Origin of the sequence: Pseudoalteromonas rubra, from assembly GCF_005887115.1 — a bacterium.
Classification (GTDB): domain Bacteria; phylum Pseudomonadota; class Gammaproteobacteria; order Enterobacterales; family Alteromonadaceae; genus Pseudoalteromonas; species Pseudoalteromonas rubra_F.
Window position 1 is genome coordinate 57,672 of the sequence record NZ_PNCJ01000017.1, and the last position, 115,343, is coordinate 173,014.

A 115,343-nucleotide genomic window follows, 5' to 3' on the forward strand; every position below is an offset into this window, starting at 1 on the left:
TCGCTGTCCTGATAGGCAGCAATGCGAAAGGCGCAGCTATGGCTGGTAAATGGCAGCTGGGGTGTAAATAGTTCGATTGATGTTAACGACATACGACTCCCTCAATTAGTGGCAGTCATATTACCGATATGGGGAAAGGTTGCAAGCAGTCGCTGGCTACAAAATATTCCCGCTGTTATCGGCGCTCAGGCTGCTGTGGATTGATCACGCAGGGCACAGTGGCTAACACCTGGTACTTTTTCGTTCTGGGATAATACAAGACACACTGGTCAGCACGTTTTTGCAGCTCGAAGCCGGTTATTCCGCCTTCTTTGCTCCCCAGGATTGGTTGTCCAGTAGGGTCCAGACTGTTGCCTTTTTCCAGCAACAGCGTTGATTGCTGCATAAAAACGTTGTGTGCCAACCGAGGTGCAGTGCCGCCCTTAAGGGCGACAATGGCATCTTGAATTTCACGGATCATGGCCGGTGTGGTTTGCTCAATTAACGCCGCATGCACAGGGGCTGCTTTAGAGTACTGGCAGCCACTGAGTAGCACAGTGAGTAAGGTTGCACACCATCCCGAATATTTCATGATCACTGACCTTCCAACGTTGCGTGAATAGCACCATCACGTAGTGGCTTAAATGGCAGAGTCACAGCATGACTGATGTCGGCATCTCCCGGTCTCGCTGATGTACCTTGCGGGGCGTCGTTGAACAAGCAGCTTCCGGTTGCACTGTGATGCAAAGCGGTAGCAAGCAGACGTTCATTTTTGTCACCCAAAGCGTTGCTGAAATCATCGTTAACGCGACAGCCCGGTACTCTGGCATCCAGTCCGGCTTCACCGCTGATCTCACTTGCTGAGGTTGGGGTAAAGCCGTTAGCATAGTCCCCAAAGCCTTTTTCATTGGCAGACTTTGACTGAATGGTGTAATACACCATGCCGCAGTTGGGCGCGGGTAAGAACCCATAGGGTTTACCGCGCGTGGTGGTGCCAATCTGGATGACCTCTACATCTATACCGCGCAGGCCATTGATGACCATTTCACTTGCGGATGCAGTATCATCGGTAGTGAGCACATACACTCTGGAGAGATTCAACGTTGGCAAGGTGGTGTCGTTCAGGAACACCTCTCGGGCCCAGTCTATCTGGCGCGGCTCAAAGGTATAGATACGATTACTGCCCTGGCGTTTAGCATTGTAAGTCGTCACACCGAAATTACGATCCAGCGAGCTATCGCCTGCAATCATATAGCCCAGCTGCGCGGCACTGTGGATCAAGCCCCCACCGTTGTAGCGCATATCCAGCACCAACTCGCTAACCCCATCTGTGATAAAGTCATTGAAAGCCTTGATCAGATCACCCTGAGCACTGGCAATAAACTGATTAAACTGTACATAGCCGACTCGTTTCCCGCCGTGATCTATGTACTTTGCGTTTTGCACCGGGGAAAGTGCGAAATCGATGGCAGTCATTTCGGCCGATTTCTCATCGCCCTGAACAGAACGAAAGACAAATGTATGGGCTTTCGTTTCAGTGGGGAACAGAGCCTCATTGAGTTGCGCCACTGCATCGCCGTTGACGAAATCAAGTCCATCAACGCTGAGCAGACTATCACCCCGTGTGAGCCCGCTCTGCGCTGCCGGTGAATTGGGTTCAACGTAAGCAATGGTAAAGTTACGTGGTGGTGCTGTTTCTATTGCAGCCCAGCGGATCCCATAACTGGTGGTCACACCTGACTGGCTCTCTTTTTGATAATTTTCATAGGTTTCGGAATAGTGAAACTGATCCTTTAACGACCCATCAGGGTTACGTTGTGTGGTTTTGAGCTGCGTGAAGTAGTCTGCAACAGTACTAAAGTCCTGCGGGTTATTATCAGGCAGCTCGTCGTACCAAAGGTAGGTTTCATGACTGAATGAGCGCAACCACATTTTTTCGTGCATCACAGTGCCCGTTTTGTCAGGGTAAGGCTGATCATTATTGTATTTATCGACCCCCGAACGCGGGTTGGCACAAAAGTTTATGAAGTTGCTGGCTGGTGCAAACACACCGGCCTGCCAGCTGGGTTCTGTGCTGCCGTCACCGGTGCTGCTGCCGTTACTGCTATCGGGCGTGGTAACATTATTGGTGTCGCCGCTTGTCCCACTCTCGGTACCGCCACCACCGCACCCGGTAAGCACATTGGTGCTTAACGCCAATCCGATGGCAAGGTATAAGCTGCTGAATTGCTTCATGGTTCTATCCTGTTTAGTCATTGCACTAAAAACTATCAACACTATTTCTACAATACAATATAAAGACCGGATTGATTGTTAATTAATGTCAACGGCAGCACAATTTGTAAATGTAAGACCGCGACGAAAAAAAAAAAGTTCAACCGCGTGAACGGCGTCGTCGCCAGGGCGGAGACTGCAACAGTAACAGTATGCCGCTGAGACAAAAAGCCACGCTACTGGCTGCGAACGTTATAAGTAATGGGTTGTTGAAGTCATCACGCTCATCATAATCCATAATGTGTAACATCCAGAAAAAGTCAAAAATACGCCAAAGCGTGCTTCTGACGGTGATCACCTGGCCACTGTTGGTATCCAGGTATAGGGTGGTGCTGAACATGTCGGCAAAAGTAACCTGCCAGACTTGCGGCCGATACTGCACTTCCCGAGGCCCTCGGGTAAGTCGCTGTGCAGATTCAATCGCACTGTCACCCAGATAGTGGGCGCGGGCATTGGCACGGATCTGCGTTTCGGTCGGGCTGGGAAAGGGGGCGCCAGTGGCGGTGAAGTAGGCCGTTTCTGCTCCGGTGGCAATGATTACGGGTTGATCCAAAAAATGACTGAAGGTCAGCGCGTTGAATTGGTCAACGCGGCGTGCCAGCTGGTCCAAATCGGCCGGGTAGTCGGCGAGCGTGAAAGGGTTGTCCAGGTTACGCTTGGCGAGGTGCTTACCATGCACCATTTCCAACGGGATCGCGCTCATCACCAGGCCACCGAGCAGCCAGGCAAAGATCTGTAATGCCAGCAGATAGCCGGCCAGCTTGTGAAATTGTCGGATGGGTTTAAAGCTGGATTTATTCATAGTGCTGTTTTTTCGTCAAAATTGCTGATAGCTTATGAGAATTCGCGTAAAATCCATAGTGACATATTGTCGCACCTGCCAATCGTATGTGTTTTGTCGCGTGAACATGGCTCAGGTCTGGCAACTAACTACTCAAAAAGAAACAAGGTAAATGTCCCGTCATGTCAGAAATCCAGTTTTTAAATGTCGATTTAGAGTTAGAATCCAAGCAGGATATTTCTGCCCTGGTTGCGGATCTTAAAAAGAACGCGGTGGTACTGCACTATGATCAGGATGAGTATCGCCAGCTGGCGAGAATAGAAGCCAGCACTCAGGTGACGAGCCCGGATAAAGCCATTAACCACCTGTGTGAATTAATAGAGTCATGCTCTAAGGCCGCATTGAAACAGTGGTTGGGGTGTTCTAAGCGGACCTTTGACATCGGTTTTAGCTGCGGGGAACAGCCTAAATGTTACTCCCAGGCATTGCACGTCGATACGCTGTTACGGATCTCTGCTATCGGTGCCGGGATGGAGATCACCTTGTATCCAGCCGAGCAGTAACCCCTTTTATTAAGCCTTTCATTGCTCGTTGAGTCGGATCAGCGCGGTAAACCGTACTGATCCAACTATGCTGCTGTTGCCGCCTCACCATTATTCCTTAACCCATAATAGTGACAAAACTCCAATAGAGTCATCACTCTTGTTACTAACTAGATCCAATTTCCATTCTTTTTTTAACATTTTAAATTTATATAAAACAGTACTTTAGTTTTTATTTGTTAAATGAGCTGTGTAAATTTTATATTAATGTGTTGATAATTTAATTTTCGTGTTTTATCTTGATTTGGCACACGAGAGGTGGCTTCCCGTGGTTCAGGTGAGGCCAGAACAGGATTATTTCTGGAGAATTATAACAATGAAACGCATATCTCAGATGACCTTATCTGCACTGGCCCTGAGCCTGAGTGCAGCAGCAAGCGCAACTGCAGCCCCGGTTGATACCTTAAATAACCTGGCAGCGCCGCTGGCACAAATTGATCGTTTTAATCCACAGGCTTTTCAGGTCAGTGATATCAAGAAGGTGATGGCGAAGTCTTTGGCGCAAGAGTTGTCAAGCCAGGGTTCGCGCTGGCAGTCAACACTGGCAAGCCAGTCTCGCCTGACTGTGCAGGACATGCAGGTATCGCAACAGGCGCAATCGCTGATCGGCCAGGCAAGCACACAGACCCGGGTACTGAAAGGATTGCCGCAAAGTGATAGCAACCTGTATCAATTACGTCTGGCCTCTGCAGACATGCTGAGCCAATGGCAGGAAGGCGAAGAGCCGCTGATCGCCTTTGCACCTAAAGGGGATGATAAGACCTGGATCCACGTAGAGGCCTATGACAGTGACGGTCAGCTTCATCTGCTGGATGCTCAGCAAATGCCGCAGCGTCCTGTGCTTGTGCTTGAGTTGGATCAGCAACAGGTACGTCGCGAAGGCCTAGCCGTGATGCAGGATATTTTTAGCAGCGCCAGACAGACACAGGGTGCTGAGCGTTTATCTCGCGATATGCTGCAAGCGAACCAGATGACGACTCAGTCTGAAGCCATTTCGACCAGTGTTTTGAAGCGTATTCGTCTAAACAATGATCAGGAGCCGTGGATCCTGGGTAAGGCTGAAGTGTATGGCATTGTCACCGGTGTGAACCCGTCGCGCGATGAGCCGGTTCTGGATATTGTTGATATGCCCTACCTTGACCATGACGGCACTGACTATACACCGAATCAAATCCTTATCCACTGGGAACGTTATCGCTGGCAAGCGGCTGATGTCTTGCTCATGGAGCAGGATGACAACACCAACTACAAAGATTTAGCGACGACTTTCCTGGATATTGTCACTCAGGTCATGCGCACCATTCCGGATCCCAATGTACAGGGTTATGCGATTATTCCTCAGCTGACTAATCAGCTGATCAAAGCGATGCCAGATCACTGGTTCAGCAATGATGATGACTATGTTGATGTGTTTTATACCTTGTTTGAAGGCCAGAACTATAGCGGGTATATGGGCGCCAGCAATAATGCAAAAATCACATTATCTCCCTTAACCATAGAGCCAAGATAACAGCCAGTGGCCAGCCCATTGCCTTAGCTTATTAGCTCACAACCCGTTGAGTAGGTTACGGTCTAACGGACTAGACCGGTTTTTTTATTCTGCAGCGAGTATACCTTGGGTATGCTCGCTTTTTCTTTTCGGGCACTGTATTTGAGCGATGTACATAGTTTGCATACGTCATACTGACCACGATTCTCTTTCTTTAACCTTTTCTTTTAACTTAGATTTTAATACCAAAGCTGTTTACTTAACGGTATCCGAGAGACGGTTTTAACCCGCTTGCGATATCGTCTTTGCTGAGAAAATACACAAATCTATATTTACATACGTTCAGGTATGTATATAATCCAAACATTCCATAGGGTATGTAAAAGAGGGTGAGTGTGAAATCATATTTAGTAATTGCGGCCACAGTAATGAGTTTGCTGCTGGTCGATACAGGCTATGCAAACAATACACCAGCTGCCCATGCTGTTGAGGCAAGTTCGGTGACTAAACAGACGATCAGAGACTGGGCCTTTGCAGAAGGGATTGCACAAGGGATCCGCCGCGAGTACCTGAATTTTGAAAGCGGCGGCAAGGTTGTTTTTCTGGCTGACGATCAAAGTGGTAACCGTTTGCGCGCAGGTAGTTTTGTCACCGGACCTAAACCGGGAGAGCGTTTTGGTCAGCTGCTGGCACGGGTTGATGAGCGTACCGGCGCTGAAGCCGTTAAGGGCTATGAGGCGTCATTGCGCAGCGCGGTGCTGGGCATTGAGCAGGCGCAGGCGCAACTGCATCAGGCACAGAATAACCATAATCTGGCGAAAACCAGTTTTGAGCGTGCGCAATCAATGTGGGAGCGCAAGCTCATTGCCAAAGAGCGTTTTGAAGCCGTCAAAACCGAGCTGCTGAATGCGCAGCAATCCATGCACACCGCAACGGCGGCACTGGACTCTGCGCGCAGTCAAAAGCTGGCGGCGCAAGCCCAGCTAAATCAGGGCAAGGTGAATCTGGAAAAGACCGGCATCTTTGCGCCCTTTGATGGTCAGCTTAGAACAGTAAACATTCGTCAGGGGGATTACTGGGCAGGACCGGCTGCGGTGATGTCAGATAAAGATCGGGAAACGCATGCGGCCATGGTGGTGATCGACACCAGTCAGTACGAAGTCACTTTAAACGTACCTTATTACGCTGCCGACAAATTGGCGGAAGGGCAAACCGTATATCTGAGCTGGAGCAATGAGAAGCTGCTGAATGCTGCTAACAGTGGCTTTACCACCGGGGATATCAGTCTGGGCAAGATTTTCTCTGTCAGCCCGAGTATCAGTCTGAGTAAGCGTGCGATTGAAGTGAAAGTGCACACTTTTGCAGGCGCGCAGCATCTCAAAGATGGCATGCATGTCAGTGCCTGGATCAAGGTGGCAGAAAAACCACTGGCGTTAAGTGTGCCGCATCAGGCCGTGATGATGCGCAACAACCAGCCTTTTGTTTATGTCATCAACGCAGCGAACAAGGCGCAACTGACGCCAGTTGAAACGGGCATTGAAGATCTCGATCGTATTGAGATCCTGTCCGGGTTGAGCGCTGGCCAGCAGGTGGTCGTGAACGGCGAGCATCTGTTGGTGCATGGCAGCGCGGTACGTGTTGTGGGAGTGACCCATGAATAAGCAGGGTCTGGCGCATAAACTGTTTGTCGATAAAGTCATTTCAACTTTGTTGCTGGCCATCTTATTGGTCGGCGGGGTACTGGCTTACTCGGGCATGTTGAAAGAAAATTATCCCGATCTGGAAATACCTCAGGCCATTATTACAGTTGAATGGCCGGGGGCAGCGGCAGAGCAGGTTGAAAAGGAGGTAACTAAACCCCTGGAAGACGCGCTCAATGGTTTGCAGGGGCTTAAAAAGCTGCAAAGTGGCTCACAGTTTTCTTATGCCGTGATTGCTGTGGAGTTCAAATCCGATGAACCAATGAATGAGGCGATGCAGCGATTAAGGGCGAAGGTCGATGAAGGGAAAGCTGAATTTCCAGGTGCGGTAAAAAATCCGTTGATCGAACAAGTCTCAGTGAATGACACGCCTGTCATCGAGTTTATGTTGTATGGATCGCTGGATGACACCAGTTTCAGTCAGGTGGTTAAAACAATTGAAAAGCGCCTGGAGGCCAAACCTGGGGTAAAAAAGGTGGATAAGGGCGGCTATCGAGAAACTGTGGTGCATGTGCGCATGCTGCCACACAGACTCAGGTCTTTAAAACTCTCTCCCAGTCTGGTTCGCCAGCGTATTGAAGAGGCCAACCTGGATACCAGCTGGGGTGAGTATGACGATGGTAATCGTATTCATCGTTTGTACCTGGCAGGTCGTTTTGATGATATCAGGGCATTGCAGCAGTTGCCGATTGCACGACTGAGCGATAATCGTCTGATCCGGCTTGAAGAAGTGGCGCTGGTTTACAAAGGGCTGGACAAAGTCAAAAGCGAAACGTATTTCTCTGAGTTGGGAGAGCCTTTTACTCAGGGGGTGTCTTTGGGGGTGAAAAAGCGTCCGGGCGTTGACACCATTACGCTTATCAATGAAGTAAAAGCAGCCATGGCGGAGTACCAGACGCAGGGATTCTGGCCGGATGGTCTGAAGGTACAAATCATCAGCGATGAAAGTGCCCTGATTGATGAGTCTTTTGCCAATGTGTTCAGTAACATCTGGCAGGCCATGCTGGCAGTGTTCATTATTTTAATGGTTTTACTGACCTGGCGGGAAGCGTTGATCGCCGGGACTGCGATCCCGCTTACCTTTCTGGGGGCGCTGATGATCCTCGGTTTATTCGGTTATACCCTGAATACTATGATGATTATTGGTATGGTGCTGGCATTGGGCATGCTGGTGGACGTCTTCATTCTGGTGATGGAAGGGATGCACGATAACCTCTACAGCAAACGCCTGTCGTTTAAGGAGGCGGCGCTGGCAACCGTGAAGACCTATGCCATGCCGGCGTTTTCGGGTCAGCTGACCACGATTCTGGCGATGGCGCCCATGATGGCCATCGGCGGCGTGGATGGTAAGTTTATTCGTCTGATCCCCATTACCGCCGTGTTGTGCCTGGTACTGAGTTACCTGATTGCCTTTGTGATCTGTATTCCTTTATCGCAATATTTGCTGAGCAACGCTAAACAGACTCAGATGAGCAGGGTCGATAGGCTGACTCAGATCGCCGGGCAAAGTTTGCAGCGCTGGCTGAATCGGTTTGCCCTGCGCAGTCGCCGACGCGCGGGCGCCTGGGTTGCAGGCAGCGTTATTGTGTGGCTGATCTCAATTGGGCTGATGAGCACGCTGCCGTCACTGCTTTATCCAAAGGCGGACGGCCGAAACCTTGCCATCACCATAGAGCTGGGACCGGATGCGACACTGGCACAAAGTCGCTCGGTGGCCGAGCGGGCCGGCGCGTATCTTGCCACCCAGCCGTACTTTGAAAACGTGACTATGTACGTGGGCAAGAAAAGCCCCAGAGCAATCAGCTCTATCAGTGATCAGTTACTGCTCAATGAAAATCCGAATCTGGTGGGGTTCTCGGCATTATTCGTGCCTAAGGATGAGCGCTCTCAGTTAGCCTATGAATATGTCCCTGAGCTCAGAGCGGGCCTGAATGAGACGCTAGCCGACGTTGCAGGGATTACCCTGCTGTTTACACCAGAAGTGGGCGGGTCCAGCAACGATGACCCCGTACAAATTGTGCTCAGTGGTTCCGATATGGCGCAGCTGTCGGCATATGCCAGTCAGGTTCAGCAGCAGTTGGCTACCATTAATGGGGTGACGGATGTGCGCAATAATCTGGGGGCGTGGCAAAGTCAGGTGAGGCTGACTGCCAACCGGGAAGCGTTGAATTTTCATGGTATTACTGAGCAGGATTTTGCCAGCCAGCTACGCCTGGCAACCGAAGCAGATGAGTATGGCAAATTTAAACTCGCAGGGACGGAGGATGATTTGAAGATCCGGCTTAGCACCTTCTGGGAGAGCCGGGATGAGGAGATTGGCGGCCCCAAGTCTCTGGCCGAGATCAGCCTGATCAGTTTATTCACTCCGCAAGGGGAGCTGGTCCCCGGTGGCAATTTGGTGGACTATGAGATTGATGCGGTGCCACCACTTTATACACATGCCCAGACTCAGCGCGCGATTACTATCAAAGCCAAAGTAGAAGGGATCACTGTCGGTGAAGTGATTGCACAGCTTGATCCCCACCTGCAGGCATGGCAGCAAACCTGGCCAGAGGGGTACAGGTATAGCTATGCGGGAGAGGCTGAAAACGCTGAAGAAACCTATGGTTCTGCCGGGATGGTGTTTGTACTGGCAATCATGATGGTGTTTGCGGTTCTGACTTTGGCGCTGGGCTCATTCAAACAGCCACTGGTGGTACTGTTTACCATTCCGCTGGCATTGATTGGTACTTTTACCGGGTTCTGGGTATTTCAGATCCCCTTTTCCTTCCCTGCCATGATAGGGTTAATCGCACTGGTCGGGATTGTGGTCAATAACGCCATCGTGATGCTGGACACCATTAACAGTCATATTAAAGCCGGGGTGGGGCTCAGTGATGCCTGTGCCCGTGGCGCGGCGGATCGCCTCAGGCCCATAATTGGTACCAGTATCACTACCATAGTTGGATTGGTGCCGTTGGGGCTGAGCGACCCGACCTGGTTCCCGTTGTGCTTTGCGATTATCTTTGGCTTGCTGGCATCGACTCTGGTGGCCATGATTGTCATACCGGCAATGTACATGCTAGTCTCGCGGCCACTATCTGATAAGCCTGTTTAACACCTGGATGGAAACTACCGATGCCCAGAAGAACCAAAGAAGAAGCCGAGCAGACACGCCTGGCGTTGATCAAATCCGCGCTGCAACTATTCAGTGAAAAAGGGGTCGCGCACACGACCCTGATGGATATTTCTAAGGCGGCGGGCGTGACCAAAGGGGCGTTTTACTGGCATTTCAAGAATAAGCTAGAAGTGCTGGAGGCGATCACCCAGGAATATGCGCTGCCCCTGGATGAGGCAGCGCAGCAGAAGCTGGAAACTATGACGCCCAGCACCGCGAATCTGATTGAGGCAATCACTTTTTATTTCGAGACTCTGGAACAATCAGAGGCCTTGATTGCTTTTCAGGAAGTGATCTTGTTTAAGTGTGAATACACCGATGAGTTCAGTGCGTTACTTAAACGGGACAAGGATGATCTTGAGAAAGCCCGTGAGATTTTTAGCGCATTTATTACTGACATGGACGAGAGCCAATGGCAGGGTCCACGCCCTGATGCCGCGCATATTGAAGCGCTGAGTCAAACACTGCTCAATGCATTGGTGGGGGGACTGTTTCAATGGCTTACAACCCGCCAGGGCATCTTGTCTCAGACCGTGACCCAGGCGGTCAGGATCATTTTGCGTGGTGGTGGATTGAAAGTCGATGGATAAAAAGGCAAACCGGTGAAGGCAAACTGATGTCTGCCTTTTTGGTTTGGCTCAGCCACGCCCTTGTGCGCTGAGCCTGATACCTATGACTGGATTGGTAGGAGTTACCAGATCTGCTCTACAAATTCAGGGTGATCCACAAACGGGTTACGATTGCCCTGGAACTGGTAGGCGCCTTCGTTGCGGGCACGCTCCAGTGCATCAACCGGATCGGCCTGATGCCAGCGTTTGAGCATAGCAACTACCCAGGCCTCAAAAACCTGATCACTGCTGCCATTGAGTACCGCATCGCTGTAGCTGGAATTGTTCTGCCAGCTACTGATACGGTCCTGATAGCGGGTAGCCATATAGAAGTAGGCACGGGCAAAATCGCCCTTGAACTGATCAATCGGCTCAAACACCGTACCGCTGTACCCTATGCCCGAGGCGCTGCCCACTTTACTGCCGTTGCTTGAGACATAAGTGCTGCTGCCGACTTCGCCAAACGGGAAGCTGCTGCGGCGGTTATTCACATAGCCGTCGGAGGCAAAGATATGATGAATGTCAGAGTTCATTGGCTCAATTTTGCCACCAAACCAGCTTTTCGGGAATGAATGTTCACGGTTGTAGCAGTCGCCCTCAACGCGCGCGGTGCCACACTGATCGCCCACCGCCGTAAACTCGTGACTGTCCGTGCCAGATGGTTTTTCAGAGTAGCGGTCCAGTACCGTACCATTGTTCTCAAAATAACGGTCTCGCTCGTATTGATCGATGAACGACCAGATAGCGCTATAGCCCTGATTATTATGGCCGGCAATGATGTTGTGCAGCGCCGTTTTCAGGGCATAACCCGATAAACCTGCCGCAGCACTGTAGTAACCTGTCGGTGTATCGCCACCACCATCGCCACCGCCATTATCCGTTCCCAGCGTGAAACTGTGCGAAGCCGATGAAGTGAACTGGCTGCCCGACGCTATCGTCCCTGAAGGACCGTTCAGGCGATAGGAACCGTTTCCATAACTGCAACAAATGCCATCGCCATAGCTATCAGATATCGTAAAAGTGTACGAGCCATCGGTTAAGCACAGGTTTTCACTATAGCTCTGGCTGGCACCATAATTCTGACCACTGGCAACAGTCGCATTCGACGCATTTTTAATGACCCAGCTGGTTTCCTCACCATACCTGTCTGTGGTCAGATTGAAAGTCAGCGCATTGGCCTGGCAGGCACCACCGGTTGGCGGCGGTGTGCTCGTAGTGCCGCTGGGCTGAAAGTTATCAACATAGACGGTTTCATTGCCGTCAAATCCGCTGACGTCATAAAAACGCAGACCCACCGTGATTTGGCCATTGCTGGTGGCCGTATAATTATGGCTCAGTTGTTGCCATTGGTTTAATTGTTGCGGATCCGAATAATTGTGATAACCGTCAGCGACCAGACGAGCCCTGACGCCGCCTTCAGTATGATAGACCCAGGTACTGAAAGTGTAGGTCTTGCCGGCCTCAACCGTGACGGTTTGTGCCAGATCGGTATTCCCCTGCGTCGTCGTCAGTACATTGACGGCCGCAGCCGTCTGTCCGCTGTAAACACGATTCTGTTCGGTAGTCAATGAGATACCCGAATCAATGGTGGTCCAGTTGCTGGGTTTACCCAGCTGCCATTGTTCGAAATCTCCGTTATCTACCTGTCCCCATGCCATGGTACTGAGCAGGCTTAACGCACTGCCAGCCAGGCCGATTGTCAGGCGCAAAGGCCCTTTTCTTGTAATCATTTTATTATTCCCGTGTTCTATTTTTTAATTAATATTGTTGTTTGGTTGTAAAAAAACGAGTGGGAGTTTAAAGGAGTTTTGTTACATTGTCGTTAACTTTTTAATTGTGTAAATCGGTACAATTATTTTTAATCTGTTTTATTTGGAGTTTTTGAATATCCATAACCAAATGGAATAACAAAGCAGATACTGTTCTTTTTGTCGCGCAGTGAGTTGCGTATCCTGCATGCTAAGAAAATGACCGAATTGCAACTGTGCGCGGGTGGAACCGCCGGGCAGTTCGGCGGGGCAAGCTATATAAGGGTTATGGGGAAACAATCATCATGTTGTTAAGTCAACTCAGTGCCGCGGCCAGTCCGCTGACACAAGAACAACTGCAAAAATTACAGGGGTTAGTGGCGGAGCTTAATCCGATCCAGCAGGCCTGGGTCAGTGGTTATCTGGCTGCCAATGCCAACACTGCTGCGCTCGCGGGGACGCTAGCGGGGACGCTAGGACAGGCACCTGCGCCTGCCTCAGAAGCGGCACCTTTGACCATTTTATATGGCTCTCAAACCGGCAATGCCAAAGGGGTTGCGGCGCAATTAGAAAGTGCCGCTAAAGCACGCGGTCTGCAAACCAAGTTGGTTAATATGGCTGATTACAAGCCTGCGGCGCTGAAGAAAGAGCAGTTTATCGCTGTGGCTGTTTCTACCTATGGAGAAGGTGAACCACCTGAAGACGCAGAAACCTTACACGCCTTTTTGGCCGGTAAAAAAGCCCCGAAACTGGATGGTGTTAAAATCGCAGTACTCGGCCTTGGCGACTCAAGCTATGAGTTTTTCTGTCAGACGGCCATTGATTTTGAAGAGCGCTTGCAAAAGCTGGGTGCCGAATCTGTGGTTGCCCGTGCAGATCTGGATGTGGACTATGAAGATCAGGCAACAGCCTGGATTGACAGTGCACTCGATGCCTTTGAGCCTGCGCTAAAGGCACAGCAAGAACAAGGCGCTGCTAACGTAGTGGCCATGCCATTGGCAACGGCCGGTGCGCATGCCAGCCAGTACACCAAACAAAACCCGTTCAGCGCAGAAATCTCTGTGGTGCAGAAGATCACCGGCCGTAACTCGACCAAAGATGTTCGCCACGTCGAAATTTCGCTCGAAGGGTCTGACATTCAATATCAGCCAGGTGATTCACTGGGCGTTTTCTTTCTTAACGATGAGCAGCGCGTGGATGCTGTATTGGCACAGCTGGCTCTGAATGGAGACAGCGAAGTCACGCTGGGTAACGAGACACTGACACTGCGCACTGCCTTGATTGAAAAGCTTGAGCTGACTCAGTCTTACCCAGGCTTTGTCGAAAAGTATGCGGCTGCAACGAATAACGCAGAGCTGAGTGCCCTGGCGGACGATAAAGCCGCGCTGCGTGAGTACATCGAAGCGCGTCAGATCTTCGATATCATCAAGCAACAGCCGGGAACACTCAGCGCGCAGGCGCTGGTCGACAGCTGTCGTAAGATCCAGCCGCGTTTGTATTCTATTGCGTCGAGCCAGGCTGAAGTAGAAGAAGAAGTGCACCTGACTGTGGGTCTGGTGGAGTTTGAGGCCTTTGGTGAAACCCATCAGGGCGGTTGCTCTGGCTTCCTGGCGCATCGCGTTGAGGAAGGCACACAAGTTAAAGTGTTTAGTGAGCATAACGACAATTTCCGTTTGCCAACAGACGACAATACCCCCGTGATCATGGTTGGTCCGGGTACCGGTATTGCACCATTCCGCGCCTTCTTGCAAGAGCGCGAGGCACGCGATGCTGAGGGCGACAACTGGTTATTCTTCGGTAACCCACACTTTACTCAGGATTTCCTGTATCAGGTTGAATTACAAAAGTACGTGAAATCGGGCGTACTGAATCGCATTGATCTGGCCTTTAGCCGGGATCAGGCAGAAAAAATCTACGTTCAGGACCGTTTGCGCGAAAAGGGTCAGGACGTGTATTCATGGTTGCAAAATGGTGCGCACTTTTATGTGTGTGGAGACGCCAGCCGTATGGCCAAGGACGTTCATCAGGCATTAGTAGACATCGTTAAGCAGTATGCAGGTAAGAGCGACGAGGAAGCTGAAGAGTATCTCAAAGAGCTACGCAGCGCGGGTCGCTATCAAAAAGACGTGTACTAATCCTGCGGGATTAGTCAGTACACACCGTCACAGTGTAAGAATTTAGGAATAAAGATGAGCAATAGCGATTACAAACCCAACAGTAAGCTCGACCCGAACGCCAAACTGTCTGATAACGAGCGTTTGAAAACTCAGAGCAACCTGCTGCGTGGCACCATTACCAATGATTTGGGCGATCAATTAACGGGTGGTTTTACCGCCGATAACTTCCAGCTGATCCGTTTCCACGGCATGTATCAGCAGGATGACCGCGATATTCGTGCCGAGCGTATCAAGCAAAAGCTGGAACCGATGCACAACGTGATGCTGCGTGCGCGGATGCCGGGCGGGATCATCAAGCCGCACCAGTGGTTAGCGATCGACAAGTTTGCTGAAGAAAAAACCGAGTATGGCAGCATCCGTCTGACCACACGTCAGACTTTCCAGTTTCACGGTGTATTAAAGCCACACATTAAAGAAATGCACCTGACGCTAAATGATGTGGGCATTGACTCCATCGCCACCGCGGGTGACGTAAACCGTAACGTACTGTGTACCACTAATCCGGTTGAGTCTGAACTGCATCAGGAAGCCTATGAATGGGCGGCACGCATTTCTGAGCATCTGCTGCCAAAGACCCGTGCCTATGCCGAGATCTGGCTAAACGGTGAAAAACAGGAAACCACCGAAGAAGAGCCGGTGTTAGGTAGCACTTACTTACCGCGTAAGTTCAAAACCACAGTGACTATTCCACCGAATAACGAAGTGGATGTGCACGCCAACGACCTGAACTTTGTGGCCATTGCCGAAGATGGCAAGCTGGTCGGCTTCAACGTCCTGGTGGGCGGCGGATTGGCCATGACCCATGGTGACGTAAATACCTATCCACGTAAGGCCGATGACTTTGGCTTTATCAGCCTGGATGACACCTTGGCTGTGGCAGAGCATGTGGTTGGCGTTCAGCGTGACTGGGGTAACCGTGCGAATCGTAAGAACGCAAAAACCAAATATACGCTGGACACCTTTGGTACCGATGCGTTCAAAGCGGAAGTAGAAAAACGTGCTGGTGTGACCTTTGCACCGAGCCGTCCGTATGAATTCACCCATCGTGGCGATCGCATTGGCTGGGTTGAAGGCATTGATGGTAAGCACCATCTGACGGTCTTTATTCAAAGCGGCCGGATCCTGGACTATCCAGATAAGCCTCTGAAGACTGGTTGTCGCAAGATTGCCGAGATCCACCAGGGGGATTTCCGCATGACAGCAAACCAAAACCTGATCATTGCGGGCGTGCCTGCTGAGCAAAAGGCTGAAATTGAGCAGTTGGCCCGTGAACACGGCCTGATCGATGACGCGCACACCGAGCAGCGTAAAAACTCGATGGCCTGTGTGTCTTTGCCAACGTGTCCGCTAGCGATGGCAGAAGCAGAGCGTTACCTGCCTGACCTGATTGAAAAAACCGAAGCGATCCTGGCCAAGCATGAAATTGCTGACGACGACATCATTTTACGTGTGGTTGGTTGTCCAAACGGCTGTGGCCGCGCCATGCTGGCAGAAATTGGCTTTGTGGGTAAAGGACCGGGTAAGTACAACGTGTACCTGGGTGGTAACCGTGCTGGTACACGGATCCCGAAATTGTATTTAGAAAACGTCGGAGAAGACGTATACCTGCCGGCGCTGGATGAGCTGATTGGTCAATGGGCCAAAGAGCGTCAGCCGGATGAGTGTTTTGGTGACTTTGTGATCCGTAAGGAAATTGTGGCGGAAGTGAAGGTATCTAAAACCGACTTCCATGCATAATACAGTGGGCGCTCAGCGCCCCTGACCACGGCTTTGAGTTGTGGTGGAATACTGGGAATGAGTAATGAGTGACTTTAAACAAATCCTGACACTGGATAAGGCCTCACAGCAGGCATTATTGAATGATGCCAACGGTATGCTGGCGCAAAAAAGTGTTGAAGAGCGCGTGATCTGGGCACTGGATAATCTGCCTGAGAACCCGATATTATCGTCCAGTTTTGGTATTCAGGCTGCGGTGATGCTGCATTTAGTAACCCGCCAGCGTCCGGATATCCCGGTGGTTCTGACGGATACCGGGTATTTGTTCCCGGAAACCTATCGTTTTATCGATGAGCTGACAGAGCAGCTAAACCTGAACCTGAAAGTATATCGTGCGATACAGGGTCCGGCATGGCAGGAAGCTAAGTACGGTAAATTGTGGGAGCAGGGCGAAGAGGGCATTAAGCGCTATAATACACTGAATAAGGTAGAACCGATGACTCGTGCCTTAAAAGAGCTTCAGGCAGGCACCTGGTTCAGTGGTTTACGCCGTCAGCAGTCCTCGACCCGTGCCGACAAACAGATCTTAGAGATCAGCCGTGGCACGGTGAAGGTATATCCGATTATCGACTGGCATAACCGTGACGTCTATCAGTACCTGACCAAGCATGGCTTGTCTTACCACCCGTTATGGGAGCAGGGTTACGTGTCTATGGGTGATGTGCACACCACCCGTAAACTTGAGCCGGGTATGAGCGAAGAAGAAACGCGCTTCTTTGGTCTAAACCGCGAATGTGGTTTACATATTGATGGTGACGGTATTTAGTCGACTTTTATCAGAGCACAATGACAGAAGCGGACTCGGCTATTCAGCCCAGTCCGCTTTTTTGTCACTATTGAGACGCAAGCGCTACACTGTGAATTACGAGGGAAAAGAGAAGGTGAGTGCAATGCACACAATATACAGCCTGTTTGGCCTGTTGCTATGGCTGATGCCAATCAGTGGTCATGCTGCTGCAACTCCCCTGCCTCCGGCAGGTGCTGAGTTGCCAGTGTTGCGTGTTGCCTTGCCTTATAATGCCTTTCCCCCCTTTGTCACTGGCGACCCCAACCGGCCCGGTGTGATCCCTGAGCTGCTGGCACACTTTGCGCCTGAGGGTAAACCGCTGGATGTGGACTATATCCCGGAAGAGCGCTCAAAAAAACTGATCAATTATAACCAAATTCAGGTGCGTATGGAGTCTGAGTCCTGGTATCGGGGTAAAACACCAATGTGCTGGAGCCAGGGATTGTACTGGGTAGAGGATGTGTTGATCACGCACCAGAGCGCCAAAGCACCTACCCAGGATTATCAAGACTCTATTATGCTTGGGCGATTTGGTTATACCTATCCAACAGTCGAGCAGGCATTGGCGCTTGGACAGCTTCAGCAAAAGCTGTTTTACTCGGAACGGGAGATGCTGGATGCGCTGGCGTCGCCTGTGAAAGAAGACCGTCGTTTTGCACTGATGAGCCTGCCGGCGATCCGTTGGTTGCAATTGAGTAACCCTAAATTTATCACCTCACTTAAAGTACATAAAGTGGTCGATACCGCGCCTCTGCAACTGCAGTTTAATCATTCAGAACAGGGGTTGCGTGGCTGTGCGCAATTTCGAGATTTCTTTGTGCGCTTCCGCCACTCTACCGAATATCGCTCTATACTGTTAAAGTATGGCCTCGATATAAAAGGAGTGCCGCAATGAAGTACGCAAGTTATCTGTTAATTATGGTGATGCTGATTGGTGTGGCTTCGCTGTTTGTTTTAAAGCGGCCTGACGGGCGCACCTGGCTGAGCCTGGATGATATCCTCGGCAAGGCGCAGACGCAGGCACAGCAAGTGCTGAATGAATCCAAGCAGCAATTAGACAAAGCTGTGGATATGGTCAACAGCAAAGAGACGACGGCTGCGCAGGACAAGCCCGCAAAAATCTATAAATGGCAGGACGCACAGGGCAACTGGCACTATTCAGACCGTCCTAATACACGCGGGCAGAGTGAAGAAATGACACTGGACCCCAGTAAGATCACCATTATGGCGGCTGAAAATACCGACATTCTCAAGCAGCTAAAAGAGCAGCAAGATGCCGGCCGGATCCCGAAAGATTTACCGGCTAATATGAGTCCCACAGACATTAAAAAGCTGATCCAGGATGCGCAAAACGTTGAAAAGTTAATGCAAGAGCGCAGCAAGAAGCTCGAAGGCATTTAAGCCTAAAGCTGTGCTTCAACATACTCGGCGATCGCCAGACTGGCGGTCAACCCGGGGGATTCTATTCCAAACAGGTTGATGAGCCCTTCTACCTGATGGTGCTGTTTTCCTTCAATCACAAAATCCTGACCCTTCTCGCGGCTAAGCTTGGGTCTGATCCCTGCGTAGTCCGGATGCAGCCGTTCAGGGTCCAGCGCGGGCCAGTAGCTTTGTATTGCCTCAACAAAACGGGCTTTGGCCTGTGCGTCCACCTGGTAATCCAGCTTGTCAATAAACTGGGTATCGGGCCCGAACCTGAGTTGACCAGCCATGTCTAAAGTGGCATGGATCCCCAGGCCGTGCTGTTCGGGCATTGGATAGATCAGGTGATGGAACGGGTGAGGACCTTGATAACAAAAATACTGGCCACGGCATAAATGGCTTTGTGGGATCTGGTCTTTGCTCAGTCCCGCGATGCGCTGAGCATTGTCCTGAGCAAACAAGCCGCCTGCATTGATCAGGGTATTGCAACTCAGCTTAAAGGCTTCACCGTCACAGTTTAGCCTCAGTGCAAACCCTGACGCTGTTTGTTCTGCTGATTCAAAGCGTGTGTGACAGACCAGAGTGCCGCCTGCGTGTTCAAGCTGATGGACTAAAGACAGCATCAGCTGGTGACTGTCGATGATCCCAGTTGACGGGGAAAACAGCGCCGCACTGGTGCGCAGGCCGGGAGCCATATCCGCAATTTGTGTCCGGCTGAGTGGGGTCAGATCATGTACGCCATTGCGTTTTGCCTGTGCTTCGATAGCAGCCAGCTTGTCTTGTTCTGCGTTTGTACGAGCGAATAAAATCTTACCAAGCTGCTTAACCGGAACATGAAAGCGTTTGCAATGTTCGTACAGCAAGCCCTTACCACGGACACACAAGCGTGCTTTGAGACTATGCTCAGCATAATAAAGACCGGCATGGATCACTTCGCTGTTGCGGCTACTGGTATGTTCACCAAATTGTCCCATCTGGTCTATGACCAGGACGGAGCGGGTCTGACTGAGACGTGCTGCAATGGCCAGGCCAACGACCCCTGCGCCTATGATCACTGTATCTATATGGTCCATGGATGTGTCTAAATGAGCAACTTAAAGCAAAATTGTAGCGAAATGCTGGTACAGAGGCAAAGCGTCAGGTAAAGAATTGGCTGCAGTGCAATCCCGGTTAGTCTGGCTTTTCTCGGCGCATTAACAGGATCGTCAGATAAATCTTAGTTGGTAATGAGCAGATCAGGCCTATGGCTATGCAGGCTGCACCCAGAGCATATCCCGTGGGGCCAAGCGCCGCCAGCCACTGGGCGCTCAGTAGGGTGTGTCCTGTGAAGATCAGCAACAGGCCACATACAATCACACAATGCAGAATAACAATCAGGCGTTTTTGCGTTTTCATGATCTCAGCCTCCACAAATTGGGGTTGAGATCATTGTGATATTGTAAAGAGTAGAACGGCTTGCGCTATATCAATTTTGGTGACGTTAGGGCTGGCGTCGTTCGACGACTGCGGCCGTCATGCGGGCCACGCAGCATAACTCATCACGCGCATTGATTATTTTTACTTCCCATACCGACGTACGTCGTCCAAGGTGTAAAGGACGAGCCGTGGCGGTGAGCGTCCCGTTTCGCGAGGCTTTGAGATGATTGGCGTTAATCTCCTGTCCGACACAGTAAAAACGTTCAAAGTCGACTGCAAAATTAGCCGCATAGCTGGCCACAGTTTCGGCTAGTGCGACATTGGCACCGCCGTGGACCATACCAAGCGGATTATGATGCGCTGGGGTTGCCGGCATAGTGGCAACGAGGTAATCATCACCAATTTCACTGATGCTAATCCCTAAGGTTTGCATCAGCGTACCTTTTTGATGCAGTCCTTCATCCAGGGCTTGGCACTGTGCTAGTGTGACCGGCCGATACCAGATACTCACTGTGTGATCTCCTGTTTTATCCAAACGAAATGGGTTTTCTGCCAGTGACACTATCCACATTATTCTTTTGCTTATTGCGTCGCTTTTTGCCAGGTTGGCTTGGCTGCTTGCCCTTATCAGTGGCTGAATGTGCACTGGACTGGTGCGCAGGGGATGGTTTTGGTTGCCTACGTTCTGCAGGAACAGCGCCCTCAGCGAGGGTCAGCATGAATGTTTCTTCATTAAAGTAGAGGGTATCACCTGCGTATAATTTCTTGCGTTTAACCGTACAAAGCTCACCATTGACGCCCACATATCCAGCGGCGATAAGCTGCTTGGCTTGCCCGCCACTTTCTGCAAAGTCTAATACTTTTAAAAGGTTACAAAGCTCAATAGGCTCTTCTTCGAGCTCGATTTCAATATAATCTTGATTCATATCACAACCTCATTGGATGTTTTGCGACAGTATAGCGCGACGCTGCGGTGAACCACGAAACTTTTTCGAACATCGTGGTGTCTTTAATGTAATTGCAGCATTTGGTGTGTATCTTGCACGCCGATACGGAGTCGGGCGGCCATAGGTCGAGACGTTTGGCAGTGATTCGCTGCGACTTTTGTAAATTATGACAACAGGAGACATTCCATGGGGATCCGTTCTGCATTAAAAAAAGACCTGATGAATTTAGAGGCATTGGGGTTAATGACAGCAGATGATGTGCGTGGCTATCTCAACACTCAGCTCAATCAGGGCAGAGACAAGCTGACTTTGATCTCGCGATTCAACGAGCATCACAGCCAGGTACAAGCTGGCCTGCCCAGTCAGGAGAGCGATCTTAAATTTGAGCGTCATCGCTTGTTTAAAGAGATTGTATACCCCAAAACAGCGGTGCAAAACTGGCTGACACGCAGCCACTGATGCGGTGAGCCGCGGTGACACAATGGACAGGTGTCGGCTGGCTGTGGTTTACTCTGACCATAATAACAAAAACAAGGACATTTCATGAAAGTATGGTCAGTGGCTGGATGCCTGTTACTGAGCGCCTGCAGTACTGTGCCCGTGGTACATGTGTTCCACTCGTCTTTGGACGATACACAACAAAAAATACTGGTGAGCCAGTTAGAGCAGGCTGATATAAACTATGTTTTGAATGACCTTCCTGTGCCTGTAGAGTACACCAGTGATAACAACACTGTTCGCCTGAATCGTTTTCCGGCCGATCAAAATGAAGCGCTGCTCTCACAGTTAGCTGAAGTGGTGCATGTGTTGGGGTATTCCGGGCTAGATGTGCAGGACTTTAACGGCGAATATCATCGTTTCAGCGAGGGCAATTATGGTTTATATTTTCCGGGCGACCGATCCCAGGTGAGGTTGCCTGATGTGTTACATTCTCACAACTGCGCAATGGATCCCTTTAAGATTGAACTGAATACAAGCGGAGAGTGGAGCCTGACCGGGACGGTCACAAAAGGACAGTGGCAGTATATTGATCCCTACTTAACCTTGATGTGGAATGATGGTCGTGGCGCGATGCAACAGGCTTATCAGATGACCTCGCATATTGTACAGACGCGGTTTGGGGAAAAACCTGCACTGACCTTCGAGGTGATGGGCCATCGCAGTTATGCTGCTCTGCCCATTTTCAACTGTGATTTGCAGGTAATATTCGCCGAGTAGCACGGCAGTCACGGTTAACATCGCCTGTTAACCGTGACTGAGCATAGTTCGACATTTATGGCTGGTTGGTATTACTCATACTGGCAATAAAGGCGTTTGAGTCTTCAATTGAACGATTCATATCGCTGATCAGAGATTGAATATCACGCTTCAGGCCACTGAACTCGCCTTTGATCGCGGCAATCGCTTGTGCGTTGAGGTTATGCTTTAAATACAAAACGTTATCTTTGAGTGAATCTAACACAGGTTGCATTTTGGCTTCGCTGGCACGCATTGAGCGCAGCAGCTTGTCAAACTGGCGTTGCGTTTGACGGAGCTTTTGTTCGCTCTGGCGTTTGAGTTTGGCACTGGAGTATTGCGTCAGTTCGTCCTGCCATTCAGAGAACAGGGCTTCGGCAACATCCTCAACTTTGTCTATGTTTGTACGTACGTCCTGCGCAGCGGCTTCACTGGAGAGATAATCATCATTGAGTTGTTGATACACACTTTGTAACTCGCCACCATCAAAGTTGATCAAGGTAGTCAGGCGCTCCAGAGCAGACTGAAACTCTTGTTGTGTGGCCTGTTGTGCTTCTTTGGTATTTTCTACACGGTCCACTAAGATCTCGCGCTTATGCACCCCCACTTTTTCCCAGGCTGCGTAGTACGCGCTTTGACAGGCGCTAAGCAGGCTCAGGCTTAAGATTATGAGGCTCGTTTTTAACACAGAATTGTTCATCGGCTTTCCTAATGCAGTTGATACATAACGGCTTATACTTAAATCTGACCCTATGAATTATGACTGGGATTGGTAATATGTGCAAAACTCACTCTGTAAACCTGTGTAATGATGAATGAATTATGGTTACAGCGCTTGTTGTTAATGAAACAGCAAGGCAAGGCATTTTTTAGGCGTCAGCCCGATTGGTGGTTGCGCTTCTACCAGCGCTGCCAGCAAGACCAGCTCATGATCAATGCGGGCTATCTGGCATATGTGACTCTGCTGTCTCTGATCCCTCTGGTGGCGGTTGGGGTGGCGATTTTCAGTGCATTTCCTGGCTTTCAGGATGCCCGGGATGCCATAGAAAACTTTATTTTTAATAACTTTGTGCCGACCTCAACAGATACCATTAAATCCCATATCAGTGCCTTTACCGGCAATGCCAATGAGATGACCGCAGTGGGGATTGGCTTTTTGACGGCGGTTGCCTTGTTGCTGATCCGTAACGTCGATGCTGCATTGAATCGCATCTGGCGGGTCGAAAAGTCACGGCCTATGATGATTTCATTTGCTATTTACTGGATGGTGCTGACGTTGGGGCCGGTACTATTGGGCGCCAGCATTGGCGTGACGTCGTATATCGTGTCATTGGTGTCGTTTGCCGACCAGGGGATCCCGGGCTTTAGTGGCCTTTTGCTGAAGCTTTTGCCGTATGTTATTTCCATGGCAGGCTTTTTTATGCTCTATACTTTAGTACCAAATACACGCGTGTCTTATCAGGCAGCGATACCCGGGGCATTTTTTGCAGCTTTGCTATTTGAACTGACCAAAAAAGGCTTTGCTCTGTATATCAGCCATTTCCCCTCGTATGAGGTGATTTATGGTGCGCTGGCCACAGTACCAATTTTGTTCGTTTGGGTTTATCTTTCCTGGATGGTGGTGCTGTTGGGTGCTGAATTTACTGCCTGTTTGTCCGAAAAGGAGTGCGAGGAACAAGACACACCACAATAAAGAGGTGTGCAATGACTCAATTGTATCGACTGGAATCGCCGCGACGCAGTTTTCATATGGCGGTGTCTCATGGACATCAAATACATGTAGAAGAGTTTGGTCTGGAAACCGGGTTACCTGTGATTATTTGTCATGGTGGCCCGGGTAGTGGTTTATGCCGCCATTCTGCCAGTTATTTTAATCCACAGCGCTATCGCATTATTTTGTTTAGTCAGCGCGGTTGTGGTCAGTCTTCCCCCCAGCAACTCACACACAACACCACAGAATACCTGCTTCAGGATATTGATAGTCTGCTGTCGTACTTAGATATCAGTCAGTGCGTACTGGCGGGTGGCTCCTGGGGAGCCACGTTAGCCTTATTGTTTGCACAGCGCCATCCACAGCGGGTGCTGGGGTTGGTTTTATGGGCGACCTTTCTTGGGTGTCAAAGTGATTTGCAGTGGCTCTACGGGATCAGTGGTGCAGGCGCGCAATTCTATCCAGAACGTTATCAGGCTTTTTGTCAGGGGCAAGGGGATTACAAAGCGGTATTGTCCCGTTATACCCAACTATTGCATTGCGATGATGAAGTGGCGGTGCGCCGGGCGGCGCAGCAGTGGCATGACTGGGATCGTCAGCTTAGTATTGGCAGCCAGGCGCAACGTTATCAGTTGGATCATGAACAGGCTGTGGTTCAGCAAGCCCGGATTATGGTGCATTACTTCCACACTCGCTGTTTTATGGAAGAGCAACAGATATTCCATCAGGCTGATAAAATCGCAAGTCTGCCTGTGTGGATGGTCCATAGCCGCCACGACTATGTTTGTCGTTTTGCAATGGCCCAGGCTTTGGCCGAGCAGCTCAATGCGCGTTTGCTGATCCTCGAAGAAGTTGGGCACTGCGCAACAAATGCAGTATATTCCGAAGCCATACGGCGTGCCGCCGATCTGCTGTTATGTAAACTGGCACATTAGCGGCATAGTAGAAATTAGTTACGTGATAAATATCTGAGGTAAGCGTGCAGGGATTAATTCAAAGGGTCAGTGAGGCCAATGTGGTGGTTGAGGGCGAGTGTGTTGGTCAAATTGGTCAGGGGATCCTTTTGCTGCTGGGGGTCGAGAAGGCTGACGAGCAAAAAAGTGCAGACAGCTTGCTGCACAAGATCAGTAATTACCGTATTTTTACCGATGAACAGGGTAAAATGAATTTGAGTCTGAGAGACATCAAGGGTGAGTTACTGGTGGTGTCTCAGTTTACTTTGGCGGCGGATACCAAAAAAGGTATGCGGCCGAGCTTTTCTTCCGCGGCCACGCCTGCGCAAGCCGAAGCGCTTTACGAGTATTTCGTAGCGCAAGCGAGAGAATCCGGGTTACGGGTGGCCACTGGGCGGTTTGCTGCCGATATGCAGGTGAGTCTGTGCAATGACGGCCCGGTTACGTTTAATTTATCTGTCTGACTGACGAGTACCTCTAGCGGGTTAAAGAAATAATGTGATTGGCGTAGTCGGGCACTTTGTGAACGAAGGGTTTTTTGCCAAAATTGGTAATAAGCAAGTGCTCAAGCTGTTTTAGCTGCGAATCATGCTCTGCAAGAAAGTTGATATATAAGCGGCCGCCTTCATTGAGCGTGGCACGTATTTGTGTATAAAACTTATGTTCGTATAAAAACCGTGGTGCATCGAGCTGGCTGAATAAATCCAGAATGATCCAGTCATAATGGCCATTATTTTCCAGCGCCTGGTAGGCATCGCTGCAACTGACGTTAGAGATGGGGTCGCCACCAAAATAGCGTTTATAGCAGTGGATGATATCTGGGTTATTGTCGATTGAGGTAATTTGGCAATCCGGGTAGCTGATATGCAGATAATCCCGGATAGCCCCTGCCCCAAGACCCAGTTCCAGCACTTTGCCAGGTGCGGGGCACTTTTGCCATAACGCGGCTAACACCTGTAAATGGGGAAAAAGCAGCTTCTCCGGATGATTGAGTTCAATCACGGATTGCAGCGTGTCGTTTATCAGTAACCAGCGTAAGGTTTTTTCCTGGCGTACTTGTATGCTGATTTTGCCATGCTTATGCCAATACAACAGATGCCCAAGTTGATGACTCTGGTGTACAAACTCGTTACTGATAGTGCCGGGTTCGATAATAAAATCTTGCATAGTTACATCAGCATAGCTGGGCCTCACAGTTCTGCCACTGCGTTTCGTTGAATTTACATGACAAATTGGCCAAATCTGGCAGATCATTCCCTGTTGCGCACTTTTCTTGTAAGGTAAGGTCCATAAATTAGACAAAAGTTCCTCGTAAAAAAAGCGGGAGCAGGTTGCACAGGCCGGGCATATCGTCTCGTCGACAGGAAAAGCACAGGAGTCACCATGTTTCAAGTAACAGCGCCACAGAGCAGTGAAGATTGGCAAGCGTATTATCAACTACGATGGCAGGTTTTACGGGCCCCCTGGGATCAGCCCAGAGGCAGCGAACAGGACGACCTTGAACAGGAGGCTGAGCATCGTTATATCAAAAATAACGAAGGTCAGGTGCTTGGTGTGGCACGCCTGCATTTTAACAATCAACAGCAGGCACAAGTGCGTTACATGGCTGTGGATGAGGCACACCGTGGTCATCACCTGGGCAGCCGATTGCTGCATGAGCTGGAAAAAATTGCCTGGACACAACAGGCCGAAGAGCTGGTGCTGTTCGCCAGAGAACGTGCTCTGGCATTTTATGAGCGCCACGGCTATCAGATGATTGAAAAAGCCCATCTGTCTTATGGCGATGTACAGCACTGGAAAATGGTTAAGCAGCGCCCTTCTGAGCCGGGCTGGTTCCGTCACCCGCAGTGGACTCAGGTATTACAGGATACCTGGCGCGAGTCGATCCCCATCAGTGATGCGATGGGTATTAAAGTGGAAAGCTATACCGACTGGCAGTTCTCGACCCGTGCAGACCTCAAAGCTAACCTGAATCTGCATAACTCAATGTTTGCAGGCTCGGTCTACAGTATGGCGACGTTAACTGGGTGGGGGGCAACCTATCTGGCGCTCAAAGAGCAGGCTCTGGAAGGTAACATTGTTCTGGCCGACGCCAATATTCAGTATCTTAAACCGCTGACGACCGCGCCCAGTGCAACGGTCACGCTGGCAGAGTGCAGTGGTGAGCTGAGCGCACTCAATGTAGAAGGTAAGGCTAAGTACCGTGTGCCGGTGAACGTTTATGATGGCGATGTGCTGGTGGCGAAATTTGAAGGTTTATTTGTCGTTATCAAATAAACGCCTGTAAGGCCTGCTGTCGCAGGCCGTGAAGAGTGGGTTTAGAGCAGATCGGTGACCGCAATACCCAGGCCCAAACGCTGAATGTGGGCATTGTAGTCAATCAGGCTCTCGCCATAGCCATTAAAATACTGCACATAACCACGTACCCGCGAAGAGCCCAGTAGCGGGAATGACCAGTCAAGCTGTATAGCACCATGGTTATCACTGTTAAAGTTGTTGCGAGTCATAAAGCCAAATTCATGGTCGCCATAGCGATAGGCACCGCTGAGTTCAAAGTAACCCATGTACTTGTGAATATCCGGGTTGTCATCACCTTTGGCGGCCAACGGCTCTGGTTTGTCATCTTCTGGCAGACGATACCAGGGCTTAAAGCTAAACACAAAACCTTCATATTCCCAGATAAAATTGGCATAGATGCGGTTCCAGGAGCGAGAATTCGGCTGACTGCGGCCATTTGATTGGTGCGAGGCACCCAGAATAATGGCCATTTCGTCACCCCACAGCACGTTTTCATCGTCGAGGAAGTTGACCCAAAAGATTTCTGGTTCGTAATTGGTTTCACGAAACGGGGAGGAAATGTCTTTGTTGTAAAGCTGCCAGTAAGATTGCAAGGTTACGCCGACATACACTGCCTGGTCTTTGTCCTTAAAGTGTCGATAAAGAGGTACTTTCATCGATATCTGGTATTTGACCTCCATATGATCGAGTGGCTCACCTTCTTCTTCCTGAATAGCTTTCAGACCATCAAATGGCCTGGAGTTTGGGCTTTTGACATAGGTAACTGGCAAGATATAGTTGCGATTGTGCGGTGTCAGCACATTGCGATTGTTCTCTGTCACCATCTCGCGCGCCATGCGGCGATCCAGCTTACTGAGGCTTGTTTTTTGCAATTGCTGGCAATAAGCTTTGAGCTCAGCAACGGTTTGTTGTTGATCTCCGGCGATGATTTCGTTCAGTACACATTGTTTTATTATCTCCAGATCATCCTGGTCCTGCGTTTCCTTGGCCTGTAGTGGTGCAGACGCCAATAAAGTCAAAAAAGCGAGCTTCCTGAGTTTCATAGGTGATGAAGTCCTTAGTCAAAAGCAATTAGTGCTCATTTTATCATGGTAGAGAAAACTAAGAAGGACAAAGTTAATCGCGGAGCATCTTGTCAAGATATAAGTTGGTTGATTTTTATTCAATATGGCAGTAGGTTAATTGAGCAAATTACATAAAAGGAAATGACCATGAAAATATCACTGAACAAAAAATGTATAAAACAACTGAGTAATAACCAGCAGCTTGGATTGGCGCAGACACCGAATATTGCTGGCGGAGCCTCTGGCTATCCAGCTTGTAACTCGTTTGGGTGCGATACCGCCGTTTTCCTGGGTTGTCCGACTGGCCGGGATTGCTACTCTGCTCGTAACGAAATCTGTATGCCGGATTAATACCAATTTCACTTAATACCTGTTCAATTTGAAGGAGCAAATATGACGCTAACGACGTTAAAAATTTCTCATTTAGAACCTTTACCTAAGGTATGAGTTCGCAAATTTTTGCCTGGTTATAGACCCTGTTTTCTCGCCTCAAAATAGAACACTTAATTAAGCAAATTGGTATAAAAAGGCCGGCGGCAACGTCTGTTGCCGCCTCACCTTAGCAAGTGAGGGCTTGCTCACCTACTCTCACGCAATCGTTGTGTCGCTTTGTGTGTCACGCGAAACGAGTATTGGCCAATTTACATGGCTCCACTACAGTTCATAGTAATTAGTAAAAAATTTATATAATTCAGTGCCCTGATTAACACTGGCTGATGCGAAATGCAGTATCGCAATGGCATCTTGGGTTAATGTCAGGCTGTGCAGGGGCATTTCGGATAAGTACTGTTCCATGCGTAATATCCGCGCAATACAGTCTCCTGCCTTGATATGTTCACCGAGCTGCGCTTTATACTCCACCATACCGCCCATAGGTGCATAGTAAGTCAGGTAATCTTTGAGCTTGCAGGCATAGCGTGTGATGTCCCTTGGTTGATGGCTGCCATCTGCTATCACTTCTTTATGGGTCAGGTAGCTAAGGATGCTATTGGCATCATGTACGGCTTCATCGAGATCAATTTTTTCCTGAGAGCCCAGCTCAACAGTAAATGCTTCTACGGGGACGGGCAGGTCGCGCCCTTGTTCTTTCAACGCATCACTCAGCTGCCACCAGGGGCAGAAACTGGCTTCATCCATAGCACCATCGAATTCATTTGGAATAAGCAGTACATGAGGGATGTCAAAATAGCGTGCGCTGTCTTTAGCATACTCAGGACAATATAAATGCTTTGCCGAAATAGGGCCGGTGTGCAGATCCAAGACAATGTCTGCCTGATGGGCTAGTTTTTGCAGCGTTAGTGCGATCCGCTTGCCCGTATTCAGTGTATGCGCAGGTGCACTGAGTAAGGAGTCGGTTGCCTGGCATAGTTGCTCGCGAAAGGCCGCAATCAGCGTCGCATCAGGGGCCTGGCTGTACTTTGCAAGACAGGTTTGCACCAGAGCACTGTGGTCATAGTACATGCGATTCCAGTTTACCCCGGTAATAGGGTCAAAGCGCCCGAGCGTAAACTCACCGGATTTCTGGTTACAGCCAATTGGGTTGGCATAAGGTACCAAAGTAATGTCACCGGCCAGTGGCAGATGTTTGAGTTGCTCCAGCAGTGCATAGATCACGGCATTACCCTGCACCTCGGCGCCATGCATATTGGCCTGGATGTAGACGTTTGGCCCTGTGCCATTGCCCTGCAGGCGGTAGACTGGAATGGTCAGTGGCAGACCATTGGCAATTTCCCCAACCTGGATATGTTGTTGTGTAATTGTGTTCATGGCTACCTCAGATAATAGTCGGCGTTTTCACTTTGACGGATGCAGTACAACTGGCCTTGCTTAAAGACATATTCTGCCGGTAGTTCATGGCACAGGAAGTAGGGCATACTTTCGGTAAACCCATAGGCTCCGCACTGGCCAAAGATCAGCCAGTCACCATAATCAAGATCGTCAGGTAAACTATGGGTACCCAGGTGATCAATGGCGGTACACAAAGGCCCATGTAAATGGTAATCACGCTTGACGGCCGCGGACTCGCGTAATGTCTTAACCGGAAACGCCTGACTGGTTACTGCTGGGCGCAGCAAATGGTTGACGCCACCTGTCAGGATCAGCTGGTGTTCGCCATAGTTTTCTTTTTGCTCTACAACCGGGTTCAAATAGTAGCCACAGTGCGCGACCGCATAGCGGCCCAACTCCATCCACAGCTCTTCAACACCTGCGTCTGCTTTGATCTTGGACAGACTATCGATAACCTGATCCCAGTCCAGGGGTTGTTGAGAGGGCTCATAGGGGACACCTAATCCGCCACCCAGATCAAGGATCCTCAGTGACATACCAAGTTGTGTACTCAGGCTAACCAGAGGCGGCACCATTTGTTGCCACAGGCTGGCTAACTTGGTGGCGTCCAGCATATTGCCCCACTGGAAAATATGCAGGCCGGCGAAGTCCAGTGCTGGATAATCACTTAAGGTAAGTTGCTGCCATTGCTCGCACCCCAGGCCGAAGGGCGTCAGGCTGTCACCGCCAAGTGGATTTTTATCGCCTGCAGGCCAGCGCAGCTGAACGCGCAGCAGCACAGTCAACGTTTTTTGATGTTGTTCTGCGGCTTCATTCAACCAGCGCACCTGATTCAGGCTTTCAGCCACAAAAGTCGTCACGCCTGCCTGAAGGAAATGTTGGATCTGGGCTGGCGATTTGGCCGGCCCAGTGTTGAGTACGCGCTCTGCAGCAATGTCTTGTGACAGCACTTGTGTAAGCTCCCCGCGACTGGCAACGTCAAAGTTGAATCCGGCTTTGTCTAGTGTGCTAAGCACACTGGAGAGCGGATTGGCTTTGACAGCGTACCAGAGTTTCACCACATCTTGGGTGGTAAGGCGGCTTACATGGGCGTGCAGCGCATCGAGATCATAGACAAAAAAGGGCGTTGCCAGATCATGATTGTTCTGCTCTGTGCACAGCGTATTAAGTTGCTCGCGCAAAGGCGTACTCAAGGCTAACATTAGCGAAGCACCTCTTCGAGTTCTAATGACGCGTCACTTTGTTCGTCACGATATTTCACTATCAAGGCGCAGGACATGCTCAGCCCCTGGGCTTTGGCCCAGTCACTGGAAGCCGGACGCGATCCTGGGATCACAATGGCAAACGGGGGAATGGCTTCGCCTTTGTCCAGTGTACGCTCATTGACGCAGTCATAAACCGGAATACTGGCAGACAGACGAACACCGGGTGCTAACACTGCGCCTTGTTTCACGACTACGCCTTCAACCAGTACGCACCCTGCGCCGATGAAGGCATCGTCTTCCACAACAACCGGGCTGGCACCGACAGGCTCTAACACGCCACCGATCTGCACTGCGGCACTGAGGTGAACGTTCTTACCTATCTGAGCACAAGAGCCAACCAATGCATGACTGTCGACCATAGTGCCGCTGTCTATGTAAGCGCCGATATTGACATAAGCTGGCGGCATAATAATGGTGCCAGGCGCAACATAAGCACCGCGGCGCACACTACTACCACCAGGGACCATACGTACCGCATCATCGGCTGAGAAACCACGCGGTGCCAGGTTGTCTTTGTCTACAAAACCACCTGGATATTCTGTATTTTGACCGGCACGAAATGCCGCCAGAATACCTTCTTTTACCTCGATGTTAGCATGCCAGTTACCATGTTCATCTTGGTTTGCTGCACGTTGTGAGCCATTTTCTAAATTATCTAAAAGTGTTGACCAGGTCATAGGGATTCTCTTAATTCCAGGATAAAATCTGTTCGTTGGCGGCGCTCAAAGCCGCATTATTGGTTAGTTCCAGGTGCGTCAGTGGCGGCCTGAGGTGAGGCGTTGCCAGATTACCTTGCAGGTGCATGAGTGTTTTTACCGGAATGGGATTAGCAACGGCAAACAGGCTGCTGATGGCGTCGGCCCAGGTGGTAAACAGATTTGGACTAGTGCCACTGAGTGCACGGCGTACAAACTCGGCGGTTTGAGCTGGCCAGGCGTTGGATGCCACCGAAACCAGGCCGGCAGCACCTGCCTGGGCAAAGTAGGGAAGCAATGCATCGTCACCGCTGTAAATTGCCAGTTCAGGCAGCGCACGGCGGAAGGATTCAAACGTGGCAATGTCACCGCTGGCTTCTTTGAGTGCCCACAAATTGTCATGATGTGCCAGGTTAGTCAGCACTTCAGGGGCAATGGCAACGGCACTGCGACCAGGAACGTTGTATAACATACATGGCAGTGAAGTGGCGCACAGTAGCGCATCGAACCACTGAGTCTGGCCAACTACGCCGGGCTTGGCATAGAGCGGGGAGCCCAGTAGCAGGGCATCAATGTTCTGTGTATTGCAAAACTCAACCCACTCTAGCTGAGCTGACAGGTTGATGCCGCCAACAGCAACCATAATGGGTACCTGTGGCGCCAACGCACAAACAAACTCAACGATTTTTCGTTGTTCAGCCAGGGTCAGGGCTAACCCTTCACCGGTGCTTCCCAACAGCAAGATGCCATTGTTTGCTTCGACTTGTTGTGCGACGAGTTGCTCTAAGCTGTGATAATCGACCTGATCGCACGCATCAAATGGCGTAACCAAAGCCGTCCATAACGGGTAGTCAGATAACTGGTCAGATAACAAAGTGTGTGATTTCATCTCTACCGAACTTCTTGCTGGTCCGGTAGTCAGGGAAGTGTCCCGCTCCGAACCGTTTAAAATTCGAAGAGCAATGGACTTAAAAAGAATAGGCCGCTGGCCATATTGTTTCTAAGACCAGAAGCTCTCCACCAAATGTGTTGGTGACAGTCGCTGGGATTCAGCCCAGTCGCCCGAAACGCTGTGCAAGCAAAACACAGTGTTTCTCGGCGTTAATTCCCCTCTTTGAGTTTCTTGGGAGTTTGCTCTCCTCCACTCAAATACCTGAATAACGCACCTCTTCCAGCCCTAAGACGGCCATGCATTCTTGGATGCATGGCCGTCTGGATAAAATAGGGTACGGGCGCATTGAAACATTTTGGCCGTCTGGGTGTCAAGTCGCCGTCGGCAAAAGTTTGAAATTTAATCTAAACTGGAAATGAGTCAGGGGCCCGGACGAATCGGCTGGCAAATGGAGGGATGATTTGAACAATCTGGTTATACGCTATCGTCTGAAATACTTGGTGGCGCTGGTTATCATGTTGTTGTTGCTGACCATGACAACTGGCCTGACCTTGTATTTACTGGACCAGCAAAAGCAGGCTGCCAGAGTGATTAATGTCGCGGGTATGCAGCGCATGCTATCGCAAAAAGCGGCGTTGCACCTGGAATATGTGATCATTATGCGCGAGCGCAATGTTGCTGCTGACCGTCAGGCTTTGAGCAACGCGTTGCAGCTGCTACAAAGTAACCACGACTTTTTGACTATGCGTGATGGCGAAGAGTTTGTGCATCTAAACGCCGAACTGTCTGCCTGGTATTTTGAGCAGCCCGGGGATTTGAACAACCAGTTAAATCAGTACTTATCTCTACTCTCAAGTACCGCTGAGCAACCTAGCCTTGACCAGATCCAGGAGATCCATACCCGCTCTCAATTATTGCTACAAGATTTAGATCATGCTGTGCTGCTGTTCGAACAGTCAGCCAACACGAAGATTGAAAAACTGAGGAATCTGCAATTGCTGATGTGGCTAGTGGGGTTGGTGTTGCTTATTGCTGAAATCAAGTGGATCTTTTTTCCTATGGAGCGCAGTATTGCCAGTGCAATTGAGCGCTTACAGCAAACGCGTCTGAAAGCAGAGCATGCCAATCAAAGCCGCGCTATGTTCCTGGCTCGCGCCAGCCACGAATTGCGCACGCCTTTGCAGGCGGTGCTGGGATATTTACATTTGCATCGGGAGTCTCAGCGAGAAGGCTATCTGGCACAGGCGAATAAAGCGGCACAGCAGCTGAAAGCCCTGATTGCTTCCGTGGAAGACTACAATCGATTGTCTGATGAACAGCAACCTGAACTCAATTTTCACCCGGCGCGCCTAACCGATACGCTGGGGCAATCCATCGCCACCTATCGTCTGCTCGCCAAAGAAAAAGGCTTAGATTTTAGCTACCATTTTAGTAGCCATACTGAGAAAATTTTTGAATGTGATCACGAACGTTTGAGCTGGGTTATTGGTCAGTTGCTTGATAATGCAGTGAAATTTACCGACCAAGGGGTCGTGAGTTTGTCTGCCTGGGTTGAGCCATCTAGCCCTGAAGAGGACGAATTGAATTGGCGCTTTTATTGTGAAGTAGAAGACAGTGGACCTGGCTTTGACATGGCGCATGTGAATGCGCCCCCAACAGAAAATAACTCGGACAGACATCATTTTCAGGGCCTGCAACTGGGGTTGGCTCGCTGCAATTTGCTGTTGGCAATTATGTCTGGCGACTTGACGTTTGCCGCCCGCCAGCCTCATGGTACCAAAGCGTCATTGAGTGTGCCGCTGAAGCGACTGCCTGAGCCGGATCAGGTGAACGGCATTACCCGCTGTAAAGTGTTATTGGTCGAGGATAACCTGCTTAATGCAAAAATCATCGAAAAAATGCTTGAGAGCCTGGACTTAACCAGTATCCACGCCAGCCACGGTGGGCAGGCAATTGAGGTACTGGCTCATCAGTCTTTTGATGTCATTTTGATGGACCTGAATATGCCAATCATGGATGGGTTTAAAGCAATAAAAGAAATTCGTCAGACGCTGGCACTGTCGACACCCATTCTGGTGCTGACAGCCAATACGTCCGAGCAGGCAATTAAATCGGCCATGCAGCTTGGCGCGACCGATTATTTGTTTAAACCAGTGGAGCAGGATGCCCTGGAGCGGGCTCTGATTAAAATATTGTCTGTTAACGACGCATAGTGATATTGCCAACACCGACTTCAATATCAATGCTGTGCTCGCCTTTACCTCGATAACGCAGCGTTTCACCTACCATGTTACGCTCGGTATCAACCTCTCCCGGCATGTCAGATAAGCGCGTTTTTCCTACGCCGGCATCGAAGCGTACCCGGCGAAAATCGCCAGCTACAGTTTCAATATTGACATTGCCAACGCCAATTTCAACGTCCGCGTCATTGTTCAAACCGAGGAGTTTAACGTTACCTACGTCAATCTCAATGCCCAGCTCCATTGAGTCGGGGAGCTTAACTGTCCAGCTTTGTTTTACATACTTATTATTGATACTCAGGTTCAGGTCATCTCCCTCACGACGGCTGTCTAACTGGACGTCTGCCAATGCGTCTGGCAACCAGTCTATGTCGTGCTCGGCGGGTTCAAGTTCAATGGTCACATCGATCGTTTTACCTGAATGACTCACGGTTTTCAGTTTGCCTATAGGAAACTGAATTTCCAGCTCTGAGCTGTCAGCTATGTCGAAGGAATGGGTTAATGTGCGAGTTTCACCGGCTTGAGTTGTTGCACTCAGTACCAGTAGTGCGGCAGTGATCAGATTGCTTCTCATCCTGTTGTCCTTTGTTGGTGTCGTATTGATATCTGTGTGACGCACACGAAAACCCAAAGGTTTAAAAGCGACTCAAAAAAGTCGCTTTGCAGATGGTCAATGGATGCGTTGCACCTTGAAGCCCTGGCTTTGGAATTGGCTGATCAAGCCATGCTCCCTGGGCAAGTGAAGTGCGCCGACAGCAATAAAGTGGGCGTTGTTGACGAGCTTGGGTGTGAGCGTTTTCACCCAGGCATTATTACGCTGAATAAGCATGACTTGCTCTGCCTGCTGGCCGTACTTGGTGTCATCAAAACTCATATCATAAAACACATTAAGCTGTTGATAGTCGCCTTTTTTCCATGCTGTGAGCATCGTAGTGAAGTAGCGGTCAAAGTCTTTAACCTGTTTGAGGGCGTCGGTTATCATGGCATCACTTTGCGTGCTCAGTGCGGTGAATATGGTGAGCTGTTGCTCCAGACTTTCCAATTCCATGATTGGCTTGTTGAGCTGAGTTGCATACTCTATGACTTGCCCGTCAATGCCAAATTCTTCACCGAAGCCTGCTTTGGTGTACTCCAGTTGCAAAATAGTGAGCATCACAAACCAGGGTTGATAATGATTGAACAGCTCTATCTTGATGTCACGCGCTGATAAATACTGCTCGACTTGTTTGTAGGTTTCGGGTGTCAAATTGGCTTTTAGTGTCTGCCCTTGTTCAAGCAGCATGAATGGCAAAGTTCTGCGCTGTAGCTGTGCTGCGGTGATGGCTTTGGTGTTTAGCTCGACCACCACAGTTTGGCTGTTGGCGATGGCGGTTTTGAGGCGTTTATCTAACCCCTCCATAGACGCGTCACCAACATGAACGGTACCAAATAAATAAGAGGTAACGCCGTTTTTTTCCACACTCCACAGAGCTGGTTTTGCTGTGACAGGGTGACTGAGTAGTGAGACAACGAGCACAAAGAACAGCAGGGTCAGGCGAGTAAGATGGGGCATGGCTCCCTCCGAATACGATTAAAGTGGGTACATCATAATCAATTCCCGGAGTAAATCATAAAAATTTAATGTTGTGACGCGTAAGGATGAATCGTGTGAGAAAAAATACTCTCTTTGGCTTTCAGGTGAGGTGAGTTTTTAAATGGGTATTTTTTATTCTTAAAAGTTCTATTTTTTAGATTTATTTTCAAAATCGACTCGCGAACACTCTCTAATTAGCATAGTTTTGAGGGTTGACTTGTTAGCCGCTCACGGGTTACTAATAAAAAAAGAGCACACAGGAGCGCTTCGAGCGCGTGCAACGTATCCGGTTTTATTAAAAGAGCAGTGACATGATGAAAACAGTTTCTCTACTAGTCGTGATTATCAACGTGGTGATTATTATTACCGCGGGGGCTGGTTAGTGCTGTTTAAAAAGTATTAGCAAAAAGCCCCCCGCACTGAGAAGTTCGGGGGGCTTTTTCGTTTTAGGGCCAAATTCAAAGACAAAGGGCAATAGGCAAAACAATGACAGGCGCACAATTGGTAATAGACATGCTGGTAAAACAAGGGGTGAGTTCGGTATTCGGGTATCCGGGTGGAGCTATCATGCCGATTTACGACGCGCTATACGGTGCGCCATTGAAGCATTATCTGACGCGCCATGAACAAGGTGCCGGGTTTGCAGCGGTTGGCTACGCCAGAAGCACAGGTAAGCTGGGCGTCTGTTTTGCGACATCAGGCCCGGGCGCAACCAATTTGGTGACAGCTCTGGCTGACGCCATGATGGACTCGGTACCGCTACTGGCTATCACTGGTCAGGTGCCTACAGCTGCCATTGGTTCTGATGCCTTCCAGGAGGTTGATGTACTGGGTATGTCGCTATCCTGTACTAAGCACAGTTTCATGGTTGAACGTGGTGAAGATTTGGCAGAAGTGCTGCAGCAGGCCATGCATATTGCACAGTCAGGTCGTCCAGGTCCTGTGTTAGTCGATATTCCAAAAGACATTCAGCAAGCGCAGGTTCCGGTGACTGCCTGGCAATCCGAAGTGTATCAGCCAACGCCATTGTCGAGTTTTGAGCTGGACAAAGCCAATGCGCTTTTGGCGCAGGCGAAAAAGCCGGTGGCTTATGTGGGCGGAGGTGTTCACAGTGCAGATGCACAGGCCGAGCTAATGGCGTTTTTGCAACGTACACAGATGCCAGCGGTGTCGACACTCAAAGCCTTAGGCAGTGTGAGGCCTGAGTATGCCTACGATCTGGGCATGTTGGGGATGCATGGTGGTCAGGCTGCTAATCTGGCAGTGCAGGAGTGTGATTTGCTGGTGTGTATCGGGGCACGCTTTGACGACCGGGTAACAGGCAACTTGGCTAAGTTTGCCGCGAATGCCAAAGTGATCCATCTGGACATTGATCCGGCTGAAGTGGGTAAGCGCAAACCTGCAGCGGCTTCATTGATTGCTGACTTGAAAGTCTCATTACCTTTATTACAGGGCGAACTGGCACCAGCCCCCTGGCGTGCTCACATCAGCGCGCTGGCCGAACAACACGCGTGGCGTTACGACTATCCTGGTGACAAGGTATATGCCCCATATTTGCTGAACCGTTTGAGTCGCTTGATGCCGGATACGGGGGTCGTGTGTTGTGATGTGGGCCAACACCAGATGTGGGTGGCACAACATATGCGATTCAGCCATCCAAGTAATCACCTGAGTAGTGGCGGCGCAGGCACCATGGGGTTTGGTTTACCGGCAGCCATCGGAGCGCAGGTTGCTCGCCCGGAAGATATGGTGATCACGGTATCCGGTGATGGCTCTATCATGATGAATATACAGGAGCTGGCGACTATACGACGTAATAACTTACCGGTCAAAATCGTCATCCTCGATAATCAGCGCCTGGGCATGGTACGCCAGTGGCAGCAGCTCTTTTTTGATGGCCGTTACAGTGAGACCAATTTGTCAGATAACCCGGACTTTGTGCAACTGGCTGCGGTATTCGGCATCCCGGGACAGACCATCACCCGTGCGAATGAGGTCGATGGTGCGGTCGATGCCTTACTGGCCTCGACAGGGCCTTATATATTGCATGCCTGTATCGATGATAAAGAAAATGTCTGGCCATTAGTACCGCCGGGCGCTGCAAACCATGAAATGCTGACGCAATTGCAACAGCAAAATTAGCTTTACTGATTTCCTTTGACGGAGCAAACACCATGAAACATCAACTCACCGTAGCGGTAAACAACCAGGCCATCGCAGTCGAGCGTTTTTTGCGCGTCGCCCGTCATCGCGGGTTTCGCCTGACACAATTGGAGCTTCAGGGCCACGAAGAGTTATTTCACGTCAAAATGACGGTAGATAGTGACAAACCTATCTATCTATTGACGTCACAATTAAATAAGCTGGTTGAAGTGCAGTCAGTCGATCTGCACACACTACAGCAGGCAATATAATAAATAAGGTTTTAAACAATGACACAAACTTCACAATACATTTGGCACAATGGTGAGTTAATCCCCTATGAGCAAGCCACCACGCATGTGCTCAGTCATGCCATACATTATGGAAGCTCCGTATTTGAAGGGATCCGTGCGTACGATACGCCTAAGGGTCCGGCTATTTTCCGTCTCAAGGATCATATTCAGCGCTTATTTGATTCGGCCAAAATTTATCGCATCGAGATCCCTTACACGCAGGAAGAGATCATGCAGGCGTGTAAAGACGCGGTGGCTAAAAATGGTTTCACCAATGCTTACCTGCGTCCTTTTGCCTTTCTAGGCCACGTTGGTCTGGGCGTGCACCCGAAATCACACCGCGCGGAAGTGACCGTTGCGGCAATGGAGTGGGGCGCTTATCTGGGTGAAGGTAGTCTGGAGAACGGCGTGGATGCGTGTGTGTCTTCATGGCAGCGCCTGGCGCCCAATACAATGCCAACCGCAGCCAAAGCCGGGGGGAACTATTTATCGTCGCAGCTGATCACCGCAGAAGCTAAGCGTCACGGCTATGTGGAAGGCATTGCACTGGATGTTAACGGCTATCTGAGTGAAGGCGCCGGTGAGAACCTGTTTGTGATCCGTAAGGGCATTATCTATACCCCGCCAACCACCGCCAGCATTTTACCGGGCTTAACCCGTGACACCATTATGCATCTGGCTAGAGCGCGTGGCTATGAAGTCAGAGAGGAGCCTATCGCCCGTGAAGGTCTGTATCTGGCGGATGAATTCTTTATGGTGGGTACTGCTGCCGAAGTGGTACCGGTGCGCAGTGTGGATCAAATTCAAGTGGGTGATGGTCAACGCGGGCCAATTACTGCTGAGCTTCAGCAGGCTTACTTTGATCTGGTGAAAGGGCAAAGTGACGATCCACAAGGTTGGCTGGACTATGTAAACGAATAGGCTCAGGCACTGTTAATAAATACACGCCGGGTCGACTGATCCGGCAGACATTTTTTGGAATGAGGAAAGCCGTTGCCACAAGGGGCAGCGCAAACTGGAAAAGGGGTCAACATGGCAAAGTTACGCAGCAAAACAACCACTGAAGGCAGACAACAAGCAGGTGCCCGCGCACTATGGCGCGCCACCGGTATGACCGACAGTGATTTTCATAAGCCCATTGTGGCGGTGGTGAACTCGTATACTCAGTTTGTGCCCGGGCACGTGCACCTGAATCAACTCAGCGAGCTGATGGCCGATGCCATCCGGGACGCCGGCGGTGTGCCGCGCGAATTTAATACCATTGCCATTGATGATGGCATTGCGATGGGTCATGGCGGCATGTTGTATTCCTTGCCTTCGCGGGATCTCATCGCCGATTCGGTAGAATACATGGTTAATGCCCACTGTGCCGATGCCATGGTGTGTATTTCAAACTGCGACAAGATCACCCCGGGTATGCTGCTGGCGGCGCTAAGGTTGAATATCCCGGTGATCTTTGTCTCTGGTGGACCGATGGAAGCGGGCAAAACGCGTCTTGCCGACATCGACATCAAACTTGACCTGGTTGATGCTATGGTCAAAGGGGCTGACCCCAGTGTCAGCGATGAAGACTCAGACAAAGTGGAACGCTCAGCCTGCCCAACCTGTGGTTCCTGCTCAGGCATGTTTACCGCTAACTCGATGAACTGTTTACTAGAAGCCTTGGGCCTGGCATTACCAGGTAATGGTACAACTCTGGCCACTCATGCCGATCGTCGCTTCTTATATGAAGGGGCAGCAAAGCGCATCATGGCGTTGTGCGAAGACTATTATGGCAAAGACGATGAGGCAGCTCTACCGCGCAATATAGCCAATCAGGCCGCCTTCACCAATGCCATGACATTGGACATTGCCATGGGGGGGTCTTCGAACACTGTCTTGCATTTGCTCGCGGCAGCCATCGAAGGTGGTGTTGAATTCGACATGGCCGATATTGACCGCTTATCTCGTACCACGCCTTTCTTATGTAAGGTGGCACCTGCAACTCAGCAATATCATATTGAAGACGTCCACCGCGCCGGTGGCATCATGGCGATTCTGAATGAACTGGCCAAAGCCGACAAACTCGACTTAGCAGTAGGCCATGTGGCAGGCGGTACCCTTGGTGAGGTCATTAAGCGCTGGGATGCCACCGATCCGAGTAATGAGCGTGCGCAAACCTTCTATCGTGCAGGTCCAGCAGGCGTGCGCACCACACAGGCTATGAGCCAGGAGTGTCGCTGGGATGAACTGGATCTGGACCGCGAAGGAGGCTGCATTCGCAGTGTTGAACACGCGTTTCGTCAGGACGGGGGTCTGGCGGTACTGACCGGTAACCTGGCGCTGGATGGCTGTATCGTGAAAAGTGCAGGAGTCGATGATGACATGCTGTGCTTTGAAGGTCCGGCCGTAGTGTTTGAATCTCAGGATGATGCCGTGGAGGGGATCCTCGGAGGCAAGGTGAAAAAAGGCGATGTGGTGGTGATCCGCTACGAAGGCCCCAAAGGTGGGCCGGGTATGCAGGAAATGCTTTACCCGACCAGCTACCTCAAATCCATGGGGCTGGATAAAGATTGCGCCTTGTTAACTGATGGGCGCTTCTCCGGTGGCACGTCTGGCCTGTCGATTGGTCATGCCTCGCCAGAGGCTGCCAGTGGTGGCGCGCTGGCGCTGATAGAAAACGGCGATATGATCCGCATCGATATTCCTGAGCGCAGCATCGATGTATTACTGGATGAACAGCAGCTGCAAGCACGTAAAGAGCAACAAGATGCCCGCGGAAAAATGGCTTATAAGCCATTGGATCGTCAGCGTTATGTGAGTCCAGCACTGAAAGCCTATGCCTTATTGGCGACCAGTGCAGACAAAGGCGCAGTACGCGATTTCGAGAAGCTGGAGGCATTGAGTTAATTATGGTGGCAAAAGAGCTCGATTATTTTCGTGCTGTAGTGCAGGCCAATGTCTCGCCACTGGTCCGGGAAACCGAGGTCAGTGAGCTGAGTGGGCTTTCCGCCCGGCTCGGACACCAGATCTGGCTCAAGCGCGAAGATCAACAACCCGTTTATTCGTTTAAGCTGCGTGGTGCCTACCACAAGCTGAGCAAACTGCCCGCAAACAGTCTGGTTGTGACTGCCTCTGCTGGCAATCATGCTCAGGGAGTCGCGTTGAGTGCTGCACATCTGGGTCATCGCGCCATCATCGTTATGCCGGTGACGACACCTGAGATCAAAGTCAACGCGGTGCGCAATCAGGGGGGAGAAGTAGTCTTGCATGGTCATCACTTTGATGCCGCGCAGGAGTACGCCCAGTCTTTATGTAAATCGGAAGACGGTGTGTTTGTCCCCCCATTTGACGATAAAGACGTGATCATTGGGCAGGGGACAGTTGCACGAGAGCTGATGCAACAGCTGCATCAGCTGGATGTGGTATTTGTGCCCGTTGGGGGCGGAGGTTTACTGGCCGGTATGGCCGTATACATTAAATCGTTGCGCCCTGAGATCCGTGTGATAGGTGTTGAAGCACAAGAGAGCGCCTGCCTGAAAGCGGCACTGGAAGCTGGTCACCCGGTTGAATTGGCGCGAGTTGGCAGCTTTGCCGATGGCGTTGCGGTAAAGCGCATTGGCAGTGAAACTTTTCGCCTTGCCGAGCAATATTGTGATGAGGTTGTCACTGTGAGTGCGGATGAGATCTGTGCAGCAGTTCAGGATATTTTTATTGAAACCCGGGCTATCGCAGAGCCTTCCGGAGCACTGGCCACTGCTGGCTTAAAAAAATGGTGCCAAAACAGCGATGAACATGGCCTGACACTAGCCTCTGTGTTGTCTGGTGCCAACCTCAACTTCGACCGCTTAAGGTACATTGCCGAGCGTACCGCGCTGGGGGCACGCAGCGAGGCGTTACTGGGTGTGACCATAGAAGAGTCCAAAGGCAGCTTTAAACGTTTTTGCCATACTTTATCGGGCCGTGCGATCACTGAATTTAACTATCGGTATGCCGGTGGTGAGACGGCTCAGATTTTTGCCGGTGTCGGGCTGCGTGGTGGCGAGCAGGAGCTGCAGGAACTCAAAGCCAGTCTGAGCGAGGCGAATTATCGCTTTACCGACCTGTCCGACAACGAGTTGGCAAAATTGCACATTCGTTATATGGTCGGCGGCAAACCGCCCGTAGCCCTGAGCGAGCGGTTGTTTCGATTTGAGTTTCCTGAATATCCCGGGGCACTGGCACGCTTTTTAGATACCCTTGGTAGTAACTGGAACATCACGCTGTTTCATTATCGTAACCATGGTGCAGCGCAGGGCAATGTACTTGCGGCGTTTGAACTGAGTGCACAGGATAGTGCGCGCTTTGATGAGCATCTGCAGCGTTTGGGCTATCAGTATCAGGAAGAAACAGGCAACCCGTGTTTCAAACAGTATCTTCAGCACGATATCCCGCAGACTGATCGTCGCGTCAGCTAGCTTTGCAATCCGTCCGGTGCCTTCTATAGTTGTAACAAGGCAGGCTCCGGGCGCATATCACAATGAGTTATATCCCTTTGGTGTTGGCAGTCTTGCTGCTGTGGTGTGATATACTCGCCGCATTGGAAGACGTGACGCTACAACTTAAATGGACCCATCAGTTCCAGTTTGCTGGTTACTATATGGCAGAAAAAAAAGGGTTTTATCGCCAGCAGGGACTGAATGTCAAAATCGTAGCAGCCGATCCGGATAACCCGGATGAGCAATTTAAGGTCTTGTCGGGGCAGGCACAATTTGGTGTGACGCATTCAGGTATTTTACAGCAACGTCTGAGGGGCAAGCCTTTGGTTGCACTGGCAGCGGTGTTTCAGTCTTCTCCCTATTGCTGGATGGTTCGCGCCGAGAGCGACATTTATGTACCCAAAGATTTTGCAGGAAAAAAAATCAGTCATTTGGGTAGGGTCGAGGGCGCTGAACTGGTTGTGATGCTCGAACGTGCAGGGATTGACGTGACCCAGTTGCCTCTCTACGCTGGGTTAGAACCCATACAAGACTTTATTGCCGGACAGTTTGATGCCTTGCAGGTCTATATTTCAAATGAACCCTTCAAACTTGCGCAGCAGGGCGTTGCGACACGGCAGATCTGCCCAAAACACTTTGGCCTGAATGTGTATGCTGATATCTTGTTTACCTCTGAAGATGTGCTGAACTACCGACCTGACACCGTGGCGCGCTTTCGCCGGGCATCTTTGCAGGGCTGGCGCTATGCCATGAGTAACCCGGATGAGGCACTCGCCGTGACACAGGCAGAGTATGCGACGGGGAAGAGCATTGAGGCTTTGGCGAATGAAGCCGACAAACTAATGCCTTTTATTAAAGCCCCCGGGATTGCACTGGGCGCAATGTCGCACGCACGCTGGTTGTGGATTGCTCAGCTTTATCGACTCGACCTTGCCCTGTTTCACGAACAAAAGCATCAGTTTATATATACCGAGCCAGATCAGGAAGAAACCAGCTGGTCGTGGATGTTGACCTTAGCGGTGATAGTGGCAGTGATTTGTGTACCCATGTATATACACCTCATTTTCTTCCGCCACCGACGCTTTACCTTAAAATGACGGTCAGTGCTTTGCGAGCGGGTCACGAGCGCATACAATGAGCGCCCTTAGTTTCGTTCGGTGCCGGTGACTTGTATGCGCAGTTCTTATCATTCTCAGTTTTTAGCCCTGGATGCTCTGCTTGCGGGCACCCGTCAGTACTGGCAGTTGCTGGCCTTCGATCATACTGATATTCCCTGGCCTGAACTCAAAAGTACGTTGCTGTCGCTGAGTGATGAGGAAGTGACGGCACTGGACCAAGAGCCTGCAGCGTTGCTGTCGTTTCTGACGCCGTACATTTCTGAGTTGTCAAAGCTACCAGCACTGACGGCACTGACACTAGAACCTGCGAGTCGGCCAGAGTTTCCCTTCTGGCTCAGCAATGGCATCAAAGGTCGTAAGCTGACTCAGTTACAAGACTTTGTCGGTCAGATAGTTCAGACAAAATTACCTGTCCTTGAATGGTGTGCAGGGAAAGGCCATCTTGGCCGCCTGCTGGCTTATCAGGGGGCTGTCCATGTTGACAGCGTGGAGTTGCAGGTTGCTTTGTGTCAGCAGGGACAACACAGTGCGCAACAACAAGGCCTGGCCATGACGTTTCATTGTGCCGACGTGCTTAAAGACCCCATCGCGCATTATTTTAAACCACAACAACAGGCGGTTGCGCTGCATGCGTGTGGTCGTCTGCATCAAACTTTTATGGCACAGGCCAGCGCCGCAGGGTGTGAGCAGATCAGCCTGTCGCCCTGTTGCTATCATCTGTTTACTGAACCTACCTATCAAGCGATGAGCGATGCTGCCACACAGAGCACGCTCAGTTTGTCACACAGTGATATGAAGCTGGCACTGCAGGAAACGGTTACCGCGCCGGGCCGAGTGGCTAAGGTACGCAAGCGGGAAGTGCAGTGGCGACTGGCCTTTGATGCACTGCGTCGTGATGTGACAGGTGATACTCAATATCTGAGTGTGCCCTCTGTGAATAAGGCGATTTTTTCCGGGTCGTTTGTTGATTTCTGTCACTGGGCGGCCGAACAAAAACAGCTAGACTTACCGGCACACTTTGAGGCTGACCATTACCTGGCGCAAGGGCGCGCACGTCAGCGCATCACAGAGCGTATCGAGCTGGTGCGCCATGCCTTTCGCCGGGCGATAGAACTGTGGCTGGTGCTCGACAGGGTATTATATCTTGAGCAAGCTGGGTATGATGTCAGTCTCTCAGAATTTTGTCATAAATCACTGACACCAAGAAATATCTTAATTCAGGCTACGCGGTGTCAATCAGTAGAATAAGGAAAAGCCATGTGTCAGTCTGACAGCCAGCTGCAACACTTGCTCAACAACAATCGCCAGTGGGCGAAACAGACTCAGACCAACAACCCGGAGTTTTTTGCCAAGCTGTCGATGCAGCAGAACCCCAATTATCTGTGGATTGGCTGCTCCGACTCTCGGGTACCGGCCAATCAGATTGTCGACTTAATGCCGGGGGATCTATTTGTTCATCGCAATGTGGCCAATGTGGTGGTGCATACCGACCATAATTGCTTATCTGTGATGCAGTATGCCATTGAGGTATTAAAAGTAGAGCATGTACTGATTGTGGGGCATTATGGCTGTGGCGGTGTTCGTGCTGCGCTGGAAGATGCGCGTTTAGGCCTAATCGATAACTGGCTGCGCCATGTCGGTGATGTCAAAGAAATGCATCAGGCGATGCTCAATGAGATCCACCCTGATCAGCGTTGCGATGCCCTGTGTGAGCTCAATGTGATCGAACAGGTGCGCAATGTGTGTCGAACCAATGTGGTACAAGATGCCTGGGCACGAGGGCAGAAACTAACCATTCATGGCTGGGTGTATGGCCTGGCAGATGGACTGCTGAAGGAGCTCAATACGCAGATTGAGTATGAAGAGCAACTGGCAGCGCACTACGAGCGGGCCCTGGTAGACCTTGCTAAGCGATACCAGCTGTAGATATTACTGCTCTGGCTGGTCGTTATTCTGAGTAGCCAGTTTTGCTTCCAGTTCAGCCACTTTGGCTTCCAGCTCTGTCAGCTTTTCACGGGTCTTGATCAGCACTTTACTCTGAATATCAAATTCTTCACGACTGACAAAATCCATTTCTGCCAATTTATTTTGAATGGCTTGTTTGGTTTTGCTTTCAAAGGTATCTGCCAGATTTTTCACACCTTGTGGCATGTTACTGGAGATCTGCTTGGCGATTTCTTCAATTTTTGCTGGGTTGATCATGGGCTGGCCTCTAAGCTTGATTATTGTCTCTATCTTACCTAAAGCGGTCACCGGTTAAAAGCGCTTGGGATCCACTTGAGCATTACGGTAAACTTAGCAGCTTATTGACTAAAGGTGATCACAGATTATGAAACTGAACCCGAAACAAGACGAAGCCGTTAAGTATATCAGCGGACCCTGTCTGGTACTGGCCGGTGCCGGCTCTGGTAAAACCCGGGTGATCACCAATAAAATAGCCTATCTGGTGCAAAAGTGTGAGTACAAGGCGCGCAATATTGCGGCGGTGACTTTTACCAACAAAGCCGCCAAAGAGATGCGTGAGCGGGTCTCGCAGACACTGGGTAAACAAGAAGCCAAAGGGCTATGGGTTTCCACTTTCCACACCCTGGGACTGGAAATCATCAAAAAAGAGGTGAAAACATTAGGTTACAAGCCTGGTTTTTCCTTGTTTGACGATCAGGATACGCATCAGTTACTGGCTGAACTGACCGAAAAAGAGCTGGATCGCGACAAAGATCTGCTCAATCTGCTGAAAATGCAAATTGGTAACTGGAAAAATGAACTGATCCAGCCCGAGCGGGCCATTCGTGAAGCCGGTGAGGCGCAAAAAGCGTTGTTTGCTCAGCTTTATGCGCGTTATCAGACCCAGCTTAGGGCTTATAATGCGCTGGATTTTGACGATCTGATCATGATCCCGACCTTATTGTTAAATAGCTCAGTTGAAGTGCGTGAACGCTGGCAGGCCCGTTTTCGTTATTTGCTTGTGGATGAGTATCAGGATACCAACACCAGCCAGTATCAGCTGGTAAAACTGTTGGTAGGCGAGCGTGCCCGCTTTACTGTGGTAGGAGATGACGATCAGTCCATCTACTCATGGCGAGGCGCAAAGCCACAAAATCTGGTGCTGCTGAGCAAAGATTTTCCGGGGCTACGTTTGATTAAGCTGGAACAAAACTATCGCAGTGCCGGACGGATCCTTAAGGCGGCGAACATTCTGATCGCCAATAACCCCCATGAGTTCGATAAAAAACTATTCAGTGAGCTGGGGTATGGGGATCCACTGCGGCTGATCCCAACCCGCGATGAAGAGCATGAAGCCGAGCGGGTGGTGGCGGAGATCATCTCCCATAAGTTTATGAAGCGTACCAGCTACAAAGATTACGCCATTTTGTATCGGGGTAACCACCAGGCCCGGGTATTCGAAAAAGCCCTGATGGCCAACCGTATTCCGTATAAGATCAGCGGCGGTATGTCGTTTTTCGCCCGCAGTGAGATTAAGGATATCATGGCGTATTTGCGTCTGTTGGTGAATCAGGACGACGACAATGCCTTCTTGCGGATTGTAAACACCCCTCGCCGTGAGATAGGGCCGGTGACATTAGAAAAGCTGGGTAGCCTGGCCAATGATAAACATATCAGTTTGTTTGCTGCCTGTTTTGAACCTGAGCTGCCGCAGCGCCTTAGTGGCCGTGGTCTGAACGCCCTGATGGGGTTTGCCCGCTGGGTGGTGGAGCTGAGTGACAGAGCAACCCGTGGAGATACCCTGGAAGCCGTAAAGGACATGGTGCGGGAGATTAATTACGAAGCCTATTTGTATGAGTCATCGCCCAGCGCCAAAGCCGCCGAAATGCGCATGAAGAACGTGTCTGAACTGTATCGCTGGATCAGCGACATGCTCACGGGCGATGCCGACAATCCACCCATGACCTTACCTGAGGTGGTCAGTAAGCTAACTTTACGAGACATGCTTGAGCGTAACGAAGAGGAAGACGACAGCGATGCAGTGCAACTGCTGACCTTACATGCTTCGAAAGGACTGGAATATCCGCACGTCTTTATGGTGGGAATGGAAGAAGGCTTATTGCCACACCAGACCAGTATTGACGAGGACAATGTTGAGGAAGAGCGTCGTCTGGCCTATGTAGGCGTAACCCGTGCTCAGCAGACGTTAACCATGACGTATGCAAGAAGCCGTCGTCAGTTTGGTGAACAGATCACGCCAGAGCTCAGTCGTTTTGTACAGGAAATGCCGCAAGATGACATTCAAAGTGAGGGGAAAAAGCCCGTGCAGTCACAGGCTGAGCGTATGGAGAAAGGTCAGGCCAGGGTGGCAAACCTACGGGCTATGCTGAAGCGTTAAAGTGGCAGCGACTCGTGAGCGGAGCGCGCTTCGCTCTGGCTGGTACCAGTCAAGCTTTGCTGCTTACCAAAAAACAAACTCAGTCCGTGACGTTCCAGCAGGCTTCTGAAGTTCAGGATTGCAGGCCCTTTCGCTATAACCTGAATCGATTTCAATGCGGTGACTGCCAGGATCCCTTGTAACTGCACATCATAGCTATTTTGTTGTAATACGCGTTTGCTAAACGTTGAGCTGAGCAGCAGATATTTAAATTCAATATGGCTGACCAGCGCCAGATCGCAGCGATCTTTGGCAAAATCATTAAGTCCAACCGCCATTCCCAGACTACACAACTCCTTGAGGTTTTCGAGTTGCATACTCGAGGCATAGCGGATCTCATTTTCATCAAACAACAAGCATAAGTTGTTGGCTCTGACGCTCAGAAGTTGCTTCAGTTCAGCAAATGTGGTGCTTTCTAAAATGGCACAGGAGCAGGCAAATAACACATCGATATCACTGCTTTTTGCAATACCGCTGGCCTGATCAAGCGCCTGTGTGAGCAGCTGCATTTCAATTTTTAGTTGCTCATCTTTGGCTGCGGCAAACTTCTTAAGGATGTCGAAGCTGGTGCTGCCCAGCACCGGGTGTTCGCCAAACGCTTCCAGCATGACGATGTGCTGACCATGATTGGCCATATTAACTATTTCGGTACTGCGGAAGTGAACTGGCAGTGCACTAAGATGGTGATACTCAGTTTGTTTACTTGGCGTGCTAGCCGCACTGAGCAGTGGATGATAAAACTCGTATCGCCCCCGGCCAGCATTTTTTGCATAGTACATGGCCGCGTCTGCATCGCGGATGATTTCGTCGGTATTTTTGTAATCTTTGTTGCTATAGGTAATACCAATACTGGCACCACTTTGCATGCAAACGCCCTTCATACAAAATGGCTGTTGCATTACTCTGATGAGACGCTTGGCGACATCTTCGGCCTGCTGGCGATCGCTCAGGTGATCCAGCAGGATCACAAATTCATCTCCCGCCAGCCGTGCCAACAAGTCGTGTTCGCGAATACACTCGGCAAATGCTTTACTGACCCAGATTAAAAACTGGTCGCCCGCCTGATGGCCGAGTTCATCGTTGATGTCTTTAAATTTATCGAGATCGATAAATAAAACGGCAAAATTATTTTCCGGGTAACGCTGGTATTTTTGTAAGGTTTTCTCGAGCTGAGTGAGAAACAGCAACCGGTTTGGTAACGTGGTCAGCGGATCATGATGGGCATCATGATAAAGCTGCTGCTCAATTTTCTTTCTTTCCTCAATTTGCATTTGTAAGTGCAAATTAGTCTGGCGCAGTTCTTTGGTTTTTTCAGCCACCCGATGTTCCAGCTCCAGGTTACTGGCTTTGAGTGCCTGGTTAGCCAAATGGGTTTGTAAAACCGAGGCAATCTGATTCGAGACAAATGAAATTAATTCAACATCTTCGTGATTGTATTCGTACTCATGATTGTATGCCTGACAGGCGATCAGGCCTATAACCCCTTTTGCCGTTTTCAGCGGGGCTCCCAGCCAACTGGTAGCTGCATTCTTTAGCTGATAATTGTTAGGCCGCTTGACGATTTCATTGTCGATCAGAACCTGAGCGCGCTTGGTGTCGATCAGCTGACTGCGCTCAGTGGTGATCACCAGCTCACTGTAGCCATTAGCAAACGGACGAGGTTTGTAGTCTGTCATCTCGTCGACGCTGTACGGGAAAGTTAGCCAGTTAGATTCTTTGTCATGCAGCGCAATAAAGAGGTTATCGGCAAAGGTAATGGAGCGCATGATCTGGTGGACTTGCTGGTAAACATCGTCGATATCACTGAACTGGGTGGCCAGCTCTGCGATCTTAAACAGGATCTGCTGCCGTTCCAGCGCCCGTTTACGTTGCTCAATTTCGGTATTAAGTGCCTCATTACTCTGCATTAGAGCACGGGTTCGAATTTTTACCTCAGACTCCAATAATTCACGCTTTTTAACGCGTTCAATCGCCGTTGCCAGATATAAAGACATGACTTCGAGCAGCTCGACTTGCTGCTCACTGTAATGTTCATCCTGAGAGTAGTTTTGCGAAACCATCACACCTATGATGGTTTTTTCTCTGAAAATAGGCACGCCGACCCAGTGTTCAGCCTGAGTTCCCAGCGCTTTAAACAGACCCTGAGCACTCATGTGCTCCATTTGTTGGCGTTTAAGATACAAGGTTTGTCGATTTTTAAAGACGTAACCTGTGATCCCTTGGCTAAAGTGATTTGCCTCGTGCAATGGCACTGAGATGCCATCTTTCTCATCAACAAAATAAGACAGTTCCAAGCCCTGAGTGAACTGGTTCTGTAGCACGACATAAAAGCTTTTACTGGGTAGATACTGCTCTAAAATGCTGTGGATAGCGGGGTACAGCAGCGTCAACTCCGCAACCGTGCTGGCCTGCTCTGATAATTGAATCAAGGCATGCTGCAAGTGCGAGTTTTGTTTATATTTTTTCAGCAAGGACTCTAAACGGCGATTTTTTCGAGTCAGTTTGCGAACTAAGACGCTGGGATCTTCCAATGATGAAACCAAGAGTTATTATTGTCTATTTATTGTTCTTATATTTTCATTTTTACAATGGGGGGTCAAGTGCAAAATTCTAATAACATTATGGTGATAATTGTCTTGAATTCTGCGACATGACACGCCATTAGCAGGGGGAATTAAGGCCCCCCGCTCGGCGGTTTTTACTTGATCATAAAATCAATCGCAGCGGCGATTTCGTCATCGCTACAGTCCATACAGGTACCACGAGGAGGCATTGCATTGAAGCCATTGATCGCGTGGTCAAGTAGTACATCATTGCCTTTTGCAATACGCGGTGCCCAGTCATCAGCTGTTTTAGGCGCGCCTAGTGCACCTGTGCCATGACAGGCAAAACAGGAAGCCTGATATACTTGCTCACCAGTACGTGGGCCAGTTGGGGCAGCGGCAGCAGTATCTTCGGCACCCGCCAGGTAGACAGAGCCTACAGGCTCAAGACGCTTTTTAATCGCTTCTTCAGTTAAAGAATTGTCGAATGGCTGTGCGATTGCCGCAGTAGATAGCAATAACAGTGCTGCTGAAAGTTTCTTCATTTACCTTGCTCACTTCAAATTGAACGTGATCTATCACGATGGATGACGGAATTAAGCCGATTATAACGTCACCAACTAATTTATAAAACGTAAACTTGAGTATAAGCGACTAAAAAATAAAATTTATTGCGTTAGGGCAAAAAATCACAGGGTTGAGAGTAGATGAATTGAATAGATTTGCTGGATTATTGAACAGGTTGGCAGAGGCGGCATGATGCCGCCCGGGTTGAGTGCTAAGCCAGTTCAAGTAGCTTTTGTACGGCTTTTTCGATACCGCTTGATGCTTCGCTAATCGAGCCTGCTAGCATATATGCTGGGGTACTGATGACTTTGTGGTTGTCATCGACCACGATCTCAGACACTCCGCAGGCAACGTGGCTGGCACCCAAAGCTTCAACTGCCTGAGCTGTAGCCTCATCATTGCCGATGGTGGCCAGCGTACCAGCTGGGTGGATATGACCGATAAGCGCAGGTGCAATACACAGATAAGCGATGGGTTTACCTAGTTGGTTGAAAGCCTGACAGCTTGTTTTGAGCACCTCCAGGATAGTGGATTCTGCACCGTTAAAGGCAAAGTCGGATAGGTTTTTTGCGACGCCGAAGCCACCTGGTAGGATCAATGCATCAAATGCACTGGCATCCAGTGTGGCGAGATCTGCAACTTCCCCACGCGCAATACGTGCAGCCTCAACCCGAACATTGCGTTGCTCGTCCTGCTCTTCACCGGTGAGGTGATTGATCACATGATGTTGCTGGATGTCGGGTGCAAAACACTGATAACTTGCACCCAGGCGCTCAAGGTGCAGCATCGTGAGTACAGATTCGTGGATCTCAGCACCGTCAAAGACGCCACAACCGCTTAAAATGATCGCTACTTGTTTCATCGGGATCTCCGTTTAAAGTCTTTGTTTTGCGATATATGCAATTTTGTCATTAAGCCAGTAATAAAAAAATATAAAGGATCTGCTTTGATCTTTGATCGTTTGTGTTAGTATACGCCTCCGCTCATGAAAAAGCGGTGAATTTATAGCCACTCATTAGTTGGCTGTAAACTGACTCCAAAGTCACTGTCCACAATCTTAGCTTAAAGCATATAAAAGAGTAAAAATAAATTTCCTTTTATATTCAGTGTTTTATTTTTTCATCCTAGACGTCTTTCCGATGTGTGGGCCGATAGCCCATGTTTATCTACAAAGTTATCCACAGGCCGTCCCCATTTCTTTTGGAGCGTTTTGGACTGTGCCAGACTCGTTTTATTCTCGTCCTTATGGCATGCTAACCCAGATTTAAAACTTCCAATTTTAGGATCCCTATAACTATGTCTCAGATCCCTGAAAACCCGCTGATCCTGGTCGATGGTTCGTCGTATTTGTTTCGTGCTTATCATGCGCCACCACACCTGACCAATTCCAAAGGAGAAGCCACGGGCGCCATCTATGGTGTCATCAATATGCTGAAAAGCTTACTCAAGCAATATCAGCCCAGCCATATGGTGGTGGTGTTTGATGCCAAAGGGCCTACTTTCAGAAATGAGATGTACAGCGAATATAAAGCACATCGTCCGCCGATGCCCGATGATTTGCGCACGCAGATAGCGCCGATCCACGATATTATTCGTGCTATGGGGTTGCCACTTGTTAGCATTGAAGGCGTTGAAGCCGATGATGTGATCGGGACTTTTTCCCGCCTGGCGTCCGAGCAACAAAGGCATGTATTGATCAGCACAGGTGATAAAGACATGGCGCAGTTGGTCAATGAGCATGTCACGCTGATCAACACGATGACCAACACCATTTTAGACCCGCAAGGGGTGGTGGATAAGTTTGGCATTGGGCCTGAATTAATCATCGATTACCTGGCGCTGATGGGCGATAAAGTGGATAACATTCCAGGCGTACCAGGCGTTGGTGAAAAAACCGCGCTGGCTATGCTGCAGGGGCTGGGATCGATTGACGATCTCTATGCCAATCTCGATAAAATCGCTGATCTGGGCTTTCGTGGCTCAAAAACCATGGCGAAGAAGCTGGCTGAACACGAAGCACAGTTAAAGTTATCCTACGAGTTGGCAACCATCAAACTGGATTGTGAGGTTGAACAAGATCTGGAACAATTCAAGATCCAGGAAATGGACAAAGATCAGTTGATTGAGCTGTATGGCCAATGTGAATTCAAACGCTGGCTGGCTGAACTGCTGGATGGTAAAAGCGCGCCGGAAACGGCCGCAGACACAGAGCAGGACTCTGTGGTCACGCCACCGGTTGAGGTGGACTATGAGACCATTTTAGAGCGCGAACAACTGGATCGCTGGCTGGATAAGCTGCGCGAGGCCGAGCTGTTTGCCTTTGATACCGAAACCACCAGTCTGGATTACATGCAGGCGGAGCTGGTTGGTATGAGCTTTGCGGTCGCTGCCGGAGAAGCGGCCTACCTGCCGCTGGGCCATGATTATATGGGTGCCCCGGAGCAATTAGACAAACAGCTGGTATTTGAGCTGATTGGTCCGATCCTGGCAGATCCCAAGCATAAAAAAGTGGGGCAAAACCTGAAATACGACAAGAGCGTGCTGGCGCGCGCCGGTCTGGAGCTCAATGGCATTGCCTTTGATACTATGCTGGAATCGTACGTCTTTAACAGTGTGGGTACACGTCATGATATGGATTCACTGGCGCTTAAATATCTGGGTCACAAAAATATCAGCTTTGAAGAGATTGCGGGCAAGGGTAAAAACCAGCTGACGTTTAATCAGATTGAACTGGATAAAGCGGCGCCGTATGCCGCGGAAGATGCTGATATCACTTTACGCCTGCATCAGCACCTGTGGCCACAATTACAGCAGCATCCAACCCTGGTGAGTGTGTTTGAAGACATCGAGTTGCCGCTGGTCAGTGTGTTGTCTGATATTGAGCGCACCGGTGTGAAGATAGACAGCGGCATGCTGGCACAGCAGAGTCACAACATTGAAACGCGCCTAAAAGAGTTGGAGCAGGAAGCCTTTGAGCTGGCGGGAGAAGAGTTCAACCTCAGCTCGACTAAACAGTTACAGGCAATCCTGTTTGACAAGCTAGAGCTGCCGGTTTTAAAGAAAACACCAAAAGGTGCACCGTCTACCGCAGAAGAGGTGCTGCAGGAGCTGGCCCATGATTATCCATTACCTAAACTGATCATCGAGCATCGCGGTCTGGCTAAACTGAAATCTACCTATACCGATAAACTGCCCAAGATGGTTAACGAGCAGACCCAGCGCGTTCATACCTCGTATCATCAGGCGGTGACCGCCACAGGTCGTCTCAGCTCCACCGATCCTAACCTGCAGAACATTCCGATCCGTAATGAAGCCGGACGGCGTATACGCCAGGCATTTGTTGCCGATCAGGATCATGTGATCATGGCGGCGGACTACAGCCAGATTGAGCTGCGGATCATGGCGCATTTGTCTCAGGATACGGGCTTACTCAAGGCTTTTGCTGAGGGTAAAGATGTTCACAGCGCCACCGCATCAGAGGTCTTCTCTGTACCGCTTGAAGAGGTTACGTCGGATATGCGCCGCAAGGCCAAGGCGGTCAACTTCGGACTGATCTACGGTATGAGTGCCTTTGGCTTGGCCAGACAGCTGGATATTCCGCGCCATGAAGCACAGCACTATATGGATAAGTACTTTGAACGCTTCCCGGGTGTGCTGGAGTATATGGAGTCGACCCGAGAGAAAGCCGCAGAGCAGGGCTATGTTGAAACCCTGTTTGGTCGACGTTTGTATTTGCCAGACATCAAGGCACGTAACGGTGCGCGTCGCAAGGCGGCTGAGCGTGCTGCAATCAATGCCCCGATGCAGGGCACAGCTGCAGACATCATTAAAAAGGCGATGATCAAAGTAGCCCAGTGGCTGGCAACACAGCAGGACAGTGATATTAAACTGTTGATGCAGGTGCACGATGAACTGGTCTTTGAGGTGAAAGCCGATAAAGTGGCGCAGTTTAGCGAGCATGTCTGTCAGCTTATGAGTGACGCAGCCAAGCTGGATGTCCCCTTACTGGTCGAAGCGGACCATGGTGATAACTGGGAGCAGGCGCATTAGCGTTATGGTTATCCCAAAAAACACGGCTCAGGCCGTGTTTTTTATTGCCCGGATCCCAGCAATGACGGGCCCTGCAAATGTATCTGGTGTAACTCAGAGGTAAAAATGCGCAATCTGATGTTTAAAAAATATCAAATTGGCGCATAACTTGCTTTTGGCTGTTTATTTCCCCCAAGTGATTTGCTACAGTGCGCGCGTCCTCTTCCTGTAGGACATCCTGTTGATGATGTATCTCTCCTTGTGAAGATACAGTGTATTGATAGCTTCTCCCCAGATTGCTATAACGGCTCGCAATGTGAATGGTGCGAGCCGGTTTTTCCCGTCAATTAATCTTTCAATATAATAAGCCCTTTTGTGATTTCACTGTAAGACCAGTATTCGGTGCTATGTCGTTGCATCTGCTTACAGGATACAGTTAAGATGACGACTTTCATTTTCAAGGAATACGTCATGCTTAAACCCCTTCTTTTTTCAGTTCTTGGCCTGTCGGCGCAGTTCGCTCAGGCGTGGCAATTGGACAGCGCGCACAGCGATGTGAGTTTTACCTCTATTAAAGCGGGCAGTGTTGCTGAAAACCATCACTTTAAACAGTTGTCTGGTACCATAAATAAAGCCGGTGAACTGGATTTAAGACTGGATCTGAGCAGCGTTGAAAGCCTGATCCCCATTCGTAATGAACGCATGCAAAAGATGCTGTTTGAGGTGGCCAAATTCCCAGAGGCTAAAATCACCGCCAATGTGAGTCAGTATCTCAAGTCACTGAAACCGGGTGTTCAAATCATCCGAAAGGTGCCTGTGACGCTGGCACTGCATGGTCAGGTGGCAACACTAAACGTGGATCTGGTGGTGAACAAAGCCAATCAGCAACTTCAGGTGACACCACTGCGCGCTGTGTTGATCAACAGCCGTGATTTTGGCCTGGATGCGGGGATTGAAGCGCTCCGTAAAGTGGCTGGTCTGAATACAATTGCAACCGCCGTACCGGTTACTTTCAATCTGGTGTTCAGTGAGTAACATAGATGCGCTGATCTCACATTATGTGACGCACCATGCACCCACCGGGCGCTGGCATGCGGATGAGTGTGGTGTCGGTGCGTTTGAAATTGACGCACAGGGTCGCTGGTTTCACGAGGGCGCGCCGATCAGTCGAGAAGGACTGGTCAGGCTGTTCGCCAGCGTGCTGTGTTATGAGCAGGGCCAGTATCTGCTTAAGTCACCGGCCGAGACGTGCCCGGTAAACGTCGCAGATAGTCCCTTTGTGATTGTGAGCTGGCAGTATTGCAATTTGGCACCTGGATTGGGTTTGTCGACGACTTTAATCGCACAGGATAACCTGGGCCGGTTATGGCCTGTTTGCAGCGAGTTTCCACTGGAGCTTAAATCCTACCAAGGTCAGCCAGTTCCATATTTGATACTCAATTATGGCTTATCGGCGCGAATTAGTCGTTCGGTCTATTATCAGTGGGCTGAATTGGCACAGCCTCGGGGTGGCGAGTTTGTATTGACGTCGGCGAATACGTCATTTGTGATTGGCTAGGCTGCGCCTGGGGCGCAGCCTGAAGCCTATTACTCAGCAGCAGGCGTATCTTGCTCAGCCTCTTCTTTGACATATGGTCCCAGGAACCAGTCATCCAGCTGCCAGGCCAGCTCTTTAAGGCCTAACCCTTTTAGAGAAGAAAACGCATGTACAGTAATGTCAGCATTCAGCTCTGCCAGTGCTTTGCGCACCTGAAGTACCTCAGCTTTGCGCTTGCCTTGTTTTAACTTGTCGGCCTTGGTTAATAGTGCCAGTACCGGGATATCACTGCCAGCAGCCCAGTTAATCAAATCCATATCCAGGTCTTTGAGCGGATGACGAATGTCCATCAGCACCACAATACCTTTCAGGCTCTGACGCTTTTGCAAGTATTCGCCCAGTGATTTCTGCCATTTCTTTTTCATTTCCAGCGGCACTTTTGCAAAGCCGTACCCGGGTAAATCGATCAGACGCTTATCATCTTCGAGTGAGAAGGTATTGATGAGCTGAGTACGGCCCGGCGTTTTACTGGTCCGTGCCAGCTTCTGATCAGTCAGGGCGTTCAGTGCGCTGGATTTTCCCGCATTGGAACGTCCGGCAAACGCGACTTCAATGCCGGTATCGGCGGGTAATCGGGAAATATCAGGGGCACTCGTCACAAACTGAGCACGGTTATACGGCATGCGGGATTTTAGCACTTCGACTCCTCAAGGGGATTGATCTCATTATTGTCTATTTTATTATACTTGGTTGCTAAAGCAAAAGCCGATAAAATCTTCACCTTGGGTGAGTTTTTACGCTATGTCCTTAAGGGGAAACTTAATCCAGGTCAAATCCCTATAATTTATGGGCTTAATGTGAGCAGAAAACGTGCCAGAGAAATTAATATCGTGTAGAATGTAGCAATTGCAACGTAAAACTCGAGCCCGTTGACTTTGTCGGTGCCAATTAGTGCACAATTAGCAAGCTTGGTCAGTCGGTCTCAAATAAGATTTGCCCACGCAGTAAAAGAAACGAGGCTTTTTCGGCTGGGGTCAAAATTACAGGGTCGGAAACAGAGAATTTACCATGAAAAAAATAGCATTAACTTTAACTATGTTGCTAGGGTCCTTGTCAGCCAGCAACGTCGCGGCTTTTGATGGCGATGCGCAAGCCGGTAAAGCAAAGGCAGCAACCTGTGCGGCGTGTCACGGTCCGGATGGCAATGCTCCTGTTACTATGTATCCGAAAATCGCTGGCCAACATGCGGATTACATCTACAAGCAACTACAAGAGTTTAAGCTTGGCATGACATCGGGTGGTAAAGAAGGTCGTATGGATCCTGTGATGAGTGGCATGGCTATGCCTTTATCGGATCAAGACATGAAAGACTTATCTGCGTATTTTGCGTCGCTGCCTATGTCTGCGGGTACTACACCAGAAGATGTGGTTGAAGCCGGTCAAAAACTTTACAGAGCAGGTGATGCTGAGCGTGGTATTCCGTCTTGTGCTGCGTGTCACGGTCCACGTGGTAACGGTACGTCTCTGTCTAAGTTCCCGAAAATTTCATTCCAGCACCCTGAATACATCAAGGCGCAGCTTGAAAAGTTCCGTAGCGGCGATCGTAACAACGATCCAAACGGCATGATGGGTGACATCGCGAAGAAACTGACTGATAAAGATATCGAAGTATTGTCTAAATACTTGGGTGGCCTACACTAAAGTCGTATAGATACAAAGCATACCCAGTGTAAACTCTGGGTATTGTAAAAAAGGCAGCAACAGGGCTGCCTTTTTTTGATCTTGCTTTGTGAGATATATCTCAATGTGAATGTAAGATATATGCATATAGAGAGTGTAGGACTTGACTTAATTTCATCCTGCGTTCAGTTGTAACCTATTGTAATAAAATTGGTTTAATGTTGTTCTAAAATATTCAGGTAATAATTTTGTTATTGTTTAGTTGTAACTGTTTCAGATCGGCGTAGATTATTCGTTGTCGCCAGATAATACAAAAACAGGGACAATTCGTATCGGAAGCGTCGGTGGCAAGATTAGGTATTCTCTTTGAATACGCAGGATGATCAAGAAAGTGTCAGGAAGACCGAAAATAAAAAATGCATTGGAAGTTTGATAACAATAACAATATGGAAAGTGTTCACGGAAGTGACAACAAAAACAAAACGGAAGATACCACAATAAAAATAATAAAGACTTAAAAGTCGAAGGGAGAAGTGTCCAGTTTGTGACGCTCAGATTAGTAAGCGGTAGAGAGCAATCTCTGCCGCTTTTTTATTTGTGTGTGCATATTTGTTCACTAATTGATTGCTGTTACAATACGGCCTTTAAGGCATTTCGGTTTATCTCAGTTGCAAAATCCACAGTCATGGCGTTGCGGCCTTTGTGAAGGCGACTCACTGACGCACTACCATCAGGACAAATTCAGAGACTACTGGCAGTGTCAGCGCTGCAAGCTGGTATCTGTCTCCCCCGAGCAGCGATTAAGCGCTGAGCAGGAAAAAGCCATTTATGACAGCCATGATAATGATCTGATGGATCCCGGTTATCGGCGTTTTTTATCCCGGTTGGCTGACCCACTGTGCGAGCGCTTGGCGGCGGCCCAGTCAGGACTGGATTTTGGCTGTGGTCCAGGCCCGCTGTTAGCTAAAATGCTAACCGAGGCCGGCCACCGAATGGCGCTATATGATTTATACTATGCCAATGATCCCAAAGTGTTGGATCACCAGTATGACTTTATTACCTGTAGTGAAGTGATAGAGCACCTGGCCCAGCCCGGCAAAGTGCTGCACCAGTTACTGGCGATGCTCAGGCCTGGTGCACCATTGGCATTAATGACTAAGCTGGTAATAGATCCAGCACGCTTTGCAAACTGGCACTATAAAAACGATCAAACCCATATCGCGTTTTTTAGCCGTGAGACCTTTGCCTATATTGCAGAGCAATTTAATACCCAGGTTGAAGTGATTGGTAATGATGTCATCATTTTAACTAAGCGATAGTACAGAATGAGTAAAGACTAGTATGACGAGAAAGAAAAAATCCCGTAAGGTTGGCAACATAGGTACGCCAAGGTTAAGCAAAGAGAAGCTCCAGGAGCTCAGAGCGCTCAAAGAGCAGCGCAATAAAAAGCATAAAGGTAAAAAGCCAGGCTCACGTAATGCACAAGAAGCCAAAGTAGAAGAGAGTAAGACTTCGGGTAGCAAGAAGGATCCCCGTGCGGGCAGTAAAAAGCCGGTTGCGCTGGTACCTCAGCCACAGCAGGCCAGCGAGCCTAAGCTTAATCGTGACCTCAAACCTCAGGTGGAGCTGAAGAAGGTCGCGCCAGTGGCATTAACGCCGGAAGAAGAGCTACGCCAACTGGAAAATGATGAGCGTCTGATGGCGCTGTTAGAGCGTCATGAGCGTGGTGAGCTATTAACGGGCAAAGATGCCAAGTACTTCAATAAGTCGGTGGCACGCCATCAGGAGTTATGTGAGTTACTGGGCATTGATGATGAGTTCGAAGAAGCTGATATGCCCCAGGAAGATGAGCTGGATCAGTGGATGAGTAATGATCTGGCGAATGAGTGGTTAACAGACGAAGACGAGGAGCGTTAAACTATGTGGATAGCCGCGATTGTGGTAGGCGCGTTGATCATCGCCGGTCTGGCATTTTACGCCGGCAAGCTGCTGTGGCAGTTGAAAGTTCAGAAAGACACGATAGCAAAATTGCAGCAGGAGCAAAAAGAGAAGCTGGCACGTTCTCGTGAGGAACGAAATGCCAAGCTGTCCGATAGTATCAATCTGATAGCTAAAGCGATGCAGCAGAAGCAGTGTGAGTACTCTGAAGGCTGTTTGCGGGTATGGGTGCTGATGTCTCAATACAGCTTTGATGAGGAAATCGAGCTGAGCCAGAGTTATCCGGGTGTGCATGAGATGTACGAGGAAGTCAAAGAAATGCCGACCCATGACGCACGCAAAAAATACAGTAAGAAAGAGATTTATAAAATGGATGCGCAGCGCTGGCGCGCTGAAGAGCGACTGGAAGCGCAGATCCTGGAAGACTGTGAAAAGCTACTGAGTCGCTTTAAGCCCTTGCCGGGCAGCGAAAACGTGGTATTTCAGTAGCCATGTATGATCTACCGCGTGCGCGCAGCTTGTAAGGTGGCGGGTGAAAAGCCCGTCACCAGCATAGTGCCCGTTAATACCAGCACCATCCCGCCCAATGTATTGAGTCCAACCTGCTCGTCTAATATCAGATAGCCCCAGACAATCCCAAACAGGGGGATTAAGAACGTGACCGATAGCGCAGAAGCCGCACCTACGTCTGAAATTAATCTAAAATACAATAAGTAAGCAATGCCAGTACAGATCACGCCCAGTGCAATAACGGCAGAGATCTCTGTGCTATCCGGCACTGCCCGCATGGGTATGAAAGGGAGCAGCGGCAGTAGCCAAAGGACGGCTGCCCACATGCTGCCATGTGCATTATCAAACGCGGGGATCTGGGGTGCATTTTTAGCATAATTGCTCGCAACACCGTAACTGACAGCAGCAAGTACCCCCGCCAGGACCGGCCAAGTCAGCTTTTCTGAGACAAGGGTCTGGTCCCAGCCAACCAAGATGATCACGCCAAATATCCCCAGCACCATGCCGATCAGGGACTTCACTGAAAGAGGCGTTCGGTGCCAGAAAAAAGCGATCAAAGCACCCCAAATGGCAGCCGTAGCGTTTAAAATTGCCAGCATAGAGACTGTCAGGGTTTGCGCCGCATAGGCAAAGAGCACGAAAGGCAGCGCTGTATTGAGCAATCCCAAAATAAAATAGTGCCGGGCGTGGGCGCGAAAATGCAGATATCGCTTCAGATACAAGGCTGTCACGAGCAATGCAAGGGCGGCAAAGCTCACTCTGAACTCGATTAGATAAGCCGGTCCAAAGGTCGGCGCGGCAATACGCATAAACAAAAATGAACCGCCCCAGATTGCTGCCAGACAGATCAAACGTAAAAAACTGGATAAAGTCATCATCTTCTCTTCTACTGAGCCAGTCTGTAGATCAGGTGATTAAAGTGACGGAAGTGGCGTCTGGATGCAATGAAAAATATGCAGTGAGTTCTGAAAGTGTCTACACAGGGAGGTAGATCAGATTAACGCAGGGGAATGACATCCCCTGCGTAAACGGGCTTACAGGCCCAGTTTCTTTTCCAGATAGTGGATGTTGGTACCACCGTTTTGGAAGTTTTCGTCCGCCAGAATTTTCTTGTGCAGCGGGGTATTGGTTTTAATACCATCAATCACAAGTTCATTCAGAGCGTTACGTGCTCGGGCAATGGCCACGTCACGGTTTTCACCGTAAGTGATCAGTTTACCGATCATTGAGTCGTAATGCGGCGGGACTGTGTAATCAGCATAAATATGGCTGTCCCAGCGAATGCCCAATCCGCCGGCCGGGTGGAAGCGCGTGATCTTGCCTGGAGACGGAATGAAACTTTCCGGATCTTCGGCATTGATACGACATTCAATGGCATGGCCACGGATCACAACATCATCCTGAGTGATTGACAGCGGTTGACCAGCAGCAATTTTCAGCTGCTCTTTGATGAGGTCAACGCCAGTCACCATTTCAGTAACCGGGTGCTCTACCTGGATACGTGTGTTCATCTCAATGAAGTAGAATTCACCATTTTCATACAGGAATTCAAACGTACCGGCACCACGGTAACCGATCTCGATACAGGCACGTGTACAGCGATCACCAATAAACTTACGCATTTCTGCAGTAATACCTGGCGCAGGTGCTTCTTCTACCACTTTTTGGTGACGACGCTGCATTGAACAGTCACGCTCGCCCAGATGGATGGCATTACCTTGTCCGTCTGCTAAGACTTGTACTTCGATATGGCGTGGGTTTTCAAGGAATTTCTCCATGTATACCATGCCATTACCAAAGAATTGCTGTGCTTCTGTCTGCGTCAGTGCGATTGAGTCAAGTAGCTCTTCTTCAGAGCGTACAACACGCATACCGCGACCACCACCACCACCGGCGGCTTTGATGATTACCGGGTAACCAATGCGTTTAGCGATTTGTACGTTTCGTTCATTATCTTCAGTCAGCGGACCGTCTGAACCAGGTACACAAGGTACGCCTGCTTTACGCATCGCTTCAATGGCTGACACTTTATCACCCATCAGACGAATGGTATCGCCTTTTGGACCGATAAAGATAAAGCCACTCTGCTCAACCTGATCGGCAAAGTCTGCATTTTCAGACAGGAAGCCGTAGCCCGGATGGATAGCAACCGCGTCGGTTACCTCTGCCGCAGCGATGATGCGCGGAATGTCCAGGTAGCTTTCGCTGGCAGCGGGTTTACCGATACAAATGGTTTCGTCTGCAAGTAGCACGTGTTTGAGGTCACGATCGGCAGTTGAATGCACTGCAACCGTTTTAATCCCCAGCTCCTTGCAGGCACGCAATACGCGAAGCGCAATTTCGCCTCGGTTTGCAATGACTACTTTATCTAGCATAGTGTTAACCTTCCAGGGGCATTATTCGATGATGAACAGAGGTTGATCAAACTCAACCGCATCGCCATTTTCAACCAGGATCGCCTTTACAACACCGGCTTTGTCGGATTCGATTTGGTTCATCATCTTCATCGCTTCAACGATACACAGTGTGTCGCCTACGTTGACTTTTGCGCCAACTTCAACGTATGCCGCAGCTGTAGGAGAAGACGCTGAGTAGAAAGTACCAACCATAGGTGACTTAACCTGATGGCCTGTTGGTGTGTTGCTAGCAGCCGGTGCTTCAGCAGCTGGTGCCGTTGCAGGAGCTGCAACGGGGGCTGGCGCAGCAGGTGGTACAGAGTACTGCTGTGGTTGAGCAATAACCGGTGCGCTGCTGTGACGATTGATGCGTACCGACTCTTCACCCTCGGTGATTTCCAGCTCTGCAATGCCTGATTCTTCTACTAATTCGATAAGTTTCTTGATCTTGCGAATATCCATAACTTGACCCGCCTGTTAGTTAATTTGAGTTATCTTGTTTGCGCAGCTTGGCTACGGCGGCCATCAATGCCGCTTCGTAGCCCAGCGCACCTAATCCACATATTACGCCTTGTGCCACGTCCGAAAAGTAGGACTTATGGCGAAAGGGCTCGCGTGCATAGACATTTGATAAATGCACTTCATAAAACGGGATGCTGACGCTTAGCAGGGCATCTCGCAAAGCAATACTGGTATGTGTAAAAGCGGCTGGGTTGAAGATGATGCAATCAACACGATCGTATTGCGCATGAATATGCTCTATCAGCTCTGCTTCGCTATTGCTCTGAAAGTGACTTAGCTCAACATCGTAATTTACCGCGCTTTGTGTCAGGCTCTGCATGATGTCTTTTAATGTCCGGGTGCCGTACTTATCTGGCTCACGTCGGCCCAACATGTTCAGGTTTGGGCCATTCAGGACTAAAATCTTCAAATTTGTAGACATAATGCGTGAAATTCCTTTATTTAGAAAACAAAGCCGTTTTTCTCGAAAAAGACCTTGTTAACTTAAGCGTATGCACAGTAAATAGCAAATATTTCTCACGTTCGCGAACTATTATAGAGAGTTCAAGGTAAATAGCAGCAAAATACTGGTCTAATCAGCATAGGAAGGGACGAGACACAGAGGCAAATCTTCAGGCCTCTGTGTCGTTGGTAGCGAATCGCTCGCTGAAAAGCCGGTTACAGGACGTGCTGGCGTACTTTTTCTAGGTGGGCAGCGAACTCGTCGGCACCCAGAAATCCGGTTACCCGCAGTTCGGGGACCTCGTTACCCTGGGCATCAAAGAACAAAATGCTGGGCAGACCGAACACCGTAAACGCTTCCATGATCTCTATGGTGGTGTCGTTACTTTCGGTCAGATCGAGTTTCAGAGTATCGAAATAAGCAAACTGGGTTTGTACTTGTTCGGTGGGAAAAGTATATTTCTCAAACTCCTTACAGGCCACACACCACTCGGCATACAGATCCACCATGGCGATTTTACCATTGCTATTAGCTTGCTCGACTGCCACATTCAGTGCAGCCAGGTCGTCCAGCAGTCTGAAGCCCTGTTTGGACTCCTGATTTGCCACACTTACCTGGGCTGTTTCAGGGGAAGGGAAAACCACGCTTCTGGCAGTGAGTAGGCCGACCACAAATAAGCTGGTTGCCATCGCCCAGAGCAGAGTTTTACCTTTACCTTGTGTCTGAGCACTTTGCCAGTGATGTAAATACAGGGCGGTTGCCATCGCCAGTACCGACGCCAGTCCCAGAATAATATTAAAGTCGAGGATCCGCTCCAACAGGATCAACGGCACAAACAGCATGACAAAACCGAACAGGGTTTTCACCTGATCCATCCAGCTTCCCGCTTTGGGCAGTAACTTACCGCCTGAGGTGCCAAGCAGCAGCAGCGGCAGACCCATCCCCAGACTCAGCGCATACAGCGTCAGACCGCCCACCATAAAGTCGCCGCTTTGAGCAACATAAAGCAGGGCTGCAGACAAGGGGGCCGTGGTACAAGGTGAGGCAATCAGGCCTGACAACACGCCCATGGAAAATACCCCAGCATAGTTGCCGCCACTTTGCTGATTACTGATCTCAGTAAGCTTACTCATCATGCCGCTGGGCAGTTTGATTTCGTACCAGCCGAACATGGCAAAGGCCAGCAACACAAACAATAAACTAAAGCTAATCAGTACCGCCGGGTGTTGCAGGTAGCCTTGCACCTGGCCACCAAAATAGGCCACCACTAAACCAAGAGCGGCATAGGTCACGGCCATGCCCTGAACATAAACAAAAGACAGGCTAAAGGCCTTCTTGGTCGACAGATGTTGCTGCCCGGCGATCAGGCTGGAGAGGATTGGAAACATCGGGAAGACACACGGCGTAAACGCCAGGCCCACACCCACCGCAAAAAACACCGCCAGGTTAGTGAGCAGCGATTGCTGCGCCAGTCGTTCCGTGAAGCTTAAATCGTCGCTATTTGCGGATCCAGCCTCAGGCTGGCTGATTGTTCTGGTGGGTGGTGTTGCATCATCATCGCCGCTGCCATTGACGAGCACAGTTAAAGGCACAGTGATCACTTCAGGCGGGTAACACAACCCGGCTTCGGCACAGCCCTGATAGCGAATTTTTACCACCGCACCGTCGGTGATATTACTGAGTCGGGAGATCACGGCAAACTGATCAAAGTAAACTTCGGTTTTGCCAAAAAATTCATCCTCGATCATTTCACCCTGCGCATATTCGGGCACTGAAATGTCGGCCCCTTTGGCGATGATCTCCAGTTTCTTCTTATATAGGTAGTAGCCGGGTGCAATATCCCAGCCGGTAAACAGCACTTTGCCCTGCTGATCGAAGTCGAACTTAAACGCTTCTTCGACGGGTAAAAACGTTTGCTGCTTGGGAGCGAGCAAGCTATCGAGCACAGTGGTATTGCCAGCCGCCAGACTGCTGGTGCTCATCAGCATCAACAGAGTGGTCAAAACGGCCAGTATGCCGCTGGGTAAAAAACGCGTCAGCATTCGCATTAATTCAGTACCTCATCAATCCAGTTAAAATAGTCCCGCGATCCCGCACAGACTTCGATGACCTGAATTTCAGGGACATCGTATTGGTGCAAACGGTGAATGGTCTCCATAACAGCTTCGACCAAGTCAGCATGCGTTTTAATCAATAACTTGCACTCGCTGTCTTGAGCGACCTGGCCCTGCCACATATAAATGGACTCAATGCCTGGCAAAATGTTCACACAGGCTGCCTGTTTATTTGTTACCAGGTGCCTGGCAATGTCACGTGCCTGCACCTGAGTGTTACAGGTGGTCATGACCATTCGGTAAGGCGTCGTCATGGTTATCCTTTCACTTGAGCTAAATTTGCTCTAGTGTAACCAAACACGCGGTCTATCCCAAGCGCTTCACCTTTACTTTCAGCGCATTGGTCGCGTGCCTTGTTATGCCTGGCGCGCGGGCTTGAAATAAGACCCGAGGACCCATACATCTATTTCAGTAATTTTGGAGATCCTATGTTTAAAGTCCTTTTTCTACTCTTTATTGTTATTCCCATCGCTGAAATAGCCTTGTTACTTCAAGTCAGTGAAGTCATCGGTGGATTCGCCACACTGGCACTGGTGATCCTCACGGCGATACTCGGGGCGCGCCTGGTTAAGCAACAAGGCCTGGGTGCCTACGCCAACGTGCAGCAACAAATGGCACAAGGCCAGTTACCTGCCAGCGATCTGTTTGCCGGTATTTGCGTGATCATTGCCGGTGTATTACTGATGACGCCAGGGATCATGACCGATGTATTGGGCTTTATGCTGCTCACGCCAGCTATTCGCCAAAAATTAGCCAAGGCACTGCTACAACGCGCCACTGTGCAGGTGCAAAGCGGTGGCATGTTCAGCCAGCACACCACACAGCAACAAGAGCAGCAGTTCGACCCGTTTGCTGGTCGCCCTTCAGGCCATGGTCAATCGCAGCGTGATGAGGGGAATACTACGTTAGAAGGCGAGTTTAAGCGCAAGGACTAAAAAAATTTGAAAAAAATGCTTGGATTTTGTTTTGCCCATCCCCATTAAGTGAAGCAACTTAGAAATTAATTAGTTAGCCCCTCATCGCTAAAGTTTGAGCGGGAAAACATCTTACACTATGTATTCTGTCATTGTTCAGAAACTGTTAGGAGAACTAAACACATGAACATTCGTCCTTTACATGATCGCGTTATTGTTAAGCGTCTTGAAGAAGAAACTAAGTCTGCTGGCGGTATCGTTTTAACTGGTTCTGCTGCTGAAAAATCAACCCGTGGTGAAGTAATTGCAGTAGGCAACGGCCGCGTGTTGGACAATGGTGAAGTGAGAGCATTACAAGTTAAAGCGGGCGACACAGTATTGTTTGGCTCGTACGTTGAGAAAACAGAAAAAATCGAAGGTCAGGAATATCTGATCATGCGCGAAGATAACATTCTGGGCATCGTAGAATAAGCCTGGTCGTCGCACTCAACATTTTACGGTTAATCGAAAAGAATTTAGAGGAATAAATATCATGGCAGCTAAAGAAGTTCGTTTTGCAGGCGATGCCCGCACTAAAATGCTTAAAGGCGTAAATGTACTGGCAGACGCAGTAAAAGTAACTTTGGGTCCAAAAGGCCGTAACGTAGTACTGGATAAGTCATTCGGTGCCCCTACCATCACTAAAGATGGTGTATCTGTTGCAAAAGAAATCGAACTGGAAGACAAGTTCGAGAATATGGGCGCACAAATGGTGAAAGAAGTGGCGTCTAAAGCAAATGATGCGGCGGGTGACGGTACTACGACTGCAACGGTACTGGCACAAGCTATCGTGAACGAAGGTCTTAAGTCAGTGGCTGCGGGTATGAACCCGATGGATCTGAAGCGTGGTATCGACAAGGCCGTGATTGCAGCGGTTGAAGAGCTAAAAGCGCTATCTGTTCCTTGTTCAGACGCTAAAGCGATTGCTCAGGTAGGTACTATCTCTGCAAACTCTGACAAAGAAATTGGTGACATCATTGCAGAAGCAATGGAAAAAGTAGGTCGTGAGTCTGGTGTTATCACTGTAGAAGAAGGCCAGTCACTACAGAACGAATTAGACGTTGTTGAAGGTATGCAGTTTGACCGCGGCTACCTGTCTCCTTACTTCATCAACAATGCTGAAAAAGGCCAGGTTGAACTGGACAACCCACACATTCTGTTGGTTGACAAAAAAGTATCTAACATCCGCGAACTGCTGCCAACGCTGGAAGCGGTTGCAAAAACCAGCAAGCCTCTGTTGATCATCGCTGAAGACCTTGAAGGTGAAGCGCTGGCGACTCTGGTTGTGAACAACATGCGCGGCATCGTAAAAGTTGCAGCGGTTAAAGCACCAGGGTTTGGCGACCGTCGTAAAGCTATGCTACAGGATATTGCTATCCTGACTGGCGGTACCGTTATCTCTGAAGAGATTGGTCTTGAGCTTGAAAAAGCCACGGTTGAAGACCTGGGTACTGCGAAGCGCGTTGTTATCACTAAAGATGACACAACCATCATCGATGGTGCGGGCGAGCAGGAAGGCATTGACGGCCGCGTTGCACAAATCAAAGCACAAATCGAAGAAGCGACTTCAGATTACGACAAAGAGAAACTGCAAGAGCGTATGGCTAAACTGGCCGGCGGTGTTGCAGTGATCAAAGTCGGTGCCGCAACTGAAGTTGAAATGAAAGAGAAGAAAGACCGCGTTGAAGATGCCCTGCACGCAACGCGCGCTGCGGTTGAAGAAGGCGTGGTACCTGGTGGTGGTGTTGCACTGGTTCGCGTAGCGAGCAAGATTGAATCACTAACAGGCGACAACGAAGATCAGAACCACGGTATCAAAGTTGCGCTACGCGCGATGGAAGCACCGCTACGTCAAATCGTATCAAACGCGGGTGACGAAGCATCTGTGGTTGTTAATGCAGTGAAAGGCGGCGAAGGTAACTATGGTTACAACGCAGCGAACGGTCAGTACGACGACATGATCGAAATGGGTATCCTTGACCCAACTAAAGTAACACGCTCTGCACTGCAGTTCGCAGCGTCTGTTGCTGGCCTGATGATCACCACAGAAGCGATGGTTGCTGAAATTCCGAAGGAAGAAGCAGCTGCTGCACCTGATATGGGTGGCATGGGCGGCATGGGTGGTATGGGCGGCATGATGTAATCAGCCCCTTAAGCACTTAACGCTTTGAAAAACCCGGCTTTGCCGGGTTTTTCATTTTCTGTGTATAAAAAGCTTGGTAAAGTGAATGATGTGATGGGGGAGTTTGTGTTGGGGAAATTAAACATCAGGGTTGTGCGATATATCTGTATTAATAGAGGTTAATCTATTTAATTTCAAAGTGAGATATAAATATAATCATAGTTTGTATGGGTTTTCTTCTTGCTTAGTGCTTAAATAAGTTAGGGAGATCACTGTTGGTATATGCTTGTGTTGGTAAATATATTCTCAATGCGATGTTTTTCTGTGGGTTTATATTATTCTCGTCAAATATGTGCAAAGAAAAAGCGGTTGACGCGTTTATATTCTTTTCTATAATCGGCCGTGAAAACCTTCAAAGATTGAGGGTGATAAAATCAATAAGGATGACTATGTCTTTTTTCAAGAAAGCACTTGGCGCTGTCGGTATTGGCGCAGCAAAAGTAGACACTTTGTTAGACCACCATCAGGTTGCACCCGGCGAAGAAATCTCTGGCACGGTTAAAATTAACGGTGGCAAGGTCGCTCAGGAGATCAACAAAATTGATCTCAAAGTGATATGCACTTACACCGTTGAAAGAGAAAACAGCGAAGGTGAGTCGGAAACAGTCACTAAGCAACACACCTTGGCCAAATTTCGTATTAATGAGCGTTTTACCATTGAGCCGGGTGATGAAAAGCATATTCCCTTTGCATTCGATTTAGACCTCGAAACGCCTATCACTGTAGGCGAGTCTCAAACCTGGATTGCCACTAATCTGGATATCGACATGGCGTTGGATAAGTCCGACCGTGATTATGTCCGCGTTGTCCCAACCGACCTGCAACAAGCCGTTATTGATAGCATGGAAGAGCTGGGTTTCAAATTGTATGAGTCAGACTGTGAAGGTATTGAAGAGGCTTCTTTCTCTCGTCTGCCGTTTGTGCAGGAGCTGGAGTTCAAAACCATTGCCGGCGAATTTCATGGTCGCTTCGACGAAGTCGAGATTGTCTTTTTTAATCGTGGCACTCAGCTGGAGGTTATTTTTGAAATTGACCGTAAAGCTCGGGGCCTCAGAGGTTTTTTTGCCGAAGCACTGGACTTAGATGAATCAAAAGCCCGTCTGGTTATCGACGAAGATAACCTGGAGGATCTCGATGATCTGATTTATGACCTGCTTGAGGATAACTGTTAACGCACAGGTTTTATCGCCAGGCCCGCGGTGTTGAACATGGCAGTTATGCCGCGAGCTCTTGACTACTCTATAGATAATTATAAGGACCATAATGAAAACACTCACTTCTTTGGTAACTATCCCGACCTTATTACTACTAACTGCATGTGGGAGTGATGAGCCATCCACTGAGCTACCACAATGTGACGATGATGATGTCATGGAGTTGGTTCATGACATCGTAAAAGAAGAAGCAAAATCTCAGTTGTTTAATGTAATGCTGACCCAAGCTGGTAAATCGGGCGAAATCACGTACGAGCGAGCTGTTGAAGTGAAAGGGCGCTCAGCAGATCTGGCAAAAGTACTGGATGCGGTCGATGAAGCGATTGAGCAGCAGGATCTGAGGTACTCAGATATCGCGCAGTCTTCCCGGGACGTCAGTTTACAAAAAATATGGTGCAGCGCCAGTATGATGAGTCCGGGTGGTCAAAAGCCCGCAATCATCAATTACACAGCATTATATGAAGGTGATGATGTTGAGGTTCTGGTGACTTTCTAACCTTTGGCATCTGCGTATCTGCGGGCAGAATAAATCTGCCCACTTTCCTTCTTAACACCATACGGTGATTTTTTTAAATTAATTGTTAGTTGCTTCTTTTTGCGCAAGTTTTTATACCTCGTTTAAACGTTATTTTTAATTCAATGGTCGTATATGCCTACATATGCTGAATTTAACCTGTGTACCTCTATTTTTAGAACTTTATAAAATGAGTTAAATATTGGCGCTTGGTTATCCACTACAATTATGTAGAATAGAAAATCTGAATTCGTATCAAGGTAGATCAGGTGACAATGAATGTCCGATTTTAAAGTTTGGAAACTGATAAGTCTGCTCTGTGTAATGTGCTTAATGTTGGGGTGCGAATCGAAAGAGGAGCGCATCCAGCAAACGATTACTTACACACTTCAGGACGCCTCAAGGGCCATCAACACCTTAGGTGATGCGCTTGATAAAAAGCAAGTGCGTAATGCCAATCTCCTAACTGAGTATGGCAATGTACTGAGTCAGCAGAATCCACAATTGAGTAACATTGCTCAATTGGTTGCACAGGATGCAACCAGTGCCGGTCCTCTATATCAAAATTTACTGACCCGCTATCAGGCGCTCAAATCCCCTCAGCCAGGTATGAGCAGTGATGACATTATTGAACAAGCGGTACTGCTCAAAGAAGCTGCCTCTTTGAGTTTGTTCAACGATGCACTGACTGATCCCATTAATGTGCTGGCCGACATGTCCAATGGCACGCTGGCCCGAGTCGGTGCTGTCAGTCAGTCCGCCGAGCAAGCAGCTAACAACGGCCAGCAAACAGTGGGTAACCAATTAGTCGGCAACGCCAACTATGGTGAATGGCAGGCCAGCTCCAATGGTACCAGTTTTTGGATGTGGTATGGCATGTACAGAATGCTCGGTGATTTGGTGGGGGATGTGGAATATAGCAGCTGGAGTAAGCGTCGGAAATATAGCTACTACAGCGATTATGGTCGCAAACGATACACCAGTTATCAGAGTTACAAGCGCCAGAATACCGTTGAGCAGCGTACTCGGCAGTCTTATCAGCGTCAGGGTAAGCAGTTTACGAGCCCTTATGCAAAAAGAAAATCGGGCGCATCTGGCCTTAGTCGCGCCAGTCACACCCCATCATCAGTATCGCGAAGCAGCTACTCGAGAGCAAAGTCGGGCTCAGGCTCAATTCGCAATAGTTCAAACCGGACCTCTCGCGGCGTTAGCCGGGGCAAGTAGTGCATCAGATAGCGGAGTTAATACATGTACCAATTTAACGGATTAACCGCCTGGACATTTCAGGCACTTCTCATCGATATGGCGGTGATCATTGCCCTGTTTGTGAGCTTAAAATATATCAAGGGGTGGGTGTCAAACCTGCACGCGAATGACGAAATTACCGAGCGCGACAACTTTGCTTTTGGCCTGAGCTTTGCAGGTGGTTTGACCGGACTTGCCATTGTACTGACTGGGATCACCAGTGGGGCTTTCGCAAGTACACTGACTCAGGAAGCCCTGCAAATGGCAGGCTATGGCGCCGTGGGGATTGTGTTGATCAAGCTGGGGCACTTTTTTCAGGACAAAGTGGCGCTGCGCAAGGTGGATTTACACAGTGAAATCCTCAAAGGCAACATCACATCGGCTTTGATTGACTTTGGCCATGTGGTCAGCGTTGCCATTGTTATCCGCTCTGCATTGCTGTGGGTACTGACGGAAGGCTGGTATGGGTTACCTATCGTGGTTGCTGCCTTTGTTATAGGTAACGTGTGCATGCTGCTGGTAAGCCAATACCGGGTACAATTGTTCAAACGTACCAACCGCAATGGTGATTGTTTGCAACAGGCCATTGTGGACAACAATGTGGCGGTCGGTATTCGCTATGCCGGGTTTCTTATTGGTGCAGCATTGGCATTGACTGCCGCGTCTGGCCTGGCACCGTATGTGGCCGACAATATGATCAATAGCCTGACGTACTGGAGTATTGCCGCGCTGGGTAGTATCGTTTTGTTCGCGCTGTTACATCTGGTGATGATCAAGGTTATTCTGGCCGGTACTGATATTTCTGATGAAGTGAATCGTCAGAAGAATATTGGTGTGGCAACCATTTCCGCGGCGGTGTCCTTTGCGGTCGGTGTTACCATGGCAACCTTGCTGGGTGCGTAATTCTTGAGTGTATCGGTACCCCCAAATCAACCTAAAGTGACCGGCAGTATGTCGCTGTTTGGTCACGATGTGTTACTGATCGGTGTGATGGCCATTTTAGCTGGTTGTGGCCTGATCTATGAATATTTACTCTCTCATTATGCCGGCAGGGTGCTTGGCTCAGTTGAAAGCGCCATTTATGCCATGATAGGCACTATGATAGTGGCAATGGGAATAGGGGCATTTTTAGCGCGCTGGTTTAAAGACCCATTTACGGCGTTTGCCTGGCTGGAAAGCCTGATTGCTTTACTGGGGATGAGCAGTATTTTGATCATCGCCAGCATTATCGCATTGACCTACACCCTACCGCACACCCTCTCCAGTCTCTATAACCTGCCACCTGATAGTTTACTCGATGGCAGACCGCTCCAGCAGTTACAAGCGTTCGCCCGTTTTTTGCCGTATGTATTTGGCTTAATTCTGGGAATACTGATCGGTATGGAAATTCCCTTGATCGCCCGTATTCGTCAGCAGGTTTATGGCCGCTTTTTAGAAAATAATGCCGGCACTATTTATGGGGCAGACTATATTGGTGCGGGAGTTGGTGCCGCTATTTGGGTCATGATCATGCTGGCGCTACCCATTATGCAGGCTGCTGCCTGGACGGCGCTGTTTAACATTGTTGCCGGACTGATTTTTTTGTGGCGTTATCATCCGTATGTAAGATTTGCCAGGCTCTTGCTGGTGTGTCATATCCTGTTGCTGGGCGTGTTTACCGTGATACTACTCAATGGTACTGCATGGATGAAAGACCTCAGCAATGTGCTATACAAAGACAAAGTGATTTACTCTGAGTCGACCAAATACCAACATGTGGTGATCACGGAGCGCCTCAGTCGTACACAGGCGACCCCTATCAATGACTTATTTTTAAATGGGCGCTTACAGTTTTCATCGGTAGACGAGCAAATCTATCACACTATGCTGGTATACCCGGCTATGCTGGCGTCTAATCGCCATGATAAAGTACTGATCATTGGTGGTGGCGATGGCCTGGCGTTACGTGACGTACTTAAGTGGCCGGTAAAAAGCGCGACATTGATTGACCTGGATGGTCAGCTGCTGTCGTTATTTGGTTTGCAGGGACAGGTGTTTGAGGCAAGACCAGAGATAACGTCCAAGCTGGTGCGGCTCAACCAGAATGCGCTCAACTCCTCCAGAGCAGAGGTGATTGTGGCAGACGCTTTTTTGGAAGTCGAAAGTATGCTCGACCGCGGTGAGCAATTCGATACGATTATTATTGATCTGCCAGACCCCAACCATCCGGATTTGAATAAACTTTACAGTGATTATTTTTATAATCATGTTCGTCAATTGCTGGCACCCGATGGGGCATTAGCCGTTCAGTCGACATCGCCTTACCATGCCAAAAGTGCCTTTATCAGTATCGCAAAAACGGTAAAACAGGCCGGGTTTGCGCATGTAGAGCAGTATCAGCAGAACATTCCCTCCTTTGGTCAATGGGGATGGACAATCGCAACGCGTACCGGTCAGCCTGCCAGTGCAAGAATTGCATCAGCCGAGCACCTGCCGGTTGCCAGTAACTGGGTGAGTAAAAAATATTTACTATCTTCTTTCGCGTTTCCTAACCGTTTCTTTGACAAGAACAAAGATATAGAAGTCAATCGCTTAGGGTCAGGTGTCCTGTACGACTATTATCGCCAGGCATGGCAAACGGAAGACGAGTTGTATAAAAATTAACGCAACAGTGTTGACATATTATGTCGCACATGCAAATCTTAACTCAGACATAATATGTCAAAACGAAAAGGTAAAAAAGATGGAATTAAATGAACTATCAATCAAATTGGCATCATTTGAAACGGAAGGTGCTAACTTCGAGTCCTTTCTGATCAGTAATGAGGGTGAGCAAGATGTATTGCAAGTGATTGTAGAGGGAAATGACGAATTACCGATTTTTGTGACTCAGACTGAAGAGCAGCTGGTGTGTATCAGCTACCTGTTTAATGAAAACGAAGTGAAGCCTGAGTTATTAAACGAGTTAAATGAAGCTTTGCTAAAACTCAATGTGCCTATCCCTTTGAGTGCGTTTGCTAAGATTGATGAACAGTACGCTATTTTTGGCGCGCTGGCTGTTTCCTCCTCCATCGATGAGATAACGCACGAACTGGTCACACTGGCAGACAACGCCATCGAAGCGCTTGACGCCGTGACTGTGTATTTAAAAGATTAATAGTGGAGTAGTGAGATGAGTATTTTAAAGAAATTATTTACAGCAGTACGTGGCGGCGCACGTGAAGTGGGTGAGTCGATTGTCGATGCCAATGGCATTCGTATCTTTGAACAGGAAATTGCCGACGCCAAAAATGCGTTGGCGAAAGCCAAAAAAAGCCTGACCGAAGTGATGGCGAAAGAGATGCAGACTAAACGCAAACTGGCCGCCCTGAATGAGAGCATTGCCGAGCATGAAGACTACGCAGGTCAGGCATTGCAGCAGGGTAATGAAGCGCTGGCAGTCGAAATCGCTGAAAAGATTGGTGAATTTGAAACAGAGAAAGAAGAGCACCAGCAAGTGCTGGATGGCTTTACTAAACATGTGATTCTGCTTAAGCAGCAAGTTAAGGACGCAGAAAAGTCGATCAAAGAAAATCAGCGTCAATTGACTATGGTGAAAACCACTGAAAGCGTGCAAAAGGCCACCATGGCGGTAAACAGCACGCTTAACACCAATGAGTCGTCTATGGTGAATGCACGTCAGTCACTGGAGCGTATTAAGCAACGTCAGCTGGACAGACAAGACCAACTGGCCGCAGCCAAAGAGCTGGAAGCTGCCGAAACAGGTGCGGACCTGAAAGCAAAAATGGCGGAAGCGGGCATTGGCGCCACGCAAAAGAGCAATGATATTCTGGATCGCATTAAGGCAAAACAAGCCAAGTAATGTGGTTTGAATGATAAAAGGAGGCCAGGCCTCCTTTTTTGCTTTGTTTATTTTCTCGAAGGTGAGTTATGTTTGGTTTTTTCAAATCGAAGAAAGACCCTGAGCGTCAGTTGAATCATGCCCGCGACTTGCGCGTCGGAGACATGTTGACGGTGATTGATTCCTTTGCCTACCCCGATTGGCTGAAAGGTCAGACGCTTAAGGTTACAGCGGTACAGACCTATCAATACCAGCACAGTGCTGAGTATGAGTTTGTGCTTGAATCAGAGTCAGGCAAAGTGGTTTTTTTACAGATAGAACAAGATGACGGCGAAGAGTGTGCCAACTTTGCAGTGAAGATCCAGCGCAATGATGTGGATGCGATATTTACGCTCGACGAATTTGCACGGATTTTTGATGAAGAATCCCTGACAGAAATTGAGACACAGACCAGGCCAGCTGCTTTTGAACGTTTTCTGGGACAGAGTTACCAGCAAAGTGAGGCGCCTTATGTGGCCTATTATTACGAGCAGGATTATCGGGGGCGCACATTGCCGCGTTATCAGGATGAAAGCGGTGAAATCTGTGAAGTGATTGAGCTGGTATCGCCCGATGAGAAGCACAGTATCAATATTGAAATTTGGGATGGCGGTGAGACAGACGTATCTCTGGTTTTAACCCGGCCGCTTAGCGACATCGTTGATCTGTTTCCCGGGGCCTGATAGTGACTGATAAACAAGCTAAATGGCAACGTCAGGAACGGGCGTTACGTGCCACCCAGATGGCGTTTGATTTAACCACTGAGGTTCAGAAAAGCCTTAAAAAGCAAGCTATTGATGAAGAACTCACGCCGTCGGATATGATCCGAAAAATCCTCGATTTAGAGGTCAAATCAAAAAAAACCCGACAGCGCTTGTCGTTTAATCTTACCGATGAAGAAATTGCCTTGCTGGCACAACGTTTTGGTGTGGACCCCACCGACAAGCGCGCAGTGAAGCAGCAGGTTGCCAGTTTACTGATCAATCGCTATACCGAGTCGCAGGGGTAGCTCTGTGCTCACCCTGCTTCCTACTTCATCAGTTTGTGCTGTGCATTTTGGTAATCGCGCGCGCGATCATAGGTTTTATCGCAAAATGAGACAAAGCCGACACCGTTGCAAACAATAGCACACCGACAAAGGGCATCGCGGGCCCTGAGGTTAAACTGGCGCCCAGAACATAGCCCAGAATGCACTCCATTCTATAAAGTGGCATAAACAGTGCGGTGATCAACAACCCCAGTAACATGAATTTGGCCAGCGTATGAAAGCCCAGACTGAAGATAATTGCCTGGCACAGACTGAACAGTAACAGTAACCAAAACCCCAGTTGAATATTACGCCAGGCTTTACTGTCGACCATGTCGTGCTGTGTATTTGCCGTCAACCTTGCCTGAATGTGTATGCCAGTTATCCACACCAGCGCGGGCAAAATAAGCAACCCCCACCAATTTGAAACGCCTGGCAGGTCTGCACGCATCAGTAAGTGGTGAGTCACTACGCCACCGTTAAAGTGCTCCCAAATGAGCTGAGCTGCCTGAAGTAGCAGAACGACAATCAGAAACACATTTCTTGTTCTGCTGAGTTGTTGTGTATTCATACTTTTTCTTCCTTATCGGGTTTGTTCTTAGTTAGTGCGTAGCGTATGAAAGCAATGGGTGTTCCATGTTTAACTCATTGATTTTTAGTGTGTTACTGGGCTTTATATTTTGCTTTTTACCAACCTTTGAGTATTTTGATTAAATGATAGTGGCTTGGAAAAATGGAGCGGGAAGCGCACGGTTTCGTGGTAACCATGAATATATTCATAATATGAGCAGGCAGAACAGGCGTGACTGAACTAGAGTTACAGGGCCTGATATCACCGCTGGCTTGCATCATAGGCAACAGATTGCGATACAGGCGGTAAACCTTACTGGAGTCAGCAGGTAGTAGGGACAGTTTATTATTCCAGGCCACCAGGTCGGCTCTATGTGTTACATCATGATATGTATGTCGGGTGTGTACACGTTAACCACGATGAGTGAAAGAGCTGGCATGGGGCGGTGTTTTTTTAAGGAGCAACTCATGGCAGAACACCAATCACGCGCACGTTTTTTTCAACAGCATCCCAAAGCCAGAGCGCATGCCGCATTGGATGACGCAACCAATCAGCAACTTAAGGTCACTCCGGGCCCCGTTACTCTGACCAAAAATAAATATCAGGGCAAAAAAGCCGTGATCATCGGAGCGGGTGTATCCGGGCTGACGACGGCCTATGAGTTGTTAGCACAACAGTCGGGTATGGAAGTCACTGTGTTAGAAGCGCAAAGCCGCACGGGAGGCCGCTGTTTGAGCCTGCGCACGGGAGACACGTTAATAGAAGATGTCGACAGTGAGCTATTTAATTCTAAACCTGGCCAGCCTCAGGTAGTTCGTTTTGACAGACCACAAGGTGACGCGGAACCTTATCTGAATGCCGGTCCCGGGCGGATCCCTTCAAGCCATAAACGTCTGCTGTCATACCTCAAACAGTTCAGTGTAGATGTGGAAGTTTACGTGATGAACAGCGAGTCAAATCTGGTTCAGATGTCGGATAGTTTTGCGAGTCTGCCGCTGGTATATCGACGTCTGGACCATAATACGCGTGGCTGGTTGGCACAAATGGTATTTGAAAACGCTGAGCAGTTGATCAAAACCACAGAGTGTGGGGTCGGCGCGCAAGATGTGCAGCGCCGCGCTGAGCAGCTTAGGGAGCTTATGATCAGCTTTGGAGAGCTCGTCCCGAGTGGGCCGAATATGGGCAAGTATGTGGTCACCGCCGGTCAGGATGGCATGGAGAATGGTCGTTCCCGGGCAGGTTATACCGAACTGCCAGGTGTGGATGCCGGCACGATAGCTGAACCTTTGAGTTTTGATAGCTTGCTGGGCTCAGAGTTTTGGGACAAGACGCGTTTTTATCAGCCCGTTGATTTTCTCTGGCAGGCAACGTTATTTCAGCCGGTAGGGGGCATGGATCAGGTTCAGCATGCATTCGCGCAACAGGTCGCCGCACTCGGTGGTACCATATTACTCAATAGTCCGGTCAAGCATATAGACTGGGACGCATCACGTCAGCAGTTTGCTATCTCTATTGCCAAAATAGGCACCCAAGATGTTGATGTTGTGTATGCTGACTATTGCTTTAGCAATATGGCGATCCCTTTCTTAAAAGAAATACTGTCAGAGACGCTTCAGGATCCAAACAGCAAAGTGGGCCTCAATGGCGAGTTTAAGTCGGCACTACAGGCGGTATATCAGTCGCAGTTTATCGATGATCAAGGCGGTTATCAGGCTAAGTTTCTGGCCTGTACCACCAAAGTGGGCTGGCAGGCAGACCGTTACTTGTGGCAGGGTAGTCAGGTTCAGGAAGTCCATGATGATAGTGCTAATGTAGATGTTCTGAGTGTGCCAGACTCTGAAATTGGCGTGGTTCCCATTTTCGGCGGTATTTCCTGGACAGACAATGATATTACCCAGATCTGGTACCCTTCTACGGCTTACCATGATCAAAAAGGCGTGCTCACTGGGGCTTATAACTTCTCTGAAATCGCTTATGAGTGGGGCAAATTGCCGGTGCAAGCCCGTCTGGATAAGGCACGTGAAGGCGCTAAGTTATTTGGTCACGCATTTGGTGATGGCCTGGAACATGGTCTGGCGATTGCCTGGCAAAACATGCCCTATATTAAAGGGGGGTGGGCCCAGTGGCATGTCGTTGGTGATCAAGCTGTGCACCACTTTAACGTGCTGACACAGGGGAGTTCAGTGACGACCACTGAGGGAGCACAAACTCAGCCAAACTTCTTTATCGTCGGTGATCAGCTTTCGTCATTACCAGGCTGGCAAGAAGGGGCTATCGCGGCAGCACTGAATGCGTTGAACCGCATGGAACGCCCGGATCTGGCCATTCCTCACCTGTCGTGTCTGCCGGATACACGTCTTATGGTTGAAGGCGTATAGCAATTTAAGCAACAGCAGTGGTGCAACAGCCGCCACTGCTGTATCTATGCATTGTCAGAACGTCTAATGGATAAATGGTATCTTTTTGGGGAAGTATGGCTGCACCCGAGTAAAAGGCTGCTATTTTTATAGAAGACAGTGACTACCGATGTGAACACATCAATTAACACGTTAGATCAGACTGTTGCATTGAACTGGTGTATTAAATGCAGACTGAATATCAAATGGAGATTTGACAATGCGTCATACCATCTTATGGTTTTTTCTGGCCCTGTTCGTGACAGGCTGTGCCAGTACCCAACAAACAACCCAATCAGGGTTTTTACCTGACTATCAGCGGTTAGTACCCTCAGAGACTTATCCAGATACAGCCCTGTATGTATCGGACGTACTTAAATCTGGTGCACTGGAAAAGGTACATACTATTTATCTGCCTCACTTTGAAATTTGGCTGCAACTTGATGAACAAAGGAAAACGGCACTGAGTCCAAAACATTTGGCGAAATTAAGTGTCTATATGCAAAGCCAATTACAGAAAAAACTGTCACCCTATTATCGGGTTGTGCTTGAGCAACCACAGAATCGTAATGCTGACGTGCTGACAATTCGCGGTGCATTTACCCAAATTGAGTTCACAGAAACAGCAATGGAGGTACGCGACTTTATTCCGATCCGTCTGGTTTATAGTGCGGGTAAAAGTGCCTATCTGATGGCAACGGAGCAATCAGAAGTTGTGACCTCAGTGTCCTTAGAGAGCATGTTTTACTTAGGCGAAAGTACAGAACCTGTGTTGATGATGTCCGCTCATAAAGAGGTAGAGTCAGTGCTCAAGCAAAATGGCGAAGAAAATACACAAGCTGTTCAAGCGGTACTTGATATCTGGATAGATAACTTCGTAACAGCAATCAGTAAATCAAAAATGATATAGCGGTGATCACCTATGATAAGAAAGCACACCTTCCTTTTAGTCGTTGCCATGACGACTTATCTGTCCGCGTGTTCTGAACAACAGACCACTGTCGACAAAGTGCAACAATTGCGTCCAGTCAGAACCATTGAGCTCAGTGTTAATAATTTCGGACCACTACAGGAATTCCCGGCAGTAGTCGATGCAGCCAGTACGGCTGATTTATCGTTTAAAGTGTCTGGGGAGCTGACTCACCTGAATGTGAAACAAGGTCAGGAAGTCACCAAGGGAGATGTGATAGCGAAACTGGACGACACTGACTACACACTGGCAGTGGAAGAGGCGCAGGCATCGTTTGAAAAAGCAGAAGCCGATTTTGAACGTGGAAAGCAGTTGATTGTAACTGGTACCATCAGTCAGTCTGATTATGACTTGCTGAAGTCTCAGTTTGCCAGCGCCAAAACCAAGCTGGCCAATGCCAGAAACAACCTTGAGTACACGCAGCTGAGAGCGTCTTTTTCGGGGATCGTGGCACGCACCCATGTGGAGCAGTTTGAGGAAGTGCAGGCCAAACAAGTGGTGGCCACATTACAGGATATAGAGCACATCAATTTGAAGGTGAATGTGCCAGAAAGCTTGATGATCCATGTCAGTAAAGACACGCCGAAACAGGTGTTTGCGGAGTTTGCAGCGATCGAGGGGAAGCGCTTTGAACTGGAGTTTGTAGAGGTGAGTACACAAGCTGACGAGGTGACGAAAACCTATGAAGTTACTCTGGGGATGCTCCCGCCTCCCGGATACAATATTTTGCCGGGTATGACGGCAAAAGTGATGGCCAGCGCGCCAAGTGAAGCTCGGTCTCGCCTGTATTTGCCCTTATCCACAGTGTTGAAAGATGAACAAGGACATTATGTCTGGACGGTATCATCGCTTGGTGAAGGAAAGGGAAAAATAAGTAAAACGCCTGTACAGATCGGCGAAGTATCTTCGCTGGGCTTTCCGGTTGTCTCCGGCGTCACTGCGGGCGTCCATGTGGTTACCGCAGGCATGAGCAAAGTGACGGATCAGCAAGTCGTGAAATTCCAGGGAGGTCGTGAGTGAACATTACCCGTTTAGCGTTAGAAAACAATCGCACAACGTGGGTTTTGATTTTTGCCTTGGTCTTCTTTGGTGTTGTGGCGTTTAATAAAATGCCCAAAGATTATGACCCCGGATTCATCATCAGAACAGCCCAGGTTGTTACCTACTTTCCCGGCGCCAGCCCACAGCGAGTCGAAGAGCTGGTTACCGATAAAATTGAAAAAGTTGTGCAACAAATTCCAGAGCTGGATTTTGTTAAAAGTACTTCGAAAACAGGTGTCTCGATTGTCAGCGTAAATATCAAAGAAAGCTACAAAGCAATGCGGCCTATCTGGGACAATCTGCGTCGTAAGATTGAGACCGTCGAAAACGATCTCCCCAGTGATGCGCAAAAGCCCATAGTGAATGACGAATTTGGCGATGTGTTTGGGGTTGTTATAGGGCTGACCGCTGAGGGGTATTCCTATCGTGAAATGGAGGAAGTGGCTGAGCAGGTCAGAGATGAGCTGTTACGACTTCCAGAAGCGGCCAAAGTCGATATTTTTGGTGCTCAGGAGCAGCGCGTCTTTATTGAATTCGAAAACGCCAAACTGGCATCGCTGGGGATCTCGCCTGGACAACTGAAAGATCAATTGGCAGCCCGTAATATTGTGAATCCGGGCGGTTCAATTTTTATCGATGATGAAACACTGGCACTGGAGCCCAGCGGTAATTTTGAGTCGGTAGACGACATCGCTGGTACCATTATAAATATAGCCGGCTCTGAGCAAGTCATTTTGCTCAGTGATATCGCCAGAGTGTACCGAGATTATGTGGATCCGGCCAAAGTGAAGGTACGGGTCGCTGACAGGCAAGGCATGACCATTGCCATTTCGATGCGCCATGGCGGTAATAATCTGCTACTGGGTGAGCAAGTGCTCAATGCAATCCATTATCTGGAGTCAGTGTACCCGATAGGTGTTGACTTCGAACTACTGTCTTTTTTACCGCGAGAGGTTGAGCAGAAAGTTGATGACTTTGTATCAAATCTAATTCAGGCAGTGCTGGTAGTTACTATCGTAATGTTGTTCAGCTTAGGGCTGAGAACTGGTTTGATTGTAGCTAGTTTGATCCCGATGAGTATGGTGTTCGGCATACTCGCCATGTCGTTTTTTGACATCAGCATAGATCAAATTTCTCTGGCGGCACTGATCATTGCGTTAGGTATGCTGGTGGATAACGGCATTGTGATGTCAGAAAGTATTATGGTACAGATGGAACGAGGCAAGTCTGCCGTTGATGCCGCTGTTGACTCGGCTGAAGAGTTGAAAGTCCCTTTGCTGGTCTCTTCGTTGACAACGGGGGCAGCATTTTTACCTATTTTCCTGGCGGAATCAGCCACAGGTGAGTACACCGCGTCTTTGTTTAAAGTGGTCACCATCACACTGCTGTGCTCCTGGTTACTGGCAATGACCATGATCCCTATGCTCTGTGTGCTGTTTACCCGAGTAAAATCGGAAGCTGCCAATTACGACAGCGGGGTGTACTTAACCTACAAGAAAATTCTGATGGGGCTGATTAAGTATCGCTGGATGACGGTGGGCGGCTGTGTCCTGATGTTCTTCCTCGCACTGCAGGGCTTGCAACTGGTGCCAAAGTTATTTTTCCCTCCATCTGATCGGGATTACTTTAAGGTTGAACTGGAGCTGCCAATTGGCACGCGTCTGAGTGCCACAGAAGCTATGGTCAAAGACATGGAAGCGTTCTTACTTCGCGATCTCAAGGTGAATGAGAGCCGTGAAAAAGGGGTGACTAATTGGGTCAGTTACGTGGGCAATGGCGGGCCGAGGTTTTTGTTAACGCATACGCCAGAACCAACCAGCTCGAATTATGCTTTGATGATAGTCTCAACGACTTCTTATCGTCATATCGACGAACTTATGGAGAAGATAGAGGCTTATGCCCTGCAACGACACCCTGACTTGCTTATCAAACAGCGCAAAATCGAAAACGGCTCACCCATAGAAAACCCGGTTGAAGTGAGGCTGTCTGGTAATGATATTCATGTCCTGACCGGGCTGGTGAATGATCTGAAAACGCAGATGCGTAACACCGAGGGGTTAAAGGCTGTGAGCGATGACTGGGGGTTGCCCATTAAGAAGCTGCAGATCAAAATCAATCAGACGCGTGCCCGGCGTGCTGGCGTATCCAGTAAGGATATTGCCAGTTCATTGCAAACCGGGCTCAGTGGGCTGGAGTTAACGCGATATCGCGAAGGGGATGAACTTATTCCGGTGACACTGCGATCTGTGGCTGCTGACAGACAGGACATTGGTAAGCTTGAAGCTATGGTCGTTTATTCTCAGGCGTCGGGTAAGTCTGTGCCACTTAAGCAGGTTGCAGATATCGAAGTGGTATGGGAGAACGCACAAATTCTCAGACGTGATCGCCTCAAGTCCGTGACTGTCGGCGCTCAGCTGGATGGTATTACCGCAGATGAGGGGTTTTCCAAGTTGATCCCCTGGCTGGATGAGCAGCAAAAAAACTGGCCATTTGGCTACAGTTATGAGCTGGGTGGTGAAGCAGAGTCGTCAGGCAAGGCAAACCAATCCATTGCCGAGAAAATGCCCATTGCAATATTCATTATTATTATCCTGTTGGTTGGTCAGTTTAATTCGTTACGTAAGTCGGTCATAGTGTTGACGACTGTACCGCTTGGCTTTATTGGCGTTGTTGCCGGGTTACTGGCCGGGCAATCTTTCTTTGGTTTTATGACCTTACTTGGGATCATTTCTTTGGCAGGGATAGTGATCAACAATGCGATTGTGTTGCTGGAACGAATTAAGTACGAACTAGATCAGGGCGGTGAACCGGTACTGGCCATTATTCAGGCTGCGCAGCAGCGGATGCGGCCAATCCTATTGACCACTGCAACCACAGTACTGGGTTTAGTGCCACTGTACCTGGGAGGCGGTGAAATGTGGGAGCCGATGGCATTGGCGATTATGGGGGGTCTGCTGTTTTCAACTATACTGACATTAGGCGTTGTGCCCGTCTTATATGCATTGCTGTATCGTATTTCGGTGAAGGCGTAGCCACGGAGCGAGGATACCAATCTGCTAAAGTCAGTGGATTGGTATCAATTTGTCGTCAAATGTTACCTTTCATTGCGCGTTCAGCAAAAAATGCAGATTATTAAAAGGTGAATGCGGCTTGGTTTAATGTGTCCGCAGATGCGTTAGCAATCATGAGGAGAAGACCATGAAATATCTATATGCAGTCACGCTGGTTTGCCTGAGTCCTTTGACTACATTGGCTGGTGAAACAAATGTCAACTGGCGAGATTTTAAAGACTATCGTGATGTAGTACCTGCCAACGAGAGCAAAGCGGGTTACCACAAGCGGATCGTCTCTCAGTTTGAGAAACATCTTAGCAAGTTGATGACGGATGCACCGCAGGGCTACCAACTCAATATCACTTTTGATGATATTGACTTAGCAGGTGATGTACGTTTTAACATGCATGATATTCGCGTTGTGAAGCCGATTTTCTTTCCACGCCTGAAAATCAGTTACACACTGACCGATAATAACGGTGCGGTTGTGGCGCAGGCTGAGGAAAAGGTGCTTAAAGATCTGTCGTTTATGGATCGGGGGCGAACTGGGCGAGACAGTGAGTTTTACTATGACAAACGGCTGCTCAGTACCTGGTATAAAGAGGAAATTGCAGACAAGTTAAAGGGATAATTGTGAGTCACGGATTAAAGGTTTTTTGCCGGGTTAGCAGACCCGGCGGTGTTTGATAGCGTGTACTACTTAAATGTAGCCAGTAACTGAATCAGCTGTTGGAGTTTAAAAACCGCTTTTTTAAGTTGTGCTTCGTCCAGTTGTTCGGCCTGGCTCAGGGCTTCAACATCGGCAGCAACGTCAAGTACGTAGGGCTTGAAACGTTTTGCTGCAAAATCAAACCCCGCATCTTCAGAAAACAACGCCTGGAATTTTCCGTGACCTTGTTGCTGTAGCTCGTCTAATTTTTTATCGGCATCAAGTGCTTGACGATAAACGAGTTTTAAGTTTTCATTCAGCTTTTCGATAACGGCTTGCATATTTTTCCTAAAGACTTGCGGGAATTGGCCGATATTGTACTTGGATCCATCAATCTTGTCAGGTATAAGCTTATGAATATATCCGGAAGTAACCTACCTGCTATGTCTGGGACGGGGCAAAGCGGCGAAGTAATGAGCGCGCAGCTAGCCAAAAAACAGCAAAAAGCAGATGGACAAGCCGCCTTGGCCTTAATTGAATCTGCTGGAAATTCAGCTCCAGCAAAGTCAACCACGGCCACCATGGGCAATAATATCAACGTCTACGTGTAGGTATTGATATGCTGTGTCTAACCTGAATTCGCAAGGCTTTGCTTGCGTGTGGTATCAGGTCGGGCTCAGTCCCAAATCAATCGGCGTCTTACTAGGTTGGCCGCCGATTTCTCTAACCAACTTGGGTACCAGAAAGCCCGGTAAGGCATCCAATAATTCATGCATCAGTGTTATGGCTGCTTGTTCTGCGACGTCAAAATGGCTCGCACCTTCTACTTTATCCAGCAAGTGCAGGTAGTAAGGCAGAATGTCTGCGTCGAACAAGGCTTCGCTCAATGCTTGTTGCGCAACCAAGCTATCGTTAATACCTTTGAGCAATACCGCTTGATTTAACAGCATAACGCCGGCGCGTTTGAGCTTTTGCATTGCCGCTGAAAAGTGTATATCGATTTCATTGGCATGATTTATGTGGTTTACCAGAATAGGCTTCAGGCGACTTTGACTCAGTATATCGCATAAGCTGTCTGTGATTCTGGCTGGGATCACCACAGGCAAGCGAGTGTGTACCCTGAGGCGCCTGAGGTGTGGGATCGCTTCGAGATGCTCAATTAGCCAGGCAAGCATGTCATCTTTGGCCATCAGCGGATCACCGCCACTCAAAATGACCTCGTTAATCTCGGGATGTGCCTTCAGGTAGTCGAAAACGGTGTGCAAAGTGCGCTTATTGAGTTGATTTTCCTGATAAGGAAAGTGCCGGCGAAAACAATAGCGGCAGTTAACAGCACAGCCAGTTTTCAGCATTAACAACACTCTGGAACGGTATTTATGCAGTAACCCAGGCAGTGCAGCCTGTTGTTCGTCGAGGGGATCTTTGTTAAATCCGCTTTTAGCCAAGAATTCCTGGTGCTGAGGCAGCACCTGCAGTAACAGTGGATCCTGAGCATCCCCATAGCGCATTTTTGCAATGAATGGACGTGGAACTCTAAGTGGAAACAAACGCTTAGCGGCCAAATCCTGTTCGCTGAAATAGCCCTCCAGACCGACCAGTCTGAGTAGTTCATCGGCATCGGTGACGACATTCGCCAATTCTTTTTGCCAGTTAGTATGCAAATTTACTTCATTTATTTGTATCATTAGCGGGTTTATTACTCGAAATACAAAGATTAGAGGATACGATGGCGAATTATAGCACCAACGAATTCAAGGGCGGCCTAAAAATTATGATCGATGGAGAGCCTTGCTCCATCCTGGAAAATGAAGTGGTCAAGCCCGGTAAGGGCCAGGCGTTTAACCGCGTTAAGATCCGTAAGCTGATCTCAGGTAAAGTTTTAGAGAAAACTTTTAAGTCTGGCGAATCGGTTGAAGGTGCGGACGTCATGGACACAGATCTGGCTTATCTGTATACAGATGGCGAGTTCTGGCACTTTATGAACAATGAAACCTTTGAGCAGATCGCTGCCGATGAAAAAGCATTGGGTGATAGCGTGAAGTGGCTGGTTGAAAACGATGTATGTACCATCACACTGTGGAATGGCAGCCCAATCGCTGTGACACCACCTAACTTCGTAGAGCTGGAGATCACTGAAACAGATCCTGGCCTGAAAGGGGATACTGCGGGTACAGGTGGTAAGCCTGCGACTTTGAGCACAGGAGCTGTTGTACGTGTTCCTCTGTTCGTGCAAATTGGCGAAGTGATCAAAGTAGATACGCGCAGCGGTGAATACGTTAGCCGGGTTAAGTAAACCAACCCGCTTTATTATCAGTTTGCCGAAGCGTTAGGTGAGCTGCTAAAGCACATAGTTAAACGGATCCCGGCAGCAGCCGGGATTTTTTTGTCTGGAGTCAATATGAGTCATGCAATATCAGACACGGCCTCTGAGTGCTTATGGGCACCCAGTGCCAGCATAGATACTTTACGCCAACGTGCCGCTATCGTCTCGAAAATCCGGATGTTCTTTGCAGAGCGTGAGGTGTTAGAAGTGGAAACGCCAAGTCTGGCGCAGGCGTCAGTCACAGATGTCCACCTTGCGACTTTTTCAACCACGTTTGTTGGACCCGGTCATGCGGCGGGTACGCCTTTGTATCTGCAAACATCGCCAGAATTTGCCATGAAGCGCTTACTGGCTGCCGGCAGTGGCGCGATTTACCAGATTGGCAAAGCCTTTCGTAATGAAGAGTCAGGTCGCCACCACAACCCTGAATTTACTATGCTGGAGTGGTACCGCCCCGGATTTGATGAGTTCGCATTGATGGCTGAGGTGGATGCCTTAATGCAGGCGATTCTGGACTGTCCTAAAGCCGAGTCACTGAGCTACCAGCAGGCCTTTATTCAGCACCTAAGTATAGACCCCCTCACAGCGTCACTGAATGAACTTAGGCTGCTGGCTTGTCAGCGCGGCCATGAGCACATTGCGAAACAAGAGCAACATCGCGATACGCTGCTGCAATTGCTGTTCTGTATGGAGGTTGAGCCGTTAATTGGCCAGCAGGCACCGTGCTTTGTCTATCACTTTCCGGCCTCTCAGGCTGCTCTGGCACAGCTCAACGCCGAGGACCCCAGAGTCGCGGGGCGGTTTGAGTTGTACTATCGTGGGATGGAACTGGCCAACGGTTTTAATGAGCTGACGGATGAGGTTGAGCAGAGTGCCCGGTTTGATGAAGACAACGCGCTGCGTACTGCGATGGGGCTGTCACCAGTGGGCAAAGACGCGCGCTTTTTGGCGGCGTTAGCACAAGGCTTGCCTGCTTGTGCCGGGGTTGCACTGGGTGTTGACCGGCTGGTGATGCTGGCAACCGGAAAAACGCAATTAAAAGAAGTCATTGCGTTTGATATAGACAGAGCCTGACCCAAAGGTTTACCTCCGGGCCAGAGCGCAGGCTCTACACAAAGCGCTTTAGCTCTTGCTGTGTTTTAGTGGAGCGTTGCTGTGCGTCCTGGCAGTCCGCCAGGGCGGCATCTATCTGTGCTTTGGCTGACTGCCCAAGTTCTACAATTCGTTGTACGGAACCATGGGTATGTTGCTGCGTCGATTCCAGCTGATGCACGGCACTGACGATCTCTTCAAGTTGTGACTGGTTACGCTCAAAGTCCTCTGACATATCAGCAAAGCCTTGCGACGTGGTGCGGATGGCTTGCTCTGCTGAACTAGAGTGATCTATCAGCTGTTCTGACTCCTGATGCGTTTCTCCCACCAACACATCCATCTGGTTGATAAAATCGCTGATCTGACGCGTCGCGTCATTGACCTTAACTGACAGGTTCCGAACTTCATCGGCCACCACCGCAAAGCCACGGCCAGCTTCACCGGCCCGTGCAGCTTCAATCGCGGCATTCAGTGCCAGCAGATTGGTCTGATCAGAAAATTCTTCAACCATTTTCAAAATGCTGCGAATATTCTCGCTGTTCTCCTTCAACCCTGCGACGGTAGAAGAAAAGCTACCCAGCAGATGGGTAATTTGCTGCACCTCTTTGACCAAAGTGGCCAATGATTGTGACGAGCCGCGGACAAAGTGCAGGCTTTCGGTATTGGCCTGATACACCTGGTCGGTATTATGCACTATGCTTTGCAGGCTATGCGTCACCTGGTCGCTGGCAGCGATAATGGTGTCACCTTGATCTATCTGCTGGCCACCCAGCAAGGCGGTTTGCTTCATAGAGTCGGTAACTTGCTGATTGCTGCGGTTTGCTGCCTCTGCACTTTGATAGGTGGCAGCCAGCAACTCACTCAGATGCTGTGTAAAGGTATTGTATTGTTCACTGAGGTCGCGAAATTCGTCGTAAGTAAACTGGGGCAGTCTGGCATCCAGGTCGCCGTCCTCTCGATTGATCTGTTCCAGTGTATCCCGCATGGCTTGTACGGGCCTCACAATGAGGTAGCGCATATAAAAAAAGGTGAAGATAAACGCACCGACAGAGATCAGAGCAAGCAGCCAGAATATTCCGGTAGATCCCCCGTGTTCAGTCAGCTCACCGTGTAGCCATAGCAAGGTGATGATTTGAAAAACTAATAAAAACCCCAGATTGCCAAAAATCTTACGGGTGAGGGTGAAGAACAACGATTCTTCGATCAAATTATATATGCGCATGTATAAACTCATATTTGGCTCTTCACTGTGCCTTTTAGCATACAGTATAGAGTAAACCCGGCAGGTGCAACTGTTTACAGGTTAAGCAATTTATTTTAGTCAGCGGCATAATCCGGTGAGTTGTCAGCTCTGTCAATTGGCCTGAGACGAATGGTTAAGCCGCTGCTGAATGACCATTTTGGCGTAACAAGGATAATTACTGAATATGCCGTCTACACCATAATCTAACATTAATTCAATGTCTTTGGCTTTATCGACGGTGTAAGCCAGAACTTTAAGGCCACGCTGTTTGGCATCCTGAACAAACTCATGATTAATGAAATTTTTATCCATATGAATGCTTTGTGCATGAAGCTGCTGAGCAAACTGCGCATAAGTAAGCGGAATTGACGCCGTCAGTGCGCCAATCCTTACCCAGGGCAATTTCTGTTTGAGCCACAATAATTGGTGATGATCAAAAGACGACAGCAATAGTTGGTCTCTGGTTATCACACCACGCTGCACATTGTCTTCTAGGGTTGCTACAAACTTATCCAGACTAAACGTGTGTTTGAGCTCCAGGTTTATGGTAGTTTGCTGACCTATGGTATCCAACACTTGTTGCAGTGTAGGAACCGGCTCGTTATTACTGAGCTTGAGCTGAGACAATGCTTTGCGGCTGGTTTCATTAACTTTACCCCGTCCATTGGTGGTGCGATCCAGCCAGGTATCGTGAATTATGGCGTAATCATCAAGACAACTTTGCACATCGAGCTCTATGCCATCGACGCCCACTTCCAGCGCTGCCTGAATGGCGCTGAGTGAGTTTTCCGGATAGTTTCCACTGGCGCCTCGGTGTGCAAAAACCTGGGTCATAGCTTATTCCTTGTGATCGACCACGTTTCATAGCAGGCTGCACTGACAACCAGAACGCCTCCTGCCAGAGTGGTTAGAGTTATGGTTTCTGCCAACAGCATATAAGCCAACACCGTTGCGTACAAGGGTTGCAAGCAAGAAATCAGCCCAGCGGTTGTTGCTGATAAGTAACGCAAACTGGACGCAAATAAAGCATGCGGGATCGCCGTAAAGACACAGCCTGCCAGGACGATTAGAATAAGATTATCCGTGCTTAATTCTGTTGGTGGGACCTCCACAAAAGCACATAACATCAGTGCGGCTATCAGGGTCTGATAAAACATGGTATGTGGCCCGCCATAGCTAGAAAACAGCTTCTTTTGCAGCAGGTTTCTCAGTGCAAATAAGACCCCGGAAATGACGCCAGTGAGTATGCCCAGTGTGATTTGGTTTCCTGGATCGCTCGATGGCACAAGCAAATAAATGCCAAGCATCACTACGATAGCTGTAAACACATCTTTGCGTTTCAGGCGACTGCGGAAAAACAATGGCTCAAGCAGAACAGTGATCACCGGGTAGGTGAAAAACGCAATCACGCCTACAGCTATCCCGGCCATTTGCATGGCGGCAAAATAAGTAACCCAGTGCAGTCCGACGCATATACCCAGCAGTACCACGACGGCATAATCTTTTGCCGCATTGAGCCTGAACACACTGCCTTTGAAAGCGAGTATACCTGCCAGTGTTGCGAAGGCGATTGCGGTGCGATACACCGTAATATCCAGCGCTGAGAGGGAGATCAACTTAGAAAATAACGCGGTACCACCGAACAGCAGTACAGCCAGATGTAAATTAACTAATGAGGATTGTTCGGGGCGCATAGCGAACTCGGTATGTTTTTCATCAGCTTACCATGGTAAACAGATGTCACTAAAGCACAATGACAAAACATGAGACTCAGGAAAATGTAGGCATGTACACAGTGTAAAAACCGACTATCTAGGTACTTTTTAGGATAAAAGGATGAGGTGTAATCTCGTGTAATGCCGTGTGGATTAGATTTTGCTTCCTGCCAGCACAAAATTAATACTATACTAGTAGTTCTTTTTGACGATGTTTAATGCGGTATGGGCGATCCTAAACAACTTTTACAGATCCTGGCTTTAACTTCGTGCGTGTGTGCGTTGTTTATGATGGTCAACTGGTTTATTCATCGCCGCCTGCTGGGCACCGCATTATGGGCCGGTTTCTCGCTTTGTACTGCCCTGGGATGTATTTTCATCGCCTCCTTTTCCCTGCCAGTGACCTGGACGATTTTTATCCCAAACAGCCTGATCTTAATTGGTTTGTATTGCCTGAGTCGGGGCAGTGAAGCGTTTTTTTCTGTGCCGCGTCTGAGCTGGCCCTGGTGGTTACTTGGCGCCATCTTCTTTCCAGGTTACCTGTACTACACCTATATTGATGCCAACTTTATTGCTCGTGTGGTACTCAACTATCTTGGCTGGGCACTGAGTATGCTCTTATGCCTGCGCGCATTATGGCTGGGTCAGCGGCGTCAGTGGCAGAGTTTTTCTCCGGCACACTGGGCTTTCGCCTTGTCCTGCGTATGCCTGTTTGCAGTTTTTACTGTGCGGGTGCTGATGCTCCATCATTATACCCAGCACGATAGCCTGACGACGAACAATTGGGTGAATCAGTTCTTCTCTGTGTCCGTGATCGTGATGCCTCTGATCTTGTGCTTTTCGTTATGTTTGTTGTGCAGTGGAAGACGTGAAAAAGAGCTCCACGAGTTACGCCATCGTGCCGAGCTGGCAGCACAACATAAAGAGCGTTTTCTGACTTTGCTAAGCCATGAACTCAGAACGCCTTTGAATGCCATAGTCGGACATGCCGAGCTGCTCAAACGCGCGCCTCGTGAGCCAAAACAACATGCGCAGTTTTGTGATGTGATCATCGCTACCTCCATGTCTATGTCCGATCTGGCTAACCAAATTCTGCTGCAAGCACGAGGTACTGTCCCCAACACCACTATTGAACCGGTCAAGCTTGCAAATCATCTGAGCGAGCTTATTACGTTTTTCAAACCCCTGGCAGAGAAAAAGCACTTAACGCTGACACTGACAATGCAAGGCATCGATACCAACTTACAGGTGATGCTGGACAAAGATCCGTTTACTCTGGTGATCAAGAATCTGCTCTCCAATGCCATCAAGTATACGGAGCGTGGAGAGGTGGAGTTGATTGTCTATGGCTATGCGCTTAGCCAGACGCGTCATCAGCTGCGCATTGCGGTGAAAGACACCGGGATCGGACTGAGCCCAGCTCAACAACAAAAAGTGTTTGAACCCTTTGTGACCTTCGGGGCATCGCGTGCTATTGCCGACAGTGCCGGAGTAGGCCTGGCGTTATGCAAGCAGCTGCTGGAGAACATGGGGGTTGACCTGGAAGTCGAAAGTGAGCCTGATAAAGGCAGCGAATTCTTCTTTGAGATGCAGGTTAATTCGGAATTGACTGAGCAACTTGATGTGACAGACAGTAAACCAACCTCACTGGGGGAGCTGTCTGTTTTGGTCGTGGAAGACAACCACCTGAACCGGGAAGTGGTACGCGGATACCTCGATAATCTGGGCCTTTCATACTGCCTGGTTGAAAATCTTGCTGCGGCCCATGCACAACTGGAAAACAGCCATTTTGATGTGATATTGCTGGATATGCATTTGCCGGATGGTCATGGGTTAGAGTGGTATCAGGCAAACTTCAACCAACTACCAGCCTTGGCATCTGCGGTTGTTATGGCGCTGACGGGCGATGTGGACCAGCAAGCCCGGCAGGCGTATCAGCAGGCAGGTATCTATGATTGCCTGGAAAAGCCTCTGCATATCAATGTATTGCGCCAGGCGTTAGAGCGTCTTGTGCAAGAGAACAACAGTGGCCTGGCGGCAACCGAAGCGGCTTATGTTGACCTGGCCTTTGTTGAGCGTCAGTTAGGTGAAACCACCGAACGCTCAGAATTCTCCTCTCGCTTAATGTACCTCAGTGACAGGCTGGACTACGAATTCGCGCAGTTGCGGGGGCTTGCTGATATTCAAGCCGATGAATCTTTACGTGAGAAATTATTGCAACTGGAGCACGAAGTTGAACAGTTAGGGTTGTATGCGTTGCGTCAGGCGTTACACCAGACCAGACGGCGTGCTGCTCAGGAGCGTGACATTGACTGGTCTGCCTTACATCAGTTTGCCAAGCAAAGTGCCTCGGCCCTGCAATCCTGTCACCAGCGCATGAATGCCTGAGTGCTTGAAAAAGCGCAAGGTTAGGTGGGCCATTGGCAGGATTTGAGTTAGAATACAGGTATAACTTCTCTACATACTCAGTGAATGTCTAAACAGGATCCTTATCTCAGCCGAGAACAAGAAAAATACGACAACCCGGTGCCCAGCCGCGAGTTTATTCTTGACCATATTCAGAAAAGCAATAACAAGACTAACTTCAATCAGCTCTGTCAGGACCTTAAGGTCTTTGAAGATGAACGGCAAATCGCGTTTAAACGTCGCCTGAGGGCCATGGAACGTGACGGTCAGCTGTTTTTCAATAAGTTTAAATGTTACGTGATCCCAACCGAAGACGGCCTGGTAAAAGGCCGTGTCATCGGGCACCGAGACGGATTTGGTTTTCTGGAAGTAGAAGGGGAAGCCAAAGACTGGTTTATCACTAAGTATCAGATGGACAGAGTATTGCACGGTGATTGGGTGCTGGCGAAAGCGGGCTCCCGCGGTTCTGGTGGCAAAGTGGATGCGCGTATTGTACGCGTGCTCGAAAAAGAACGTGCACCGCTGGTGGGGCGCTTTTTTGTTGAGCATGGTATGGCCGTGGTTGTGCCCGAAGACCCGCGTATTACTCAGGACATTGTCATTTTACCTGGCAGCGAAAATGGCGCCCGGCATAATCAGATGGTCCAGGTCGAGATCACGCAAAGCCCGAGCAAGCAGATGAATGCCGTGGGTAAAGTCACTGAAGTGCTTGGCGATCATATGGCGCCGGGCATGGAGATTGAGGTGGCGCTGCGCAACCATGAGATCCCCTACGAGTGGCCACAAGCGGTGCTGGATCAGGTCGCTGAACATGGCGAGTTTGTTACCGAGCCCGATAAACTTGGTCGGGTCGATTTACGGGCGCTGCCGCTGATCACCATAGACGGGGAAGATGCCCGGGATTTTGATGATGCAGTTTACTGCGAGCGCAAAAAGTCTGGCGGCTGGCGCCTGTGGGTTGCCATTGCTGACGTGTCTCACTATGTACCTAAAGGTAGTGCACTGGATAAAGAAGCCATTGCTCGGGGGAACTCAGTGTATTTCCCTGAGCAGGTGGTCCCCATGCTGCCCAAAGTGCTGTCTAATGGCCTGTGCTCTTTGAATCCACAGGTGGATCGCTTGTGCATGGTGGCCGAAATGACGGTGTCCGAAGCGGGGCGTTTGTCCGGCTACCGGTTTTATGAGGCCGTTATGAATTCTCATGCCCGCCTGACCTACACCAAAGTCCACGCGATGTTGCAAGGCGATGAAGGATTGCGTGAGCAGTATAGTGAACTATACCCGCATATCAGCGAATTGCACCAGATGTATATGGCACTGAAGTCTGAGCGTCAGGCCCGCGGTGCCATTGAGTTCGAAACTCTGGAAACCCGCTTTGTTTTCAATGCCCATCGTAAGATTGAGTCGATCGTCCCTGTGGTGCGTAATGACGCACACAAGTTGATCGAAGAATGTATGATTCTGGCCAATGTGTCGGCCGCACGCTTGCTGGAAAAACATGAAGCCAGTGCCTTGTATCGAGTGCATGACCAGCCCGATCCGGAAAAGCTCAGCCAGTTCAGGTTATTTTTGCAAGATCTGGGTATTGAAAGCACTCTGGGGCATGAGCCAACCCCGTTAGAGATCACAGAAGCACTGGCTGGTTTGGGGGAGCGTCCTGAGCTTGAGCTTATCCAGACGATGCTTTTACGCTCTATGAAGCAGGCTGTGTACCAGCCAGACAACATTGGTCATTATGGCCTGGCCCTGAAAGCCTATGCACACTTTACGTCGCCAATTCGTCGTTACCCGGATCTGGTGGTGCATCGTGCCATCAAAGGGATTTTGGCGGAGCAGGGACAGCAGGTGTCGGGTGCCTACGTCTATGAAAGTGATGAGGCCGACCAGCTGGGTGAGCAGTGTTCAATGACCGAGCGTCGCGCGGATGATGCCACGCGCGAGGTTGCAGACTGGCTTAAGTGCGAATTTATGCAGGATCATGTCGGTGATGAGTTTACCGGAGTGATCTCCTCAGTCACCAACTTTGGCCTGTTCGTACGACTCGATGAGCTGCAAATCGATGGTATGATCCATGTCAGCAATCTGGGTCATGAATATTTCCATTTTGATGGTGCCAAACACTGTCTGGTTGGCGAGCACAGTCGTAGTGTATTCAGACTCGGTGACAAGCTGAGTGTGGTGGTGAACTCTGTGAGCCTGGATGAACGACGTATCAATCTGGCTCTGGCGGAAGAAGCGGTGCCGGATCGCTATGCCAGACGGCGTCGTAAAACAACGACAGACAGCACGGCTAAAAGTGTTCGTGCACAACTGAAAGACGGTAAAATCCCAGGCAAAGACAGCAAAGCTGACAAAGACGCGAAAGCGCTTAAAGGCGACGGTAAAAAGCCGAAAAAGAGCAAGAAAACCACGCCCAAAGGCAAGGCTAAAAAAGCCAAGCAGGCAGCTACTTTGACCTCAAAGAAGAAAGCTAAGAAAAGTGTCAGCAAGACCAAGGCAAAGCGGCCGGGGAAAAACGCGCGTAAAAGAAACAAATCGAGTGCGGGAGCATAATTTTGAGTAATGAATTAATCTATGGTTTCCATTCTATCGAAGCCATTTTATCCACTACCCCAGAGCGTTTTTTAGAGATCTATGCGTTAAAAGGGCGAGACGACAAACGCCTTAATGCGGTAGTCAATGAAGCGCGCAAGTTCGGTATTTCAGTCCAGTTTATGCAACGTAAGGCGCTGGATAACAAAGCCAATGGTGAGCAACATCAGGGGATCATCGCCAATGTGAAAGCCGCCAGAATCCTCAATGAGCGCGATCTGGATGAGATCTTAGCCAGAGAGGCTGCGCCGTTCTTTTTGGTACTGGATGGCGTTACCGACCCACACAACCTGGGTGCCTGTTTACGTAGTGCTGATGCTGCGGGGGCGCACGCCCTGATCGTGCCAAAAGATAAATCTGCAAAACTAAACGGCACGGCCCGAAAGGTGGCGTGCGGGGCGGCAGAAACAGTACCGCTTATTCAGGTAACCAATCTGGCGCGTACCCTCAGAGACATCAAAGAAGCGGGTGTCTGGGTTGTTGGAACCGCGGGTGAAACAGATACTGAACTGTTTGATGCCAGTCTCACAGGTCCTATTGCTGTGGTGATGGGAGCCGAAGGTGATGGTATGCGCCGGCTAACGCGCGAACATTGCGATGTTTTAGTGAAAATACCTATGGTAGGCACAGTGTCCAGCCTGAACGTGTCGGTGGCCACCGGCATTTGCCTGTTTGAGGTGTTGCGTCAGCGAAATGCTCAGTAGCCCCGTGCTTTGAGGTATGAGAAAGGCAAGCTTAGCTTGCCTTTTTTGTCTCTGAGTCCAGTAGCAGAGTCTGCAACTGAGACAGGGTATCGACCGTATAGGTCGGACTGATCTCTGCCGGGCAAGTGGCACCAGGGTGGCGCAGCCAGCAGCTGTCGATACCAAAACGGTTGGCACCCAGCACGTCACTGGCGGGGGTGTCGCCAACCATCAGCACTTTCGATTTATCCGGATTGCCCAGTAATGACAGGGCATGTTCAAATACTCTGGAGTCGGGTTTAGCGACGCCTACCTGCTCAGAGATGACAATGCTATGAAAATAATCTTTAAATCCAGTATGTGCCAGGCGTTTTTCCTGAAGGGCTGTAAAGCCATTGGTGATGATAGCCAGGGTGGCTTTGCCTTGCAGTGCATGCAGCAATTCAGCTGCCCCTGGCAACGGGTTACATAACTCAGCCATGGCTTCCAGAAAGCCCAGGTTGAGGGTTTCCGCCGGCACATTCAGGCGTTCGGCCCAGAATTTAAATCGCGTCACCTGCAGGGTTTTTGCATTGATTTCGCCGTTCTGATATTGCACCCATAACGGTTTGTTGATGCGTTGATATTCTTCATTATCGGCTTCGCTAAAGTCCACGCCATAGCGGGCAAACAGGGTTTTCAGGCCTAAAAAGGCATTGAAACTGAACAGGGTCTCATCGGCATCGAAAAGAATATGGGTATATTTCATGAATACAGCTCTGCATGATTAAAGGGAGCCATTGCCAGCAACAGGGCTTGAGTGTAAGCACTTTCCCGGGTTGCCAGGTGATTGGTCAGTAACCCAATCGCCCCGCCTTTTTGTTTAATATTGTCGGTATCGAACATACGGTCCATGACATGGCCCAATTCTTCACCGCCAAGCAATGCATCATAAATGCGTTGTGGTAGTGGCAGATTGGCGCTACGACCTACACTTTCTTTTTGTCCGTCAGAGATCACCACAAAAGCAAAAGTAGCGGGGCCATATGTAAATTGGTGGGCACCGCCCTCCATTGCACAGTAATAATCGGCTGTGTGATGGTCAACTAAGTGATACACACGATTTTGTGCACCCAACAGAGTGTCCGGCTCTCCCAATGGCTGGTCAGCGACCCCACTTGGGGCATGCAATCCCTCACACTGGATATCGTGATCTGGGTAATACTGCGTAAATATTTGCCGTGCGGCATTGATCTTAACCGGGTTCTTTGACCCGACGAGTACCTTAATAACTGCCATCAGTGATGCCCTGAAAAATCGCTAGTGTAACGGCTGTGGTAGCACGGCTGCAAGCGGGGAAGTGTAATCAAGCGTTAAACCGGTAGGTCGAGTGGGACGATCTGCTCAAGAGCTCGTTTTTTGGTGAGTAAGTCTTTGATAAGTGGAGTTAATACCAGCTCCATCGCCAGTCCCATTTTACCACCGGGGACAACCAAAGTGTTCACTCGGGACATGAAGCTGCCCTGGATCATCTGCAGATAGTATGGGAAATCTACGTCTTTAATATCCCGAAAGCGGATCACCACAAAACTCTCATCCAGTGATGGGATGTCTTTGGCGCTAAATGGGTTGGAAGTGTCTACAGTCGGAACGCGCTGAAAGTTGATATGGGTACGCGAAAACTGCGGCGTGATGTGGTTAATGTAATCATCCATACTGCGCACAATGGAAGTCATTACCGCCTCTCGTGAGTGGCCTCGCTCATGGGTATCCCGGATCAGTTTCTGGATCCACTCCAGATTGATAATGGGTACCATGCCTATCAGCAAATCAACATGGTGGGCGACATCGTGCTCTTCGGTAACAATGCCACCGTGCAGGCCTTCATAAAACAGCATATCACTGTTGCTATCCAGTTCCTGATATGGGGTGAAAGTGCCGGGTAACTGGTTATAGGGCACAGCGTCGTCAAACGTGTGCAGATAGCGCCGGACTTGCCCGGTACCTGTCTGACCATAAGTGGCAAACAACGCTTCCAATGCTGCAAAGTCATTGGCTTCCTGACCAAAGTAACTCAGATGTTTGCCTTCTTGCAGGGCTTCTCGCTTGAGCTTATCCATTTCCGGGCGGGTGTAACGGTGAAAGCTGTCACCTTCTACGATTTCGGCTTTGGCGTCCAGGCTGCGAAAAATGTGCTTTATCGCGGCTGTTGTGGTGGTTGTACCGGCACCAGAACTCCCAGTGATCGCGATGATAGGATGCTTTGCAGACATTTTTTCTCCTTACCTGGCTCAGCTGGACTGAGCGTAACTTCCGATTAACACCTTTCGATGTTACTCGATAAGGGAAAATTCGCAAGGCATTTCGCGGTGACTTGCAGCCAGTGATTGAGTTCCTGCTGTTGCCCGGTATGATAGCGAAAAAAACAAGGAATATAACACAATGACATTGTTGAAAAAGATTATCGCAACCTGGTTACTATTAGGCGTAACGCAGACGTTAAGTGCCATGCCTGCATCACAACTTTGGCTGGCTGAAGAGCAAGAAGGGACGCTATCGGTGACACCAATCAGTGCGGCGGATGGTTATCACAACCAACCTTTGGTTGTCGACAATGGTGTTTATTTCACCCAGCAAGTATCTAGTGTGGATGGGGCACAAACAGATCTGTTTTTCTACGACTTTACCACTCGGATAGCGCGTAATCTGACAAATACCCCAGTATCAGAGTACTCTCCGACATTATACCCATATGGTGACGGCCTCTCAGCGGTGGTGGTTGAAGCCGATGGCTCACAAAAACTCTGGTATTATCCATTTTCCAAGGAACAGTCGCCTCGGCGTCTGTTCGCCCATATTGCGCCAGTGGGGTACCACGCCTGGGGTGAGAATGAACAGCTGGTGATGTTTGTTCTTGGTGAACCGCACACTCTGCAGTTCACAGATTTAAAAGGGCATCTGCCGAAAGTCGTAGCCAGTGATATTGGCCGTACACTGGCTTATAACGCCGCACGAAAAATCTACAGCTTTACCTATACCGATCTGGGACAGCAATGGTTTGCCAGCTTGGATGCGCGAACCCAGGTTGTCACCAGGCACTTCGCATTACCAGCCCAGGTGAATTATTACACCTGGTTTGATGACAACACGGTAGCCTATGCTGTGGCAGGTCGAATTTATACGCGTCACATAGATAATCCTGAGCAGGTCAATATATGGCGTAATTTGTCAGCATATTGTCCGGGTACAATCTCGCGATTGAGTAAACACCGAGAGCGGCTGGTATTTGTGTGCGATTCTGCCAAGGCGAAGTAATGCAATGCTGGCCAATCACTGACACATAGGACATGATCAATTACAATGAACACAATTATTTATTCAGGAAAAGAATTATGACCGTCTTAGTTACCGGTGGTGCCGGATATATAGGCTCGCATACTGTGTTGGAGTTACTTTCTGAAGGAAAGGACGTCGTCATTGTTGACAACTTGAGTAACGCATCACAGCAGTCATTGCAACGAGTAGAGGCCATAACCGGACGACATGCAACCTTCTATCGCGGTGATATCTGCGATAAAGCCTTTCTGGATCATGTGTTTTCTCAGCACAAGGTCAGTCAGGTTATCCACTTTGCTGGCTTGAAAGCGGTGGGTGAATCAGTGCAAAAACCGGTTGAGTACTATCAAAATAATGTTCAGGGAACGCTCACCTTACTCGATGCGATGCGCGATGCTGGTGTGTTTCAGTTGGTGTTTAGCTCATCTGCGACGGTGTATGGAGACCCTGCCAGTTTGCCCATTCGTGAAGAGTTCCCTGTCGGTGGTACTACCAACCCTTATGGTACGTCAAAACTGATGGTGGAGATGATCCTACAGGACTTAGCTAAATCTGATGAGCGCTGGGCATTTGCTATCTTGCGCTATTTTAATCCGGTTGGCGCGCACGTTTCGGGTCAGATTGGCGAAGATCCCAATGGTATACCTAACAACCTGTTGCCTTACATTGCTCAGGTCGCGGTGGGCAAATTGGCACAGTTGGGCGTATTCGGAGATGATTACGATACCCATGACGGCACAGGGGTAAGGGACTATATCCATGTGGTTGACCTGGCCATTGGTCACCTTAAGGCATTAGATAAGATTGCTGAGCAGTCCGGTACACATATCTACAACCTGGGTACAGGCAATGGTTATTCGGTATTGGATATGGTGAAAGCCTTTGAAAAGGCAGCGGGAAAACCCATTAACTATGAAATCAAACCACGCCGCGACGGCGATATTGCGGCGTGTTACGCCGCGCCTGAAAAAGCCCTCAATGAGCTGGGTTGGCGTGCTGAACGTGGTATTGATGAAATGATGCAGGACACCTGGCGCTGGCAAAGCCAAAATCCGAACGGGTATGAAGGTTAAGCCTCAATAGGCGGTCCATCGCGGTCGCCTACTTCCCAATCTCTCTGCGCTGGATGAAACTCATCACAACAGCGTGTATAATTCTTCCCTTATCTATTTTGATGACCACAAGCGGCGCCTTATTTGCAGAACATGGGCTGGGATGTGGTTTGTTTATTGACGCTGGTGGCGGTTTGGAACCGTGATCGGAGCGTTTCAGAGGTAGTATGATAAACTCAGATAAAACAGGCGTTAGCCCAGTAAATGCAAGCAATCCGGCGTTTCGCCGCTTCTCCGTTGCACCTATGCTCGATTGGACGGACCGCCATTGCCGGACGTTTCACCGTAAGCTGACCAAACACGCGGTGCTTTATACAGAGATGATCACCACAGGTGCTATTATCTTTGGTAAGGGCGATTACCTGCACTTTGGTGAGCATGAAATGCCTGTAGCATTGCAGCTGGGTGGTTCTGACCCTAAAGCGCTGGCTGAATGTGCTAAGCGTGCCGAACAATACGGCTATAACGAAGTAAACCTCAATGTAGGTTGTCCGTCGGATCGGGTGCAAAATGGTCGCTTTGGCGCGTGTCTGATGGCTGAACCTGAGCTGGTAGCTGAGTGTGTTGCAGCGATGAAAAGCGAAGTGTCTATTCCGGTGACAGTGAAAACCCGTATTGGGATTGATGAGCAGGATTCGTATGAATTTCTGACTCAGCTGATTGAGACTTCAAAGGCTGCCGGCTGTGATGACTTTATCATTCACGCTCGTAAGGCCTGGCTGCAGGGCTTAAGCCCGAAGGAAAATCGTGAAATTCCGCCTCTGGATTACCCCCGTGTGTACCAGCTGAAGCAGGATTATTCCGATCTGCACATCAGTATTAATGGTGGTGTGAAAACTATTGAAGAATGTCAGCATCATTTGGCACATCTGGACGGCGTAATGATTGGCCGGGAGGCTTACAGCAACCCGTTTATGCTGTCTGAAGTTGATAGCGCCCTGTATGGCGCGCCCGCATTTACTCAGACTCGCCATCAGGTCGTTCGTAGCATGTATGACTACATTGAGTCGGAAATGTCTAAAGGGGCAAACTTCTGGCACATTGCCCGCCATATGTTGGGCATTTTTCAGAATCAGCCGGGTGCGAGAGGCTTCCGTCGTCACTTGTCTGAAAATGGTCATGGTAAGAGCGCCGATATCAGTGTGATGGAGAAAGCCCTGACCTTTGTTCCAGAGCTCTAATATTAATGTGGTCAAAAAGGCTAATTATGAGTCTTTTTGACCAGTTTGCTCTTATAAAATTCCCTTATTTCCTTTCCTCTTACTTTCTAACTTTCTGATCTATATAAGCAATTTTCTTTTGGCACAAACCTTGGAATAAGTTTAATCACATTAGCTTATCAAGGAGCCTGTCATGGCCTTAATCGACCGAATTGAAGATTTAATCAAAGCCGAGTTCAATGCATTGCTCGACAAAGCGGATGATCCTAAGAAAGATCAGCGCCAGCTACTCTCTCAGCTGGAGGAGGCGCTCAATGAATGTCGCAGCACAGTGGTTCAGGTGATCTGTGAGCAAAAAGCGCTGGCTCGCCGAGAGCAGGCACTGGCCAAAAAAGCGACGCAATGGCAGCAGCAGGCTGAATACGCGCTGCAAAAGGAGCGTGAAGACCTGGCCCGTGCTGCATTGCTGGAAAAACAAAAATGTCAGGAAGCACTGCAACAGAATGAAGATGAAGCGGCACAGCTGCAACAGGCTTACGACAAGCTGGAGCAGGATGCACAGACGCTGACAGAAAAGCTCAATCAGCTGCGAAATAAAGAAGCGCAGCTGGCGCGCCGCGAACACACCGCCACCACCCAGCTAAAAGCCCGTAGTGTGGCAAGTCAGCAGTCGATAGACGCGGCTCTGGCTCGTTTTGAGTGTCTGGAGCGCAAGGTTGAACGGGTTGAAGCTGAGGTAGACAGTTATGAGCTGGTCAGCAAAGAACAAGCGCAATGGCAGGCGCTGGAGACATTGGCACGCGAAGAGCAAGTCGATAAGGCGCTGGCCGAATTGAAACAAAAAACACACCCAGCTTAAGTGTTGGCAAACTCAGATGCCAGATGGGCACGAATATAGCAGCAATGAGGAGAACTCTGATGACAGAACATGACACTTATTACAGCACGACACGTTCGCAGCAGCCCCGTAAAAAAATAGCGGGGGTGTGTGCCAATTTAGCCAAAAGACTAGATATGCCAACCTGGTTGGTTCGCCTTATCACGGTTTTATTGGCACTTAAAGCCCCGGTTGTAGTGCTGATGGCGTACTTTATTGCCTGGATCGTACTGTCGGAGCGTTCCTGAGGAGGCATCATGAAAGCGGCATTTATCTTACTGGTTGGTTTAATTGTGTTATCGGCATTATCCTGGCTGTCCTCACCCCTTGCCTGGCTCAGTGTTCCTGAGGTGGTCACGGATGTGAGTTGGGTAGGGATCGAAATGCTCAGCCTGTTTGTGGCTATGATTGCCGTTTTTGCCTTTCTGGCATTGCTGAGCATAGGGTTGTTCGGCGTGATATTAGTAGTGCTCATTGGGCTAGTATTGGCACTATTGTTTAATTCGATTCTTATTGCCGTTCCTTTGTTGTTCTTGATTGCCATCGGTTGGCTTGTGAGTGACAAAGAGGTACTTTGTTAAACTGGTTAGTCGGGTATTTTGCATTTCAGAATGACCCGGCTGAGCAGCTTGTCGGCTGTAAAGAAATGGTGATGAAAGCGCAGTAAACTAAGGGCAATGTGGTATAGTTAACGGACTATACTCAACAAGGAAAGCGCTTATGATCAGAAATTTAGCCTTCTTTATGCTGTGTTCATTGCCCTGGATGTCGCAGGCTCACTCCGGCCACACACATAGCGAACCTCACCAGCATGTTGATGCCGAACAGGCGCCCGTGACATTAACGCACGCCACTATCCGGGATTTTCTGCCCGCTGCTAAGTCAACTGCGGGATATTTTACTTTGTCCAACACCACCAAGCAGGCAATGACTTTAGTTAAAGCCGAGATTGAAGGACTGGGGAGAGTAGAGATCCACGAACATGTGCATGCCAACGGTATGATGCGCATGCAGCAGATAGATAAACTGGAGATTGCACCTGGTAGCGAGGTTAAGTTTAAGCCTGGTGGATATCACCTGATGGCGTTTGAGCCGACAAAACCATTAAAAGTGGGCGAAAATCGTAAACTTACACTATATTTTGCTGATGGAAATCGCGTCTATGGTCTGATTGAAGTGATTTCGCTTAAAACGCAGATGCATAACGCGCACAACGGACATCAGCATCACTAGGAGTCTTGATGGATCACAATACACACAATCACATGGCTAAAGTCTGGGTCGTTTTGGTTACTGTGCTGGTGCTGGGCTACGGCCTGGCAGTATATTGGAGTGCCGAGCCGGACCAGTTCGATGTGGTCGGCAAAGCGAAAAGTCATGCTGAGCAATCAAACACCCAGCTGGTCACAGGTTATGTGACCACGCACGCCTTGATCACCGTGTCGCAAACTTTGCTCGACAAACCGGGTGGTTACTTATCTAATGATGTCCTGCCTCCCAGTGTGATGATGGATAATATGCCTGCCTGGGAGTATGGCGCTCTGGAAATGGTGCGTGATATGGCTTTGTCGATGCGTAAGGATTTCAGCCGTTCACAATCGCAGTCTACGGAGCACCCCAGTCTTAAGAAAGCGCAGCCACAGTTTAACATCAGCTCTACGGCTTGGTTGTGGCCAAGTGCAGAAGGGGAATACCGCACTGGTATTGCACACCTAAACGACTACTTGCTGCAGATCTCCAACCCTGTTGATCAGAGCAGCCAGTTTTATGCCCGAGCAGACAACCTGAGAGGGTGGTTAAAAGAGGCCGAGAAGCGTCTGGGCAGTCTAAGCCAGCGTCTTAGTGCAAGTGTCGGGCAGGACAGACTGAACACCGACCTAGCAGGTGACAGCGCCGCTAATCAGGCAACTTATGCGGCGAATCACCACGAAGTCAAAACCTCATGGTGGAAAATCGACGACGTTTTTTATGAATCCCGCGGGGCTACATGGGCCTTGTTACATTTTTTAAGAGCGGTTGAATACGATTTTGCGGATGTGCTTGAGAAGAAAAATGCAAAAGTGAGCCTCCAACAGATCATTCGGGAACTTGAAGCCACGCAAGAAACCGTGTGGAGCCCTATGATTTTAAATGGTAGTGGTTTTGGATTGGTGGCCAATCACTCATTAGTGATGGCTAACTATATTTCTCGAGCCAATGCGGCTCTTATTGAACTCAGTGAACTTTTAGCGCAAGGATAAATAAATGAAAAAGTACTGTTTAGCGGCAGCGTTATCTCTGGCCTGCCTCGCACCTGCGGCACAAGCAGACACCCTATTAGGTTTGTACCTAGGTGGTGAAGCTTGGGGAGCAGAACCAGAGGGGAGCTTTGCGAACAAGGGTAATCAGCAAGACTTTGACTTTGAAAAGAAGAACTTTTCGAGCTTCTATGCTGCACTGGAACACCCAGTGCCGTTGGTTCCTAACGTCAAGCTCAAGTATACCGAGCTACAACTTGATGGTTCTGCGGTACTGAATGAAACCTTCGACTTCGGTAACAAGAGCTTCACCGTCGGTGGAACGGTTAACACTGTGGGCGACCTTAACCATATCGACTATATCTTGTACTATGAGCTGTTCGATAATGACTTGGTGTCCTTTGATTTCGGTCTGAATGCCAAGCACTTTGACGGCGATATCAGCGTAACGGGTTTTGCTAATGGTGAAGCCACAACCGAGACTGTTGACTTTTCGGGGTTTATTCCACTGGGTTATCTGCGAGGTGAGATTGGTCTGCCGCTTACAGGCTTGAGCGTCTTTGCAGAAGGTAGCTTGCTGGCCATCGACGACAGTAAAATCCAGGATTTCCAGGTAGGTGTCGCGTGGGAATTCATTGACAATATGGCGGTCGATGTCGCTGTACGTGCGGGCTATCGCTCTATGGTGGTAGAGTTGGACGATGTGGACGATATTACTACCGATTTGGATGCATCGGGACCGTTCGCGGGACTACAGGTTCATTTCTAACCACTTTAGCATCAGAGCGGCAGCAGCTCGCTCTGATGCTGACTTTCTACAAGCCAACGCCACAGCGGTGTGGTTGGTTTAAACAACTGATTTTATAGGTCTGGGTGACTTCATCATAGTATCCATCATTGTCAATAGCCCTGACTCGGATGTTAATCGTTTGGTTGATAGTACCTACATAGTATGCTCTGTCTGCATCCATGTTGAAGCCAGTTAGTTCACTGTCATTCACCCATACCCTATGTGATACCACACGTCCGTCTGGATCATGACTTTTAAACAAGATATTGACTAAATCTACGTTGTTATTCACTGATATTTTGGCATAAGGTTTACGATCACACACGCGCTTGGTCACATTTTCATAATGAGAAAATGGGACCGTAGCGTCACAGGAAAAGCTGCTGCTCCCCCTTTGTTCATATATAGTATGCCACCGGACTGGCGTCGCCGGGATATACCGAGACAGTGTGTATGCTCCCACTTCACATGCTGCCCAGCCCTCGTAAATGGCCTGCTTACCTACTGTTTGTGTCCGGCAATTGACCTGCTCGCCACCAGCATAGCCAACACCAGAAACTAGACCCAAAGTTATTAAAATGGCTAATTTATTCATTTCATTTCCTTATTCTTAACTGAATTATTTTCTCTATACCCACTGTATTCTGTGGTACTTAAAGTTATCAAGTCGTGTTTTTTTGTAAACTTGTGTGTTTTCTTTATTTGTTTGTGAATCGCGTGTGTTTGTGTTAATAAATGTGTGTTGGCCCCAATCTTGGGATCAATCTGCGCACCTTGCCGGTTAAGTAGTACGGACAACTTAAAAACATAACGAAAAGTTAGTATTCAGGAGTAAGGAAATGAATAAGAATAAACTGCTGCGCGCCGTGCAGTATGCCATTAGTGGCTCCGTATTGGCTAGCAGTGTAGTCGCCCTGCCGGCACTGAGTGAAGAAAGCAGTGCTGATGTCGAGCGCATTGAAGTTACCGGGTCACGGATTAAACGCCATGACTTGGAAAAGTCAGCCCCAGTCTCCATTGTTGATGCCGCTCAAATCGAGATTTCTGGTGTTGAAAATGTGGCTGATCTGATCAACCGCTTACCTGCTATTACCGGTATCACCAATACCACTCAGGCTGGTAGTGCCACATCGAGTATTAACCTGCGGGGCTTGCCCGGTACAGCTACCCTAGTCTTAATCAACGGTCAGCGTGCCGCGAATAACGCCTCGGATGGCGAAACAGTCGATATTAACAGTATTCCGCCTTCAGCTATTGCGCGCATCGAAGTCCTTAAAGATGGTGCGTCGGCCATTTATGGTTCCGATGCTGTTGCCGGGGTAGTGAATATTATTCTTAAAGAGCGTTATGAGGGCTTTTCGGTCGACGTGAACAAGTCGGTGTCAGAAGAAGATGGTGGCGACTCTACCAGCATGAACTTGCTGTTTGGCGGTGCTTCAGACAAGGGCTCCTTTGTGATCGGTGCCAACATTTATAAGCAGGATGCGGTGTATTCTAGGGATCGCGATGCGACTCGGGTTACGCCATTGAAAAGCTCGGCTATCCCATCTGGGCGAGCAACAATCACTGGTTATAAAACCAATGCGGATAATAGCTTGGTATTTACCGGTGATGAAACAGATGTTTCTATCATAACACGGGTTAATTCCGCTACGGACTTATCTGGTTATTTAGGTGACTGGGAAGGCTACAATTATCAGCAAGTCACCTCAGAAGTCCCCGAAAACAAGCGTTTTTCTATTTACGGCAGTGGCACCTATGAGCTGAGCGATGAGCTGATTGTAAAGGGGGAATTTATCCATTCAGACACCGAGGTGTTTGAAACATGGGCTTATGCCCCGATTTTCTCCGCCTCTGAGGTAGGGGACGTATCATGGAAGGCAACCAACCAGTACAATATTTTTGGTCAAGATGTGCTGGACTGGCGCCGTCGTATGACCGATTCCGGTGAGCCGCGCTTCTTTGCCCATGATACCCAGTTTGACCGCATTGTGCTGTCACTCCAGGGCAGCTTTAACGACAACTGGCAGTGGAGTGCAAGGGCGCTGGGCTCACAGAGCCGTTATCACCAGATTTATGTTAACGTAATCAACAAAGAGCGTCTGAAACTGGCCGTGGGTGATCAAGATATTTGTGCCAAGGTAGAAGGATGTGTACAAATGGATCCTCTGGCGCCTGCAGGTGGTTTAAGTGAAGAGCAATGGCGCTATTTACTGACTGACGTTCAGATGGCTGGCAAAGCCAATGTCGAGTCTTATCATTTTGATGTTAATGGCGATTTATTTGAGTTGAGTGCCGGGGCTGTCGGCTTTGCTGCTGGGGTGGAATTCAGAAACGAACGTTTTGACAAACAACCGGATGGCCTGATTGAAAACTTTGGCACCATCGGTGGCGTTAACCTCAAGGCCACAGAGGGCAGCCGGGATGTCAGCGAAGCCTATGCAGAAGCGTTAATTCCTGTGACGGAGAACTTTGACATTAATCTGGCGCTGCGTTACTCCGATTTCAGTGATTTTGGCGATACACTAAACCCAAAAATTGGCTTTGACTTCAACCCTATAGAATCTGTAAAACTGCGTGCGACCTACTCGACTGGATTCCGAGCGCCATCTTTGCAGGAACTGTATCAGGGAGAGTCGGAGGCATTTAACTTCCTGGCAGATCCCTGTAGTGCAGACAATGCTGGTTCTACACCGGAAACAAAAGGCTGTGTTACTCAGTCAGATCCGACTGTGATTCAGTTCCTTGCCATTACTTCGGGTAATGCTACAAAGCTCGAAGCGGAAGAGTCAGAGAGCTTTACGGCCGGGGTGGTATGGAGCCCGACGGTGGATAATGACTTCAACATCCGTCTGGATTACTTCAGCATCACGCTGGAAAATGCTATTGATAACCCCAAACAGTATTTTATCGACAAGAATGCGGCGGGCGATACAGAGCTTGGCAATCGCGTCACCCGAGATGCCAATGGCAACATTAAGCGCATTGATGTCACTTATCTAAACCTTTCTGAACGAGAAGTCTCTGGTTTTGACCTAGGGGTGAATTATGCGCTGGACACCAGCATAGGTGGATTTAACTTTGGCGCTGAGCTGTCCTGGTATGAAAAGTACAACGATCAGGCGCACCCAGAAGCACAAGTTATAGATCGGGTTGGTACTTACGATAACGGCTCAAACGCCGGATTATTGCCTGAATACAAGCTATCGGGTTTTGTCACCTGGAAACAGGATGATTTGACTATTGACTTGCGTACCCAGTGGATGGATGAAGTGGAAGATCTGGGTAAAGCGGATACCATGATCGATTCTTATACCCGTTTTGATGTCACTGCTGCGTATAAGTATCAGGAAAACTGGACCTTCTCAATGGGGATTGACAACTTGTTTGATGAAGAACCGCCGCAGGTCGTTACTGTACCTTCTGGCATTGAAGGCAATACTTATGACATCACAGGGCGCAGTGTCTTCTTTAAGGTGAAGTACGAGTTGTAACCCAACTTGTCTGGCTCCTAAACTGGGGCCGGATTCACTCTCCAAATCCGGGCTCCCGTATGGGAGCCTAGTTCCAGTGCAATGTAAACTCTTCTTCTAGCGCTTTACCAAGCAGTTGTCTGTAGGTTTTGTTGACAGGTGTATTGATGAGCTTTTTTAGCTCATCTCCGGTTTGAGTTAGCTTGTAATAACTGAGGACAAGATCGTTGCTGTTGGCCTCAATAGAAAGGTGTTTACCTTGGTATGCCAGCGTCATAGACTGACCTTTTTGCAGGTTTGCCGATTCAATTTCCTGGCGGTAGATCAGGTTTATATCCATCAGAGTCAGAATATGTGGAAAACTCAACCCCGCCTGAGCCAGGTTAAGCGACTCTTTTGTCCCTTTTCTGAGTAAATCAAATAGCGAAGGCTTTTTATAAAAGCCAAGTAAAATCAGGTAACTGTCTTCTTTTTCCAGGTAACCACACAGTGACGCACAGCGTTGTAATGCATCCGCTTCTTTTTGTGTCATCTGCTTCAGGGTCTGTAAACTTTTTATTGAAAAAGTACCTGGTGAAATTGATTCTCCAACCAGTATTTTCGCCCATAGTTTTTGCATTGCGCTGTTGGCAATGTCTTCGGCAAGCGCAATGAAGTGCTCCAGCCAGTCAGGATCTGGGCGTCCCCGGCTGGTGACATCCGGACATAAGGTGAGTGACATACCCATAATGGATTCAATGTTGCGTTGCTGGGCAATGCGCTGTAGCTGACTTCGCTTAAGTGCGCGTTTTAGTATCCCATGCTCGCTACGTACAATAAATTGATTCTGATTGGGATTAGGCGTGTTTGCAAAGCGCCGATCTTCGGATTGAATCGCGGCTTTAGGCTGTTTGATCATGGCGTAGCCGAGCTTTTCTTCTATCAGAAGTGCCAAGCTTGAGCGCGCCTGAGCATTTTTTATGGTCATACCTATCCCTGTCTGTGTAATTTTAATTGGCTGACAATTTGATTCATCATCATTTTTAGCTGCTGCTCAATATAATAAGCAGCAAAACGAGCGTACAGGCCTCCAACCAAGGGCGCGTGGTTTTCACCTTTGGCACTGAGTTTTACCACCACGCTTTCTTCTTGCTGACTCACAACAAGTTGAATGTGTGCAACGTGTTCGGTATCAAATCTGATTTGTACTGTCACACCTTGCTCATTCAGGCTCAATACAGTTATTTCGGCTAGTCCCCAGGGGTGAACCAGTTCACCATAGCCACCTATCTGCTGAGCCTGAGTCAGAAAAGACAGCTGTAAGTCAGATTGCGGCGTCAATAATCCTTGCCAATTCGCTACGTTTAAATAGCGCTTTGCAGTTTGTATATCTTGCACAGCGATTGTTTGCTCTGCCTGGGCCTGATAGCGAGAGGGAAGCAGGGCGGTTAGTACAACCAGGCTGAATATAAAAACGAGGCCGAATAGAAAAGCTCGGAAAATAGTTGCTGTCATAACTTGCTTTGAGCCGCTATATTATTTAGTTAACGAGCACAAGTAGTTGAACATCGACTATAATATTACTTGAGTGTTAACGGGTATGGATCTTGATAGTAAAAACCTATCATAATTTATAAGAAAACACATAGGCAAATATGCCATGTGCGCAGAAACTAAGTAGTTGAACATAAGGTTGATGATGGCGTCAGAACAAGAAGAGTTTTTGTTTGCGGATCAAGACTCAACGCATGACTCACTAGAGACGGTCAGCGCGTATTGGGATGTATTGGTTGTGGACGACGATCCAGAGATTCATTCCGTCACTAAGTTGGCCTTATCCGGTGTTGAGTTTTGGGGACGTGCACTGAAGTTTCATCATGCTTACTCCGGTAAAGAGGCGCTTGAAGTCCTAGCGCATAATCCTGAAATTTGCATCTTACTACTTGATGTTGTCATGGAAAGTGACGACGCAGGTCTGTCTGTGGTTAAAAAAGTCCGCGAAGAGTTTGGTAACTATGCGGTTCGGATCATTTTACGTACGGGTCAGCCCGGCTATGCACCGGAAGAAAAAGTCATTCGAGAATATGATATCAATGACTATAAAATGAAAACTGAGCTGACGCGCGGTAAGCTGGTCACATCCCTGTTAACTGCCATTCGCTCTTATCAACAGATCTGTGAATTAGAGCAACAGAGTCTGGCACTGACCAATATTCTGGAAGCCTCTCATGCCATTTTAGGTCACACAGATATGCCTTCATTTGGCTTGTCTGTGGTGAATCAGCTGGCCAAAATCCTCGGCTCAGAGCCACATGGTTTGGTTGCCGGTGCGATTGAAAAAGACGCCAAAGTGATCGTCTTTGGTGGTACTCAAACTTATTTATCTAACATAGGACAAGGCCTTGAGCAGGTTGACAATGGCAGGGTGATTATGCAGGTGCAAAATTGCTTTGATATGGATGCGCATCAGCAAACCGACCATGACGTGACTTTCTTATTACAAGGCAAAAATCGCCGTGCAGCCATTTATCTTGAAGTGGCTGAGCCGCCGAGCGCTGCGCAAATGCAGTTTGCTGAAATCTTTTTAACTAATGTCAGCGTGGGCCTGGACAATATTAAATTGATTAACGAGTTGCGTGATGTTGCCTATAAAGATGCGCTCACTCGATTACCAAATCGGGCAAACTTTGTAGATCAAATCGCGCAATATTACAAACCTGATCTCGATCAGCTGGTGTTTGTGTTGATTGATATCGCTCAATTTTCAGATATCAACAACGGGTTGGGTCAGGAAGTCGGCAACCTTTTACTGCTGGCTGTAAAAGAACGGTTGCAGCAAGAGTGTCCGCAAGGAGAGTTGCTTTCGCGTATTGGTGCCGATGTCTTTGGTGTGTTGTTACCAAAGCATGGGTTTGATGAAACCCTGTTCCTGGATGCGCTCACTGTACCTTATCAGGTTGGCGAGCATGTACTGACGATGCATTTTCATATTGGCGTGTGCTGTCAAAGTGACTTTTCGCCACAGGGCCTGGAGACTCTGAAGCTGGCTTATATTGCTCTGAACCAGGCTAAACAAGCAAGGCAAACACTCAATTGGTACAGTTCAGATCTGGAAGAAAAAATGGCCTGGCGATTAGGGCTCATTCGCCAGCTAAGACAAGACTTTGAGCTAAGAAAACTTGAAGTTTGGTACCAGCCACAGCTGTGTTTACAAACCATGACGGTGATAGGCTGTGAGGCTCTGCTAAGGTGGCCCACCGGAAAAGGAGACTATATCTCTCCGGCGGTGTTTGTGCCCTTGGCTGAGGATGCGGGCTTGATTGTCGAAATTGGCCAGTGGGTGCTGGAGCAAGCCTGTAGTATGCAAAAGCAACTAAGCTCGCTTGGCCATGATATCAGTGTGGCGGTCAATGTCTCTGTGCCAC

The 115,343-nt window shown here is 49.1% G+C and carries 109 protein-coding genes and 1 riboswitch (2 of these 110 cut by a window edge); of the genes, 68 read left to right on the plus strand and 41 right to left on the minus strand.

Annotation, left to right across the window (positions count from 1 at the left end; all coding sequences use genetic code 11):
• The 4 genes from CWB98_RS12430 to CWB98_RS12445 form a co-directional block, all read right to left on the minus strand.
• Window positions 1-92: the beginning of a 4'-phosphopantetheinyl transferase family protein gene (locus CWB98_RS12430; protein WP_138545172.1), read on the minus strand. 598 nt of this gene lie to the left of the window's left edge; the window shows 92 of its 690 coding nt (coding positions 1-92); the start codon lies at window positions 90-92; the stop codon falls past the left edge of the window.
• Between the two features lie 83 nt (window positions 93-175).
• Window positions 176-571, minus strand: coding sequence for a hypothetical protein (locus CWB98_RS12435; protein WP_138545173.1), 396 nt, complete (start codon window positions 569-571; stop codon window positions 176-178).
• 2 nt (window positions 572-573) lie between these two features.
• Window positions 574-2,214, minus strand: a complete 1,641-nt coding sequence (locus CWB98_RS12440) for a S41 family peptidase (RefSeq protein WP_138545174.1) — start codon at window positions 2,212-2,214, stop codon at window positions 574-576.
• A gap of 139 nt (window positions 2,215-2,353) precedes the next feature.
• Window positions 2,354-3,055: a hypothetical protein gene (locus tag CWB98_RS12445; RefSeq protein ID WP_138545175.1), complete on the minus strand. Its 702-nt coding sequence runs from the start codon at window positions 3,053-3,055 to the stop codon at window positions 2,354-2,356.
• Between the two features lie 161 nt (window positions 3,056-3,216).
• Here CWB98_RS12445 and CWB98_RS12450 point away from each other — a divergent pair, with 161 nt between their 5' ends.
• The 5 genes from CWB98_RS12450 (at window position 3,217) to CWB98_RS12470 (ending at window position 10,572) form a co-directional block, all read left to right on the plus strand.
• Window positions 3,217-3,597, plus strand: a complete 381-nt coding sequence (locus CWB98_RS12450) for a hypothetical protein (RefSeq protein WP_138545176.1) — start codon at window positions 3,217-3,219, stop codon at window positions 3,595-3,597.
• A 355-nt stretch (window positions 3,598-3,952) separates the two neighbouring features.
• The gene (locus tag CWB98_RS12455; RefSeq protein WP_138545177.1) at window positions 3,953-5,146 is read left to right on the plus strand and encodes a DUF3103 family protein; all 1,194 of its coding nucleotides are present in this window, start codon (window positions 3,953-3,955) and stop codon (window positions 5,144-5,146) included.
• Between the two features lie 374 nt (window positions 5,147-5,520).
• The gene (locus CWB98_RS12460) at window positions 5,521-6,786 is read left to right on the plus strand and encodes an efflux RND transporter periplasmic adaptor subunit (protein ID WP_138545178.1); all 1,266 of its coding nucleotides are present in this window, start codon (window positions 5,521-5,523) and stop codon (window positions 6,784-6,786) included.
• Window positions 6,779-9,922, plus strand: a complete 3,144-nt coding sequence (locus tag CWB98_RS12465; RefSeq protein WP_138545179.1) for an efflux RND transporter permease subunit — start codon at window positions 6,779-6,781, stop codon at window positions 9,920-9,922. The genes CWB98_RS12460 and CWB98_RS12465 overlap by 8 nt, the downstream gene beginning before the upstream one ends.
• 20 nt (window positions 9,923-9,942) lie before the next feature.
• Window positions 9,943-10,572 carry a TetR family transcriptional regulator gene (locus tag CWB98_RS12470; protein ID WP_138545180.1) on the plus strand — a complete coding sequence of 210 codons (630 nt, stop codon included), beginning with the start codon at window positions 9,943-9,945 and terminating at the stop codon, window positions 10,570-10,572.
• 101 nt (window positions 10,573-10,673) lie between these two features.
• On the opposite strand, the gene CWB98_RS12475 is transcribed toward CWB98_RS12470, so the two are convergent.
• Window positions 10,674-12,320 carry an endonuclease gene (locus CWB98_RS12475; protein ID WP_138545181.1) on the minus strand — a complete coding sequence of 549 codons (1,647 nt, stop codon included), beginning with the start codon at window positions 12,318-12,320 and terminating at the stop codon, window positions 10,674-10,676.
• 323 nt (window positions 12,321-12,643) lie between these two features.
• Here CWB98_RS12475 and CWB98_RS12480 point away from each other — a divergent pair, with 323 nt between their 5' ends.
• The 5 genes from CWB98_RS12480 to CWB98_RS12500 all read left to right on the plus strand — a co-directional run bounded on the left by CWB98_RS12480 (window position 12,644) and on the right by CWB98_RS12500 (window position 18,479).
• Window positions 12,644-14,473, plus strand: a complete 1,830-nt coding sequence (locus CWB98_RS12480) for an assimilatory sulfite reductase (NADPH) flavoprotein subunit (RefSeq protein ID WP_138545182.1) — start codon at window positions 12,644-12,646, stop codon at window positions 14,471-14,473.
• A gap of 54 nt (window positions 14,474-14,527) precedes the next feature.
• Complete coding sequence (cysI, locus tag CWB98_RS12485) at window positions 14,528-16,252, plus strand: assimilatory sulfite reductase (NADPH) hemoprotein subunit (RefSeq protein WP_138545183.1); 1,725 nt, start codon at window positions 14,528-14,530, stop codon at window positions 16,250-16,252.
• 64 nt (window positions 16,253-16,316) lie between these two features.
• A complete protein-coding gene (locus CWB98_RS12490) occupies window positions 16,317-17,057 on the plus strand; it encodes a phosphoadenylyl-sulfate reductase (protein WP_138545184.1) in 741 nt (246 codons plus the stop codon).
• Between the two features lie 124 nt (window positions 17,058-17,181).
• Entirely contained in the window at window positions 17,182-17,973 is a 792-nt protein-coding gene (locus CWB98_RS12495; RefSeq protein ID WP_138545185.1) for a hypothetical protein, read from the plus strand.
• On the plus strand, window positions 17,970-18,479 hold the full coding sequence (locus CWB98_RS12500; protein ID WP_138545186.1) for a DUF4124 domain-containing protein: 510 nt from the start codon (window positions 17,970-17,972) through the stop codon (window positions 18,477-18,479). The genes CWB98_RS12495 and CWB98_RS12500 overlap by 4 nt, the downstream gene beginning before the upstream one ends.
• A gap of 2 nt (window positions 18,480-18,481) precedes the next feature.
• On the opposite strand, the gene CWB98_RS12505 is transcribed toward CWB98_RS12500, so the two are convergent.
• The 4 genes from CWB98_RS12505 to CWB98_RS12520 all read right to left on the minus strand — a co-directional run bounded on the left by CWB98_RS12505 (window position 18,482) and on the right by CWB98_RS12520 (window position 20,842).
• Window positions 18,482-19,573 carry an NAD(P)/FAD-dependent oxidoreductase gene (locus CWB98_RS12505; RefSeq protein ID WP_138545187.1) on the minus strand — a complete coding sequence of 364 codons (1,092 nt, stop codon included), beginning with the start codon at window positions 19,571-19,573 and terminating at the stop codon, window positions 18,482-18,484.
• Between the two features lie 97 nt (window positions 19,574-19,670).
• Window positions 19,671-19,895: a hypothetical protein gene (locus tag CWB98_RS12510; protein WP_138545188.1), complete on the minus strand. Its 225-nt coding sequence runs from the start codon at window positions 19,893-19,895 to the stop codon at window positions 19,671-19,673.
• Between the two features lie 85 nt (window positions 19,896-19,980).
• Window positions 19,981-20,427: a PaaI family thioesterase gene (locus CWB98_RS12515; RefSeq protein WP_138545189.1), complete on the minus strand. Its 447-nt coding sequence runs from the start codon at window positions 20,425-20,427 to the stop codon at window positions 19,981-19,983.
• 16 nt (window positions 20,428-20,443) lie between these two features.
• Window positions 20,444-20,842 (minus strand): RNA-binding S4 domain-containing protein, encoded by a 399-nt coding sequence (locus tag CWB98_RS12520; RefSeq protein ID WP_138545190.1) that lies wholly within the window; start codon window positions 20,840-20,842, stop codon window positions 20,444-20,446.
• A gap of 207 nt (window positions 20,843-21,049) precedes the next feature.
• Here CWB98_RS12520 and CWB98_RS12525 point away from each other — a divergent pair, with 207 nt between their 5' ends.
• Window positions 21,050-21,322: a hypothetical protein gene (locus CWB98_RS12525; protein ID WP_054014929.1), complete on the plus strand. Its 273-nt coding sequence runs from the start codon at window positions 21,050-21,052 to the stop codon at window positions 21,320-21,322.
• Between the two features lie 84 nt (window positions 21,323-21,406).
• The gene (locus CWB98_RS12530; RefSeq protein WP_138545191.1) at window positions 21,407-22,081 is read left to right on the plus strand and encodes a hypothetical protein; all 675 of its coding nucleotides are present in this window, start codon (window positions 21,407-21,409) and stop codon (window positions 22,079-22,081) included.
• Between the two features lie 55 nt (window positions 22,082-22,136).
• Here CWB98_RS12530 and CWB98_RS12535 read toward each other — a convergent pair whose 3' ends face one another.
• A complete protein-coding gene (locus CWB98_RS12535; RefSeq protein WP_138545192.1) occupies window positions 22,137-22,799 on the minus strand; it encodes a DUF2959 domain-containing protein in 663 nt (220 codons plus the stop codon).
• A gap of 111 nt (window positions 22,800-22,910) precedes the next feature.
• On the opposite strand from CWB98_RS12535, the gene CWB98_RS12540 reads away from it, so the two are divergent.
• Genes CWB98_RS12540 through dtd form a run of 3 tightly spaced genes read left to right on the plus strand, consistent with a single transcriptional unit; the run spans window position 22,911 to window position 25,227 of the window.
• Window positions 22,911-23,792 (plus strand): virulence factor BrkB family protein, encoded by an 882-nt coding sequence (locus CWB98_RS12540; RefSeq protein WP_138545422.1) that lies wholly within the window; start codon window positions 22,911-22,913, stop codon window positions 23,790-23,792.
• Window positions 23,793-23,803: 11 nt separating this feature from the next.
• The gene (locus CWB98_RS12545; RefSeq protein WP_138545193.1) at window positions 23,804-24,745 is read left to right on the plus strand and encodes an alpha/beta fold hydrolase; all 942 of its coding nucleotides are present in this window, start codon (window positions 23,804-23,806) and stop codon (window positions 24,743-24,745) included.
• Window positions 24,746-24,789: 44 nt separating this feature from the next.
• Window positions 24,790-25,227, plus strand: coding sequence for a D-aminoacyl-tRNA deacylase (dtd, locus tag CWB98_RS12550; protein ID WP_138545194.1), 438 nt, complete (start codon window positions 24,790-24,792; stop codon window positions 25,225-25,227).
• A gap of 13 nt (window positions 25,228-25,240) precedes the next feature.
• Here the strand turns inward: dtd and CWB98_RS12555 are convergent, their stop codons facing one another.
• Window positions 25,241-25,930: a spermidine synthase gene (locus CWB98_RS12555; protein ID WP_138545195.1), complete on the minus strand. Its 690-nt coding sequence runs from the start codon at window positions 25,928-25,930 to the stop codon at window positions 25,241-25,243.
• A 216-nt stretch (window positions 25,931-26,146) separates the two neighbouring features.
• Here CWB98_RS12555 and CWB98_RS12560 point away from each other — a divergent pair, with 216 nt between their 5' ends.
• Window positions 26,147-27,040 (plus strand): bifunctional GNAT family N-acetyltransferase/hotdog fold thioesterase, encoded by an 894-nt coding sequence (locus tag CWB98_RS12560; RefSeq protein WP_138545196.1) that lies wholly within the window; start codon window positions 26,147-26,149, stop codon window positions 27,038-27,040.
• Window positions 27,041-27,081: 41 nt separating this feature from the next.
• Here CWB98_RS12560 and CWB98_RS12565 read toward each other — a convergent pair whose 3' ends face one another.
• Window positions 27,082-28,104 (minus strand): phospholipase A, encoded by a 1,023-nt coding sequence (locus tag CWB98_RS12565; protein WP_138545197.1) that lies wholly within the window; start codon window positions 28,102-28,104, stop codon window positions 27,082-27,084.
• Window positions 28,105-28,272: 168 nt separating this feature from the next.
• On the opposite strand from CWB98_RS12565, the gene CWB98_RS12570 reads away from it, so the two are divergent.
• On the plus strand, window positions 28,273-28,476 hold the full coding sequence (locus tag CWB98_RS12570) for a hypothetical protein (RefSeq protein ID WP_138545198.1): 204 nt from the start codon (window positions 28,273-28,275) through the stop codon (window positions 28,474-28,476).
• Window positions 28,477-28,779: 303 nt separating this feature from the next.
• On the opposite strand, the gene CWB98_RS12575 is transcribed toward CWB98_RS12570, so the two are convergent.
• The 4 genes from CWB98_RS12575 to dapA are packed head-to-tail and all read right to left on the minus strand — an operon-like array spanning window position 28,780 to window position 32,762.
• The gene (locus CWB98_RS12575) at window positions 28,780-29,892 is read right to left on the minus strand and encodes a succinylglutamate desuccinylase/aspartoacylase family protein (RefSeq protein WP_138545199.1); all 1,113 of its coding nucleotides are present in this window, start codon (window positions 29,890-29,892) and stop codon (window positions 28,780-28,782) included.
• Between the two features lie 2 nt (window positions 29,893-29,894).
• Window positions 29,895-31,115 carry a PLP-dependent decarboxylase gene (locus tag CWB98_RS12580; RefSeq protein ID WP_138545200.1) on the minus strand — a complete coding sequence of 407 codons (1,221 nt, stop codon included), beginning with the start codon at window positions 31,113-31,115 and terminating at the stop codon, window positions 29,895-29,897.
• The gene (locus tag CWB98_RS12585) at window positions 31,115-31,855 is read right to left on the minus strand and encodes a 2,3,4,5-tetrahydropyridine-2,6-dicarboxylate N-succinyltransferase (RefSeq protein WP_138545201.1); all 741 of its coding nucleotides are present in this window, start codon (window positions 31,853-31,855) and stop codon (window positions 31,115-31,117) included. The genes CWB98_RS12580 and CWB98_RS12585 overlap by 1 nt, the downstream gene beginning before the upstream one ends.
• A 10-nt stretch (window positions 31,856-31,865) precedes the next feature.
• Window positions 31,866-32,762: a 4-hydroxy-tetrahydrodipicolinate synthase gene (gene dapA / locus CWB98_RS12590; protein ID WP_138545202.1), complete on the minus strand. Its 897-nt coding sequence runs from the start codon at window positions 32,760-32,762 to the stop codon at window positions 31,866-31,868.
• 113 nt (window positions 32,763-32,875) lie between these two features.
• A riboswitch (Lysine riboswitch) is annotated at window positions 32,876-33,052 on the minus strand.
• 174 nt (window positions 33,053-33,226) lie between these two features.
• Between dapA and CWB98_RS12595 the strand changes: the two genes are divergently transcribed.
• Window positions 33,227-34,978, plus strand: coding sequence for a response regulator (locus CWB98_RS12595; RefSeq protein ID WP_138545203.1), 1,752 nt, complete (start codon window positions 33,227-33,229; stop codon window positions 34,976-34,978).
• Here the strand turns inward: CWB98_RS12595 and CWB98_RS12600 are convergent.
• Both CWB98_RS12600 and CWB98_RS12605 read right to left on the minus strand, forming a co-directional pair.
• Window positions 34,965-35,579: a hypothetical protein gene (locus CWB98_RS12600; RefSeq protein ID WP_138545204.1), complete on the minus strand. Its 615-nt coding sequence runs from the start codon at window positions 35,577-35,579 to the stop codon at window positions 34,965-34,967. The genes CWB98_RS12595 and CWB98_RS12600 overlap by 14 nt on opposite strands.
• A 96-nt stretch (window positions 35,580-35,675) precedes the next feature.
• Window positions 35,676-36,557: a TraB/GumN family protein gene (locus CWB98_RS12605; protein ID WP_138545205.1), complete on the minus strand. Its 882-nt coding sequence runs from the start codon at window positions 36,555-36,557 to the stop codon at window positions 35,676-35,678.
• A 507-nt stretch (window positions 36,558-37,064) separates the two neighbouring features.
• Here CWB98_RS12605 and ilvG point away from each other — a divergent pair.
• The 8 genes from ilvG to can all read left to right on the plus strand — a co-directional run bounded on the left by ilvG (window position 37,065) and on the right by can (window position 46,514).
• Window positions 37,065-38,720, plus strand: coding sequence for an acetolactate synthase 2 catalytic subunit (ilvG, locus tag CWB98_RS12610; protein WP_138545206.1), 1,656 nt, complete (start codon window positions 37,065-37,067; stop codon window positions 38,718-38,720).
• Window positions 38,721-38,752: 32 nt separating this feature from the next.
• A complete protein-coding gene (gene ilvM, locus CWB98_RS12615) occupies window positions 38,753-38,992 on the plus strand; it encodes an acetolactate synthase 2 small subunit (protein WP_010383772.1) in 240 nt (79 codons plus the stop codon).
• An 18-nt stretch (window positions 38,993-39,010) separates the two neighbouring features.
• A complete protein-coding gene (locus CWB98_RS12620) occupies window positions 39,011-39,934 on the plus strand; it encodes a branched-chain amino acid transaminase (RefSeq protein ID WP_138545207.1) in 924 nt (307 codons plus the stop codon).
• A 111-nt stretch (window positions 39,935-40,045) separates the two neighbouring features.
• On the plus strand, window positions 40,046-41,902 hold the full coding sequence (ilvD, locus tag CWB98_RS12625; RefSeq protein WP_138545208.1) for a dihydroxy-acid dehydratase: 1,857 nt from the start codon (window positions 40,046-40,048) through the stop codon (window positions 41,900-41,902).
• A 2-nt stretch (window positions 41,903-41,904) separates the two neighbouring features.
• Window positions 41,905-43,449 (plus strand): threonine ammonia-lyase, biosynthetic, encoded by a 1,545-nt coding sequence (gene ilvA, locus CWB98_RS12630; protein WP_138545209.1) that lies wholly within the window; start codon window positions 41,905-41,907, stop codon window positions 43,447-43,449.
• Between the two features lie 62 nt (window positions 43,450-43,511).
• Window positions 43,512-44,567 (plus strand): ABC transporter substrate-binding protein, encoded by a 1,056-nt coding sequence (locus CWB98_RS12635; RefSeq protein WP_138545210.1) that lies wholly within the window; start codon window positions 43,512-43,514, stop codon window positions 44,565-44,567.
• 75 nt (window positions 44,568-44,642) lie between these two features.
• A complete protein-coding gene (locus CWB98_RS12640; protein ID WP_138545211.1) occupies window positions 44,643-45,836 on the plus strand; it encodes a methyltransferase in 1,194 nt (397 codons plus the stop codon).
• Window positions 45,837-45,845: 9 nt separating this feature from the next.
• The gene (can, locus tag CWB98_RS12645; protein ID WP_138545212.1) at window positions 45,846-46,514 is read left to right on the plus strand and encodes a carbonate dehydratase; all 669 of its coding nucleotides are present in this window, start codon (window positions 45,846-45,848) and stop codon (window positions 46,512-46,514) included.
• A 3-nt stretch (window positions 46,515-46,517) separates the two neighbouring features.
• Here the strand turns inward: can and ubiK are convergent, their stop codons facing one another.
• Window positions 46,518-46,790 (minus strand): ubiquinone biosynthesis accessory factor UbiK, encoded by a 273-nt coding sequence (ubiK, locus tag CWB98_RS12650; RefSeq protein ID WP_054014907.1) that lies wholly within the window; start codon window positions 46,788-46,790, stop codon window positions 46,518-46,520.
• Between the two features lie 127 nt (window positions 46,791-46,917).
• On the opposite strand from ubiK, the gene rep reads away from it, so the two are divergent.
• Complete coding sequence (rep, locus tag CWB98_RS12655) at window positions 46,918-48,930, plus strand: DNA helicase Rep (RefSeq protein WP_054014906.1); 2,013 nt, start codon at window positions 46,918-46,920, stop codon at window positions 48,928-48,930.
• Here rep and CWB98_RS12660 read toward each other — a convergent pair.
• The 3 genes from CWB98_RS12660 to elbB form a co-directional block, all read right to left on the minus strand.
• Window positions 48,927-51,500 (minus strand): bifunctional diguanylate cyclase/phosphodiesterase, encoded by a 2,574-nt coding sequence (locus tag CWB98_RS12660; RefSeq protein WP_138545213.1) that lies wholly within the window; start codon window positions 51,498-51,500, stop codon window positions 48,927-48,929. The genes rep and CWB98_RS12660 overlap by 4 nt on opposite strands.
• A gap of 167 nt (window positions 51,501-51,667) precedes the next feature.
• Window positions 51,668-52,057 (minus strand): c-type cytochrome, encoded by a 390-nt coding sequence (locus CWB98_RS12665; protein ID WP_046006102.1) that lies wholly within the window; start codon window positions 52,055-52,057, stop codon window positions 51,668-51,670.
• 233 nt (window positions 52,058-52,290) lie between these two features.
• The gene (elbB, locus tag CWB98_RS12670; RefSeq protein ID WP_138545214.1) at window positions 52,291-52,941 is read right to left on the minus strand and encodes an isoprenoid biosynthesis glyoxalase ElbB; all 651 of its coding nucleotides are present in this window, start codon (window positions 52,939-52,941) and stop codon (window positions 52,291-52,293) included.
• A gap of 434 nt (window positions 52,942-53,375) precedes the next feature.
• On the opposite strand from elbB, the gene polA reads away from it, so the two are divergent.
• The 3 genes from polA to CWB98_RS12685 all read left to right on the plus strand — a co-directional run bounded on the left by polA (window position 53,376) and on the right by CWB98_RS12685 (window position 57,666).
• Window positions 53,376-56,129: a DNA polymerase I gene (gene polA, locus CWB98_RS12675; protein ID WP_138545215.1), complete on the plus strand. Its 2,754-nt coding sequence runs from the start codon at window positions 53,376-53,378 to the stop codon at window positions 56,127-56,129.
• Between the two features lie 450 nt (window positions 56,130-56,579).
• Window positions 56,580-57,143, plus strand: a complete 564-nt coding sequence (locus CWB98_RS12680) for a YceI family protein (RefSeq protein ID WP_138545216.1) — start codon at window positions 56,580-56,582, stop codon at window positions 57,141-57,143.
• Window positions 57,136-57,666, plus strand: a complete 531-nt coding sequence (locus CWB98_RS12685; protein WP_138545217.1) for a DUF1285 domain-containing protein — start codon at window positions 57,136-57,138, stop codon at window positions 57,664-57,666. The genes CWB98_RS12680 and CWB98_RS12685 overlap by 8 nt, the downstream gene beginning before the upstream one ends.
• A gap of 29 nt (window positions 57,667-57,695) precedes the next feature.
• On the opposite strand, the gene yihA is transcribed toward CWB98_RS12685, so the two are convergent.
• Window positions 57,696-58,343, minus strand: coding sequence for a ribosome biogenesis GTP-binding protein YihA/YsxC (yihA, locus tag CWB98_RS12690; RefSeq protein WP_138545218.1), 648 nt, complete (start codon window positions 58,341-58,343; stop codon window positions 57,696-57,698).
• A 370-nt stretch (window positions 58,344-58,713) separates the two neighbouring features.
• Here yihA and CWB98_RS12695 point away from each other — a divergent pair, with 370 nt between their 5' ends.
• From CWB98_RS12695 to CWB98_RS12710, 4 genes are all read left to right on the plus strand, one after another.
• Window positions 58,714-59,346, plus strand: coding sequence for a c-type cytochrome (locus tag CWB98_RS12695; RefSeq protein ID WP_138545219.1), 633 nt, complete (start codon window positions 58,714-58,716; stop codon window positions 59,344-59,346).
• A gap of 647 nt (window positions 59,347-59,993) precedes the next feature.
• Entirely contained in the window at window positions 59,994-60,644 is a 651-nt protein-coding gene (locus CWB98_RS12700) for a class I SAM-dependent methyltransferase (RefSeq protein WP_138545220.1), read from the plus strand.
• A gap of 22 nt (window positions 60,645-60,666) precedes the next feature.
• Window positions 60,667-61,242, plus strand: coding sequence for a Der GTPase-activating protein YihI (yihI, locus tag CWB98_RS12705; protein WP_125716973.1), 576 nt, complete (start codon window positions 60,667-60,669; stop codon window positions 61,240-61,242).
• A 3-nt stretch (window positions 61,243-61,245) separates the two neighbouring features.
• A complete protein-coding gene (locus tag CWB98_RS12710; RefSeq protein WP_054014895.1) occupies window positions 61,246-61,752 on the plus strand; it encodes a DUF2489 domain-containing protein in 507 nt (168 codons plus the stop codon).
• 11 nt (window positions 61,753-61,763) lie between these two features.
• Here the strand turns inward: CWB98_RS12710 and CWB98_RS12715 are convergent, their stop codons facing one another.
• The 6 genes from CWB98_RS12715 to cutA all read right to left on the minus strand — a co-directional run bounded on the left by CWB98_RS12715 (window position 61,764) and on the right by cutA (window position 67,501).
• Complete coding sequence (locus tag CWB98_RS12715; RefSeq protein ID WP_138545221.1) at window positions 61,764-62,648, minus strand: DMT family transporter; 885 nt, start codon at window positions 62,646-62,648, stop codon at window positions 61,764-61,766.
• Window positions 62,649-62,807: 159 nt separating this feature from the next.
• On the minus strand, window positions 62,808-64,148 hold the full coding sequence (gene accC, locus CWB98_RS12720; protein WP_054014893.1) for an acetyl-CoA carboxylase biotin carboxylase subunit: 1,341 nt from the start codon (window positions 64,146-64,148) through the stop codon (window positions 62,808-62,810).
• 21 nt (window positions 64,149-64,169) lie between these two features.
• Complete coding sequence (gene accB / locus CWB98_RS12725) at window positions 64,170-64,631, minus strand: acetyl-CoA carboxylase biotin carboxyl carrier protein (protein ID WP_138545222.1); 462 nt, start codon at window positions 64,629-64,631, stop codon at window positions 64,170-64,172.
• Between the two features lie 19 nt (window positions 64,632-64,650).
• Window positions 64,651-65,112, minus strand: coding sequence for a type II 3-dehydroquinate dehydratase (gene aroQ, locus CWB98_RS12730; RefSeq protein ID WP_054014891.1), 462 nt, complete (start codon window positions 65,110-65,112; stop codon window positions 64,651-64,653).
• A 236-nt stretch (window positions 65,113-65,348) separates the two neighbouring features.
• Window positions 65,349-67,121, minus strand: a complete 1,773-nt coding sequence (locus CWB98_RS12735; protein ID WP_138545423.1) for a protein-disulfide reductase DsbD — start codon at window positions 67,119-67,121, stop codon at window positions 65,349-65,351.
• A 59-nt stretch (window positions 67,122-67,180) separates the two neighbouring features.
• Complete coding sequence (cutA, locus tag CWB98_RS12740) at window positions 67,181-67,501, minus strand: divalent-cation tolerance protein CutA (protein WP_138545223.1); 321 nt, start codon at window positions 67,499-67,501, stop codon at window positions 67,181-67,183.
• Between the two features lie 174 nt (window positions 67,502-67,675).
• Here cutA and CWB98_RS12745 point away from each other — a divergent pair, with 174 nt between their 5' ends.
• From CWB98_RS12745 to CWB98_RS12800, 12 genes are all read left to right on the plus strand, one after another.
• Window positions 67,676-68,182: an FxsA family protein gene (locus tag CWB98_RS12745; RefSeq protein WP_138545224.1), complete on the plus strand. Its 507-nt coding sequence runs from the start codon at window positions 67,676-67,678 to the stop codon at window positions 68,180-68,182.
• A 162-nt stretch (window positions 68,183-68,344) separates the two neighbouring features.
• A complete protein-coding gene (locus CWB98_RS12750; protein ID WP_054014887.1) occupies window positions 68,345-68,632 on the plus strand; it encodes a co-chaperone GroES in 288 nt (95 codons plus the stop codon).
• A 61-nt stretch (window positions 68,633-68,693) separates the two neighbouring features.
• Complete coding sequence (gene groL / locus CWB98_RS12755) at window positions 68,694-70,343, plus strand: chaperonin GroEL (RefSeq protein WP_010383738.1); 1,650 nt, start codon at window positions 68,694-68,696, stop codon at window positions 70,341-70,343.
• A 428-nt stretch (window positions 70,344-70,771) separates the two neighbouring features.
• A complete protein-coding gene (locus CWB98_RS12760; protein ID WP_138545225.1) occupies window positions 70,772-71,554 on the plus strand; it encodes a sporulation protein in 783 nt (260 codons plus the stop codon).
• A gap of 91 nt (window positions 71,555-71,645) precedes the next feature.
• Window positions 71,646-72,092 (plus strand): hypothetical protein, encoded by a 447-nt coding sequence (locus CWB98_RS12765; protein ID WP_138545226.1) that lies wholly within the window; start codon window positions 71,646-71,648, stop codon window positions 72,090-72,092.
• Window positions 72,093-72,389: 297 nt separating this feature from the next.
• Window positions 72,390-73,334 (plus strand): CHAD domain-containing protein, encoded by a 945-nt coding sequence (locus tag CWB98_RS12770; RefSeq protein WP_138545227.1) that lies wholly within the window; start codon window positions 72,390-72,392, stop codon window positions 73,332-73,334.
• Window positions 73,335-73,358: 24 nt separating this feature from the next.
• Window positions 73,359-74,258, plus strand: coding sequence for a DUF350 domain-containing protein (locus CWB98_RS12775; RefSeq protein ID WP_138545228.1), 900 nt, complete (start codon window positions 73,359-73,361; stop codon window positions 74,256-74,258).
• Window positions 74,259-74,306: 48 nt separating this feature from the next.
• On the plus strand, window positions 74,307-75,998 hold the full coding sequence (locus CWB98_RS12780) for a polyamine aminopropyltransferase (protein ID WP_138545424.1): 1,692 nt from the start codon (window positions 74,307-74,309) through the stop codon (window positions 75,996-75,998).
• Between the two features lie 79 nt (window positions 75,999-76,077).
• Window positions 76,078-76,491: a DUF2170 family protein gene (locus CWB98_RS12785; protein ID WP_046004856.1), complete on the plus strand. Its 414-nt coding sequence runs from the start codon at window positions 76,078-76,080 to the stop codon at window positions 76,489-76,491.
• A gap of 15 nt (window positions 76,492-76,506) precedes the next feature.
• Complete coding sequence (locus CWB98_RS12790) at window positions 76,507-77,196, plus strand: PspA/IM30 family protein (RefSeq protein WP_138545229.1); 690 nt, start codon at window positions 76,507-76,509, stop codon at window positions 77,194-77,196.
• Window positions 77,197-77,264: 68 nt separating this feature from the next.
• Entirely contained in the window at window positions 77,265-77,897 is a 633-nt protein-coding gene (locus CWB98_RS12795; protein WP_138545230.1) for a DUF4178 domain-containing protein, read from the plus strand.
• Between the two features lie 59 nt (window positions 77,898-77,956).
• Window positions 77,957-78,223 carry a hypothetical protein gene (locus CWB98_RS12800; protein WP_290444398.1) on the plus strand — a complete coding sequence of 89 codons (267 nt, stop codon included), beginning with the start codon at window positions 77,957-77,959 and terminating at the stop codon, window positions 78,221-78,223.
• A gap of 28 nt (window positions 78,224-78,251) precedes the next feature.
• On the opposite strand, the gene CWB98_RS24420 is transcribed toward CWB98_RS12800, so the two are convergent.
• The gene (locus tag CWB98_RS24420; RefSeq protein WP_249364672.1) at window positions 78,252-78,812 is read right to left on the minus strand and encodes a hypothetical protein; all 561 of its coding nucleotides are present in this window, start codon (window positions 78,810-78,812) and stop codon (window positions 78,252-78,254) included.
• A gap of 467 nt (window positions 78,813-79,279) precedes the next feature.
• Between CWB98_RS24420 and CWB98_RS12810 the strand changes: the two genes are divergently transcribed.
• The 5 genes from CWB98_RS12810 to CWB98_RS12830 all read left to right on the plus strand — a co-directional run bounded on the left by CWB98_RS12810 (window position 79,280) and on the right by CWB98_RS12830 (window position 86,903).
• Window positions 79,280-81,190, plus strand: coding sequence for a flavin monoamine oxidase family protein (locus CWB98_RS12810; protein WP_138545231.1), 1,911 nt, complete (start codon window positions 79,280-79,282; stop codon window positions 81,188-81,190).
• A gap of 238 nt (window positions 81,191-81,428) precedes the next feature.
• Window positions 81,429-82,118 (plus strand): DUF3313 family protein, encoded by a 690-nt coding sequence (locus CWB98_RS12815; protein ID WP_138545232.1) that lies wholly within the window; start codon window positions 81,429-81,431, stop codon window positions 82,116-82,118.
• A gap of 12 nt (window positions 82,119-82,130) precedes the next feature.
• On the plus strand, window positions 82,131-83,198 hold the full coding sequence (locus tag CWB98_RS12820) for an efflux RND transporter periplasmic adaptor subunit (RefSeq protein ID WP_249364673.1): 1,068 nt from the start codon (window positions 82,131-82,133) through the stop codon (window positions 83,196-83,198).
• A complete protein-coding gene (locus CWB98_RS12825) occupies window positions 83,195-86,251 on the plus strand; it encodes an efflux RND transporter permease subunit (protein ID WP_138545233.1) in 3,057 nt (1,018 codons plus the stop codon). Before CWB98_RS12820 ends, CWB98_RS12825 begins: the two co-directional genes overlap by 4 nt.
• Before the next feature lie 166 nt (window positions 86,252-86,417).
• Window positions 86,418-86,903 carry a DUF3016 domain-containing protein gene (locus CWB98_RS12830; protein ID WP_138545234.1) on the plus strand — a complete coding sequence of 162 codons (486 nt, stop codon included), beginning with the start codon at window positions 86,418-86,420 and terminating at the stop codon, window positions 86,901-86,903.
• A gap of 65 nt (window positions 86,904-86,968) precedes the next feature.
• On the opposite strand, the gene CWB98_RS12835 is transcribed toward CWB98_RS12830, so the two are convergent.
• Complete coding sequence (locus CWB98_RS12835) at window positions 86,969-87,262, minus strand: prephenate dehydrogenase (protein WP_138545235.1); 294 nt, start codon at window positions 87,260-87,262, stop codon at window positions 86,969-86,971.
• Between the two features lie 72 nt (window positions 87,263-87,334).
• Here CWB98_RS12835 and CWB98_RS12840 point away from each other — a divergent pair, with 72 nt between their 5' ends.
• Window positions 87,335-87,532, plus strand: coding sequence for a hypothetical protein (locus CWB98_RS12840; RefSeq protein ID WP_040644570.1), 198 nt, complete (start codon window positions 87,335-87,337; stop codon window positions 87,530-87,532).
• Window positions 87,533-87,586: 54 nt separating this feature from the next.
• Here the strand turns inward: CWB98_RS12840 and epmB are convergent, their stop codons facing one another.
• Window positions 87,587-88,606 (minus strand): EF-P beta-lysylation protein EpmB, encoded by a 1,020-nt coding sequence (gene epmB, locus CWB98_RS12845; RefSeq protein WP_138545236.1) that lies wholly within the window; start codon window positions 88,604-88,606, stop codon window positions 87,587-87,589.
• 41 nt (window positions 88,607-88,647) lie between these two features.
• Here epmB and efp point away from each other — a divergent pair, with 41 nt between their 5' ends.
• Complete coding sequence (gene efp / locus CWB98_RS12850; protein ID WP_046004845.1) at window positions 88,648-89,214, plus strand: elongation factor P; 567 nt, start codon at window positions 88,648-88,650, stop codon at window positions 89,212-89,214.
• A gap of 105 nt (window positions 89,215-89,319) precedes the next feature.
• Window positions 89,320-90,318 carry an elongation factor P--(R)-beta-lysine ligase gene (epmA, locus tag CWB98_RS12855; RefSeq protein WP_138545237.1) on the plus strand — a complete coding sequence of 333 codons (999 nt, stop codon included), beginning with the start codon at window positions 89,320-89,322 and terminating at the stop codon, window positions 90,316-90,318.
• 34 nt (window positions 90,319-90,352) lie between these two features.
• Here epmA and CWB98_RS12860 read toward each other — a convergent pair whose 3' ends face one another.
• The 3 genes from CWB98_RS12860 to CWB98_RS12870 form a co-directional block, all read right to left on the minus strand.
• Window positions 90,353-91,558, minus strand: coding sequence for a methyl-accepting chemotaxis protein (locus tag CWB98_RS12860; protein WP_138545238.1), 1,206 nt, complete (start codon window positions 91,556-91,558; stop codon window positions 90,353-90,355).
• A 132-nt stretch (window positions 91,559-91,690) separates the two neighbouring features.
• Window positions 91,691-92,413, minus strand: a complete 723-nt coding sequence (locus CWB98_RS12865; RefSeq protein ID WP_138545239.1) for a glycerophosphodiester phosphodiesterase — start codon at window positions 92,411-92,413, stop codon at window positions 91,691-91,693.
• Window positions 92,410-93,273, minus strand: a complete 864-nt coding sequence (locus CWB98_RS12870; RefSeq protein WP_138545240.1) for a DMT family transporter — start codon at window positions 93,271-93,273, stop codon at window positions 92,410-92,412. Before CWB98_RS12870 ends, CWB98_RS12865 begins: the two co-directional genes overlap by 4 nt.
• Before the next feature lie 246 nt (window positions 93,274-93,519).
• On the opposite strand from CWB98_RS12870, the gene CWB98_RS12875 reads away from it, so the two are divergent.
• From CWB98_RS12875 to rlmB, 3 genes are all read left to right on the plus strand, one after another.
• Window positions 93,520-95,682 (plus strand): ATP-binding protein, encoded by a 2,163-nt coding sequence (locus CWB98_RS12875; protein WP_138545241.1) that lies wholly within the window; start codon window positions 93,520-93,522, stop codon window positions 95,680-95,682.
• Between the two features lie 84 nt (window positions 95,683-95,766).
• Complete coding sequence (gene rnr / locus CWB98_RS12880; protein ID WP_138545242.1) at window positions 95,767-98,253, plus strand: ribonuclease R; 2,487 nt, start codon at window positions 95,767-95,769, stop codon at window positions 98,251-98,253.
• 2 nt (window positions 98,254-98,255) lie between these two features.
• The gene (gene rlmB / locus CWB98_RS12885; protein ID WP_138545243.1) at window positions 98,256-98,996 is read left to right on the plus strand and encodes a 23S rRNA (guanosine(2251)-2'-O)-methyltransferase RlmB; all 741 of its coding nucleotides are present in this window, start codon (window positions 98,256-98,258) and stop codon (window positions 98,994-98,996) included.
• A 31-nt stretch (window positions 98,997-99,027) separates the two neighbouring features.
• On the opposite strand, the gene yjjG is transcribed toward rlmB, so the two are convergent.
• The 3 genes from yjjG to CWB98_RS12900 all read right to left on the minus strand — a co-directional run bounded on the left by yjjG (window position 99,028) and on the right by CWB98_RS12900 (window position 101,227).
• Entirely contained in the window at window positions 99,028-99,723 is a 696-nt protein-coding gene (gene yjjG / locus CWB98_RS12890) for a pyrimidine 5'-nucleotidase (RefSeq protein WP_138545244.1), read from the minus strand.
• A complete protein-coding gene (gene yjjX, locus CWB98_RS12895; RefSeq protein WP_138545245.1) occupies window positions 99,720-100,253 on the minus strand; it encodes an inosine/xanthosine triphosphatase in 534 nt (177 codons plus the stop codon). The genes yjjG and yjjX overlap by 4 nt, the downstream gene beginning before the upstream one ends.
• A 74-nt stretch (window positions 100,254-100,327) precedes the next feature.
• Window positions 100,328-101,227 carry a phosphoribulokinase gene (locus CWB98_RS12900; protein ID WP_010383702.1) on the minus strand — a complete coding sequence of 300 codons (900 nt, stop codon included), beginning with the start codon at window positions 101,225-101,227 and terminating at the stop codon, window positions 100,328-100,330.
• Between the two features lie 169 nt (window positions 101,228-101,396).
• Between CWB98_RS12900 and CWB98_RS12905 the strand changes: the two genes are divergently transcribed.
• The 9 genes from CWB98_RS12905 to CWB98_RS12945 all read left to right on the plus strand — a co-directional run bounded on the left by CWB98_RS12905 (window position 101,397) and on the right by CWB98_RS12945 (window position 108,445).
• Window positions 101,397-102,269, plus strand: a complete 873-nt coding sequence (locus tag CWB98_RS12905) for a hypothetical protein (RefSeq protein WP_138545246.1) — start codon at window positions 101,397-101,399, stop codon at window positions 102,267-102,269.
• 77 nt (window positions 102,270-102,346) lie between these two features.
• Entirely contained in the window at window positions 102,347-103,363 is a 1,017-nt protein-coding gene (gene galE, locus CWB98_RS12910) for a UDP-glucose 4-epimerase GalE (protein ID WP_138545247.1), read from the plus strand.
• Window positions 103,364-103,569: 206 nt separating this feature from the next.
• Window positions 103,570-104,583, plus strand: a complete 1,014-nt coding sequence (gene dusA / locus CWB98_RS12915; RefSeq protein ID WP_138545248.1) for a tRNA dihydrouridine(20/20a) synthase DusA — start codon at window positions 103,570-103,572, stop codon at window positions 104,581-104,583.
• 172 nt (window positions 104,584-104,755) lie between these two features.
• Window positions 104,756-105,421, plus strand: a complete 666-nt coding sequence (locus CWB98_RS12920; protein WP_138545249.1) for a PspA/IM30 family protein — start codon at window positions 104,756-104,758, stop codon at window positions 105,419-105,421.
• A 59-nt stretch (window positions 105,422-105,480) separates the two neighbouring features.
• Window positions 105,481-105,687 carry a PspC domain-containing protein gene (locus CWB98_RS12925; RefSeq protein WP_138545250.1) on the plus strand — a complete coding sequence of 69 codons (207 nt, stop codon included), beginning with the start codon at window positions 105,481-105,483 and terminating at the stop codon, window positions 105,685-105,687.
• Window positions 105,688-105,696: 9 nt separating this feature from the next.
• Complete coding sequence (locus CWB98_RS12930; RefSeq protein ID WP_138545251.1) at window positions 105,697-106,020, plus strand: hypothetical protein; 324 nt, start codon at window positions 105,697-105,699, stop codon at window positions 106,018-106,020.
• Window positions 106,021-106,159: 139 nt separating this feature from the next.
• Window positions 106,160-106,672, plus strand: coding sequence for a copper chaperone PCu(A)C (locus tag CWB98_RS12935; RefSeq protein WP_138545252.1), 513 nt, complete (start codon window positions 106,160-106,162; stop codon window positions 106,670-106,672).
• A 32-nt stretch (window positions 106,673-106,704) separates the two neighbouring features.
• Window positions 106,705-107,679, plus strand: a complete 975-nt coding sequence (locus CWB98_RS12940) for a DUF2333 family protein (RefSeq protein ID WP_138545427.1) — start codon at window positions 106,705-106,707, stop codon at window positions 107,677-107,679.
• 4 nt (window positions 107,680-107,683) lie between these two features.
• Window positions 107,684-108,445: a TIGR04219 family outer membrane beta-barrel protein gene (locus CWB98_RS12945; protein WP_138545253.1), complete on the plus strand. Its 762-nt coding sequence runs from the start codon at window positions 107,684-107,686 to the stop codon at window positions 108,443-108,445.
• 46 nt (window positions 108,446-108,491) lie between these two features.
• On the opposite strand, the gene CWB98_RS12950 is transcribed toward CWB98_RS12945, so the two are convergent.
• On the minus strand, window positions 108,492-109,061 hold the full coding sequence (locus CWB98_RS12950; RefSeq protein ID WP_138545254.1) for a hypothetical protein: 570 nt from the start codon (window positions 109,059-109,061) through the stop codon (window positions 108,492-108,494).
• 244 nt (window positions 109,062-109,305) lie between these two features.
• Between CWB98_RS12950 and CWB98_RS12955 the strand changes: the two genes are divergently transcribed.
• Window positions 109,306-111,960 carry a TonB-dependent receptor gene (locus tag CWB98_RS12955; RefSeq protein ID WP_138545255.1) on the plus strand — a complete coding sequence of 885 codons (2,655 nt, stop codon included), beginning with the start codon at window positions 109,306-109,308 and terminating at the stop codon, window positions 111,958-111,960.
• Between the two features lie 67 nt (window positions 111,961-112,027).
• Here CWB98_RS12955 and CWB98_RS12960 read toward each other — a convergent pair whose 3' ends face one another.
• Window positions 112,028-112,906 (minus strand): TIGR03899 family protein, encoded by an 879-nt coding sequence (locus tag CWB98_RS12960; protein ID WP_138545256.1) that lies wholly within the window; start codon window positions 112,904-112,906, stop codon window positions 112,028-112,030.
• A gap of 2 nt (window positions 112,907-112,908) precedes the next feature.
• Window positions 112,909-113,433, minus strand: coding sequence for a hypothetical protein (locus CWB98_RS12965; protein ID WP_138545257.1), 525 nt, complete (start codon window positions 113,431-113,433; stop codon window positions 112,909-112,911).
• A 184-nt stretch (window positions 113,434-113,617) separates the two neighbouring features.
• Between CWB98_RS12965 and CWB98_RS12970 the strand changes: the two genes are divergently transcribed.
• On the plus strand, window positions 113,618-115,343 hold the 5' portion of the coding sequence (locus CWB98_RS12970) for a bifunctional diguanylate cyclase/phosphodiesterase (RefSeq protein WP_138545258.1). Its footprint extends 461 nt past the window's final position; 1,726 of the gene's 2,187 nt are visible here — the first part of the coding sequence; the start codon lies at window positions 113,618-113,620; its stop codon lies off the right edge, out of view.

Coding starts and splice junctions, on each gene's coding strand:
- CWB98_RS12435 (WP_138545173.1), bottom strand. CDS start 571: ATGAAATATTCGGGATGGTGTGCAACCTTACTCACTGTGCTACTCAGT.
- CWB98_RS12440 (WP_138545174.1), bottom strand. CDS start 2,214: ATGAAGCAATTCAGCAGCTTATACCTTGCCATCGGATTGGCGTTAAGC.
- CWB98_RS12445 (WP_138545175.1), bottom strand. CDS start 3,055: ATGAATAAATCCAGCTTTAAACCCATCCGACAATTTCACAAGCTGGCC.
- CWB98_RS12450 (WP_138545176.1), top strand. CDS start 3,217: ATGTCAGAAATCCAGTTTTTAAATGTCGATTTAGAGTTAGAATCCAAG.
- CWB98_RS12455 (WP_138545177.1), top strand. CDS start 3,953: ATGAAACGCATATCTCAGATGACCTTATCTGCACTGGCCCTGAGCCTG.
- CWB98_RS12465 (WP_138545179.1), top strand. CDS start 6,779: ATGAATAAGCAGGGTCTGGCGCATAAACTGTTTGTCGATAAAGTCATT.
- CWB98_RS12470 (WP_138545180.1), top strand. CDS start 9,943: ATGCCCAGAAGAACCAAAGAAGAAGCCGAGCAGACACGCCTGGCGTTG.
- CWB98_RS12475 (WP_138545181.1), bottom strand. CDS start 12,320: ATGATTACAAGAAAAGGGCCTTTGCGCCTGACAATCGGCCTGGCTGGC.
- CWB98_RS12480 (WP_138545182.1), top strand. CDS start 12,644: ATGTTGTTAAGTCAACTCAGTGCCGCGGCCAGTCCGCTGACACAAGAA.
- cysI (WP_138545183.1), top strand. CDS start 14,528: ATGAGCAATAGCGATTACAAACCCAACAGTAAGCTCGACCCGAACGCC.
- CWB98_RS12490 (WP_138545184.1), top strand. CDS start 16,317: ATGAGTGACTTTAAACAAATCCTGACACTGGATAAGGCCTCACAGCAG.
- CWB98_RS12495 (WP_138545185.1), top strand. CDS start 17,182: ATGCACACAATATACAGCCTGTTTGGCCTGTTGCTATGGCTGATGCCA.
- CWB98_RS12500 (WP_138545186.1), top strand. CDS start 17,970: ATGAAGTACGCAAGTTATCTGTTAATTATGGTGATGCTGATTGGTGTG.
- CWB98_RS12505 (WP_138545187.1), bottom strand. CDS start 19,573: ATGGACCATATAGATACAGTGATCATAGGCGCAGGGGTCGTTGGCCTG.
- CWB98_RS12510 (WP_138545188.1), bottom strand. CDS start 19,895: ATGAAAACGCAAAAACGCCTGATTGTTATTCTGCATTGTGTGATTGTA.
- CWB98_RS12520 (WP_138545190.1), bottom strand. CDS start 20,842: ATGAATCAAGATTATATTGAAATCGAGCTCGAAGAAGAGCCTATTGAG.
- CWB98_RS12525 (WP_054014929.1), top strand. CDS start 21,050: ATGGGGATCCGTTCTGCATTAAAAAAAGACCTGATGAATTTAGAGGCA.
- CWB98_RS12530 (WP_138545191.1), top strand. CDS start 21,407: ATGAAAGTATGGTCAGTGGCTGGATGCCTGTTACTGAGCGCCTGCAGT.
- CWB98_RS12535 (WP_138545192.1), bottom strand. CDS start 22,799: ATGAACAATTCTGTGTTAAAAACGAGCCTCATAATCTTAAGCCTGAGC.
- CWB98_RS12540 (WP_138545422.1), top strand. CDS start 22,911: ATGAATGAATTATGGTTACAGCGCTTGTTGTTAATGAAACAGCAAGGC.
- CWB98_RS12545 (WP_138545193.1), top strand. CDS start 23,804: ATGACTCAATTGTATCGACTGGAATCGCCGCGACGCAGTTTTCATATG.
- CWB98_RS12555 (WP_138545195.1), bottom strand. CDS start 25,930: ATGCAAGATTTTATTATCGAACCCGGCACTATCAGTAACGAGTTTGTA.
- CWB98_RS12560 (WP_138545196.1), top strand. CDS start 26,147: ATGTTTCAAGTAACAGCGCCACAGAGCAGTGAAGATTGGCAAGCGTAT.
- CWB98_RS12565 (WP_138545197.1), bottom strand. CDS start 28,104: ATGAAACTCAGGAAGCTCGCTTTTTTGACTTTATTGGCGTCTGCACCA.
- CWB98_RS12570 (WP_138545198.1), top strand. CDS start 28,273: ATGAAAATATCACTGAACAAAAAATGTATAAAACAACTGAGTAATAAC.
- CWB98_RS12575 (WP_138545199.1), bottom strand. CDS start 29,892: ATGAACACAATTACACAACAACATATCCAGGTTGGGGAAATTGCCAAT.
- CWB98_RS12580 (WP_138545200.1), bottom strand. CDS start 31,115: ATGTTAGCCTTGAGTACGCCTTTGCGCGAGCAACTTAATACGCTGTGC.
- CWB98_RS12585 (WP_138545201.1), bottom strand. CDS start 31,855: ATGACCTGGTCAACACTTTTAGATAATTTAGAAAATGGCTCACAACGT.
- dapA (WP_138545202.1), bottom strand. CDS start 32,762: ATGAAATCACACACTTTGTTATCTGACCAGTTATCTGACTACCCGTTA.
- CWB98_RS12600 (WP_138545204.1), bottom strand. CDS start 35,579: ATGAGAAGCAATCTGATCACTGCCGCACTACTGGTACTGAGTGCAACA.
- CWB98_RS12605 (WP_138545205.1), bottom strand. CDS start 36,557: ATGCCCCATCTTACTCGCCTGACCCTGCTGTTCTTTGTGCTCGTTGTC.
- ilvG (WP_138545206.1), top strand. CDS start 37,065: ATGACAGGCGCACAATTGGTAATAGACATGCTGGTAAAACAAGGGGTG.
- ilvM (WP_010383772.1), top strand. CDS start 38,753: ATGAAACATCAACTCACCGTAGCGGTAAACAACCAGGCCATCGCAGTC.
- CWB98_RS12620 (WP_138545207.1), top strand. CDS start 39,011: ATGACACAAACTTCACAATACATTTGGCACAATGGTGAGTTAATCCCC.
- ilvD (WP_138545208.1), top strand. CDS start 40,046: ATGGCAAAGTTACGCAGCAAAACAACCACTGAAGGCAGACAACAAGCA.
- ilvA (WP_138545209.1), top strand. CDS start 41,905: ATGGTGGCAAAAGAGCTCGATTATTTTCGTGCTGTAGTGCAGGCCAAT.
- CWB98_RS12635 (WP_138545210.1), top strand. CDS start 43,512: ATGAGTTATATCCCTTTGGTGTTGGCAGTCTTGCTGCTGTGGTGTGAT.
- CWB98_RS12640 (WP_138545211.1), top strand. CDS start 44,643: ATGCGCAGTTCTTATCATTCTCAGTTTTTAGCCCTGGATGCTCTGCTT.
- can (WP_138545212.1), top strand. CDS start 45,846: ATGTGTCAGTCTGACAGCCAGCTGCAACACTTGCTCAACAACAATCGC.
- ubiK (WP_054014907.1), bottom strand. CDS start 46,790: ATGATCAACCCAGCAAAAATTGAAGAAATCGCCAAGCAGATCTCCAGT.
- rep (WP_054014906.1), top strand. CDS start 46,918: ATGAAACTGAACCCGAAACAAGACGAAGCCGTTAAGTATATCAGCGGA.
- CWB98_RS12665 (WP_046006102.1), bottom strand. CDS start 52,057: ATGAAGAAACTTTCAGCAGCACTGTTATTGCTATCTACTGCGGCAATC.
- elbB (WP_138545214.1), bottom strand. CDS start 52,941: ATGAAACAAGTAGCGATCATTTTAAGCGGTTGTGGCGTCTTTGACGGT.
- polA (WP_138545215.1), top strand. CDS start 53,376: ATGTCTCAGATCCCTGAAAACCCGCTGATCCTGGTCGATGGTTCGTCG.
- CWB98_RS12680 (WP_138545216.1), top strand. CDS start 56,580: ATGCTTAAACCCCTTCTTTTTTCAGTTCTTGGCCTGTCGGCGCAGTTC.
- CWB98_RS12695 (WP_138545219.1), top strand. CDS start 58,714: ATGAAAAAAATAGCATTAACTTTAACTATGTTGCTAGGGTCCTTGTCA.
- yihI (WP_125716973.1), top strand. CDS start 60,667: ATGACGAGAAAGAAAAAATCCCGTAAGGTTGGCAACATAGGTACGCCA.
- CWB98_RS12710 (WP_054014895.1), top strand. CDS start 61,246: ATGTGGATAGCCGCGATTGTGGTAGGCGCGTTGATCATCGCCGGTCTG.
- CWB98_RS12715 (WP_138545221.1), bottom strand. CDS start 62,648: ATGACTTTATCCAGTTTTTTACGTTTGATCTGTCTGGCAGCAATCTGG.
- accC (WP_054014893.1), bottom strand. CDS start 64,148: ATGCTAGATAAAGTAGTCATTGCAAACCGAGGCGAAATTGCGCTTCGC.
- accB (WP_138545222.1), bottom strand. CDS start 64,631: ATGGATATTCGCAAGATCAAGAAACTTATCGAATTAGTAGAAGAATCA.
- aroQ (WP_054014891.1), bottom strand. CDS start 65,112: ATGTCTACAAATTTGAAGATTTTAGTCCTGAATGGCCCAAACCTGAAC.
- CWB98_RS12735 (WP_138545423.1), bottom strand. CDS start 67,121: ATGCTGATGAGCACCAGCAGTCTGGCGGCTGGCAATACCACTGTGCTC.
- cutA (WP_138545223.1), bottom strand. CDS start 67,501: ATGACGACGCCTTACCGAATGGTCATGACCACCTGTAACACTCAGGTG.
- CWB98_RS12745 (WP_138545224.1), top strand. CDS start 67,676: ATGTTTAAAGTCCTTTTTCTACTCTTTATTGTTATTCCCATCGCTGAA.
- CWB98_RS12750 (WP_054014887.1), top strand. CDS start 68,345: ATGAACATTCGTCCTTTACATGATCGCGTTATTGTTAAGCGTCTTGAA.
- groL (WP_010383738.1), top strand. CDS start 68,694: ATGGCAGCTAAAGAAGTTCGTTTTGCAGGCGATGCCCGCACTAAAATG.
- CWB98_RS12760 (WP_138545225.1), top strand. CDS start 70,772: ATGTCTTTTTTCAAGAAAGCACTTGGCGCTGTCGGTATTGGCGCAGCA.
- CWB98_RS12765 (WP_138545226.1), top strand. CDS start 71,646: ATGAAAACACTCACTTCTTTGGTAACTATCCCGACCTTATTACTACTA.
- CWB98_RS12770 (WP_138545227.1), top strand. CDS start 72,390: ATGTCCGATTTTAAAGTTTGGAAACTGATAAGTCTGCTCTGTGTAATG.
- CWB98_RS12775 (WP_138545228.1), top strand. CDS start 73,359: ATGTACCAATTTAACGGATTAACCGCCTGGACATTTCAGGCACTTCTC.
- CWB98_RS12780 (WP_138545424.1), top strand. CDS start 74,307: ATGTCGCTGTTTGGTCACGATGTGTTACTGATCGGTGTGATGGCCATT.
- CWB98_RS12785 (WP_046004856.1), top strand. CDS start 76,078: ATGGAATTAAATGAACTATCAATCAAATTGGCATCATTTGAAACGGAA.
- CWB98_RS12790 (WP_138545229.1), top strand. CDS start 76,507: ATGAGTATTTTAAAGAAATTATTTACAGCAGTACGTGGCGGCGCACGT.
- CWB98_RS12795 (WP_138545230.1), top strand. CDS start 77,265: ATGTTTGGTTTTTTCAAATCGAAGAAAGACCCTGAGCGTCAGTTGAAT.
- CWB98_RS12800 (WP_290444398.1), top strand. CDS start 77,957: ATGGCGTTTGATTTAACCACTGAGGTTCAGAAAAGCCTTAAAAAGCAA.
- CWB98_RS24420 (WP_249364672.1), bottom strand. CDS start 78,812: ATGAATACACAACAACTCAGCAGAACAAGAAATGTGTTTCTGATTGTC.
- CWB98_RS12810 (WP_138545231.1), top strand. CDS start 79,280: ATGGCAGAACACCAATCACGCGCACGTTTTTTTCAACAGCATCCCAAA.
- CWB98_RS12815 (WP_138545232.1), top strand. CDS start 81,429: ATGCGTCATACCATCTTATGGTTTTTTCTGGCCCTGTTCGTGACAGGC.
- CWB98_RS12820 (WP_249364673.1), top strand. CDS start 82,131: ATGATAAGAAAGCACACCTTCCTTTTAGTCGTTGCCATGACGACTTAT.
- CWB98_RS12830 (WP_138545234.1), top strand. CDS start 86,418: ATGAAATATCTATATGCAGTCACGCTGGTTTGCCTGAGTCCTTTGACT.
- CWB98_RS12835 (WP_138545235.1), bottom strand. CDS start 87,262: ATGCAAGCCGTTATCGAAAAGCTGAATGAAAACTTAAAACTCGTTTAT.
- CWB98_RS12840 (WP_040644570.1), top strand. CDS start 87,335: ATGAATATATCCGGAAGTAACCTACCTGCTATGTCTGGGACGGGGCAA.
- epmB (WP_138545236.1), bottom strand. CDS start 88,606: ATGATACAAATAAATGAAGTAAATTTGCATACTAACTGGCAAAAAGAA.
- efp (WP_046004845.1), top strand. CDS start 88,648: ATGGCGAATTATAGCACCAACGAATTCAAGGGCGGCCTAAAAATTATG.
- epmA (WP_138545237.1), top strand. CDS start 89,320: ATGAGTCATGCAATATCAGACACGGCCTCTGAGTGCTTATGGGCACCC.
- CWB98_RS12860 (WP_138545238.1), bottom strand. CDS start 91,558: ATGCGCATATATAATTTGATCGAAGAATCGTTGTTCTTCACCCTCACC.
- CWB98_RS12865 (WP_138545239.1), bottom strand. CDS start 92,413: ATGACCCAGGTTTTTGCACACCGAGGCGCCAGTGGAAACTATCCGGAA.
- CWB98_RS12870 (WP_138545240.1), bottom strand. CDS start 93,273: ATGCGCCCCGAACAATCCTCATTAGTTAATTTACATCTGGCTGTACTG.
- CWB98_RS12875 (WP_138545241.1), top strand. CDS start 93,520: ATGGGCGATCCTAAACAACTTTTACAGATCCTGGCTTTAACTTCGTGC.
- rnr (WP_138545242.1), top strand. CDS start 95,767: ATGTCTAAACAGGATCCTTATCTCAGCCGAGAACAAGAAAAATACGAC.
- yjjG (WP_138545244.1), bottom strand. CDS start 99,723: ATGAAATATACCCATATTCTTTTCGATGCCGATGAGACCCTGTTCAGT.
- yjjX (WP_138545245.1), bottom strand. CDS start 100,253: ATGGCAGTTATTAAGGTACTCGTCGGGTCAAAGAACCCGGTTAAGATC.
- CWB98_RS12900 (WP_010383702.1), bottom strand. CDS start 101,227: ATGTCTGCAAAGCATCCTATCATCGCGATCACTGGGAGTTCTGGTGCC.
- CWB98_RS12905 (WP_138545246.1), top strand. CDS start 101,397: ATGACATTGTTGAAAAAGATTATCGCAACCTGGTTACTATTAGGCGTA.
- galE (WP_138545247.1), top strand. CDS start 102,347: ATGACCGTCTTAGTTACCGGTGGTGCCGGATATATAGGCTCGCATACT.
- dusA (WP_138545248.1), top strand. CDS start 103,570: ATGATAAACTCAGATAAAACAGGCGTTAGCCCAGTAAATGCAAGCAAT.
- CWB98_RS12920 (WP_138545249.1), top strand. CDS start 104,756: ATGGCCTTAATCGACCGAATTGAAGATTTAATCAAAGCCGAGTTCAAT.
- CWB98_RS12925 (WP_138545250.1), top strand. CDS start 105,481: ATGACAGAACATGACACTTATTACAGCACGACACGTTCGCAGCAGCCC.
- CWB98_RS12930 (WP_138545251.1), top strand. CDS start 105,697: ATGAAAGCGGCATTTATCTTACTGGTTGGTTTAATTGTGTTATCGGCA.
- CWB98_RS12935 (WP_138545252.1), top strand. CDS start 106,160: ATGATCAGAAATTTAGCCTTCTTTATGCTGTGTTCATTGCCCTGGATG.
- CWB98_RS12940 (WP_138545427.1), top strand. CDS start 106,705: ATGGCTAAAGTCTGGGTCGTTTTGGTTACTGTGCTGGTGCTGGGCTAC.
- CWB98_RS12945 (WP_138545253.1), top strand. CDS start 107,684: ATGAAAAAGTACTGTTTAGCGGCAGCGTTATCTCTGGCCTGCCTCGCA.
- CWB98_RS12950 (WP_138545254.1), bottom strand. CDS start 109,061: ATGAATAAATTAGCCATTTTAATAACTTTGGGTCTAGTTTCTGGTGTT.
- CWB98_RS12955 (WP_138545255.1), top strand. CDS start 109,306: ATGAATAAGAATAAACTGCTGCGCGCCGTGCAGTATGCCATTAGTGGC.
- CWB98_RS12960 (WP_138545256.1), bottom strand. CDS start 112,906: ATGACCATAAAAAATGCTCAGGCGCGCTCAAGCTTGGCACTTCTGATA.
- CWB98_RS12965 (WP_138545257.1), bottom strand. CDS start 113,433: ATGACAGCAACTATTTTCCGAGCTTTTCTATTCGGCCTCGTTTTTATA.